The 112,200-nt window shown below is 70.5% G+C and carries 115 protein-coding genes and 2 tRNA genes (2 of these 117 running past the window's edge); 57 read left to right on the top strand and 60 right to left on the bottom strand.

The window, feature by feature from the left end; translation table 11 throughout:
* The 9 genes from ABT053_RS22705 to ABT053_RS22665 form a co-directional block, all read right to left on the bottom strand.
* A protein-coding gene (locus ABT053_RS22705; RefSeq protein WP_350971073.1) for a GNAT family N-acetyltransferase crosses the window boundary here: on the bottom strand, positions 1-82 show its 5' portion. The gene continues 473 nt to the left of window position 1, outside the view; 82 of the gene's 555 nt are visible here — the first part of the coding sequence; the start codon lies at positions 80-82; its stop codon lies off the left edge, out of view.
* A 301-nt stretch (positions 83-383) separates the two neighbouring features.
* On the bottom strand, positions 384-713 hold the full coding sequence (locus tag ABT053_RS22700) for a DUF2516 family protein (RefSeq protein ID WP_329089733.1): 330 nt from the start codon (positions 711-713) through the stop codon (positions 384-386).
* Positions 714-1,061: 348 nt separating this feature from the next.
* Positions 1,062-1,532 (bottom strand): hypothetical protein, encoded by a 471-nt coding sequence (locus ABT053_RS22695; RefSeq protein ID WP_350971072.1) that lies wholly within the window; start codon positions 1,530-1,532, stop codon positions 1,062-1,064.
* Between the two features lie 3 nt (positions 1,533-1,535).
* Complete coding sequence (locus ABT053_RS22690; RefSeq protein ID WP_350971071.1) at positions 1,536-2,066, bottom strand: helix-turn-helix domain-containing protein; 531 nt, start codon at positions 2,064-2,066, stop codon at positions 1,536-1,538.
* 188 nt (positions 2,067-2,254) lie between these two features.
* On the bottom strand, positions 2,255-3,178 hold the full coding sequence (locus tag ABT053_RS22685; protein ID WP_350971070.1) for a M56 family metallopeptidase: 924 nt from the start codon (positions 3,176-3,178) through the stop codon (positions 2,255-2,257).
* The gene (locus tag ABT053_RS22680) at positions 3,179-3,544 is read right to left on the bottom strand and encodes a BlaI/MecI/CopY family transcriptional regulator (RefSeq protein WP_344750298.1); all 366 of its coding nucleotides are present in this window, start codon (positions 3,542-3,544) and stop codon (positions 3,179-3,181) included.
* A gap of 61 nt (positions 3,545-3,605) precedes the next feature.
* Positions 3,606-4,136 (bottom strand): GNAT family N-acetyltransferase, encoded by a 531-nt coding sequence (locus tag ABT053_RS22675; RefSeq protein WP_350971069.1) that lies wholly within the window; start codon positions 4,134-4,136, stop codon positions 3,606-3,608.
* A gap of 159 nt (positions 4,137-4,295) precedes the next feature.
* Positions 4,296-5,087, bottom strand: coding sequence for a class I SAM-dependent methyltransferase (locus ABT053_RS22670; RefSeq protein WP_350971068.1), 792 nt, complete (start codon positions 5,085-5,087; stop codon positions 4,296-4,298).
* Between the two features lie 23 nt (positions 5,088-5,110).
* Positions 5,111-5,848, bottom strand: coding sequence for an SDR family oxidoreductase (locus tag ABT053_RS22665; protein WP_350971067.1), 738 nt, complete (start codon positions 5,846-5,848; stop codon positions 5,111-5,113).
* A gap of 106 nt (positions 5,849-5,954) precedes the next feature.
* Between ABT053_RS22665 and mshA the strand changes: the two genes are divergently transcribed.
* The 3 genes from mshA (at position 5,955) to ABT053_RS22650 (ending at position 8,841) form a co-directional block, all read left to right on the top strand.
* The gene (gene mshA, locus ABT053_RS22660; RefSeq protein ID WP_350971066.1) at positions 5,955-7,238 is read left to right on the top strand and encodes a D-inositol-3-phosphate glycosyltransferase; all 1,284 of its coding nucleotides are present in this window, start codon (positions 5,955-5,957) and stop codon (positions 7,236-7,238) included.
* Positions 7,239-7,484: 246 nt separating this feature from the next.
* The gene (locus tag ABT053_RS22655) at positions 7,485-7,964 is read left to right on the top strand and encodes a type III secretion system chaperone family protein (protein ID WP_350971065.1); all 480 of its coding nucleotides are present in this window, start codon (positions 7,485-7,487) and stop codon (positions 7,962-7,964) included.
* A gap of 133 nt (positions 7,965-8,097) precedes the next feature.
* Positions 8,098-8,841: a phosphoglyceromutase gene (locus ABT053_RS22650; protein WP_350971064.1), complete on the top strand. Its 744-nt coding sequence runs from the start codon at positions 8,098-8,100 to the stop codon at positions 8,839-8,841.
* Between the two features lie 174 nt (positions 8,842-9,015).
* Here ABT053_RS22650 and phoU read toward each other — a convergent pair whose 3' ends face one another.
* Complete coding sequence (gene phoU, locus ABT053_RS22645) at positions 9,016-9,675, bottom strand: phosphate signaling complex protein PhoU (protein ID WP_350971063.1); 660 nt, start codon at positions 9,673-9,675, stop codon at positions 9,016-9,018.
* Positions 9,676-9,833: 158 nt separating this feature from the next.
* Between phoU and ABT053_RS22640 the strand changes: the two genes are divergently transcribed.
* Both ABT053_RS22640 and ABT053_RS22635 read left to right on the top strand, forming a co-directional pair.
* A complete protein-coding gene (locus ABT053_RS22640) occupies positions 9,834-11,015 on the top strand; it encodes a sensor histidine kinase (RefSeq protein ID WP_350971084.1) in 1,182 nt (393 codons plus the stop codon).
* Positions 11,012-11,701, top strand: coding sequence for a response regulator (locus ABT053_RS22635; RefSeq protein ID WP_350971062.1), 690 nt, complete (start codon positions 11,012-11,014; stop codon positions 11,699-11,701). The genes ABT053_RS22640 and ABT053_RS22635 overlap by 4 nt, the downstream gene beginning before the upstream one ends.
* Before the next feature lie 280 nt (positions 11,702-11,981).
* On the opposite strand, the gene ABT053_RS22630 is transcribed toward ABT053_RS22635, so the two are convergent.
* A complete protein-coding gene (locus tag ABT053_RS22630; RefSeq protein ID WP_350971061.1) occupies positions 11,982-12,566 on the bottom strand; it encodes a copper chaperone PCu(A)C domain-containing protein in 585 nt (194 codons plus the stop codon).
* A gap of 284 nt (positions 12,567-12,850) precedes the next feature.
* Here ABT053_RS22630 and ABT053_RS22625 point away from each other — a divergent pair, with 284 nt between their 5' ends.
* The 4 genes from ABT053_RS22625 (at position 12,851) to ABT053_RS22610 (ending at position 14,624) form a co-directional block, all read left to right on the top strand.
* On the top strand, positions 12,851-13,333 hold the full coding sequence (locus tag ABT053_RS22625; protein WP_030924410.1) for a CarD family transcriptional regulator: 483 nt from the start codon (positions 12,851-12,853) through the stop codon (positions 13,331-13,333).
* Between the two features lie 17 nt (positions 13,334-13,350).
* A complete protein-coding gene (gene ispF, locus ABT053_RS22620) occupies positions 13,351-13,809 on the top strand; it encodes a 2-C-methyl-D-erythritol 2,4-cyclodiphosphate synthase (RefSeq protein WP_350971060.1) in 459 nt (152 codons plus the stop codon).
* Between the two features lie 188 nt (positions 13,810-13,997).
* Positions 13,998-14,264 carry a GlsB/YeaQ/YmgE family stress response membrane protein gene (locus ABT053_RS22615; protein WP_350971059.1) on the top strand — a complete coding sequence of 89 codons (267 nt, stop codon included), beginning with the start codon at positions 13,998-14,000 and terminating at the stop codon, positions 14,262-14,264.
* Positions 14,265-14,357: 93 nt separating this feature from the next.
* On the top strand, positions 14,358-14,624 hold the full coding sequence (locus tag ABT053_RS22610; protein WP_350971058.1) for a GlsB/YeaQ/YmgE family stress response membrane protein: 267 nt from the start codon (positions 14,358-14,360) through the stop codon (positions 14,622-14,624).
* Positions 14,625-15,574: 950 nt separating this feature from the next.
* Here ABT053_RS22610 and ABT053_RS22605 read toward each other — a convergent pair.
* The gene (locus ABT053_RS22605) at positions 15,575-17,038 is read right to left on the bottom strand and encodes a DUF2637 domain-containing protein (RefSeq protein WP_350971057.1); all 1,464 of its coding nucleotides are present in this window, start codon (positions 17,036-17,038) and stop codon (positions 15,575-15,577) included.
* Positions 17,039-17,671: 633 nt separating this feature from the next.
* On the opposite strand from ABT053_RS22605, the gene cysS reads away from it, so the two are divergent.
* From cysS to ABT053_RS22590, 3 genes are all read left to right on the top strand, one after another.
* Positions 17,672-19,069, top strand: coding sequence for a cysteine--tRNA ligase (gene cysS, locus ABT053_RS22600; protein ID WP_350971056.1), 1,398 nt, complete (start codon positions 17,672-17,674; stop codon positions 19,067-19,069).
* 23 nt (positions 19,070-19,092) lie between these two features.
* Positions 19,093-20,061, top strand: coding sequence for a 23S rRNA (guanosine(2251)-2'-O)-methyltransferase RlmB (gene rlmB, locus ABT053_RS22595; protein WP_350971055.1), 969 nt, complete (start codon positions 19,093-19,095; stop codon positions 20,059-20,061).
* 72 nt (positions 20,062-20,133) lie between these two features.
* Positions 20,134-20,206, top strand: a tRNA-Thr gene (locus tag ABT053_RS22590).
* 29 nt (positions 20,207-20,235) lie between these two features.
* On the opposite strand, the gene ABT053_RS22585 is transcribed toward ABT053_RS22590, so the two are convergent.
* Positions 20,236-21,858: a tyrosine-type recombinase/integrase gene (locus tag ABT053_RS22585; RefSeq protein WP_350971054.1), complete on the bottom strand. Its 1,623-nt coding sequence runs from the start codon at positions 21,856-21,858 to the stop codon at positions 20,236-20,238.
* A 2-nt stretch (positions 21,859-21,860) separates the two neighbouring features.
* Positions 21,861-22,496 carry a hypothetical protein gene (locus ABT053_RS22580; RefSeq protein ID WP_350971053.1) on the bottom strand — a complete coding sequence of 212 codons (636 nt, stop codon included), beginning with the start codon at positions 22,494-22,496 and terminating at the stop codon, positions 21,861-21,863.
* Between the two features lie 104 nt (positions 22,497-22,600).
* On the opposite strand from ABT053_RS22580, the gene ABT053_RS22575 reads away from it, so the two are divergent.
* The 7 genes from ABT053_RS22575 to ABT053_RS22545 all read left to right on the top strand — a co-directional run bounded on the left by ABT053_RS22575 (position 22,601) and on the right by ABT053_RS22545 (position 30,429).
* Positions 22,601-22,876 carry a helix-turn-helix domain-containing protein gene (locus tag ABT053_RS22575; RefSeq protein WP_350971052.1) on the top strand — a complete coding sequence of 92 codons (276 nt, stop codon included), beginning with the start codon at positions 22,601-22,603 and terminating at the stop codon, positions 22,874-22,876.
* A 64-nt stretch (positions 22,877-22,940) separates the two neighbouring features.
* Positions 22,941-23,162: a hypothetical protein gene (locus tag ABT053_RS22570; protein ID WP_350971051.1), complete on the top strand. Its 222-nt coding sequence runs from the start codon at positions 22,941-22,943 to the stop codon at positions 23,160-23,162.
* 191 nt (positions 23,163-23,353) lie between these two features.
* The gene (locus ABT053_RS22565) at positions 23,354-23,542 is read left to right on the top strand and encodes a hypothetical protein (protein WP_350971050.1); all 189 of its coding nucleotides are present in this window, start codon (positions 23,354-23,356) and stop codon (positions 23,540-23,542) included.
* On the top strand, positions 23,539-23,913 hold the full coding sequence (locus ABT053_RS22560) for a hypothetical protein (RefSeq protein WP_350971049.1): 375 nt from the start codon (positions 23,539-23,541) through the stop codon (positions 23,911-23,913). Before ABT053_RS22565 ends, ABT053_RS22560 begins: the two co-directional genes overlap by 4 nt.
* On the top strand, positions 23,910-25,343 hold the full coding sequence (locus tag ABT053_RS22555; RefSeq protein ID WP_350971048.1) for an AAA family ATPase: 1,434 nt from the start codon (positions 23,910-23,912) through the stop codon (positions 25,341-25,343). The genes ABT053_RS22560 and ABT053_RS22555 overlap by 4 nt, the downstream gene beginning before the upstream one ends.
* Positions 25,344-26,076: 733 nt before the next feature.
* On the top strand, positions 26,077-29,736 hold the full coding sequence (locus ABT053_RS22550) for a hypothetical protein (protein ID WP_350971047.1): 3,660 nt from the start codon (positions 26,077-26,079) through the stop codon (positions 29,734-29,736).
* 24 nt (positions 29,737-29,760) lie between these two features.
* Positions 29,761-30,429 carry a hypothetical protein gene (locus ABT053_RS22545; protein WP_350971046.1) on the top strand — a complete coding sequence of 223 codons (669 nt, stop codon included), beginning with the start codon at positions 29,761-29,763 and terminating at the stop codon, positions 30,427-30,429.
* Between the two features lie 54 nt (positions 30,430-30,483).
* Here ABT053_RS22545 and ABT053_RS22540 read toward each other — a convergent pair whose 3' ends face one another.
* Positions 30,484-30,879 carry a hypothetical protein gene (locus ABT053_RS22540; protein WP_350971045.1) on the bottom strand — a complete coding sequence of 132 codons (396 nt, stop codon included), beginning with the start codon at positions 30,877-30,879 and terminating at the stop codon, positions 30,484-30,486.
* A gap of 126 nt (positions 30,880-31,005) precedes the next feature.
* The gene (locus ABT053_RS22535) at positions 31,006-31,212 is read right to left on the bottom strand and encodes a hypothetical protein (protein ID WP_350971044.1); all 207 of its coding nucleotides are present in this window, start codon (positions 31,210-31,212) and stop codon (positions 31,006-31,008) included.
* A gap of 820 nt (positions 31,213-32,032) precedes the next feature.
* On the opposite strand from ABT053_RS22535, the gene ABT053_RS22530 reads away from it, so the two are divergent.
* Together ABT053_RS22530 and ABT053_RS22525 are read left to right on the top strand one after the other, a co-directional pair.
* On the top strand, positions 32,033-32,665 hold the full coding sequence (locus ABT053_RS22530; RefSeq protein ID WP_350971043.1) for a hypothetical protein: 633 nt from the start codon (positions 32,033-32,035) through the stop codon (positions 32,663-32,665).
* Between the two features lie 612 nt (positions 32,666-33,277).
* Entirely contained in the window at positions 33,278-33,826 is a 549-nt protein-coding gene (locus ABT053_RS22525; RefSeq protein WP_350971042.1) for a hypothetical protein, read from the top strand.
* Positions 33,827-35,364: 1,538 nt separating this feature from the next.
* Here ABT053_RS22525 and ABT053_RS22520 read toward each other — a convergent pair.
* The 18 genes from ABT053_RS22520 to ABT053_RS22435 all read right to left on the bottom strand — a co-directional run bounded on the left by ABT053_RS22520 (position 35,365) and on the right by ABT053_RS22435 (position 44,172).
* Entirely contained in the window at positions 35,365-35,817 is a 453-nt protein-coding gene (locus ABT053_RS22520) for a hypothetical protein (RefSeq protein WP_350971041.1), read from the bottom strand.
* 126 nt (positions 35,818-35,943) lie between these two features.
* Positions 35,944-36,501, bottom strand: a complete 558-nt coding sequence (locus ABT053_RS22515; protein WP_350971040.1) for a hypothetical protein — start codon at positions 36,499-36,501, stop codon at positions 35,944-35,946.
* Between the two features lie 221 nt (positions 36,502-36,722).
* Positions 36,723-37,769, bottom strand: a complete 1,047-nt coding sequence (locus tag ABT053_RS22510; RefSeq protein ID WP_350971039.1) for an AAA family ATPase — start codon at positions 37,767-37,769, stop codon at positions 36,723-36,725.
* Positions 37,714-38,115 carry a FliH/SctL family protein gene (locus ABT053_RS22505; protein WP_350971038.1) on the bottom strand — a complete coding sequence of 134 codons (402 nt, stop codon included), beginning with the start codon at positions 38,113-38,115 and terminating at the stop codon, positions 37,714-37,716. The genes ABT053_RS22510 and ABT053_RS22505 overlap by 56 nt, the downstream gene beginning before the upstream one ends.
* Positions 38,115-38,453, bottom strand: a complete 339-nt coding sequence (locus tag ABT053_RS22500; RefSeq protein ID WP_350971037.1) for a hypothetical protein — start codon at positions 38,451-38,453, stop codon at positions 38,115-38,117. Before ABT053_RS22500 ends, ABT053_RS22505 begins: the two co-directional genes overlap by 1 nt.
* Positions 38,450-38,761: a hypothetical protein gene (locus ABT053_RS22495; RefSeq protein ID WP_350971036.1), complete on the bottom strand. Its 312-nt coding sequence runs from the start codon at positions 38,759-38,761 to the stop codon at positions 38,450-38,452. Before ABT053_RS22495 ends, ABT053_RS22500 begins: the two co-directional genes overlap by 4 nt.
* The gene (locus tag ABT053_RS22490) at positions 38,758-39,051 is read right to left on the bottom strand and encodes an HNH endonuclease (protein ID WP_350971035.1); all 294 of its coding nucleotides are present in this window, start codon (positions 39,049-39,051) and stop codon (positions 38,758-38,760) included. The genes ABT053_RS22495 and ABT053_RS22490 overlap by 4 nt, the downstream gene beginning before the upstream one ends.
* A complete protein-coding gene (locus tag ABT053_RS22485) occupies positions 39,048-39,692 on the bottom strand; it encodes a M48 family metalloprotease (protein WP_350971034.1) in 645 nt (214 codons plus the stop codon). The genes ABT053_RS22490 and ABT053_RS22485 overlap by 4 nt, the downstream gene beginning before the upstream one ends.
* Positions 39,689-40,006 (bottom strand): hypothetical protein, encoded by a 318-nt coding sequence (locus ABT053_RS22480; RefSeq protein ID WP_350971033.1) that lies wholly within the window; start codon positions 40,004-40,006, stop codon positions 39,689-39,691. Before ABT053_RS22480 ends, ABT053_RS22485 begins: the two co-directional genes overlap by 4 nt.
* The gene (locus ABT053_RS22475; RefSeq protein WP_350971032.1) at positions 40,003-40,530 is read right to left on the bottom strand and encodes a hypothetical protein; all 528 of its coding nucleotides are present in this window, start codon (positions 40,528-40,530) and stop codon (positions 40,003-40,005) included. The genes ABT053_RS22480 and ABT053_RS22475 overlap by 4 nt, the downstream gene beginning before the upstream one ends.
* On the bottom strand, positions 40,527-40,931 hold the full coding sequence (locus ABT053_RS22470) for a hypothetical protein (RefSeq protein ID WP_350971031.1): 405 nt from the start codon (positions 40,929-40,931) through the stop codon (positions 40,527-40,529). Before ABT053_RS22470 ends, ABT053_RS22475 begins: the two co-directional genes overlap by 4 nt.
* Positions 40,928-41,311: a hypothetical protein gene (locus ABT053_RS22465; RefSeq protein ID WP_350971030.1), complete on the bottom strand. Its 384-nt coding sequence runs from the start codon at positions 41,309-41,311 to the stop codon at positions 40,928-40,930. Before ABT053_RS22465 ends, ABT053_RS22470 begins: the two co-directional genes overlap by 4 nt.
* Complete coding sequence (locus ABT053_RS22460; RefSeq protein WP_350971029.1) at positions 41,308-41,922, bottom strand: hypothetical protein; 615 nt, start codon at positions 41,920-41,922, stop codon at positions 41,308-41,310. Before ABT053_RS22460 ends, ABT053_RS22465 begins: the two co-directional genes overlap by 4 nt.
* Positions 41,919-42,206 (bottom strand): hypothetical protein, encoded by a 288-nt coding sequence (locus ABT053_RS22455; protein ID WP_350971028.1) that lies wholly within the window; start codon positions 42,204-42,206, stop codon positions 41,919-41,921. Before ABT053_RS22455 ends, ABT053_RS22460 begins: the two co-directional genes overlap by 4 nt.
* The gene (locus ABT053_RS22450) at positions 42,203-42,496 is read right to left on the bottom strand and encodes a hypothetical protein (RefSeq protein WP_350971027.1); all 294 of its coding nucleotides are present in this window, start codon (positions 42,494-42,496) and stop codon (positions 42,203-42,205) included. The genes ABT053_RS22455 and ABT053_RS22450 overlap by 4 nt, the downstream gene beginning before the upstream one ends.
* A gap of 87 nt (positions 42,497-42,583) precedes the next feature.
* Positions 42,584-42,724, bottom strand: coding sequence for a hypothetical protein (locus ABT053_RS22445; protein WP_350971026.1), 141 nt, complete (start codon positions 42,722-42,724; stop codon positions 42,584-42,586).
* Between the two features lie 103 nt (positions 42,725-42,827).
* Positions 42,828-43,940 (bottom strand): IS30 family transposase, encoded by a 1,113-nt coding sequence (locus ABT053_RS22440; RefSeq protein WP_350971025.1) that lies wholly within the window; start codon positions 43,938-43,940, stop codon positions 42,828-42,830.
* A complete protein-coding gene (locus ABT053_RS22435; protein WP_350971024.1) occupies positions 43,903-44,172 on the bottom strand; it encodes a helix-turn-helix domain-containing protein in 270 nt (89 codons plus the stop codon). The genes ABT053_RS22440 and ABT053_RS22435 overlap by 38 nt, the downstream gene beginning before the upstream one ends.
* Before the next feature lie 115 nt (positions 44,173-44,287).
* On the opposite strand from ABT053_RS22435, the gene ABT053_RS22430 reads away from it, so the two are divergent.
* The 3 genes from ABT053_RS22430 (at position 44,288) to ABT053_RS22420 (ending at position 45,759) form a co-directional block, all read left to right on the top strand.
* Positions 44,288-44,539: a hypothetical protein gene (locus ABT053_RS22430; protein ID WP_350971023.1), complete on the top strand. Its 252-nt coding sequence runs from the start codon at positions 44,288-44,290 to the stop codon at positions 44,537-44,539.
* A 166-nt stretch (positions 44,540-44,705) separates the two neighbouring features.
* Positions 44,706-45,368, top strand: coding sequence for an NUDIX hydrolase (locus ABT053_RS22425; protein WP_350971022.1), 663 nt, complete (start codon positions 44,706-44,708; stop codon positions 45,366-45,368).
* Positions 45,355-45,759, top strand: a complete 405-nt coding sequence (locus tag ABT053_RS22420) for an NUDIX hydrolase (RefSeq protein ID WP_350971021.1) — start codon at positions 45,355-45,357, stop codon at positions 45,757-45,759. The genes ABT053_RS22425 and ABT053_RS22420 overlap by 14 nt, the downstream gene beginning before the upstream one ends.
* 271 nt (positions 45,760-46,030) lie before the next feature.
* On the opposite strand, the gene ABT053_RS22415 is transcribed toward ABT053_RS22420, so the two are convergent.
* Positions 46,031-46,495 (bottom strand): helix-turn-helix domain-containing protein, encoded by a 465-nt coding sequence (locus ABT053_RS22415; RefSeq protein WP_350971020.1) that lies wholly within the window; start codon positions 46,493-46,495, stop codon positions 46,031-46,033.
* A 417-nt stretch (positions 46,496-46,912) separates the two neighbouring features.
* Here ABT053_RS22415 and rhuM point away from each other — a divergent pair, with 417 nt between their 5' ends.
* Entirely contained in the window at positions 46,913-47,752 is an 840-nt protein-coding gene (gene rhuM / locus ABT053_RS22410) for a RhuM family protein (RefSeq protein WP_350971019.1), read from the top strand.
* A 121-nt stretch (positions 47,753-47,873) separates the two neighbouring features.
* Here the strand turns inward: rhuM and ABT053_RS22405 are convergent, their stop codons facing one another.
* Positions 47,874-48,215: a hypothetical protein gene (locus tag ABT053_RS22405; RefSeq protein WP_350971018.1), complete on the bottom strand. Its 342-nt coding sequence runs from the start codon at positions 48,213-48,215 to the stop codon at positions 47,874-47,876.
* Complete coding sequence (locus ABT053_RS22400; protein ID WP_350971017.1) at positions 48,172-48,783, bottom strand: Panacea domain-containing protein; 612 nt, start codon at positions 48,781-48,783, stop codon at positions 48,172-48,174. Before ABT053_RS22400 ends, ABT053_RS22405 begins: the two co-directional genes overlap by 44 nt.
* Positions 48,784-49,617: 834 nt before the next feature.
* Here ABT053_RS22400 and ABT053_RS22395 point away from each other — a divergent pair.
* Together ABT053_RS22395 and ABT053_RS22390 are read left to right on the top strand one after the other, a co-directional pair.
* Positions 49,618-49,944 (top strand): DUF5919 domain-containing protein, encoded by a 327-nt coding sequence (locus ABT053_RS22395; RefSeq protein ID WP_350971016.1) that lies wholly within the window; start codon positions 49,618-49,620, stop codon positions 49,942-49,944.
* A complete protein-coding gene (locus ABT053_RS22390; RefSeq protein ID WP_350971015.1) occupies positions 49,875-50,294 on the top strand; it encodes an inositol monophosphatase family protein in 420 nt (139 codons plus the stop codon). Before ABT053_RS22395 ends, ABT053_RS22390 begins: the two co-directional genes overlap by 70 nt.
* Here the strand turns inward: ABT053_RS22390 and ABT053_RS22385 are convergent.
* From ABT053_RS22385 to ABT053_RS22365, 5 genes are all read right to left on the bottom strand, one after another.
* Entirely contained in the window at positions 50,249-50,902 is a 654-nt protein-coding gene (locus ABT053_RS22385; protein ID WP_350971014.1) for a response regulator, read from the bottom strand. The two genes, ABT053_RS22390 and ABT053_RS22385, sit on opposite strands and share 46 nt — an antisense overlap.
* 349 nt (positions 50,903-51,251) lie before the next feature.
* Positions 51,252-52,460, bottom strand: coding sequence for an MFS transporter (locus ABT053_RS22380; RefSeq protein WP_350971013.1), 1,209 nt, complete (start codon positions 52,458-52,460; stop codon positions 51,252-51,254).
* Between the two features lie 317 nt (positions 52,461-52,777).
* A complete protein-coding gene (locus ABT053_RS22375) occupies positions 52,778-53,341 on the bottom strand; it encodes a GNAT family N-acetyltransferase (RefSeq protein WP_350971012.1) in 564 nt (187 codons plus the stop codon).
* A 234-nt stretch (positions 53,342-53,575) separates the two neighbouring features.
* Positions 53,576-53,875, bottom strand: a complete 300-nt coding sequence (locus ABT053_RS22370) for a hypothetical protein (protein ID WP_350971011.1) — start codon at positions 53,873-53,875, stop codon at positions 53,576-53,578.
* Between the two features lie 157 nt (positions 53,876-54,032).
* On the bottom strand, positions 54,033-54,425 hold the full coding sequence (locus ABT053_RS22365; protein ID WP_350971010.1) for a hypothetical protein: 393 nt from the start codon (positions 54,423-54,425) through the stop codon (positions 54,033-54,035).
* A 557-nt stretch (positions 54,426-54,982) separates the two neighbouring features.
* Here ABT053_RS22365 and ABT053_RS22360 point away from each other — a divergent pair.
* From ABT053_RS22360 to ABT053_RS22320, 9 genes are all read left to right on the top strand, one after another.
* Positions 54,983-56,947: a glycosyltransferase family 2 protein gene (locus ABT053_RS22360; protein WP_350971009.1), complete on the top strand. Its 1,965-nt coding sequence runs from the start codon at positions 54,983-54,985 to the stop codon at positions 56,945-56,947.
* Positions 56,948-57,016: 69 nt separating this feature from the next.
* Entirely contained in the window at positions 57,017-58,066 is a 1,050-nt protein-coding gene (locus ABT053_RS22355) for an energy-coupling factor ABC transporter permease (RefSeq protein WP_350971008.1), read from the top strand.
* Entirely contained in the window at positions 58,066-58,830 is a 765-nt protein-coding gene (gene cbiQ, locus ABT053_RS22350) for a cobalt ECF transporter T component CbiQ (protein ID WP_350971007.1), read from the top strand. Before ABT053_RS22355 ends, cbiQ begins: the two co-directional genes overlap by 1 nt.
* A 2-nt stretch (positions 58,831-58,832) precedes the next feature.
* Entirely contained in the window at positions 58,833-59,606 is a 774-nt protein-coding gene (locus ABT053_RS22345) for an energy-coupling factor ABC transporter ATP-binding protein (RefSeq protein WP_350971006.1), read from the top strand.
* A gap of 136 nt (positions 59,607-59,742) precedes the next feature.
* Positions 59,743-60,081, top strand: coding sequence for an anti-sigma factor antagonist (locus tag ABT053_RS22340; RefSeq protein ID WP_344750334.1), 339 nt, complete (start codon positions 59,743-59,745; stop codon positions 60,079-60,081).
* Positions 60,082-60,198: 117 nt separating this feature from the next.
* Complete coding sequence (locus ABT053_RS22335) at positions 60,199-60,972, top strand: SDR family NAD(P)-dependent oxidoreductase (protein ID WP_350971005.1); 774 nt, start codon at positions 60,199-60,201, stop codon at positions 60,970-60,972.
* Positions 60,973-60,982: 10 nt separating this feature from the next.
* Positions 60,983-61,747 carry a crotonase/enoyl-CoA hydratase family protein gene (locus ABT053_RS22330; protein ID WP_350971004.1) on the top strand — a complete coding sequence of 255 codons (765 nt, stop codon included), beginning with the start codon at positions 60,983-60,985 and terminating at the stop codon, positions 61,745-61,747.
* Positions 61,748-62,102: 355 nt separating this feature from the next.
* Complete coding sequence (locus ABT053_RS22325) at positions 62,103-62,750, top strand: rhomboid family intramembrane serine protease (protein WP_350971003.1); 648 nt, start codon at positions 62,103-62,105, stop codon at positions 62,748-62,750.
* A gap of 713 nt (positions 62,751-63,463) precedes the next feature.
* Positions 63,464-63,871: a BlaI/MecI/CopY family transcriptional regulator gene (locus tag ABT053_RS22320; protein WP_350971002.1), complete on the top strand. Its 408-nt coding sequence runs from the start codon at positions 63,464-63,466 to the stop codon at positions 63,869-63,871.
* A 148-nt stretch (positions 63,872-64,019) separates the two neighbouring features.
* On the opposite strand, the gene serC is transcribed toward ABT053_RS22320, so the two are convergent.
* Positions 64,020-65,129 (bottom strand): phosphoserine transaminase, encoded by a 1,110-nt coding sequence (gene serC / locus ABT053_RS22315; protein ID WP_350971001.1) that lies wholly within the window; start codon positions 65,127-65,129, stop codon positions 64,020-64,022.
* Positions 65,130-65,500: 371 nt separating this feature from the next.
* Complete coding sequence (locus ABT053_RS22310) at positions 65,501-66,607, bottom strand: citrate synthase 2 (protein WP_350971000.1); 1,107 nt, start codon at positions 66,605-66,607, stop codon at positions 65,501-65,503.
* Between the two features lie 196 nt (positions 66,608-66,803).
* On the opposite strand from ABT053_RS22310, the gene pdxH reads away from it, so the two are divergent.
* From pdxH to ABT053_RS22285, 5 genes are all read left to right on the top strand, one after another.
* Entirely contained in the window at positions 66,804-67,430 is a 627-nt protein-coding gene (gene pdxH / locus ABT053_RS22305) for a pyridoxamine 5'-phosphate oxidase (protein WP_350970999.1), read from the top strand.
* Positions 67,431-67,486: 56 nt separating this feature from the next.
* Positions 67,487-68,734: an MFS transporter gene (locus tag ABT053_RS22300; protein ID WP_350970998.1), complete on the top strand. Its 1,248-nt coding sequence runs from the start codon at positions 67,487-67,489 to the stop codon at positions 68,732-68,734.
* 159 nt (positions 68,735-68,893) lie between these two features.
* Positions 68,894-69,598, top strand: coding sequence for an iron-dependent transcriptional repressor DtxR (locus ABT053_RS22295; protein WP_350970997.1), 705 nt, complete (start codon positions 68,894-68,896; stop codon positions 69,596-69,598).
* Positions 69,599-69,715: 117 nt separating this feature from the next.
* On the top strand, positions 69,716-71,941 hold the full coding sequence (locus ABT053_RS22290) for an ATP-binding SpoIIE family protein phosphatase (protein WP_350970996.1): 2,226 nt from the start codon (positions 69,716-69,718) through the stop codon (positions 71,939-71,941).
* Positions 71,942-71,994: 53 nt separating this feature from the next.
* A complete protein-coding gene (locus ABT053_RS22285; protein ID WP_350970995.1) occupies positions 71,995-72,768 on the top strand; it encodes an alpha/beta fold hydrolase in 774 nt (257 codons plus the stop codon).
* Between the two features lie 39 nt (positions 72,769-72,807).
* Here the strand turns inward: ABT053_RS22285 and ABT053_RS22280 are convergent, their stop codons facing one another.
* The gene (locus ABT053_RS22280) at positions 72,808-72,969 is read right to left on the bottom strand and encodes a hypothetical protein (protein ID WP_350970994.1); all 162 of its coding nucleotides are present in this window, start codon (positions 72,967-72,969) and stop codon (positions 72,808-72,810) included.
* A 101-nt stretch (positions 72,970-73,070) separates the two neighbouring features.
* On the opposite strand from ABT053_RS22280, the gene ABT053_RS22275 reads away from it, so the two are divergent.
* Positions 73,071-73,643 (top strand): hypothetical protein, encoded by a 573-nt coding sequence (locus tag ABT053_RS22275; RefSeq protein WP_350970993.1) that lies wholly within the window; start codon positions 73,071-73,073, stop codon positions 73,641-73,643.
* A gap of 106 nt (positions 73,644-73,749) precedes the next feature.
* Here the strand turns inward: ABT053_RS22275 and ABT053_RS22270 are convergent, their stop codons facing one another.
* Entirely contained in the window at positions 73,750-74,895 is a 1,146-nt protein-coding gene (locus ABT053_RS22270) for an acyl-CoA dehydrogenase family protein (RefSeq protein WP_350970992.1), read from the bottom strand.
* 403 nt (positions 74,896-75,298) lie between these two features.
* Between ABT053_RS22270 and ABT053_RS22265 the strand changes: the two genes are divergently transcribed.
* The 4 genes from ABT053_RS22265 (at position 75,299) to ABT053_RS22250 (ending at position 81,453) form a co-directional block, all read left to right on the top strand.
* Entirely contained in the window at positions 75,299-76,606 is a 1,308-nt protein-coding gene (locus tag ABT053_RS22265; protein WP_350970991.1) for a hypothetical protein, read from the top strand.
* A 12-nt stretch (positions 76,607-76,618) separates the two neighbouring features.
* The gene (locus tag ABT053_RS22260) at positions 76,619-77,455 is read left to right on the top strand and encodes a class F sortase (RefSeq protein WP_350970990.1); all 837 of its coding nucleotides are present in this window, start codon (positions 76,619-76,621) and stop codon (positions 77,453-77,455) included.
* A 1,843-nt stretch (positions 77,456-79,298) separates the two neighbouring features.
* Complete coding sequence (locus ABT053_RS22255; protein ID WP_350970989.1) at positions 79,299-80,360, top strand: glycerophosphodiester phosphodiesterase family protein; 1,062 nt, start codon at positions 79,299-79,301, stop codon at positions 80,358-80,360.
* 298 nt (positions 80,361-80,658) lie between these two features.
* Positions 80,659-81,453 (top strand): class I SAM-dependent methyltransferase, encoded by a 795-nt coding sequence (locus tag ABT053_RS22250; protein ID WP_350970988.1) that lies wholly within the window; start codon positions 80,659-80,661, stop codon positions 81,451-81,453.
* A 104-nt stretch (positions 81,454-81,557) separates the two neighbouring features.
* Here the strand turns inward: ABT053_RS22250 and ABT053_RS22245 are convergent, their stop codons facing one another.
* The 7 genes from ABT053_RS22245 to ABT053_RS22215 form a co-directional block, all read right to left on the bottom strand.
* Positions 81,558-83,660 carry a xanthine dehydrogenase family protein molybdopterin-binding subunit gene (locus ABT053_RS22245; RefSeq protein WP_350970987.1) on the bottom strand — a complete coding sequence of 701 codons (2,103 nt, stop codon included), beginning with the start codon at positions 83,658-83,660 and terminating at the stop codon, positions 81,558-81,560.
* A complete protein-coding gene (locus tag ABT053_RS22240; RefSeq protein ID WP_350970986.1) occupies positions 83,657-84,748 on the bottom strand; it encodes an FAD binding domain-containing protein in 1,092 nt (363 codons plus the stop codon). Before ABT053_RS22240 ends, ABT053_RS22245 begins: the two co-directional genes overlap by 4 nt.
* Positions 84,745-85,323 carry a 2Fe-2S iron-sulfur cluster-binding protein gene (locus tag ABT053_RS22235; protein WP_350970985.1) on the bottom strand — a complete coding sequence of 193 codons (579 nt, stop codon included), beginning with the start codon at positions 85,321-85,323 and terminating at the stop codon, positions 84,745-84,747. The genes ABT053_RS22240 and ABT053_RS22235 overlap by 4 nt, the downstream gene beginning before the upstream one ends.
* Before the next feature lie 147 nt (positions 85,324-85,470).
* On the bottom strand, positions 85,471-86,649 hold the full coding sequence (locus tag ABT053_RS22230; RefSeq protein ID WP_350970984.1) for a sugar-binding transcriptional regulator: 1,179 nt from the start codon (positions 86,647-86,649) through the stop codon (positions 85,471-85,473).
* Between the two features lie 269 nt (positions 86,650-86,918).
* Entirely contained in the window at positions 86,919-88,031 is a 1,113-nt protein-coding gene (locus ABT053_RS22225) for an ABC transporter permease (protein WP_350970983.1), read from the bottom strand.
* Complete coding sequence (locus ABT053_RS22220) at positions 88,028-89,788, bottom strand: sugar ABC transporter ATP-binding protein (RefSeq protein WP_350970982.1); 1,761 nt, start codon at positions 89,786-89,788, stop codon at positions 88,028-88,030. Before ABT053_RS22220 ends, ABT053_RS22225 begins: the two co-directional genes overlap by 4 nt.
* A complete protein-coding gene (locus ABT053_RS22215) occupies positions 89,785-90,468 on the bottom strand; it encodes a DUF2291 family protein (protein ID WP_350970981.1) in 684 nt (227 codons plus the stop codon). Before ABT053_RS22215 ends, ABT053_RS22220 begins: the two co-directional genes overlap by 4 nt.
* Before the next feature lie 820 nt (positions 90,469-91,288).
* Between ABT053_RS22215 and ABT053_RS22210 the strand changes: the two genes are divergently transcribed.
* The 3 genes from ABT053_RS22210 (at position 91,289) to ABT053_RS22200 (ending at position 94,425) form a co-directional block, all read left to right on the top strand.
* A complete protein-coding gene (locus ABT053_RS22210) occupies positions 91,289-92,197 on the top strand; it encodes a hypothetical protein (protein WP_350970980.1) in 909 nt (302 codons plus the stop codon).
* Positions 92,198-92,210: 13 nt separating this feature from the next.
* Entirely contained in the window at positions 92,211-93,068 is an 858-nt protein-coding gene (locus ABT053_RS22205) for a class F sortase (RefSeq protein ID WP_350970979.1), read from the top strand.
* A gap of 211 nt (positions 93,069-93,279) precedes the next feature.
* On the top strand, positions 93,280-94,425 hold the full coding sequence (locus ABT053_RS22200; protein ID WP_350970978.1) for an acetyl-CoA C-acetyltransferase: 1,146 nt from the start codon (positions 93,280-93,282) through the stop codon (positions 94,423-94,425).
* A 270-nt stretch (positions 94,426-94,695) separates the two neighbouring features.
* Here the strand turns inward: ABT053_RS22200 and ABT053_RS22195 are convergent, their stop codons facing one another.
* The 5 genes from ABT053_RS22195 to ABT053_RS22175 all read right to left on the bottom strand — a co-directional run bounded on the left by ABT053_RS22195 (position 94,696) and on the right by ABT053_RS22175 (position 99,074).
* On the bottom strand, positions 94,696-94,896 hold the full coding sequence (locus ABT053_RS22195; RefSeq protein ID WP_350970977.1) for a hypothetical protein: 201 nt from the start codon (positions 94,894-94,896) through the stop codon (positions 94,696-94,698).
* A 361-nt stretch (positions 94,897-95,257) separates the two neighbouring features.
* The gene (locus tag ABT053_RS22190; RefSeq protein WP_350970976.1) at positions 95,258-96,667 is read right to left on the bottom strand and encodes a sensor histidine kinase; all 1,410 of its coding nucleotides are present in this window, start codon (positions 96,665-96,667) and stop codon (positions 95,258-95,260) included.
* A complete protein-coding gene (locus ABT053_RS22185) occupies positions 96,667-97,353 on the bottom strand; it encodes a response regulator transcription factor (RefSeq protein ID WP_350970975.1) in 687 nt (228 codons plus the stop codon). The genes ABT053_RS22190 and ABT053_RS22185 overlap by 1 nt, the downstream gene beginning before the upstream one ends.
* 173 nt (positions 97,354-97,526) lie before the next feature.
* Positions 97,527-98,036 carry a hypothetical protein gene (locus tag ABT053_RS22180; protein WP_350970974.1) on the bottom strand — a complete coding sequence of 170 codons (510 nt, stop codon included), beginning with the start codon at positions 98,034-98,036 and terminating at the stop codon, positions 97,527-97,529.
* Between the two features lie 327 nt (positions 98,037-98,363).
* On the bottom strand, positions 98,364-99,074 hold the full coding sequence (locus tag ABT053_RS22175) for a class I SAM-dependent methyltransferase (RefSeq protein ID WP_350970973.1): 711 nt from the start codon (positions 99,072-99,074) through the stop codon (positions 98,364-98,366).
* A 584-nt stretch (positions 99,075-99,658) separates the two neighbouring features.
* Here ABT053_RS22175 and ABT053_RS22170 point away from each other — a divergent pair.
* The 3 genes from ABT053_RS22170 (at position 99,659) to ABT053_RS22160 (ending at position 103,540) form a co-directional block, all read left to right on the top strand.
* A complete protein-coding gene (locus ABT053_RS22170) occupies positions 99,659-101,773 on the top strand; it encodes an ATP-binding protein (protein ID WP_350970972.1) in 2,115 nt (704 codons plus the stop codon).
* Between the two features lie 323 nt (positions 101,774-102,096).
* Positions 102,097-102,669, top strand: a complete 573-nt coding sequence (locus tag ABT053_RS22165) for an RNA polymerase sigma factor (protein ID WP_350970971.1) — start codon at positions 102,097-102,099, stop codon at positions 102,667-102,669.
* Entirely contained in the window at positions 102,656-103,540 is an 885-nt protein-coding gene (locus ABT053_RS22160; RefSeq protein WP_350970970.1) for a hypothetical protein, read from the top strand. The genes ABT053_RS22165 and ABT053_RS22160 overlap by 14 nt, the downstream gene beginning before the upstream one ends.
* A gap of 389 nt (positions 103,541-103,929) precedes the next feature.
* On the opposite strand, the gene ABT053_RS22155 is transcribed toward ABT053_RS22160, so the two are convergent.
* On the bottom strand, positions 103,930-104,949 hold the full coding sequence (locus tag ABT053_RS22155) for an adenosine deaminase (RefSeq protein ID WP_350970969.1): 1,020 nt from the start codon (positions 104,947-104,949) through the stop codon (positions 103,930-103,932).
* A 762-nt stretch (positions 104,950-105,711) separates the two neighbouring features.
* Here ABT053_RS22155 and ABT053_RS22150 point away from each other — a divergent pair.
* A complete protein-coding gene (locus ABT053_RS22150) occupies positions 105,712-107,847 on the top strand; it encodes an ATP-binding protein (protein ID WP_350970968.1) in 2,136 nt (711 codons plus the stop codon).
* The gene (locus tag ABT053_RS22145) at positions 107,844-109,883 is read left to right on the top strand and encodes an ATP-binding protein (protein WP_350970967.1); all 2,040 of its coding nucleotides are present in this window, start codon (positions 107,844-107,846) and stop codon (positions 109,881-109,883) included. The genes ABT053_RS22150 and ABT053_RS22145 overlap by 4 nt, the downstream gene beginning before the upstream one ends.
* Positions 109,884-110,060: 177 nt before the next feature.
* Here ABT053_RS22145 and ABT053_RS22140 read toward each other — a convergent pair whose 3' ends face one another.
* On the bottom strand, positions 110,061-111,266 hold the full coding sequence (locus tag ABT053_RS22140; RefSeq protein ID WP_350970966.1) for a pyridoxal phosphate-dependent aminotransferase: 1,206 nt from the start codon (positions 111,264-111,266) through the stop codon (positions 110,061-110,063).
* A 246-nt stretch (positions 111,267-111,512) separates the two neighbouring features.
* Between ABT053_RS22140 and ABT053_RS22135 the strand changes: the two genes are divergently transcribed.
* The 3 genes from ABT053_RS22135 to nusG form a co-directional block, all read left to right on the top strand.
* Positions 111,513-111,585: transfer RNA gene (locus ABT053_RS22135), tRNA-Trp, on the top strand.
* A 75-nt stretch (positions 111,586-111,660) separates the two neighbouring features.
* Complete coding sequence (gene secE / locus ABT053_RS22130; protein ID WP_329089906.1) at positions 111,661-111,909, top strand: preprotein translocase subunit SecE; 249 nt, start codon at positions 111,661-111,663, stop codon at positions 111,907-111,909.
* A gap of 77 nt (positions 111,910-111,986) precedes the next feature.
* On the top strand, positions 111,987-112,200 hold the 5' portion of the coding sequence (gene nusG, locus ABT053_RS22125; RefSeq protein WP_329089908.1) for a transcription termination/antitermination protein NusG. It continues 575 nt past the right edge of the window; 214 of the gene's 789 nt are visible here — the first part of the coding sequence; the start codon lies at positions 111,987-111,989; the stop codon falls past the right edge of the window.

Raw genomic sequence — 112,200 nt, 5'->3', positions numbered from 1 at the left:
AGAGGCCGTCCACGTGCTCGGGGCCGACCGGCCGGAGCGTCACGTGCTCTCCGGAGAGCGTGGGTTTGCGTGCGAACATCATCCGGCGTGTCTACCGGCAGGAACCCCGCCGGGCAACCCGGCTGTCCGGAGCCGTCCCCGGGACCGTGCCATCCGGTAGCGGGAGCGGACCCCGTCCGGTCGTGTCCGGGGCCGCGCGGGACCCCGGGACCGTGCCCGGATCGTGTCGCCCGGCTGTGGAGCCGGCCTCGCCCGGTCAGGTCCGGGGCCGCGCGGAGTCCTGGGATCGTGTCCCGGCCGCGCGGGCGAACTCCGCCGACCACGGCAACGAGCCTCGCTCGGTTACGTCCGGGGCCGCGCGGAATCCCGGCCCCGGGGCCGGTTCACCAGGGTCCGTACGGCCCCTGGTTGCCGCCGCCCTTGCCGATCTCCCGCACGGCGGGACGCACGTCGGCGAGGTAGATGCCCGAGGCGATGACGGACGCGATCGTGAAGATGCTCAGCACGCTGAGATACTGCACCGCGGCGGCGAAGCCGAACAGCGCCGCCAGCCCGAGGATGACCAGCCACAGGTTCTTCGTCTGCTTGCCGGTTACCGCGAACGCCCGTGCCGGGGTCTTCACCGCGTGCACGAGCGCCCAGCCCGACAGCGCGAACACTCCGACGGCCAGGATCCAGAAGACCAGGTCCAGGGCACCGTGGATTTCGATCATCGTCTCTCCAGAACGTTCGCCTCGCCGGTCTCCCTCAGCCTAATGCCGAAAGCCCCGTTCGCGTCGTCCTCGGCCGTACCGGCCGGGCCTGACGGCCCGTTCCCGCGCCCGGCCGCTCCCCGTCCCCGCCGGACGGACGGACGCCGGATCCTCGGACGCCGAAGGCCCCCGGGGAGGACGCCGGCCGCCCGGCACGCTCCCGCGGGGCGTCGCACGGGACACCGGACGCCGAAGGCCCGCCTCGGGGAGGATGCCCGGGGCGGGCCTTGGAGCCGGGGTCCGTGAGGAACCCTTGGAACCGGGGTCTCCGTGAAAGACCCTTGGAGCCGGGGTCCGTGAGGGACGAGCTCAGCCCCTGGTCGTGGTGGACCTGCCGGTCGCGGTGGACCTGCCGGTCGTGGTGGACTTCGTGGTGCGGGTGCCCTTCCTGGGCGTCCGGGCGGCGGCGATCGCGGGCTCGGCGGCCTCGGAGACCTCCTCAAGCTCCAGGGCGATCTCGCCGCTGGTCTTGGAGACGACCTTGCGGCCGCGGTTGGCGAACTCCTCGTAGAGCTCGTTGGCCCTGCCCGCGATCTGGTCGGCGTAGTCGCGCGCCTTCACGGGGAAGTCCTTGGCGTAGCCCTCGGCCTTGCCGGCGAGCTGCCTGGCCCGCTCCGGAAGGTCCTTCGCGGCCTCGCGGATCTCCTCGCGGCGGCCCTGCAGCCTCTGGATCTGCTCGGGAAGCTCAAGGAGCTTCTCGACGGCGAAGTCGCCGGCCCCGGCGACGGCGTAGAACGGCTTGGACTCGGCCAGCTTCTTGACTTCGGTGGCGATGGGCATGGGTTAACCTTCCTTGGTTTCCTCGGTGATGTGGCCGTTGCTCGGGGGGACCGCGTAGGGCTTCAACGCGGTGAGGTATTCCCCGGGGAGCGGCGCCTCGTCGTCAGGCGAGGAGTCCGCGTCACCCCGCCGGGGCTCCGGTGCGAGGCGTGCTTTCTGGGAGGTCTGCACGTCCTCGTCCGGGGCCTCGGCCTGCTGGTTCTCCTTGCGAAACGACTCGTAGATGTCGATCAGCACCTGGCGTTGCCGCTCGGTGATGAGGTGGTCGGCCCTGATCGCGGTCAGCACGTCGCTGTCCGGCTCGCGCTCCTCGATGAGGCCCGCCTGGACGTAGAGCGCCTGCGACGAGATGTGCAGGCCCTTGGCGATCTGGTTCAGGATCTCGGCGCTGGGCTTGCGCAGCCCGCGCTCGATCTGGCTCAGGTAGGGGTTGGAGACCCCCGCCGCAGCGGCGAGCTGTCGCAGGGAGATCTTCGCGTGTGTGCGCTGCTCCCGGATGTACTCACCGATCGAGCCGACCTTCGGTAGTGCCATGACGTCGAGTCTGCCGCAAAGTGCTTGCTATTGCAAACAGGTTGGCTAACACTTGCAAGCACTTTGGGGTGAGTTTGGCGAAAGATGGACGAACCCGGCTAGAGCACCAGGCCGGACTCCAAGTTCGGTATATGGACAGGCCACACCTTCAAGACAGGTCAACGCTGACCCGCCGGGCACTGAGCCCCCTAGTACGGGACCAGCCAGAGCAGCGGCGCCGACGACGTCAGGACAACGGAGAAGGCGACGATGGCGTAGCGGACCCCGCGCGGCAGGACGGGGACCGGGTTCACCAGGCGCTCAACCCTGGCCATCACGGCGGTGGCGGAGCTCGCGGCGCCCAGGGCACCGTGCGGGGCCGGGACGGCGCCCGCCGTGCCGAAGCGCAGCAGGGCGGTCGCCAGGCGGCGCGCGGAGCAGCAGCGGCGGGCGACGTCGTCGGCGGCCATCTCCACGAGCAGGCCGACCTCGCCCTGCGCGTCCCTGACCACGCGCGACCAGGGCAGCGCCCGGCGCAGCGCGGCGAAGGGCAGCAGCACCAGGTCGTGCCGCTCGCGCACGTGGGCGGCCTCGTGGGCGAGCACCGCGCTCAGCTCGTCGGCGGAGAGCAGCTTGAGCGCCCCCTCGCTCACCACCACCTGGGAGCGCAGGCCGGGCACGCAGTAGGCGGTGGCGCCGGGGTGATCGAGCACCCGTACGCCGGGGACCACCGGGTCCTCCCTGGCGATCAGGGCGAGCAGGGTGCGGTGGCGGTGGCGGGCGCGGAACGTCTGCGCGCCCGCGGCGAGAAGCACCAGGATCAGCACGGCCAGCGCGGTGAGCCCGGCGACGAGCGCGACGACCCTCGGCAGCTCGTACGGCTGGGGCAGCCCGCGCCCGCCGACGAACGGGGAGACCGCGAACTCGTGCAGGCCGTGCAGCACGCCCTCGTCGTAAGGCTCCAGGGCGTAGCCGAGCAGGGCGCCCGTCCCGGCCAGGCCCCAGGTGACCCCCAGCGCCTGCCACAGGACGATGGCCACGTGCGGGGCGCGGTAGGTCCACCGGGCGCGGGTGAAGCGCCAGGCACCGACCGCGCAGACCAGGGCGAGCGTCGCCAGGGCTGCCGCGGTCATCTACTCGTCCTCCAGCTCCTCCAGGTCCGTCAGGGCCCTGCGCAGGATGTCGGCTTCGGTGCCGGTGACGGCCTGGGCGAACCTGGTGAGGGCCGCCGACCGGTCGCCGGTCATGTCCAGCGCCTCCAGCATAAGCTCCGCGACGTAGGCGTCGCGGCTCTCCGCCGGTGCGTACCGCCACGCGCGCCCGTCACGGGTGCGGAGCAGGAATCCCTTGCGGGTGAGCCGGTCGAGCACGGTCATCACGGTGGTGGGCGCCAGGTCGCGGTCGGCGATCAGACGCCCGACCTCCCGCGCCGTCACGGAGGATGGCTGTGCCCAGATGATGTCCATGATGCTGCGTTCAAGCTCGCCGAGACCCTTCACGCATCCAAGCCTAACTCCCGCACCACGAGGGGTAGTACTACGGGTTGTCGAGTGACTTGCGTCATAGATGTTTGACCATGTAAATCTCGTCCCTGTCGTCGCCCGGGGCAAGACGGATCGACCGCGGGATCCGGCCGACCTCCTCGTACCCCAGCCGCGCGTAGAAGGCCTCGGTCCCGGTGCCACCGCGGACCGTCAGGTGCAGCGCCTCCACGCCCAGGTCGCGGGCCGCGTCGTCGGCGGCGCGCATGAGCAGCGTCCCGTAGCCCCGGCCCTGGTGCTTGGGGTGGACCATCACCCGCAGCACCCAGCGCCAGTGCGCCCGCAGCCACGACTTCCCGTCGCCCAGGACCAGCCAGCACGCCACCCGGCCCTCCGCGTCGAACCCGGCCAGCAGGTGGTCAGGGTTGTCGCGGGTGGTGTCACAGGCGGCGAAGGTGGCGGTGGCCGTCTTCAGGATGTCGTCGGAGGTGACCGGCGGGACGAAGCCGACCGACCCTCCGGCGTTGACCACCTCGGTCCAGCACTCGACGAGCTCGTCGGTGAGCGCCGGGGTGAGTTCGGGGTCCACCACGAACCGCAGTTCTGCCATACGCGGACTTTACCAAATATATGGAGACAAGTTAGGTTTGCCTAACCAAACTATGAGGGCAATCCGGGAAAGCCGCGGCCAGGTCAGCGCAAGATGGCCCCCGACCCGGTCATCGCGGGGTGACCGCGGCCTGGCTATTCCGGGGCGACCGCGGCTTGGTTATCGCGGGGCGACCGCGGACCAGGGAAGGGTGATCTCGCCGAGCCGCCAGCGCGCCCGGCCGCCCAGCGGCGGGTGCCCGGCCAGCGGCCAGGTCCCGGCGAGCGTCCCGGCCGCGGCGATCCAGCGCTGCCGGGAGCCGTACGAGCTCAGCGGGGCGTTGACGGCCCAGGCCCGGTCGAAGTCGCGCAGGAAGGCGTGCACGGGCTCGCCGGGGACGTTGCGGTGGATGAGCGTCTTGGGCAGCCGGTCGGCCAGGTCCGAGGGGCGTTCGAAGGAGTCGAACCGGGCCGAGAGGGTGAGCGTCCGGGGCCCCGAGCGGTCGAGCCCGGCCCAGACCGCGCGGTGGCCCACCTCCGAGCAGGTGCCCTCGACGATCACCCCGCCCGGCGCGAGCCGTTCGCAGAGCATCGCCCAGTACTCCCACGCCTGCGCCTCCCCGTACTGCCGCAGCACGTTGAACGCCCTGACCAGCAGGGGCGGACGCGCCACCGGCAGCTCGAAGCCGCCCAGCGCGAAGGACAGCCCCGGCCGCTCGTACGGCTTCGCCGCCGCCACCCTGGCCGGGTCGATCTCGACGCCGACGACCTCGACCGAGGGGCAGATCGCGCGCAGCCGCAGGAACAGCTCCAGGGTCGTGGTGTGCGAGGCCCCGTACCCCAGGTCGACCACGAGCGGGCGGGCGGCGGAGCGCAGCAGGCGGCCGTGCGCGGCGACGACCCAGCGGTCGGCCCGCCGCAGGCGGTTGTGCCCGGTCGTCCCCCTGGTGATCGCCCCTACCGGTTTCGGCACGATCGGACTCGGTTTCGGCACGATCAGACGCGGTGGACCTTGTGCTGGGCGGCCTGGGCGCGGGGGCGGATGACGAGGCGGTCGATGTTCACGTGGGCCGGGCGGGTCACGCACCAGGCGATGGCGTCGGCCACGTCGGCGGCGGAGAGCGGGTCGGGCACGCCCTCGTAGACCCGTCCGGCGGCGGCGGAGTCGCCGCGGAAGCGGTTCAGCGAGAACTCCTCGGTGTGGACCATCCCGGGAGCGACCTCGACGATCCTGACCGGCTGGCCGACCAGCTCCAGCCTCAGCACCTCGGTCATCGAGGTCTGCGCGTGCTTGGCCGCGTTGTAGCCGCCCCCGCCCTCGTACGAGACGAGCCCGGCCACCGAGGTCAGCATCAGCAGCACGCCGTCGCCCGACTCGACCAGCCTGGGCAGCAGCGCCTGGGTCACGCGGAGCGTGCCGAGCACGTTGACGTCGTACATCCGCTGCCAGTCGGCGACCTGCCCGCTCGCCACGGGCTCCAGGCCGATCGCGCCACCGGCGTTGTTGACCAGCACGTCACAGCGGTCGAGCGAGGCGGCCAGCTCGTCCACCGACTCCTGCGAGGTCACGTCCAGGGTGACCGGGCGGATGCCGGGCACCTCGGCGGCCAGCTCGTCGAGCCGCTCCCTGCGCCGCGCCGCGGCCACCACCTCGAAGCCCTCCGCGGCGAGCCTGCGGGCCGTCGCCTCGCCGATCCCGCTGCTGGCCCCTGTCACCACAGCTGTCCTCTTCATGGGTCCCCATCCTGCCAGGAGCCGCGGGGTCCGCCCGATCGGGCCTGGAGTGGCCATGTGTCGGGAATGTTGCGGAATCTCCCATGGTTGAGCCCTCTCGGAGGTGGTGTCGGTGAGGCGCCGACGGGTCAACCGAGTCGCGACGATCAGTATGCACACGTCCCCCCTGGACCAGCCGGGTACCGGGGACGCGGGCGGGATGAACGTCTACATCGTCGAGGTGGCGAAACGCCTCGCCGAACTCGGGGTGGAGGTGGAGATCTTCACCCGGCAGACGTCCCGGGATCTGCCGCCGGTCGCCGAACTCGTCCCCGGCGTCTCGGTCCGCCACGTCACCGCCGGTCCGTACGAGGAGCTCGACAAGGGCGACCTGCCCGGCCAGCTCTGCGCCTTCCTGTCGGGCGTGCTGCGCACCGAGGCCATGTACGAGCCCGGCCGCTACGACGTCATCCACTCCCACTACTGGCTCTCCGGCCAGGTGGGCTGGCTGGCCAAGGAACGCTGGGGCCTGCCGCTGGTGCACACCATGCACACCATGGCCAAGGTCAAGAACCTCCTGCTCGCCGCCGACGACAGGCCGGAGCCGGCCGCCCGGGTGCTGGGCGAGCAGCAGGTCGTGGACGTCGCCGACCGCCTGGTGGCCAACACCCCGACCGAGGCCAGGGAGCTCGTCGAGCTGTACGGGGCCGCCCCGGCCCGCGTCGAGGTCGTCAACCCCGGGGTGAGCCTCAGGGTCTTCCAGCCCGCCTCCCAGGGCGCGGCCCGCCACCGGCTCGGGCTGCCGCAGGACGCCCACGTGCTGCTGTTCGTGGGCCGCGTACAGCCGCTGAAGGCCCCGGACGTGCTGCTGCGCGCCGCGGCCAGGATGCTCATCGACGACCCCTCCCTCAGGTCGAGGCTGGTCGTCGCCTGCGTCGGCGGCCCCAGCGGCAACGGCCTGGCCAGGCCCTCCTACCTCACCGACGTGGCCACCTCGCTGGGGATCTCCGACGTGGTCAGGATCGTTCCCCCGGCGCCCCAGTACGAGCTGGTCGACTGGTACCGCGCCTCCGACGTGACCGTCGTCCCCTCCCACAGCGAGTCGTTCGGCCTGGTGGCCCTGGAGTCCCAGGCCTGCGGCACCCCGGTCGCCGCCGCCTCCGTGGGCGGGCTGCGCACCGCCGTACGCGACGGCGTGTCCGGGGTGCTCGTCGAGGGGCACGACGCCCACGACTGGGCGCGGGTGCTCCGCCGGTTCGTCTACGAGCCCGCCTGGCGGGAGAGCCTGTCGGCGGGCGCGGTGGCCCACGCGGCGGCCTTCGGCTGGTCGGCCACCGCGGCCCGGCTGGCGGACGTCTACGCCGGGGCGATGATGAACCTGCACCGCCTCCCGATAGCGGTCAACTCCTGAGGCCCGCCCCCGGAGCCCGTTCATGAGGCGGGGTGCCCGTGAGGCGCCCGTGGGGTGGAGGGCCCGGGGGGCGCGAGGTGATAGGCCCGTGTGGTGAGGCGCCCGTGGGACGTGAGGTGAAGGACCCGTGTGGTGAGGGGCCCGTGGGGTGGAGGGCCCGTATAGCGAAGGGCCCGTGGGGTGGAGGGCCCTGCGCCCGTGGGGCGGGGGCGCGGCGTTCGTGAGGCCCGCTCGTAAGCTGGGCCCATGCGCGAAGTGATCGAGGCGGCGCTGAAGAGCGCGGACGCCTCCTACGAGCAGCCCCGGCCGGGCGCCTTCCTGGTGAGGCTCCCCGGCCAGCACAAGCTCGCCACCATGACCTGGCTGATCGTCGGTGACCAGGCCCTGCACGTGGAGGCCTTCTTCTGCCGTCAGCCCGACGAGAACCACGCCGAGTTCTACCGCTGGCTCCTCACCAAGAACGGCTCCATGTACGGGGTGCACTTCGCCCTCGACCCCGTCGGCGACGTCTACCTCGTGGGCCGCGTCCCGCTGGACGCGGTCACCAACGAGGAGGTCGACCGCCTTCTCGGATGCGTGCTCACCTACTCCGACGAGGGCTTCGACCGCGCCCTGGAGCTGGGCTTCGCCTCCTCGATCCGGCGCGAGTGGGAGTGGCGCGCCAAGCGCGGCGAGTCGCTCGCCAACCTCCAGGCCTTCGCCCGCTTCGCCGATCCCGAGCGCTGAGGGCACCCCCGTCAGACCGTGCTCGGACCGGGCCCAGACCGGGTCCGGAGCGGGCCCAGACCGAGTCTGGAGCGGGTCCGGAGCGGGCGGAGCGCCGGAGAACGCCAAGCAAGCGCCCACTAAGCTTGTCGGCATGTCGACTTTGGTGCTGCTTCGGCACGGTGAGAGTGAGTGGAACGCAAAGGGTCTGTTCACCGGATGGGTGGACGCGGGCCTCTCGGCCAAGGGCGAGGAGGAGGCGCGCCGCGGCGGGCGGCTGCTGCTCGACGCGGGGGTGCGTCCCGACGTGGTGCACACCTCCCTGCTGACCAGGGCGATCCAGACGGCCAACCTCGCGCTGGGCGCCGCGGACCTGCTCTGGCTGCCGGTCTCCCGGTCCTGGCGGCTCAACGAGCGCCACTACGGCGCCCTGCAGGGCAAGGACAAGGCGCAGACGCGGGCCGAGTTCGGTGACGAGCAGTTCATGCTCTGGCGCCGCTCCTACGACGTCCCGCCGCCCCCGATCACCGACGACGACGAGTTCTCCCAGGCCGGCGAGGCCCGCTACGCGCTCCTGCCGGGCGAGCTGCTGCCGAGGACCGAGTGCCTCAAGGACGTCGTCGAGCGCATGCTGCCGTACTGGTACGACCAGATCGTGCCCGACCTCGCGCAGGGGAGGAGCGTGCTGGTCGTCGCGCACGGCAACTCGCTCCGGGCCCTGGTCAAGCACCTGGACGGGATCGGCGACGACGAGATCGCCGGGCTCAACATCCCCACCGGCATCCCGCTCCGGTACGAGCTGGACGACGCCTTCCACCCGGTCACCAAGGGCGGCCAGTACCTCGACCCCGCCGCGGCCGAAGCCGCCATCGAGGCCGTGGCCAACCAGGGCAAGTAACCCCGGGCATCCCGGAGCGTACGAGAACGCGCGAAAGAGGCGAGCAGCCCTGACCGCCGGGAACGTACGAGAACGTGAGAAGAGAGGAAGGGCCCGCCGGATCCGGCGGGCCCTTCCTCTTTCCGGGCTTTTCGCGAAGGCGCTCGCGAAGGCGTTCGCGAGGGGCGGCGGGGGTCAGAAGGCGGAGGTGTCCTGGGGCCGGGAGCCCGTCACCAGGTAGACCACGTCGTGCGCGACGCGGACCGCGTGGTCGGCGTAGCGCTCGTAGTAGCGGCCGATCAGCGTCACGTCGATGGCCGGTTCGACGCCGTACTTCCAGTCGGGGGCCATCAGGACCTTGAACAGCTTGCGGTGCAGCTTGTCCATGGCGTCGTCGTCGGACTCCAGCTCCAGGGCCGACTCCACGTCGCGCGAGGCGATGCAGCTGCCGGTCTTGGTGACGAGGCGCTCGGCGATCTGCCCCATCTCCAGGATGGTGGAGCGGACCTCCGGCGGGATCGCGGAGTCGGGGTGGCGCAGCCTGGCGATCTTGGCCACGTGCTCGGCGAGGTCGCCCATGCGCTCCAGGTCGGTGCCCATCCGCAGGGCGGCGATGATCATCCTGAGGTCCACGGCCACGGGCTGCTGCCTGGCCATCAGGTCGAAGATCGAGGCCTCGACCTCCGCGAAGATCCGGTTCACCTCCTCGTCCTGGGAGATGACGCTCTCGGCGAGGTGGACGTCGGCGTCCAGGAGGGCGGTGGTGGCCCGCGATATCGCCGACCTCACGAGCCGGGTCATCTCGACCAGCCGCTCGGTGAGGGCGTCGAGTTCTTCGTGATAGGCGTCGCGCATGAGAATCACCGTAGGGCTGTAACGATGAACGAACCTCGACCGTAAAGTGAACTTTATGGGAAAGACCGTGGTCATGCCCCCCTAGCAGTCCTCAATGGGAAAAGCCCGACCTACCATCGAGGTCGTGAAGCCTACGGGAGGACCACGTGAGTGAGCTGATGGCGAGCCTGGCCGCGCTGGCCGGTTTCGTCGTGGGAGCGCTGGCCGTGATGGTCGTCCGCCACACCCAGGGACAGCGGAGCGCGATGACACCGGTCGAAGGCGTGGAGCCGGGCGCGTTGCCGCAGGGGGTCGCCTCGGTGCTGGCCGTACTGCCCTCCTCGGCGGTCGTGCTCGACAAGGAGGACCGCGTGCTGCGGGCCAGCTCGGCGGCACGCGCGTTCGGCCTGGTCAAGGGAGATCACCTGATGGCGGCGGAGCTGCTCGCGCTCGCCAGGAAGGTACGCAGGGACGGCGAGATCCGCGAGAGCGAGATCGAGGTCGCCGGCCACAAGTTCGGCCAGGAGTCGACCAACTTCGCGGTGCGGGTCGCCCCGCTCGGCTCGCACGGCCAGGTGCTCGTCCTCGCCGAGGACCAGACCGAGCACCGCCGCGTCGAGGCGGTGCGCCGCGACTTCGTCGCCAACGTGAGCCACGAGCTCAAGACGCCGGTGGGCGCGCTGTCGCTGCTGGCCGAGACCATCCAGGACGCCGCCGACGACCCCGAGGCGGTCACCCGCTTCGCCGGGCGCATGCAGCACGAGGCGGCCCGGCTCACCTACCTCGTCCAGGACCTCATCACCCTCTCCCGCATCCAGGGCGCCGAGCCCATCCCCACCCCGGGCCCGGTCCTGATCGACGAGGCGGTGCACGAGGCCATCGACCGCTGCAACACCACCGCGGCGGCCAAGGACATCACCCTCGTCGCCGGCGGGGTCGAGGGCCTGCGGATATGGGGCGACGACGAGCTCCTCGTCACCGCCCTGCGCAACCTCATCGACAACGCGGTCGCCTACAGCCCCGAGCACACCCGCGTCGTGGTCAGCGCCCGCGCGGCCGGCCCCAACACCGAATCCGTCGAGATCAGCGTGAGCGACCAGGGGATCGGCATCCCCGAGAGCGCCCAGGAGCGGATCTTCGAACGGTTCTTCCGCGTCGACGCGGCACGTTCGCGGGCGACCGGTGGCACCGGCCTCGGCCTGGCCATCGTCAAGCACGTGGCCGCCTCCCACAACGGGGCGGTCACGGTGTGGAGCAAGGAGGGTTCCGGTTCCACATTCACCCTCCGCCTGCCCGCCTTCGGCGGCATGGCGGTCACGGAACCCGTCACAGTCACGATTCCCCTGGAGGCCGCGCAGTGACTCGCGTGCTCGTTGTCGAGGACGAGGAATCGTTCTCCGACGCCCTGTCATACATGCTGCGCAAGGAAGGCTTCGAGGTGGCCGTGGCCACCACCGGGCCGGAGGCGCTGGAAACCTTCGATCGCAACGGCGCCGACCTGGTGCTGCTCGACCTGATGCTCCCCGGCCTGCCGGGTACCGAGGTCTGCCGCTCCCTCAGGCAGCGCTCCAACGTGCCCGTCATCATGCTCACCGCCAAGGACAGCGAGATCGACAAGGTCGTCGGGCTGGAGCTCGGCGCCGACGACTACGTCACCAAGCCCTTCTCCTCCAGGGAGCTGGTGGCCCGCATCCGCGCGGTGCTGCGCCGCCAGGGCGACGTGGAGGAGCTGGAGTCGGCGGTGCTCGCCGCCGGTCCGGTCCGGATGGACGTCGACCGCCACATCGTCGCCGTACGCGGTGAGGCCGTGCAGCTGCCCCTGAAGGAGTTCGAGCTGCTGGAGGTGCTGCTGCGCAACGCCGGGCGGGTGCTCACCCGGGGCCAGCTCATCGACAGGGTCTGGGGCGCCGACTACGTGGGCGACACCAAGACCCTGGACGTGCACGTCAAGCGGCTGCGGGCCAAGGTCGAGTCCGACCCCTCCAACCCACGCTGCATCCTCACCGTCCGGGGGCTGGGCTACAAGTTCGACCCCGCGGAGGTCTGAGCCTCCCCGCCCATCTCGATCTCCCGCCCGTCTCCAGTCCCCAGTCTTCCGCGCCCGTCTCCAGGCGATCGTCCGTCCCAGGGACGACGCCCGCTTCCGGCGCGCCCGCCTCCGGGGGACAACCCGCCTCCGGACGACCGAGGGGCCGTACGGCGTGCCCGCGCCGTACGGCCCCTCGGCGTGTCCGGAGGCCGTCGCCGGCCCCGGAGCGTTCGGTGTCCGTCAGTCCGTCAGTGTCCCTCGGTGTCTTTCGACGTCCGTCAGCGTCCGTCGGCGTCCGTCAGTGCCCGGAGGAGTGCTCGTCCCCCGTGGTGGCGGAGGGGGTGGGCGACGGCGTGGGGGCCGCGGAGGCGCCGGGCGCCTGCGGGTAGGCGGTGAACTCGCGGCTGCGGGTGACGACGGGGATCGTGAGCTGCACGATGCCGGCGTTGGCGAACTGCAGCTGCACCTTCACGCCCTCGCCGCCCCTGAGAGGCTTCTTCAGCCCCTCGATGAGGACGGTGGGGGTCGGCTTGCCGACGTTCACCCGCTGGTTCTGAGGGAGCGCCACGGGCGCGCTCACCTTCGCCGTACCGAGGGCGGGGTCGACGCCGAGGCCGACGAGCTGGTCGGCGCCCGCGTTGGTGTTGACCAGCGACAGGTAGAGCGGGGTGGCCCCCCCGGCGGGCAGCGTCGCGCCCGAGTCCGGGCCCAGGAAGAAGGCCTGGGAGATGTCGATGCCCTTCTCCTTGACCGAGAGCGCCTCGGTCGGCGAGTAGGGCTTGTTGGTGATCGCGTCGGATCCGGCACCGCAGCCGGCCAGGGCCGGAGCGGCTGCGAGGAACGCCGCGGCGACGATCGCCCGGTGGCGGATGTTGCGGGTCACGGTGCGAGTTCTCCTTGTCACGCGTGAGATAGGGCAAGGGCAACCCTATCGGCGACGTTTACCGGGTTTCCCGCCGACCCGCCCCGTCGTTTCGCGCCGTCCCACCTCATCAGCCGAAGGCGAGGAACGCAGGTCATAAGTGCTTTTTGCCCCTCTGATTCACACACTTGGTCACTTGTCAAGTCATAAGATGCGGCTTTGACCTGCAGTTATGGTGATTTCACTGTTCCGGGAGGCTGTGGATACGTGGTACTCTTGAGTACAGCGGAAGGGGTACTTGTCACATGACTTTCCAGGTCGGCGACACTGTCGTCTACCCCCACCACGGGGCTGCTCGGATCGAGGCGATCACGACCCGAACCATCAAGGGTGAGGAAAGGACCTACCTGGTTCTTAAGGTCGACAAGGGCGACCTTACCGTCCAGGTGCCGGCTGACAACGCAGAACTCGTCGGTGTTCGCGATGTCGTCGGACAAGAGGGCCTTGAGCGCGTCTTCGACGTGCTTCGAATGCCTCACACCGAAGAGCCCACGAACTGGTCCCGACGCTACAAGGCGAACCTTGAGAAGCTGGCGTCCGGCGACGTCAACAAGGTTGCCGAGGTCGTTCGCGACCTGTGGCGGCGAGACAGGGAGCGCGGACTCTCCGCAGGAGAGAAGCGAATGCTGGCGAAGGCCAGGCAGATCCTCGTCAGCGAGCTCGCGCTCGCGGAGAAGACGAACGAGGACAAGGCCGAGGCCCTGCTGGACGAGGTTCTCAACTCCTGAACAAGACATTTCCACGGGTGGGCGTCGGGGTCGACGTCCACCCGTTCGCTTCTGGCCGCGAGCTTCACCTCGCCGGTCTGCACTGGCCCGGCGAGACCGGCCTGGCCGGTCACTCCGACGGTGACGCCGCGGCCCACGCCGCCTGCGACGCGCTGCTGTCTGCGGCGGGCCTCGGTGACCTCGGCGGCCTGTTCGGCACCTCCGACCCCCGGTGGGCCGGAGCCTCGGGTGCCGCCCTGCTGGAGGAGACCGCGCGCAAGGTGCGCGCCGCGGGCTTCGAGATCGGCAACGTGGCCGTCCAGGTGATCGGCAACCGTCCCAAGCTCTCCCCCCGCCGTGCCGAGGCCGAGAAGGCCCTCAGCGCCGCCGTGGGGGCTCCCGTGAGCCTCAGCGCCACCACGACGGACGGGCTCGGCCTCACCGGGCGCGGCGAAGGTGTCGCGGCCGTCGCGACCGCGATCGTGGTGAACCTGTAGCGGGTGTCAGGCGTCTTCTATACGGAACGTGGAAAACGTTCCGGCGGGCGGCGCGGAATGCCCGCCGATTCATATCGAGGCGGTGGCCCGTTTCCTGGCGCGGTACGGGCCACCCCTTTTTTAGCGTGATCAGTGAATGCGCTGGGTAACCCCTTGGTGACCGTGTCTCGTAACAGGGGGAGCCAGACATGATCGTCTCGATTGTCTCCGCAATCATCATCGGCGCCATCATCGGCGCCCTGGCGCGCCTCATCCTTCCCGGGCGTCAGAACCTCAGCATCGGCCTGACGCTCATCGTCGGCATCGTCGCCGCGCTCATCGGCTCTCTCATCGCCGGAGCGCTCGGTCTGACCAACACGCGCGGGGTCAACTGGTGGGAGCACATCATCCAGCTGGTACTCGCGGTGCTCGGGGTGCTCCTCGTCGTCCAGATGCAGGCGAGAAAGACGCACTGAAGGATTTTTTGCCGCCTGTAGGAATATCCGTGACTCAGGGGGTAGCCACCTCCCTGTGAGAGTGAAGGTCTCACGATCACTGGGAGGTTGAAAATGACTATCGCGTCTATTCTCGGGGCCATCGTCATCGGCGCGGTTGTTGGCGCCCTCGGCCGTCTCCTGCTTCCCGGTAGGCAGGCGATCGGAGTGATCCTGACCGTCGTCGTCGGCATCGTCGCCGCGCTTATCGGTACCGCCATCGCCCAGGTTCTCGGCGTCGCCACCACCGACGGTATCGACTGGATCGAGCTCGTCATGCAGGTGGGCCTGGCCATCGTCGGTGTCGGCCTGGTCGCCGGCCTCAAGCGCTCCAGGGTCTAGCGAAAACCGGGTGAGACATCCCGGCGACCTCGCCGAGACTCGACTGGACCCCCTCCGGTCCGGAGGCACTCGCGATGACGCGCACGATGTCATCGTGCTCCAGGAGAAGACCCGCTCGGTTCCGTCTGGCCTGCCGAGCGGGTCTCGGCCGTTCACGGCCGGTTCGAGCAGCGTGCCGAACCGGCTTCCGGCCGATCCTGACACGGCCCGGAGGTGTGCAAATACGCCGGTCCGCAGCGGGGCGCCGTTCACACATGTGTGAGCGAATAGCTGCGGGCCGGTCCAACCCGGTGGACGAACGGCGGTTCCGGCAGGAGACCGCCGCTCGGTTCCACCACGGTGTGCGGCCCAGACCCCGCCGCCACCCCGTCGCCGCCCGGCCGCCGGACAGGCCGGCCGGGCGGCGACGGGGTCCGTACCATCCCCGGCCGATTCCCGCCCCGCCGACGAGACCGCCCGTGAAGAGGGCCGGTATCGCTCGCGAGGGGCCGGAACGGCCGAGCGGTGTGACCTCCGGGGCAACGGCGCCCCGGGTCCACCGGCCTGTTCACCCCCGGAGAACGTGGTCCTCGAACGCCTGGACCACCCACCCGGCGCGCACGGCGGGGCCCGAAGGGACGCCGACCACGTAGCCGATCTCAGCGGTCCCGGCTCTTTCCGCGGAGACCCGGCTGAGCCGACGGCCCGAAGACCGGGTCAGCTCCTCCCAGGCCCCGGAGCTGACCCGACAGGCATACGACCACGGCCGCTCCCCGTCACGCCCCGCCCCCTGCCCGGCGCGCGTTCGCAGCCGTACCGCGACACAAAGTCACCGGATCGCAGGTCGACGGGGCACTGAGGCACAGGTCACCGGAGCGCGGGAACGCCGACCCGGGTTCCCGCCGCGATCGACGGATGTGTCGGAAGCGACTCAGGCCCGCCCTCGCCCCCCGCTCGCCCGTCTCCGGCTATCACTCACCCGGTGGTACGGGCGTGCTGCGCATCCGTCCGGAGGGCGGCGCCGCGGTGCCGTCCTCGTCGTGTGACCGCGCCTCGGCCTCCTCCCCGGCCTCAGCGGCCTCGGCGCCGTGCGCCGGGTCGGGGGACTCCCCGGCCTTCCGGCCCGCGCCACGCGTCCCTCGCGCCGTCACAGGCGCCTCCGCGGCGCTCTCCGAAGCCGCCTCCGCGGTCGTCCTCGCCGCCCGCCCCGTGGTCATCTCGCCGGGCGGGACGTTGACCGGACGGTCGCTCACCGGCTGCTCCTTCGCCGGGCGCTCCTTCGCGGGGCGCTCCTTCGCGGGGCGGTCCTTCACGGCGAGGATCGGCTGGGTGTCGGCGTCGCGCTCGCTCACCTCGGCCTCCCGCTCCCGGGGAAGGTCGGTGCCGCTGTCCCACGTCTCCACCCGCTCGCTGACCCTGCCGCCGCTCTCGGGCTCGGGTGCCCGTACGGCGGGGCGGGGCGGGTGGACGAGCAGGTCGCCCTGGCGGGGCCGGACCAGGTCGCCCCAGCGCATCGGCTTGCCCGGCCGGGAAGGCGGGGGAGCCGCGGGTTCCCGAGAGGGCGGCGGGTCCTGCGGGATGTCGGTGACCTCGGGCGTCTCCGGTGCCGCGGTGGGGCCGACCACCGGCTCTCCCGCGGGGAGGTCGTGGTGCGGGGCGGCCTCCAGGGGAGGCGCGGCGTGCGGATCGAGCATGATCTCCGCCGCGGGGTGGTGCACCAGATGCCCGGGGTGCCCGGGATGCACCGGATGATCCGGATGCTCTCGGTGGCCGGGGTCGTCTCCGTGGCCGTGGCGGGCGGGCTGCTCGGGTCGGTGTGAGCGCTCCTCGGGGCCGGGCGCGTCGGGACGCCCCTGAGCCGCCCGGCTCGCCTCAGGGAACGGCACGATGTCGCGCCCGGACGACGGCAGACCGGACAGGGCCGCGTCGCTCGCGGCCCTCCGGGCGGCCGCGTGTTTGATCAGCAGGAGCCAGAGCCACAGGGCCAGGACCAGCATCACCCAGGGGGCGACGGCGACCACGACGGCCGCGCGCCCCTCGTCCACCGCCATCCGCATCGCGGTGGACACCTCGGCGGCGGCCGCACCGGCGAACAGCAGCGTCAGGACCAGGCCCGCCTGCAGCCGTACCGGCCACCAGCCGCCCCTCAGCAGCAGTACGCCGATCATCGCGATGACGAGCAGGGCGTCGAAGGCGGCGGGATACAGGTACGCGAGGCCGGCGGGCGCCCTGCCCGCCACGGCGAGGGCGCGCAGGTCCTCGAAGGAGAGGACGCAGGCCGCGGCGGTGAGCGCGGCCACGCCGACTCCGGTGACGGCGATCCCGGCGCGGCGCAGGGCGATGGTCACCCGGCTCGGCTCGGAGGCGGCGGGCGGGGGCGGGAGCGGGGACGGGCGGGAGATCGAGCCTGCCGCCCCGGGGGGTTTGACGTCCATGGCCCTTTGAGCCTACAGAATCGGCATCTAGCATGATCGGGGAAGTTTTCTGGAGGCGGCCGGGACAACCGGGACAAAGGGCAGTAAAAACCATCCGATCTCACCAGAGACGGCCGACACCGCGAACGCCGCCGTCACGACGACTTCCGACAATGACGGGAGCCCACGGTTCCGACGGTGACGGGAGCCCACGGGCGAGCGCCGTACGGGAGAAGCGGGGAAGCGGGAAAGCGGGAGAAGACGGGCGGGGGCGACATCGTGGTCCCGGCAGTCGGGGCGCGGCGCGAGGGGGCCGGTTTCACGCATGACCCGCGGACCCGCTGACCCGCGCGTGGCCGTCGTGGTGTCCGGCCTCGCCGCCCCTCACGGCACGTCATTGCCAGGTCGAGGTGCGGGGACTGTCAGGGGCGCCGATCAATCCCGAAGACGACGTGCGGATTACCCGGACGAGTGGAATCTCCGGGGGGAGGACGACCGTCAGGACCGACCCCGGCCGTGTCTTCTGTCACGGTGCCGCTCTGATGGATCAGCTGGGCGACATTTGACGCTAATGGTCATAAAACACTCTGCTGAGTGTCTTCAACGTCCCGCAACTCGGTTTGTGAGGGGAGGTGAGGCATTAGCCTTGCCTTCGTGAGCCTGCAGCTATACGACACCAGCGTACGCACTGTCCGCGAATTCGTCCCGGTCGAACCCGGCCGGGCCTCGATCTACCTGTGTGGTGCCACCGTGCAGGCTCCCCCGCACATCGGGCACATCCGCTCGGGCGTCAACTTCGACGTGCTCCGCCGCTGGATGATCAGGTCCGGCTACGAGGTGACCTTCTGCCGCAACGTCACCGACATCGACGACAAGATCATCAGGGTCGCCGCCGAGGAGAACGTGCCGTGGTTCGCCGTCGCCGAGCGTAACCAGAGGGCCTTCACCTGGGCCTACGAGGTGCTGGGCTGCCTGCCTCCCACCGTCGAGCCCCGCGCCACCGGCCACGTGCCCGAGATGATCGAGCTGATGGACCGGCTGATCGCCGCCGGACACGCCTACGCCGCCGAGGGCGACGTCTACTTCGACGTCATGTCCTACGCCGACCGCTACGGCTCGCTGTCCAACCAGAAGCTCCAGAACATGCGGGCCGCCGGTGACACCGACACCGACTCCTGCAAGCGCGACCCGCGTGACTTCGCGCTCTGGAAGGGCGAGAAGCCCGGTGAGCCGACCTGGCCGACCCCGTGGGGCCGGGGCCGCCCCGGCTGGCACCTGGAGTGCTCGGCCATGGCCACCAAGTATCTCGGGTCCACCTTCGACATCCACGGCGGCGGCGTCGACCTGATCTTCCCGCACCACGAGAACGAGCTGACCCAGTCCCAGGCGGCAGGCGACGGCTTCGCCCGCTACTGGATGCACAACGGCATGCTCAAGATCGGCGCGGAGAAGATGAGCAAGTCGCTCGGAAACTCCCTGCTGATCCCCGAGGTCACCAAGAAGGTCCGCCCGGTCGAGCTCCGCTACTACCTGGCGGCCCCGCACTACCGTTCCTCGATCGAATACTCGGAGGAGGCGCTGTTCGAGGCCGCCGTGGCCTACCAGCGCATCGAGGGCTTCGTCACCCGCGCGGCCGAGGTCATCCACGACGTCGACGCGCACGCCCCGCTTCCCCAGGCCTTCTCCGACGCCCTCGACGACGACCTGGGCACCCCCCAGGCGCTCGCCGTGGTGCACGAGGTGGTCCGCGAGGGCAACGTCGCGCTGGCCCAGGGCAACAAGGAGCAGGTGGCCAGGCTGCTCGCCGAGACCCAGAACATGCTCGACGTCCTCGGCCTCGACCCGCGTTCGGAGCAGTGGCGCTCCTCGGGCGGCGAGACCGGCATGCGGGCGACCGTCGACGCCCTGGTCGCCGTCGCGCTGGAACAGCGGCAGGCGGCGCGGGCGCGCAAGGACTTCTCGGCGGCCGACGGCATCCGTGACCAGCTTTCCCACGCGGGCATCCACGTCGAGGACACCCCCCAGGGACCACGCTGGGAACTCTCGCGGTGAAACCAGGCCGTACGCTATAGACCATGGCTGGTGGGGGTAAAGGGTCCGGGCGACCCGCGAAGAAGAAGAGTCCGACCAAGGGCACGGGCGGCAACGTCCGTCGTGGCCTGGAGGGCAGGGGGGCCACCCCGCCGGCGCATCTGCGGCACTGGCACAAGGACAAGGCGCGCGGCGAGCGGATCGAGCGCGAGGAGAAGACCGGCAGGTCCCCCTCCACGCGCACCCCGGTCCGCACCCGGCGGAGCGACGACGCGCCCGAGCACATCGGCGGGCGCAACCCCGTCGTCGAGGCGCTGCGGGCCGGGGTTCCGGCCAGCACGCTCTACGTGGCCCTGCGGATCGACAACGACGACCGCGTCAAGGAGTCGGTCCGCATCGCCGCCGACCGGGGCATCGCGATGCTGGAGGTCGGCAGGGAGAAGCTCGACCGCCTCACCGAGGGCGGGATCCACCAGGGCATCGCCCTGCAGATCCCGGCGTACGACTACGCCCACCCCGACGACCTGATCCGCTTCGCCCAGGAGGCCGCCGAGGTCCCGCTGATCGTCGCTCTCGACAGCGTCACCGACCCCCGCAACCTGGGCGCCATCGCCCGTTCGGCCACCGCGTTCGGCGCCCACGGCCTGGTCATCCCCTCCCGCCGCTCGGCGGGGGTCACCGGCGGGGCCTGGAAGACCTCCGCGGGCACGCTGGCCAACCTGCCGGTCGCCCGCGCCGCCAACCTCACCGCCACCCTGCGGGAGTACCGCGAGGCCGGCCTGTTCGTGATCGGCCTCGACGGAGAGAGCACGGTCGACATCGGTGAGGCCAACCTCCTCGACGGCCCGCTGGTCGTCGTCGTGGGCTCCGAGGGCAAGGGCCTGTCCCGCCTGGTCCGCGAGTCGTGTGACCTGGTCGTCCGCATCCCGATGCACGCCGCCGCCGAGTCCCTCAACGCCGGGGTCGCCGCGGGCATCGCCCTCTACGAGGTCGCCCGCCACCGCCGTTCCTAACGGTTCGCAATCGGCGGGGCATACCTCGGTGACGTACGGGGAGCGAGCCGACTACACTCGACTGGCGACCTTGCCGACGTAGCTCAATCGGCAGAGCAACAGTCTTGTAAACTGTAGGTCAGGGGTTCGATTCCCCTCGTCGGCTCGCATAGGACCCCCACTGACGTGGGGGTCCTACCTTTTTCTCAGAGCTGTTGGGCCGGTCCGCCCCTCGTGGGAGACCGAAGGGGGACCGGGAGTTCTGGACGGACCCTCGGGCGACTCCCCGACGGCGGCCTTCCGGGGTACCAGGGCGGCGATCGCCTCGGCCGCCTCGCGCGCCACCTCGGGCATGATCGACGTGTAGGTGTCCGCCGTGATCGTGATCGACGAGTGGCGCAGCATCGCCTTGATCGTCGCCATGTCGGCCCCGGCCGACAGGCCCATGGTCGCCGCGCCGTGCCGAAGGTCGTGCAGCCGGATCGGAGGCAGGCCAGCATCGAAGGCCAGGCGCGAGAACAGGTCGCTGACCCACGCGGGGTGGAGCTGGGAGCCGTCCTCCCGGGTGAACACCCGGCCCGTTTCCTGCCACGCCTCGCCCCACGCGAGGCGCTCGGCGTTCTGCTGGGCGCGGTGCGCGCGCAGGACCTTCACCGTGGCCCTGTCCAGGGCGATCGGCGCCTCGCTGGAATCGGTCTTGAGGTCGCCTTCCTCGACGTCCCATCCGACCTGGACGAGCTGCTTCTGCACGATCGCCTGCCCGGCGTCCAGGTCGAGGTCTGTCCAGCGCAGGCCGCACGACTCGCCCCGGCGCAGGCCGACGAACCCGATCAGGTGGAACTGCGCGTAGAGCCGGTCATTCATCACGGCGTCGAGGAACACGCCGAGCTGCGCGGGCGTCCACACCATGACCTTGCTCGGCCGGGGCACCGACGCCCAGATCTGCAGCGCGTCGACCCGGCGGCGGCCGGCTTTCTCGTGGGCCTGGTCGAGGGCACGTTCGTACTCGGCCGTCCAGGCGGCCACGCGCTCGGCCGTCCAAACCAGGCCCTTCGGCCGCTTGCCCGCCTCCAGCTTGACCAGCTTGGCCACGTTGTCGGAGACCAGGCCCTCGCGCTGGGCGTCGCCGAGGGCTGAGCGCAGGGTGGCCCGGATGCGCTGCTTCGTGGCCGGGCCGGTGACCCGCTGGCCACGCACCGACGCCCGGACCGCCGGGTCCGCCGAGGCCTTCGCGGCCAGCAGCTCGGCGTTCTTCGCGTCGATCCCGGCGAACATCTCATCGACTGTGCCCACCCGGAGCCGGTCCATCGGGACCCCGTCGAGGACGTGCAGGTGGATCCGGTGATGCGACTCGTACAGCAGCAGCGTGCCCTTGCGCAGGTCCCCGATCCGCCGGCGCCGGGCGATCCACCGCGCCCAGAACTCCCCGAACGTCTCGGGGCGGAACGCCTGCCCGGCCCGGTACTTGCGGCGGATCTCGTCGACCTGCGGCATCGGGCCGCGGTTCTTGCGGGCGTCGAGGATCAGGCTCCGGATCTCCATCCGCGCGTCGTGCCCGTCCGGGCCGGTGTCGGGGATGGAGACGAGCTGGAGGGCGTCTTCGAAGAACGTCGTCAGCTCGGCCTCTGTGCGGAACCCGCCGACGCGGAGGTCGACGCGCTTGCCGTCCGGGGCCGCGGGCAGTTCGGCCTTGCCGTACCAGGTGCCGTGCCCGGGGTTCCATGACCCGTTCTTCCGCTTCAACTCGGGGCACTGCGCGCCGAGCTCGCGGCCGTCCTCGCCGCGGCACTTGCACCGCTTGAACGTCGAGCCCTTCACGGCTACCCCTTCCCTCGTTGTCCGGACGGGAGTAGGCCACGGCGTCGCGCCTCCTTGACCCATCGGTGCACCGTGGTCACCGGCACTTCGTTCGCCTCGGCCAGCACGGAAGCAGGCCGAGGCCCGCGCGAGGCGAGCCACTGAAAGCGCTCTGCCACCTGCTCATAGAAGCTGTTCGGCTTCTTGCGATCGGTGGGGATGCTCAGCTTGAGAGGCATCCCCTGGTCGGGGCCGGGGGCGATAGGCCGGCGGGCCCATGCCTCCATGCCTGTTGGGATCCGCACGTCGAGGGAGACGAGGGGGTAGGTGGCCGTGTCGGCCTCGCCGAGGTGTGCGGCTCGCTGATTCGCGGCCGACTCCATGCGAGCCACGGGGAGAGTCCGGAGGAGGCGAGCTGTGACGTTCGCCCCTTCCACTCCACTCCTGATCAGGAGATCGCGTGCCACCAACGGGAGTCCTGTCACATAGCGGACGTTGCCGGCGACCGCGAAGCGTGCGAAGACCTGGGCGCCGGCCTCCTCGACCGCGTCGGAAAAGTAGGCGGCCCAGCCGCATGCGCCGTGCTCAGAGCTTGTAGGGGCGAAGGACAGAGCTTCGTCTTCACCCAGCCGTACGACATCTGGCGTCTCATCACTCACGAGCCGATGCTAAAGCCCATGTAACCCGATGTCTACATGTGCACTCTTAGCCGTCTGAGCTGTCACCCCTTGCAAATGAACGCGTCTGTAACTACTCTGCCACCATGCCAACATCTCAGTGCGCACACTCCGACCCCTCCGGTGACCGGGAGCCCATCCAGGGCCTTGCCGCTCGGGCGCGCGCCGCGCAGCTGCCACCCCCCAACGAGTGCCAGCAGATCCGCCAGCGGGCGCGCGTCTCCCTGCGTGAGATGGCCAGCGCCCTCGGCGTGACGGCCATGACGCTGTCCCGCTGGGAGCGCGGACAGGCCGTGCCCACGCTGGATCACGCGATCACCTACCGCGGTCTCCTCGACGAGCTGACGAAGGCCCTCGCGTGACGGGCAAGAAGGCCGGGGCCACCCTCGCGCGGTCCCTACGGCGAGCACCTCCGACCCCCGGAGCATGACCCTCGGTGAGCTGCTCTCGCTCCCGGCCGCCGTCGACCTCGTCACCGCGGGCCGCGCCTGGCAGTTCGGCCGCACGAAGAGCCACGAACTCGCCCGCCGTGGCGAGTTCCCGTGTCCGGTCCAGCGGTTCGGCAACGCCTACCGGGTCACCCGGGCCGACCTCCTGCGGAGTCTCGGTATCGACCCCGCCCAGGCGACAGGGCCCGGTGCGGAGTGACTCGCCCGCCCTCACCTGGGGGCCGAACGGGGCCGACGCCCGCACGGCGCCGACCCCGGCACGTACCCGGCCGCACCCCTGCGGGGGAACGGCGCCCACGGTACGCGCTGACCGAACCGCTCGACCACACCCCCAGCTCGCCCGGTTCCCGCACCCCACAGCACCCCAGACCACAGAACCGCGGGGGAACCATGAACGAACAACCCGCCTCCGGTCGGCCCCACGTGTACGCGGGCCCGGAGGACACCAGCACTCGGGCACTCGTCGCATGGAGAGCAGCCCGCGACCACCTGGCCGCCCTCGGCCTTCGCGCGATCCTGCCCGTCGTCATCGCCGAGATGATCGACGAGGGGTTCATCGAAGAGACGAGGGCCGCATGACTGCTGACCCCACCGTCGAACTCCGCGCCCTGCTCGACGACCTCGACCAGCACCACCGCGACCTCGCCGAGGCCTACGCCAGCGGCTACCGCGACGGCCACGCCGTCGGCCTCGACATCGGCGAGCACCAGGCCGAACACCGCATGGCCCGGGAATGGCACCACGCGTACGTCGCGGTCCGCTCCGCCAGCAGCGCGGCCACCACCGCCGACCGCGCGGAAATGGACGTCTCGACCGCCGCAGGCGTGCCCTGCTCGGCGAAGTGCGGGCGCTGCTCCAGGTGCATCCGCGCCGCCGCCGTAGCCCGGCGCGGCGACTACACAGGCGGCCCCGTCCCATGGGAGGGCCGCCCCCTACGGAGGACTGCGTGACGCCGCTCGACAAGCCCGACGTACATCGGTCGGGCCCCGGCCAGGCGGTCGGAGACATCTTCGCCGCCGCCGCCGCGCGCGGGCAGGCAGAACAGGCCGCCGAGGAAGAGCCCTGGCCTGACGAGGTCCCCAACGGACTCGAAGACCAGGTCAATGCCCTCATCGGGGAACTCCTCGACGCTGCCAGCCTCGATGACCTGCCCGCGCTGGAGCCCCTCGTGCAGGACGTGCTCTTCCTCGACACCGTCACGCGCATCTACGGCCCGTCCGGGGTCTTCAAGTCGTTCATCACCCTCGGCCTCGCCGGGGCGGTCGGCACCGGCATGGAGTGGTACGGCCGCAGCGTGCGGCAGGGGCTGGTCATCTACCTGGTGGCCGAGGGCGCCAAGGGCATGCGCAAGCGCGTCCGCGCCTGGGGGAAGCACCACGCCCGGAAGATGACCGGGGTCAAGTTCCTGCCCCGGCCGGTCCAGGCGATGTCACCGGAGTGGGCCGTGCTCATCGAGGTGTGCCGACGGCTGAGCCCCGTCCTGGTCATCATCGACACACAGGCCCGGGTGACGGTCGGGGTGAACGAGAACGACAACACCGAGATGGGCGTCGTCGTCGACCGCATGGAGCACCTGCGCAGGGTCACGGGCGCGTGCGTGCTCATCGTCCACCACAGCGGCCACGAGAACGCCGACCGCGGGCGCGGTGCCTCCGCCTTCAAGGGCGGCATGCAGACCGAGCTCGGCGTGACCCGCAGGGGCAAGGGGGTGGCCGAGACGCGCGTGACGCTGTCGACGGGCAAGCAGAAGGACGACGAGGAGCTGCCGGATCAGGTCTTCCGGTTGAAGCTGGTCGAGCTCGACGGGGAGGCCAAGGAGGACGGTACGCCCGTCACCAGCGTGGTCCTCATCCCGGTTGACGGTCGAGAGGGTCCCGCGGGGGCGTGGGGCCAGCAGGGGCCGCCCGAGGGATCCGCCGAGTGGGTTGTGATGCAACTCGACGCGGCGAGGGTGCCGACCGACTGGGGTAACCGGCGAGTCCGTGAGGCATGCGCGGAGCACGGCATCAAGGCGTCGAACTCGAAGATCGAGGAAGCCGTCAGGATTCGGAAGAACCGGACATACCAGGTTCCCCCGCATGTTCCCTACTCGCCGGTAACCCTATGTTCCCCCGATTCGGGGGAACATAGGGACGTTTTCCCAGGTCAGACGTTCCCCGGGAACGTTGGGGGAACGTCGGGGGACGGCATCCCTGACGCACGTTCCCCCGCCCCCGCCCTTAAGGGCGGGGGAACGTCGGAAGCCCGGCATGGGAAAGACGGCCCGCTGGCCCTCTGTGAGACATGCGGGACGGCCATGACCAAGCTCACCCCCGACCAGATCCGCCACCCCATGTGCGAAAGCGATGGAGAGGTCTCTGACCGGACCCGATCACACTGAGGAGATCCGCATGCTTCCCGCTCACGGCTACGTCGCCCTGTACGAGCACCAGCGCACCGGCCCGGACGGCACGCCACAGACCGTCGAGACGACCGCCCCGGTCATCGCCTGGAACGACGAAGGGCACCCGCTCGTCGTGCGAGACGGGCGCCTCCAGGGCGCCGACTCCCGGCCGGGCTACGTCGGCCTCCGGGCGGCCAGGGCCCCGGTCGTCGCGGTCATCCCTGGGGGAGGGTGGCGCGCGGAGTTCCGCAACGACGACGGCACCACCACCTCAAGGCCCCTGCTCGCCTGGACGATCCGCGCCGACGGCTCGTGCTCACCCCTCGATGCCGACACCCTCGGACGCGGCGACGACCCGACCGGCAACGCGGCCTTCGTGCGCGTCTACCCCCCGACGCCGACGAGCTTCGGGACTGGGACGACGTCGTGGAAGTCGTGCCCGCGGAGTGGAACCCGCCCAGGGTCTCGGCCGGCCACCGTCCGAACCCCTGACCGTCCGAACGCCTCCCGTACGCGATGTCACCCCTGGGGGGTTGCATGGGGTGCCCTCGGCCGCCCTGCGTTCCGGTGCCTATGCATGGGGTTGTCTCTATGCATGGGGTCCCCCCACGCATGGGGTACCTCGGGCGCATGGGGTCCCCCGGAAATCCACCGACCGTCGGAACGCCAGACCGGCCGAACGTGATCCTCATCAGCACCGGCCAACTAACGACACTCTGAGGGGAACACCATGACCGAGTTGCCTCCCGCGGTCGCGCGGTTCGTCGCCGACGCCGACCCCTTCGAGCGGGGCGCCGGCCAAGCAGCCGACGCGGCGAAGAAGTTCGGCCGCGACGCTGACAAGGCGGCCCTGTCCGCGCGGAAGATGGGCATCGCGGCCAACGAGGCTGGGGAGCGGGCCGCTCGTGCGGGCCGGATCGCGGCCGAGGCGGCCGAGAAGGCCGCCCGCGGGTTCCTAAAGGAGGAGCGGGCCGCCGAGCTCGCCGCCCGCGCGGTGCGGGAGCTGGAGCGCGCCGAGATCGCCCAGGCCGCCGCCGCCATCGCCTCGGGCGAAGCGAGCGAGAAGGCCGCCCGGGCCCAGACCCGGCAGGCCGCCGCCGCCGTGAAGGGGGCGAAGTCGGCCGCCCTCATGCGGGGCGAGCTCGTCACGCTGGTCGCCGCCGGGGTGGCCATCGCGCCGGCGTTCGTCACCGCGGGCGCCGGGGTGGCCTCCTTCGGCGCGCTCGCGGTGCCGACGGTGAAGAAGGTCGTCGAGGGCGCGACGAAGATGGGCGAGACCTGGGACTCGCTCTCCGATGGCCAGAAGGCCAGCTCGGCCTCCACGCGGATGCTGGTCACGCAGTACAAGGACCTGACCAAGGCCGTCGAGCCGGACGTACTGCGGGTCTACAACAACGCGGTGGCCGAGACGGCGCGCATCATGCCGAAGCTGGAGCCCATCACCCGGGCGACCGCCAGGGCCCTGGTCGATCTGGAAAACCAGATGGGCGACGCGCTCGACAGCGATCGCGCGGCCCAGTTCTTCTCCTTCGTCGAGGCCCAGGCCGGGCCCACCGTGCACGAGCTCGGCAACGCGCTGGGGTCCTCGGCGCACCTGGCCGCCTCGCTGACGGAGTCGCTGGCACCTCTGGCGACGACCGGCCTGTCCGTCGTCGGCATGTCGGCCAAGCTGCTGGCGAACCTGTCGGACCTGTCTCCGGAGCTGGCTCAGCTCGCCGTCCTGGGCATCGGTCTGCGCGGGCCTCTGTCGAGCGCTGGCGAGGCGATGGGCAGAGCCGGGGAGAAGTACAAGGCGGCCACCGCCGGGGCCTCTGGCGCGAGCAAGGCCACACGGCTGCTGAACGTGGTCACCGCGGCCGGGCCGAACATCTACATGGCCGCCGGGTTGGCGATCGCCTACTTCGGCCTGAAGGCGCTGAACGCGAAGTCGGGCGCGGACCGGCTGGTCGAGTCCATCAACCTTGCGAACAAGGCGATGGGCAACAACCTCTCGGGCTACGTCGCGGCGAACCGGGCGCTGGACCGGCAGCTCACGCCGTCGACCCTGCGGGCTGCTCAGGCCGCCCGGGACCTCACCGGCAACGTGACGACCACGAGCGTCCAGATGTACCAGGGCGCCCAGGCCGCGCAGGCGTTGACGAAGGAGTGGGTGAGCCAGGCCAAGAGCGATAACGATCGGAAGTTCGCCAACGTGCGGGCCGGGGCCGCCGCCCTGGGCAAGCAGTACAACGTCACCGCCGAGAGCGCCGTGCGGCTGGCGACGGCCGCCGGCGTCGACCTGTCCAAGGGCGTCATGGAGGGCGGCAACGTCTCGGCGGATGTCGCCGCGAAGATCAAGCGCTACAGCGATGCCGTGAAGCTGGCCAACGACCCGACGCTCGTGGTCTCCGAGTCCTGGAAGATCGCCGCAGACTCGGCCCTGGGCTTGAAGGTCCGCACCGACGCGCTGAACACGGCGATGAACGCCTTCTTCACGCCCGCGCTCAACGTGCTGTCGGCCAGTAACCAGATGCGCGCCGCCCTGGACGCCAGCAACAAGGTCCTCAAGGACGGCACCTCGACCTCGCTGGAGCGCTCACGGGCCCTGGAGAGCCAGCTCGGGCCGCTCGGGGCGTGGGTCAAGGCCCAGGGCGACGCGGGCAAGGCGGTGAGCCTGTCCGACAAGGCGATCCGCGATCAGTTCCCGTCACTGCTGCGCTTGTCGAAGGGCAGCGAGATCGGCAGGACCGCCGTTGACAGCCTGGTGCACTCGATGCAGGGCACGATCACCCGGGCCAAGGGCGCGACCACGATCGTCGATCGGTACGGCAACCAGATCCGGCTTCTGCCGAACGGCAAGACCACGGTGATCAAGGCGGACGCGGCTGCGGCGCAGGCGAAGCTGCTGGCGACCTGGAACGCAATCCACAAGATCCCGCCCACCAAGTCGACCGCGGTCAAGGCGAACACCGGTCAGGCCAACTCCGCCATCTCCGGTGTCCGGGGCAACCTGAACAGCCTGCGTGACCGGGTGGTCCGGGTCAGCGTGGTCTACAGCAGCACCGGCAGGGCGACCATCAACGGCACGCCGAGCGTGGGCGCGTTCGACCGGGGCGCGACCGGCGGCCTGGTCACCGGCTCCGGTATCCGGCGGGCCCGGGGCGGGCCGATCGACGGCCCCGGCACGGAGACCTCGGACTCCATCCCGGCGTTGCTGTCCAAGAACGAGTACGTGATCAACGCCAAGCAGACGCGCCGCTACCTGCCGATTATCGAGGCGATCAACGCGGGCCGGTACGCAGGCGGCGGCCTGGCCGGGTACGCCTCGGGCGGCAAGGTGACCCCGGTCGGCGGGGTCGACGTCTCCACGGCGCAGTGGAGAGCGCTGGGCGTCGCCCTGGGCAAGGACTTCATGAAGGGGATGACCGGCAGCACGGCCGAGATCGCTTCCATGGATCGCCGGATGGAGCGCACGATCGCGAAGCTGTTCGGTGACAAGAAGACGACGCTGGACACGAAGCTGATCCGCTACCTCGATCGGCACTCGGAGCGTCTGCAGGACCTCTCGGAGCGGCGGGAGCTGGCCCGGGAGGGGCTGAAGGAGGGCAAGCAGTACGCGGCCACCTTGACGTCGAACGCGAAGAGCTTCGCGGGTCTCGGTGGGCTGGACGGGCCGACCGATGCCCGGCAGATCCGCCAGGGCCTGACCATGAAGCTCTCGGACCTGACCCGCTTCACGTCCGTGATCAAGGCGCTCGGCAAGCGCGGCCTGTCCAAGTCGATCCTGCGGCAGGTTCTCGACATGGGGCCGGAGGACGGCCTGAAGTACGGCGAGATGCTGCTCTCCACCGACAAGACGACGTTCAACGACTTGAACTCGACGCAGAAGGCCCTCGACCGCGCCTCGGCGTCCCTGGGCTACCAGGGCGCCGACATCCTCTACGACGCAGGCAAGAACGCTGGGAAGGGCTTCCTGACCGGCCTCAACGCCGAGCTGAAGTCGCTGGACAAGACCATGGACGCTCTCGCCGCTCGGATGGCCAAGGGCATCAAGAAGTCCCTGAAGATCAAGAGCCCGTCGCAGTTGCCTGCCCTGCGTAACGCGGGCGCGATGACCGTCGCCGGCGTCGCCGCGGGCATGGACGACGGCCTGCCCGCCGTCGACGCCGCCGCGCAGCGCCTGGCCGCCCGCCTCGGGCAGGCGCCGGGTGTGCGCCGCGCGCCGATGGTGGCGGTCGCCGCCGCTGGCGGCGGCCGAGGCGGGACCGTCGTCCACCACCACGCGACCACCATCACCGTGCAGGGGTCCGTCTGGTCGGAGGCCGAGCTGTTCAAGGTCCTGCAGAAGCGCTCCCTGGAGCACAACCGGCGCAACAGCAGCAACGGCCTGTCTCTCGACAACCGCAGATGATCGTCTTCACACCGAGAGGAACCCATGAGCGCCGAACTGCTCGCCTTCGTCCGTGCTCGCGTCGCCGAGGCCGAGCACCCCTTCCCGCCGGGTTGGCTCGACCACCACCACCCGCCGGCCGGATCCTGTCCGGCTTGCGAGGCGCCCGCACCGTGCCGGGTGCGCGCGGTGGCCGCCGCCTACGACGACCAGTTCGAGCTCGACCACGCTCTCGTCGGCACCTACGCCGAGGCCCTCGCGCGGCACGCCGAAGACCCGGACGGCGAGAGCCCAGAGCAGCAGAACCGGCGCCGCGCGCTGGAGCTCGCCGTGCAGGACCGCGCCCAGGCCGACCGCCACTCCCTGGAGTTCCGCCCGGAGTGGGCACAGACCACTGTGCGAATCCATCTCGACACGGGCACGGCCGAGGTCCGTCCGCTGGGGGAGACCCTCGGCGCGCTGGTCCGGCTCGTCTCGGCCGGCCAGAGCATCGAACAGCCCGAGCCGGGCGACGCGCACACCCTGACCGAGGCCGTCGTCGAGCTCCAGGCCGGGACTCACCCGGGAAGTCTCGGGGCGGGGATCCTGGTCTTCGCCAACCGGCTGCTCGATGAAGCGGCCACAGCGCGTGGAGAGCGCCGTGCGGACGTGTGGCGGCGCCTGGCTCTGGAATTCGCCGTAGAGGCCGCGAGCGGCCCTCAGAGGCCCTCGTAGCGGTGGTGGCGTCCGAGGGACCTCAGATCCTGCAACAGGGCCTTGGGGAGGAGGTTACCGCCTGGAGGCGCGGTGTACGGCGGTGGTGCTGACGGGAGGCCGGAGCAGGTGCGGGGGCAGGCCGTCGTCCGGGTCGCCGCCCTCGGCCAGCTCGCCGGTTCCGGTCAGCACCACGTTGGAGGTGCGCGTACCGGCCGAGGCCGGGTCAGCGCCGACGTCGACGGCGCGCAGTCCCGCGCCCGCCAGGGCTTTCGCTGCGGTGTCGGCCGCCTCGCTGCGGCGGTCATCGGGGGACACCAGGTAGAGCCGGGCCTGGTCGTCCTGGACGAAGAGGCAGACGCCGCCCGGGAAGGACAGGTCGGCCGGGAAACCGGTGTCGTCGTCGCGGACGTCGAAGCCAGCCGCGGTGAGAGCCGCTTCGGCCTGCTCTCGGAGGTTCTGAGCGTTCAAGAGGGGGACTCGCTTTCAGGGTCAGGGGTGAGAAGGATGATCACCGCCCGAAAGCGGTGATCATCCTTTTTCGATGGTATTCGCGATCATGAACCGGTTGTTAGTCCAGCCCTCGGAGGGGCCGGGTCAGGCGGCCTCGCGCACCTCGACGAAGACGTCCACCTCGTGCCGCTCGCAGATCAGGACGTGGGTGACGGGCATGTGGTACTCCCACCGCCAGCCGCCCCGGCCGAACCCTGCCGTCCACCGGGCCGCCTTCGCCGTACGGACGTACGTGATGTCGTCGGTGTGCGGCCCGATCGGGCACACCGCCCCGATCTTCTGATGATCCATGTGGATCTCCTTGACTCGTTGGCTGGGGGTGGTGATCGCACGATGGCACGACGCGAGGGCTACCGTCGCGGCCTCGCCCGGCACCCCGGTCCGCAGGGGGAGAGGTAGCGGCACGGCCTCACCCTCGACGGGCCCGTACGGGCCGTTTCCGGAACTCCGGGCGGGTGCCGCTACCCGCTACCTTCGGCCGTTCTCGCAGATCAGGCAGGTAGCGGCAGAGGTAGCGGTGCCGCTACCTCGACCAGGCGCCGCTACCCTCCCCGGCGGCCGGTCCGCAGGATCCCGGCACCGGCCCGGCGACGGTCTCGCGAGGGCCGCACCGAGGCGCCGGGGACGCCCGGCCGGCGCAACCGAGGGGCCCTGGAGAGGGCCCGAGAGGGTCGATCGCAGGTTAGGTCGGTGAGTTAAGTCGGCCTAACCGAGTTAGATATCTAACCCGGGCTCCACGAGGGCGTAACCGGTGCCTGACCTGCGAAAAGTTAAGTAGTTAGGTGAGTTAGGTCGGCCCGCTTCACGGCCCCTGAGAGGCCCTGAGAGCGTTTCTCCAGTGGGGGGCGTCTCCACCTAACCTCTGTAGCGGCGGCCCCGCTACGGGTAGCGCAGCCGCTACGGGGGCCGCTACGCGATGACGTGCGCGGACGGGGCCCTGTAGCGCGTAGCGGCCCCCGGCGGGGAAGGCGGGAACCGGGGTCCGGGCCCGTGCTGGGGGCCGCTACGGCCGCTACCGCTACGCCTCGGTGATCGCCGAAACAGTGACTCGATATAGCCCCCTACGGCAGAGCTACCGGTGATATGTGGTCACTTGGAGTAGGTTTCCCGGATGTTCACACTCACCCTGACGCCAGCGCCGACCCCTACGGTGACCGTGACGGAGACCGTGGTGGTTCCCACTGCACTTCCTACCCCCATGATCACTATCGCTCCGCCGCTAGAAGGTGGTCTTGACTTCTGGAAAGACGTTTTCTTTGGGGACTTTTTTGGGGCACTTATTGGTGCTGGTGCGGCTATCGGTGTGGCTTATTGGCTCATCAAGCGGGAGCGTGAGGCCCGACTGGAAGAGAGGCGTCACGATCGTATCGAAGCCTTGATGGCGGCGCTTACGCGGCTGTTCAAGAGCCTGGTTCGAGAAGATGAAGAAGAGGCTAAAGTCGCATACGAGACGGTTCTGGATCATATGTTCATAACGTCTATGATTGGACGGCTAGAAGACCCACATTCTGCATTCAAGCGTTGGCTGGAAAAACATCAAAGTCTTCTGATGAAAGCATGGAGAAAACGAAAAGAAGATGGCGGATATGAGGGGGCCGCAGACGTCACCCAATCCCTAATTTCTGGCATTGCAGTATGGGCAGAAAGGCCCAAGTTGTGGGAATTTGATGCTCCCGACGAAGAGACTATTGACCAACTCTTCGAAAGCACCCTAGCTACTCCATCGCCGCGACCGTCAGAGTGAGAAACGCCAGCAGGTCGGTGCTGCGTGAGGGGCTGCTCGTCGAGCACCTCCGAGATAGGACGCTCCTGCCTGACGCCCGTATCGGTCCTCCCCGCAGCAAGATCCACTCTCTCGAGGGAGTGGACCGCCTCGATCACGGAGCAGCGCCCGTGACAGGGGCCGGGGTGTCACGGCCAGCGTGACAGGTGGAGAACTACAGGTCGGGGCCCCGTGACACCTGCGTGACACTCCCTCGTGACCCCCTCCGTGACAGTGGACATGCCGCCACGAAGCGCCAGGCGTGACACCCCGCGAGGCGTGACCAGGCTTTTTCCCGGCTCCGGGAAAAGGTCCGGGCGGTCCTGCCGGTCAAGGTCGCGGCACCTCGCCGAGGTCGCGGCGCCGCGACCCTCGCCGCGACCTGTCCGGCCTGGGGGAACGATGGAAGGTCGCGGGTCGCGGGCACCTCGCGCACCCCCGTTCCGGGGCCGGTTTCGAGGGTCGCAGGGTCCGCCGGCGCCGCGACCCAACCAGCCTGCAGGCCCCCGCACCCGAGATGCCTGAAATTGTCCGGCAGGACGTTACCGTTCCGATGTTCCACCCTGTCGGCGTCAATCAGACGGAGGAGAAATCATGGATATGGACGAAGAGCTATACACAGTCGCTGGGAAGAACTTGCGGCCGTTCGTTGAGCGGTACCTCGAAGAGCTCGACAAAGCAGATCCGATCGCGTGGCCAATGGTCGAGTTAATCCGCAACCCGGAAACGAGCGAGGAAGACCTCTCGTTCTTTGGGCCTGTGTGGGTTGCGCAACCGGTCAATACACGAACGTGGGGTCATGCGGGCAGCAATGAGGAAATCCTGTTGTTCGCAGTTCTGGCTTCATTCTCGGCTCGCGATCTCCCATGGGGCGGATCCGAGGACCACATGCGGAAGGCGTTTGAGCACATGCGCCAGATTGGAGAAGTCGAGGCGGCTCGTCGCCTTCGCGCCGAGGTGGTCACAGAGGCTACCCGCGAGCGCGATCGCGGTGACGAGATGCGCAACATACTCCTGAACGAGTCCTTGAGGCATGACCCTGGCAAGCTTGCGGCGCACGATCAGGAGATCGCCAAGAACGCGACAAGGACGCTTCGCGCAGCAGCCGCCCTCGATCCCGATGGCGGAACAGACCTTTGGTGAACGACGTTTTCTGACCCCCACGACCCACCTGTGGGTCCTACGTGGGGGCGCGGCACCCACACGACCCCCACACCTGGTGGTCGCCGTACGACCGTGCGGTCCCGGCCGACGCGCTGGGCGTCGACCGGCCGGGCGTTGCAGGAAGACGCGGGTCGCTCTGCGCGCCGGGCCGCCGGCGGAGGTGCATGGGGTCCCCGGCACATGGGGTCGGGTGGGCACATGGGGTCCCCCCGGGGCCGGGACGCGACCGGTCGCGACCACCCCGCCGGTCGCGACCGCTCCCGCGACCGGTCGCGGACCGCGACCCGGACCGGCCGGACGGTCGGCCCGGCCGCGGCCCGCCGGGAAGTCGGTCGCGGGCCGTGCGCCGTCGCCCCTGCTCGACGGCCGGTTCCCGGTCGCCGACCGGTCGCGCTCCGGTCGCGGATCGGTCGCGACCACCCCGCGACCACCAGCTCGTCGGCGACTGCGGACAGAGGGTGAATCACCCTCTCTGCGGTGCGCTTGAACCCTCGGGCCGGTACACCCTCAGTACGACCCCGGTACGGCCTTAGTACAGGGCAAACGTCCAAGATCAGTACACCCTCAGTACGGGCCGGTACACCCGGCCGGTACCCCCTTACCGCCGACCGGTAACCCCCCTTACCGGTCGGTGGTAGCCCCTCGGGGGGGGTTACCGGGGCACGTCGAGGACGCTCCGGTGCCTCGGCGCGTTCCCGCTCGCGTTTCCCGATCGGGAAACGGTCCGGGAAACGGCGAAGAAACGGTGACCCGCCTCGACCAGGGCGGATCGGGCCGGACCGGCGGATCCGGTAGCGGTCCGCTACCCCCGACTCTGTGACGAGTCGGGGGCGACTGGTCACGGAGTCGGCGCCGTCCTGTTCATCGGAAGTGACCGCGGCCGGGCCGGTGCCGTGTCCACCGGACCGCCTTCCGGGGCTGGTCCGCCGGGCAGTCCGGTGCACGGCTCGACGTCCGGCCGGCCGACGGTCAGCGTGCCGCGGCTGGTCACTCCGCCGTGCGATCGTGGCCACCCTCGGCGCCGCGCTGGCCGGTCGCCGGACCACCCCGCCGAGGGTGGTCCAGTCGGTCCCATCCGGGGCCCGCGAGGCGGTCGGCCGGCACCCTCGGCGCGCGCCTGCTCGGGCCGGGCCGTGCCACCCGACGACCGCCTCGACGGACCCGGCACGAGGTGGCCGCCTCGCCCCGGTCGGGCCGGTCGAGGCGACCTACCTGCGGACCGTCCCGCGTGTCACCCTCGGCCAGGCCCGCCTGGATGGCCGTCGAGGCGGCACACTGCGCACGCCTGGCCGGGCGTGACCAGCGGTGACCGGCCGGTCCAGGTGGCACGCCGGGTGGCCGTCGACACCCCGGCCTGAGCCGTACCGCGGCCCCTCGGCAGCCGCCCCGTGCCACCTCGACCGGCCCAGCCGGGGACCGGCGCAACGCGAAACACCCTCCCCCGGATCAGTCGGGGAAAGGCGTTCCGAAGTGGGTCATTCAGCAGCATGCGGCGGAGTCGATCGGGTACCGGTAGCTCACTCCGAGGCGTCCCCGTAGCGCCCTTCTCGCCAGGCCTGGACGTCCTCCGGCCACTTCGTCCACCAGGACTCGACGGCGGCGTATCGAACGTAGAGACGCCAGCACGTCGCCGTCAGGTCCTCCTGCCAGACCTGGCCGAGGGTCTCCCAGCTCCCGGCGACGAAGGAGAACCGGCGCCCGATGGGGTCGTGAAGGCGGTCGGAGTTGCCGCCGAAGAACATCAGGAGGTACTGGACGAGCTTCGCGATCTCTCTGGGTTGGGGGTCGGGCTTGTGAAGCGCTGGCATGTTCCCGACCAGGTTTTTGATCACGTAGTCGCTGTATGACGGGTCGCTCGGTGGTCGATCTTTCTCGGCGACCTCCTTCCAGAAGTTGGGATCGTCGGGGCCTGGCAGGAAGCTGAGGAGGTTGGAGAGGCGTTGCAGGTCAGGATCGGTGTGGGTGGTCACCCCGTCATCGTGACCGCGTAATGGCGGATTGCAATGTCCGCCCGAGAAACGTCCGGCTTCGGTCAATGAGAAGGGCCCTCGCCGTACGATGGGGAACTGGCTGGGTGGTGAAATCGTCCGAATGGGTCATTCGCCGGTCGGCCAGTAGCGGCAGTCGACGCACACGCCGGCCATGTACATGAATGAGCCCTGGGAGACGGTGACGGGCCAGATGCCGCGCTGCTCGCCGGGGGCGAAGAGGGTGACGGTGCCGCAGCCGTCGCACGTGCGGTCCCGCACCGACCCCCTGGGCAGAGAGGTCAGGTGCGGGCATCGGCTGCACACGACCAGGCCGGGCTTCCACGCGGCGGCGGTCACCGGCTGAGGGTGCCAGGGGTCCGGGGCGTGAACGCAGGTGTCGGCCTTCCCCGCGCACCAGGTCATGAGCGCGGTGAGCAGGCCGAGCCGGATCCAGCCGGGATGCTCGGAGGGCGTCCGGGCGAGCAGGGGTGTCCCTTCGGCTTCGGTGAGGGCGGCCAAGCCGGTGCGGACCTGGCGGGTAGCGGCGTCGCCCTGGTCGAGGAACCACGCCTGCCCGGCGTCCTGGTAGGCGGTCCGGAGGCGGGTCAGGACGTCGCCGAAGTCGGATCGCTGGAGTAGGTCGTCCATGGCGAGCACGGCCCGCCCGATGGCCTGATCACGCATCGCTGTCTCCTTCTTGAAGGGGGCCAAGGGGGCCAAGGGGGCCAACTTTTGTGACACACCCCTGTTTGGCCCCCTGGCACTCTTCGCAGGTCACGGGGTTACGGGTTGGCACCCTTGCCGTCCGGGGTCGGGAGGTTGGCACTCTGCTCGGGAAGCGCCTGCCACCATTCGGGCGCACCGTTCGGCCCGGTGCAGAACTTCCGGGCGACCACAGCGAGTCCTTAGCGGGCGCGCTTCAGGGTGCGCTCGGAGATGCCGTGTGCCTCGCGGGCCTCTTCGGCGATGTCCTTGGACCTGACCCATCGCCCGTCGAGGGCGTCGCGGAGGAAGTCCGCAGCGGCGACCTTGGCCTTGACCTCCTCGCGGTCGCCGCCCGCCAGCACCTCCTCTACCGACCGCTCGGCCTCGCCGTCGAAGATGAACAGGCCAACGTCGGCCATGCCTTTCGGTGTCTCGACCTTCGCCGAGTCGATGCGGTAGGCCAGCGACGGCAGATCGGACCGGCCGAGGCTGTTCTTCGTCTGGCTCATCACCCGCGTGTCGCTGTCGGGGTCGCAGGCGAAGCCGAAGACGGCGCGCGGGACGTTCTTGAACGCGCCCGATCCGGTGATCAGCGACGAGGGGTCGGTGCCGATGCCCTTGCCGAAGTGGGCAATGCCCAGCATCGTGCATCCCGCTCGGTCGGCCAGCCGCGCGAGCGGGTCGAGAACGGTCCGGGTGTCACGTTCCTTGTGAGTATCGATCTTCGCCGCGATGGTCGACATCAGCGGGTCCAAGACGACGAGCTTCGCATTCAGCTCTCGGATCGAGGCCTCCAGTAGGGCAAGGTCATGGGGCAGGCTGATGGTGCCCGTCTCGTCTTCGCTCACGACCGCCTCGACGCGCCACACCCGACTGAGGTCGGCCCCGGCCGCCATGAGCCGGGGCACGAGGGTGTGCTTCCAGGAGTCCTCTACCGCCACGTAGATCACGGCGTACGGCATGCCGAACAGGGGGCCCGTAAGAGTGCCGGTGGTGATCCGCGCGGCCATCCAGATGCCGAACGAGCTCTTGCCCGTGCCCTCGCGCCCGGCGGCCACCACGAGCGCCCCGGACGGGATGCGCCCGGCGCCATCGTCCTCCCACATCCACACGACCGGCTCGGGCTCGATGTCCGAGGCCCGGGTGAGGCGTAGGTGCCGCTGGAACGGCGCCTTGGGCGCCTCCGCCTCCTCATCCGGGAACGGCACCTCGGACGTGTCCGCCCCGCCGTCGAGAAGGCGGCGCACCCGTTCGTACTCGCTCATGCGCTCGCCTCCGTCCGAGGCGGGGGGCGCCCTCCCACTCGACCGGCCCACCCTGGTACTCGGCCTCTCGCGGCCCGGCCGCGGCCCGGCGCCGGGCGAGCTCGTCGTACGTCGGCGTGCTCGCGAGACCGCGGACACGCCGGGCCAGCTCGGCCCACGCCAGGCGCATGTCTTCCTCGGCGTGCGCCTGGCCGACGCGATGGCCGGCCTCATACCCGGCCCGGTAGCCGTCCTCGAACATCAGCCGCTCGCGCTGGCTCTGCGCATCGAGGTCGTCGAGCAGCTCCGCGGCGGCCAGCAGGTGACGGCGCTCGATCGGCGAGGGCATCAGGGTTCACCCCGTTGCGAGGTGTCCGCGCTGGTGTTCTCCGGGACGGCCCCGGCCGCCTCGGCGAGCGCGATGCCGAGGCTCCGGAGCAGGTCCGCGCGAGTCACCCGGTAGGCGTTGCCGAGGCGTTGGACGGGGCAGGGGAACTCGCCCGCGCGGGCAAGCTCGTGAGCCTTCGTCCGGCCGAGGCCCCAGGCGCGTCCGGCGGTCACCAGGTCGACGGCGACGGGGAGCGTGAGCAGCTCTTCCAGCGTCATGGCGTTCCCGGTGCGCGGCGTACGGGGACGCCGGGTGCGGGCCGCCGATTGGGTGTGCGTGGGGGCAGGCTGCGTTTTCATGTCGCGCCTCCGATCAGTTCAGGGCCGGAGCCGAGGGCGGCGAGGCCGACGGCGACCAGGGCCACACCGGTGCCGATGGCGTGGGCGGTTTGGCGGAGGATGTGGCAGGCCGTGGCCAGTAGCAGGAGGGGGACGACAACGCTGATCTGCAGGGTGCGGGCGGCCACCCGGGGCCAGCCCGCACGGCGCCGGGCGGCGCGTATCTCAGCGAAGGTGCAGGCTCGCGCGGCGGCGGGCGAGCCGACCGGCCGGGTCGAGGCCAGCACCCACGCGAGGACAGCCAGCAGGACGGTCAGGATGGTGCTCATCGGACCTCCAGGTCGCTCGTGGCGGCCGAACCGAGCAGCAGCCACACCAGCGGCCAGGGCAGGACGTCGGCCTTCGCGTGGTTGCACGGACCGCACGCCAGCACGAGGTTCCGCGGCAGGTTCCGCCGCCACAGCCGGTACGGCACGTAGTGGTCGAACGTCGCGGCGGCCAGGTCAGCGAACGCGGCCCGGCAGTAGAAGCACCGGGCGCCGCCGTCGCGCTTGGCCAGTCGGCGTTTCAGGGCGAGGCCCGGTTCCCGTCGCAGGCACCCGGGGCGGCGGCGGCTCATCTCGGCTCCCCGGCGGTGATGGCCTCGGGCTGCGCTGCCTGGCGGATGGCGTGACGGCGCGCGTCGGGAGTGGGGTGGCTGCCGACGATCCACCCGGCCAGCCGGTAGAAGCGCGACTCCTGCGAGAGAGCGGCCAGGGTCGCGGTGACGATGGCATGACCGTCCATGCCGACCGCGTCCAGCAGCCGCACCGAGTAGCGGTCGGCCTCGTACTCCTCGCGCCGCTGCACCCGGGCGGAGGCCAGGCGCGCGGCGATCGCGGCGACGGCCGCCGCGGCGGTCACCCAGACCGGCAGGCCGACGATGATGGCGGCCCCGGCGAGGCCGGCGGCGGCCTGCGAGGCGGCTTCCCACTGGCGGATGGCGCCCTGGCCGTGACGTAGAGCGTGGTGGGCGACCTCGTGGACCAGCACGCCGTACAGCCGCATCTCGTCGTCCAGCAGCTCGGCGCCCAGAATCACGCGCGGCACCGAGTCGCAGTGGACGCCGTGGGACAGGCCTCCGTCTTCCATGGTGGGGTCGATGGTGACGAGCACGGCCGGGGCGTGCGCGGCGCGGACCAGTGCACTGGCGAGCTGTGCCACGCCCGGCGGGATCACCTGATGGACGGACTCGTCCAGGGTTGAAGGCAGCGTGCTCATGCCGCCCTCCCCGCGCGTGCCTGAGCCACCAGGGCGAGGATCTTCTGGGCGAACTGCTCGGCGTCGTCCAGCGACGCCTCTTCCTGCCCCCACCACTGGAAGAGGTCGCCGTAGACCGGGTCACGGGTCAGGGTGACGTCATCGGACCCCGGCCCGGCGGGCGTCGAGTAGCACACCGGGGCGTCGTGGAAGACGCACCACGGGGCGCACTCGGGGCCGCCGGCCGCGCTCTGGCACGCGGCCCGGTGCTCGTCTGCCTGTCGCTGCCGCTCAGCCCGGGGGACCGGCATGTACAGGATCTCCGTGGCGCTCATGCCGCCCTCCCTGACACCAGCACGGTCACCGCACCCGGCCCATCGAGCCGGTAGAGCGGTACGGTCTCGCCCGTGGTGCGCTCGTGCATCTCCACGTCTCGGGCGGGAACCTCGGATGCCCAGTGCTGCCCGATCTCGTCGGTGCCGTGGTCCACGAGCACCGTGGGGAACCGGCGCCGCACCCCCGCCTCCTCCAGGGCGCCGGACAGCATGAAGGCTTGGCCCACCGCCCGGCGGAGACGACTGGGCTTCGGCCACAGGCGACGCCACGCGGACTCGTCCCCCGGCGTGTTGGTCGCGCCGAGCTTCCTGCTCTGCCAGTCGCGCCGCCACACCTCGACCTCGCCGAGGCGCTCGAGGCCCTGGAGGATCCAGGCGATGGTCTGCTCAGGCGTGTGGTCGCCGCGGCGGGTCGGCATGTCGGAGGCGTACAGGGCCACGGCCCACTCCTGCATCGGCATGGCCAGGACGGCGGCGGGAACGGTGGGGGCCGCGGGCCGGTCGAGCTGCTGGACGGCGCTCATGCCACACCCGCCTCACGGTCGATGGTCTGCTGTGCGGTCGGGTCGATCAGCAGAGCGGCCTCGACCAGGGCGCGGCCGAGCTCGGAGGCGCCGTGCATGGCGACCAGGGCCCGGCCGAGCAGGACGGCGTCTCGCGCGGTCATGCCGAACATCTGGCCGTTGACGAACTCCGTGCCGGGGTACCAGCTGGTCGACATCCACACCGCCGCTTCCTGGTCGGGCGGCTGGACGACGGCGACCATCGTCGAACCCTCGTCGGCGCCGGGGACCGTGTCGATTCCGGCCACCATGCGGTTGTGGTTGTAGCCGGGCGAGTGTCTGCGCTCGCACCACGACGGGCACGGCGTGACGGACCTCGGCCGGGGGAACGCGGCCTGGTTGAGCTGATGAACGGCGCTCATGCCGTACCTCCGGGCGTCTGGTCGTTCGTGGACTGGTCGAGGTCGCCGAGCAGCTGGCCCGGCGCGGTGATCTGCAGGTGGCCGACGGCGGCGAACGCGGCGGCCAGGTCGTCGCGGCCGAGGATGCTCAGCCCGCCGAGGATGTCGGCGAGGTCGGCGGCAGTCTGCGGGGAGATCTCCAGGCCCCGCTCGCGCTCGTCGAGGGTGTAGACGATGCGGACGAACGGCTCGTCGAGCCGCCCGCCGCTCTCGGACTGGAGCAGCAGGGCCCACACTCGGCCGGGGCCGTCGAAGGTGCCGAGGATGGCCCGGTGGGCGAGGTCCGGCCCTTCGGCGTGGCGGACCTGGCACCAGGCGTAGCGGCATCCGGAGACGCTCACACGCCACCTCCTGACAGCCAGAAGGCGCCCAGAAGGGTCGTGGTGAAGTTCCACCACGTGCGGCCGACCAGCGCGTCGATCAGCTCGCCGAGGTCGCCCGCCTCGGCCGAGCTGATCTCCGACATGCGGATCTTCCCGTCGACCATCGGGAAAGAGATCTGGACGACCGGCTCACCGGCCGGGCCGGTGAGCCCGTTGGCCTGGAACAGGGTGACGCGGATCTCCTGCGGGGCCCCGGTCTCCGCGTTGAGCGTGGGCGTGCGAAACGGGGCGAATTCCAGGCGGTGAGGCTGCGGCGGGTCATCGGTCTCGTGGGTGACCTGGCACCAGGACACCGCGCACCTCGCCGAGGCGCTCACGTCCTCGGCCGGTGGGGCGACCTCGGCCGACCGGACGGTCTTGATGGCCTTCCCGAGCGCCAGGTGCAACCGCTCGGCCACCTCCACGTGAAGGCACTCCCCCACCGGGCCGCCGCACATGACCGGCTCCATGACCACGTTCGAGTGGAATGGGAAGACGCTGATGTGTGGGCCCTGCCGGACCGCCTTCGGAGAGGCGTCGGCCTCCAGGCCGAGCATGGACACGAGGATGGGGAACTCGCTGGCGCTCATACGGCGGCCTCCTTGTTGATCAGGGTCCAGGCGTCCACCAGCGCGGCGGCGAACGCCGGGCGGGACTCCTCGATGAGCAGGGCGAGCGCCTCGTTCAGCGTGACCAGCCGCGACCCCTCCGCGCCGAGTACGACCCGGATGGTGGGCTCGTCGCGCCCGGCCTGCTGCAGCGCCACCGTCATGAGGCCGTGAGTGGAGTCGACCGGGCGGCCCACCGTGCCGAGGTGCTCACCGGGCGTCTCGTGCGAGCTCCGGCACCAGGCCGGGCAGGACCGGGCGCTCACGCCGTGGTCCCGGAGGTCTGGCCGCGACCGGCGGCCACGAGGTCGAGCAGGGCGCGGGCGTACGCCTCGGCCTGGTCGAGCGTGAACTCGTCGCGGGTGACGGCGTAGGCGAGGATCGCGGGGCCGTCGTCGGTGTTCGTGAGGTAAACGTCGCTGTGCTCGCTCGGTGCCGGGCGCATACAGAACCCGTCCTCGACGTGCTGGCCGCCGACGCGGTGCGAGGTGCACCACGGCGCGTGCTCGGTGGCGCCGCGGCTGAGGTAGTGCGCGGGCATGGTGGAATGGCTCATGGGTCAGGACTCGCTTCCTGGTCAAGTCCCCTGCACGGCGCTGGAATCGCCGTGCAGGGGGCGTTCTGGTTTCCGGGGTCGAACTGGTCAGGCGGCTCGGGGGGCCGCGCGGACGGCGAGCAGGATCCGGGCGGCCACGAGGTGGTAGCAGCGCCTCGACTTCACCCCGGCCGGGCATGTACAGGACTGCTCGGCCGTGAGGTAGGTCGTGCTCCCGTCGCTGCTCACCGACCGGAACAGGTGCGGCCGGGAGGTCGGCAGGATCGCGCCCTGCTCGATCGCCTCGCGGGCCTTCTCGACCTGGAAGGGTTTGAAGTCCGCGACCTTAGATTCAAAGAGTCAAGGCAACACATTGGGCTGGGGTCCGGTAGCCGAGGCACTTGCGGGGGCGGTTGTTCAACCGGGCGGCCAAGGCGTCGAGGTCGGCTTGGCTGTGCAGACCCAGATCGGTGCCTTTCGGTAGATATTGCCGGATCAGCTTGTTCGTGTTCTCGTTCGTGCCCCGCTGCCATGGGCTGCGCGGCGCTGCGAAGAAGACGTCGACGCCGGTCGCTTCGGTCAGCAGCCGGTGGCCGGCCAATTCCATACCGCGGTCCCAGGTCAAAGTGCTGAGCAGACGAGTATTCATCCGTGAGAACGCCTGCTGCAGGGCGGGGATGACGGCCGTGGTGTGACGACTGGGCAGCGCGACCATGGTCAGGTAGCGGGATTTGCGGTCGACCAGTGTCGCAACCTGGCTGTTCTTGGCTCCGACGATGAGATCGCCTTCGAGGTGGCCGAGCTCGGTTCGGGCGTCGGCTGCGTCAGGTCGTTCCTCGATCGGCCGTGCCCCGGTGATCTGGGAACGCCACTGGCCCTTGACCGTGTTCTTCTTGTTCTTGCGGATGGGACGGCGCGTGCGCAGCTTGGTGCACAGCGCGCGCGGGATCACCTTCCACCGGGTCGTGTAGATCGCGCGGTAGATGCTTTCGTGGCTGATCCGCATGAGTGGGTTGCCGGCGTACATAAGTCGCAGATGTCCTACGATCTGCTCCGGAGACCACTCGTTGTCGAGCAGTTCGATCACCAGCTGGCGCAGCACCGGGTTGTCCTGCAGGGCTGACGGTTTCGGGCGACGTGCCTGCTCTTGAGCGCGTTGCTCGGCGGCGACCGCGCGATACTTCACTCGGCCGCCGTTGCGGGCGACCTCCCGGCTCACCGTGGATGCCGGGCGGCCGATCGACACGGCGATCGAACGTAGTGAGGCTCCAGTCTCAAGGCCGCGAGAGATCGATTCCCGGTCCTCGGCGCTCAAACGGTCGGCCCGGCGCACCCGCTCGGTCGGCGCGATGCCGCCATGGTGCTTCAGCACCGTGAAAACCGACCCCGGGGGCTTGCCCAGTGCCCGGGAGATCACGCTGATGGAGTCACCGGCACGCCACCGCTGCCACAAGTCCTCTTTCATAGCGTCCGACATTCCCGGCCGACCCATCCGAGCCACGATCCACCCATCCACCAGCAGCGTTGCGTTGATCGTCTGAATCTAAGGCGTCGGCGGTGAGGGTGATGACCCAGCGGCCCGTGGTGTCCTTCGTGGCGTTGAGCTTGCCCGAGGCGGCCCGGCGCTGGACGGTGCGGATGCTGACGCGGAGAGCGGCGGCGGCCTCGCGAGTGGTGACCTGAAGGCTCTTGGTCATCAACATCCCCTTGATCGGAACTTATGTCCGGACCTCGCATCCGGAACTGTGTTGCGCTTTCGACGTTAGCGCAACAGGTGTAGGTTCCGCAACCGTGTTCCGGTAGCCTGTTCTCATGACCGAGGAAATGAGCCCCCTGGCGCTGCTCGACGCGACCACCACTCGATACCGCGAGACGGAACAGGCCCACGAACACGCGAGGCAAGAGGTGGTGGCCGCCGCCCTGGCTGCCCTGCGCGCAGGAGAACGGCCCACCGACGTCGCTGAACACTCGCCGTTCACCGACTCCTACATCCGGCGCGTGGCCCGAGAGAACGGCATCGAGCCCGCACCTCGTGGGAAGAGACCGAAGTCGCGGGTCGAGTAGATGGCTCAGGTGGTCCATCCGGATGGCACTCCAAGGCACTGCGAGGGTTCATGTCTCTACGTAGTCAAGCCGCGGCGCGACCCCGGGACGATGCACCCGCGGTGCACCCTCGGTGCTCTCTGAGCGCTGCCAGTGCATCGCCGGTACGACCCTCAGGGAGGCGAACGTGGACGTCGTAAGCGAGTGGACCGGCCGCCACGCATGCGCCCTACAGGCCGCGCTACGCCTGTCACAGGAGGAGTTCGCCGGACAGCTCGGCGTCGCCCGTCGAACGGTCGCCTCCTGGCACGCGCGACCGGCCATGGTCCTCCGGCCGGATCTACAGCGCGCCCTCGACACCGCCCACGAGCGCGCCGCGACGGCGGCTCGCGCACGCTTCGCCCACTACCTCAACCCGGTCCCGTCTCAGGACGCCGGCCAGGGCCGAGCGCTCACCGTCGCCATCGCCATCGTCACGAAGCCGGGGCATGTCCTGCTCGTCTGCAGGCGCGACGTCGAGACCTCCGGCCTGTCGTGGACCTTCCCGGCCGGGGTGGTCAAGCCGGGCGCCGGCGCCGAGCTCGCCGCCGTACGCGAGACCCTCGCCGAGACCGGTGTTCACTGCGCGGTGCGCGCGACCCTCGGCAGTCGCCTCCACCCGGTCACCGGCGTCCACTGCGAGTACTACCTGTGCGACTTCCTCACCGGGGACGCCGCGAACCGGGACGCCGACGAGCACGTGTCGGTGATCTGGGCGCCCGTCGCGTCCCTCACCCGCTTCATCCCCGCCGAGCAGCTCTTCCCGCCGATCCTGCACGCCCTTGAGGAGGAACCGAGTGAACGCCCCTGACGAGCGGCCAGCGGTCGCGGCTGCGGTCATCGTCGAGGACGGCCGGGTCCTGCTGATCCGCCGAGCCGTGCGAGAGGGCGACCTGTCGTGGGCGCTGCCCGCCGGCCAGGTCGAGCCGGGGGAGTCCGGAGAGCAGGCGGCCGTACGGGAGGCTCGGGAAGAGACCGGCCTGGAGGTCGCCGCCGTCAAGAACCTCGGGGAGCGCACTCACCCGGCCACCGGCCGCCGCATGATCTACGTGGTGTGCGAGGTCGTCACCGGCACGGCGTACGTCGCGGACCCGGAAGAGCTCGACGCCGTCGCCTGGTGCGACCGGGCCGGGGTCGCCGAGCGGGTGCCGTTCCCGTTCTTCGGGCCGGTACAGGAGTACCTCGATGGCGCCCTGGGGTGATCGAGGGGGCGCCGGTGACGCTGACGGTCGGCGCGGCGGGCGGTGACCCCGGCCGCCGACCCGCGCGACGGCCAGGGTCGCGCGCTCGTCCCGGTCAGCCCCCGGCCGTACCCGATGAGCTGATTCATCTCGCCCCCGTAACGAGCAGAAAGCCTCGCCGTTTAGGAGAGCGGCGAGGCTTTCTCGTGTGCGCTCTGCGGACGACAGTAGGCCCGAATGCCCCGGACGCTTCGCGAGTTCCAGGGCATGGCGGCTGGAAGTGCCGTTGAGGTTATGTGTCCCCACAAGCATGCTGCTGCTTGATGCGTCCACGCCTGCGAGCGTCGGAGATGGTGGAGGCCAGCTCGCGACCGTGTTGCATGACGGTAGTCACGAGCCATTGAACGTCTTCCTCGTCCAAGCTTCTAAACACATCCGGGGGAACGAGGATTGGGACCATCACGACGTTCGCATCCTCAGGGGCCTGCACATGGTCGATGGAGGCGTCATCCTCGGCTGCGCTCGGTGCGATCAAGCCAAGTTCCAAAATGCTCGTGGGGTATGACATCGGCCATCCCAACACCTCAGCGACGGCATTCAGGCTGGTCAAGCTGATCTGCTTGCCGGACTCCAATCTCTGCCACGTGTTATGAGAGAGATCGGCTAACTCTGCGGCGGCCCGCTGTGTGGGGATGCCTAACTCGCGGCGACGGTTTCGGACCGCTTGCCCGAGGAGAGCTCGGTGGCGGTTGGCCACTGATCTTGGGTCTTCGTGATGTGACACGGGTGCTCCGGTGGTGGAAAGAAGGAGGGGTACTCAAGATCGTTCTATGAGTTTTTTCCACGTTTGGTAGCAAATGTACCGTAATAGACGGTATTCCTATGCGGATCTATCGCGACCCAGCCGGGACAGTGTGGCTGATCGCGTATCATGCAACACCCAATTCGATCATGATGATGTCGGATTGCAACCCGATTGGTGTTCCTGGGGCAAAGAGGAGTAAGATCCACCACCAAGAGCGCATGATCCACAGGGGTGCACCGTGAGCAAGCTCGAACGGGAAACCCTGCGCACTTGTCTCGAACCGTGCCTAAAAAGGCAAGGCGCCCAGGTGTCCTACCACCAGGGCGCCTCAGGTTCCTAACCAGCAACCAGCAGATAGGAACGGATGTCTTGACCGACATTACTACGCCGTATGGAAGGCCGTCCGGCGAGCCCCCGGATTCCCCCTTCGACTCCATCCGCCACGTCGACGACTACGGGCGCGAGTACTGGCTCGGCCGCGAGATGCAGCCCCTCATGGAGTACTCCCGCTGGCATGAGTTCGCGGCCGTCATCGAGAAGGCGAAGTCGTCTCTCGCCTTGATTCAGGGCGATGAGCAGGCAGAGCATCACTTTGGCATCTGCCACAGTGATGGGGGCCGCTGGGGCAAGCAGCAGCTCGACGACTTCCAGCTGACCCGTTTCGCCGCCTACCTCGCGGCGATGGCCGGCGACGACACCAAGTCGGCCGTCGCCCACGCCCGCGTCTACTTCGCGGTCCGCGCCCGGGAGGCCGAGCTGGGCGCCCTGACCGTCGAGGAACTCCGCCGGACCGCGCTCGCCCGGGCGCGGGAGATGACCGACTACAAGATCTTCCGCGACATGATGGTGGAGAACGCCACTGACTACGTGCCCAGCACCAAGGCCAGCCAGATGTTCTTCGCCATCATGCAGAACCGGCTCTACCGGCACGTCACCGGCATGAGCGCCGCCGAGATCAAGAATGCCCGAGAGATTTGCCACTGGCCGGGCCGGGAGACCGGCAAGATGCAGCCGGCCAAGAAGGACCGGGACATCGCGAAGAACTACCTGACAGTGGGCGAGCTGAAGAAGCTGGACCGGCTCGTTGGCCGCCTGTGCCTGCGGGCCGAGGACATCGCCGACGACGGACTCAGCCTGACTCTGGCCGCCTGGGAGGGGCTCGTCGACGCCGAGCTCATGGTGGGGGTTCAGCAGGGAGCCGTCGCCTGACCAGGAACCTCCGCGAAGTAGTCCACACATGAGAGCGCCCCGTCCTCTTCGGAGGGCGGGGCGTTCTTTGTGCGCAGGGAAGCTCCTCATCAGGGCGGGAACAACAGCTGTGGCCCATACGTCACACCGGCATGCTCAGCGTCGAGAAGAGGTCACAGCGCACCGTACGAGTGTGCTCCTCAATCCAGTACGAGCAGCAAACGATCTGTCCGTCATGCTCAGTGCCCGCGATTTTCCCAAACCACAGATTGGGAACCTCAGCCTCGCGCTGCACATTCTTGTACGGATCCGCCTGCCGCTCCATGATCCATGGCAAAATCGCCCAACGAACATGGTCAAGAGCGGCCGACGCTGGCTCGTTCTTCTCCCACAGCTCTAACCGTTCCATGAACCCCACCAGCGTCCAGCTGGCCCCGGCGTTAACCACGGGCGGCCAGCTTCGCGCGAAGCGCATCCAGATCATCAGGTTGCAGTGGATCGGCCAAGCGCTCTTTGGCGTCGCTGAGCCACTTGGTGACCTCGTCAGAGTCCAGCACGACGTCATCGTCTTCGTCGCCGGCCGCCGAGGCGAAGTACTCCTCGATCCAGGCGGGTTCGATGCGGGCGCTTTCGCGGGGCCGTCGTTGGCTGTCAGCTCTCTGCCATGGACTTTCGCTGTGGGTCAAGTGTTCAAGATCCTGACCACTGAGGGCGCCGTAGCGGCTGATCACGTAGCCGATGGTGTTCAGTTCGGACTCCCCCAGCGGCGGCGGGTCGCCCTCCACGGGGATACCGCCAGGGCCGCTGTCTTTCTCCTCACGCCAGAGGCTGCCGACGACGGGTCCCATGTCCCAGGCGGAGATCGTCTCGCTGAAGAGCGGCTTGCCGAAGGCGGCCAAGTGGTGCCCCTGGCAGTAATAGAGGAGCTTGTGAAGCTTTTTGGTGGTGAGTCCTGGGAGACGTTCGCGGAGTGCCGAGGCGACGGCGTGGGCTGAGGCGGGCATGGCGTCAGGATACGTTTCATGCCCGGTGGGGTGAAGGTTCTTGGTCATTCTTCGTTTCCCGAACATAGGTTCCATTATGGCTGCTAGGTGCGACAATTCCTCACCTGGGGTCCAGGTAATCCCCACCATCCGTAAACCTCTCGCGGCCCCACATGATCGCCTCCTGGCTCGGCCTGGGGTCCATGACGCCATGTTCGCCGCCAGTGCTGATCGTCCGCAGGAACCTGTAAGAACCGGTCTTCCGTACGCCGCGAAGTCCGAACCCACTCGCGCGGGGCCCGTGCCCGCTGGGCTGATCCACGACGAAGCCCCGCCGCTCCGGAGAGCGGCGGGGCTTCGTCATGTGCTGGGGTCAGGGGATGTGTCGCCCGACCGAGTTGGCCAGCACGGTATCCGGCGCCGAGCCGTCCGGCAGGTTAGAGGAAAAGGGGCCAAAGGGCGTCTGTGAACCCGCAGGACCGTGGCGCTGGCCAGCGCCACGATTTGGAGCTGTCGCCGCTCTTCTGAGATCCTCGGGCGGGGGACCGGGGGAGACCGAGGGGGGACCGGCAGGAACATACGGCGCCGGTTCTGAGCGGAGATTCCGACACGAAATGAACCAGTAGGCCCCTATCTACCAGCAGGAACGTGCCGGGACGGCATCACCCATCACCGCCCGGCACGCCTTCTAACGCTCTTGTAAACTGTAGGTCAGGGGTTCGATTCCCCTCGTCGGCTCGCAACGAAGGGCCAGGTCAACCGGCATACGGTGACCTGGCCCTTTGATCGTTGAGAGGGCTTTCCGCCCTTCCGTGCCACCCGCGTGCCATCGGCCTTCTTCGTGGCCGTCTTGCGTGCCTTGTCTGGAGCCTCCGCGATGGTCCTGTCGCGGTCCTGACCGGCGTGCTGGTAGATCACCGCCTCAGGGAAAACTCACCCCGGAGGCGGCCGAGCTGTTTGAGCTACGTGTCTACGACGAGACTGATCCGCTTCAACATCCTCATCGTGGACGGGACCACCTGCGTGGTCCAGCCCTACCTCCCGCACGCTCGTGGAGTCGACTCACCTACCATCGTGATCGACGACAACACGGCCGCCGATGGGCTGTTCCCCGTCTTCGGCCAGGTGTTCACCTCGATGTGGGAGCGGAGCAGCCCCGTATGGCCGTCGACGCCCGCAGACTCCTGCCGATCGCCGAGCAGGCCGTCACCATCGCCGGCGAGATCGTGAAGACCCGCCTGCCCGGCGCCGTCACCGCCAAGGGCGATCGAGACATGGCCACCGAAGTGGACTACGCCGTGGAGCACGCGGCCCGTGACTTCCTGAGCCGGGAGACACCCGAGATCGGATTCGTCGGCGAGGAGGAAGGGGCTAAAGCCGTTGCCGAAAGCGGCCTCAAGTGGGTACTCGACCCGGTCGACGGAACCGTCGACTTCCTACATGGGCTCCCGTTAGCGGCGCTGCGGGCCGCCGCCGCGCGTGCGGCCTGGGGGCCGTTCTCGCGCGCGGCCCGCCACTCGGGCCGCCCATCACATCAGCCATCTCCCAGCCGTACACGTTCCATGATGTCGATCACGTAATGCACGACGTCATCGACACGATTCGTGCCGCCGAAGATCATGGGGTCGACACCCAACGTGGGATCAAACCGCGCCGCGTGGATTACGACCGGCAGGTTGATCCCTCTCGCGCGGAAAGTGTGGAGCATCTTGATCCCGGCCTGACCATCCATCTCTCTATGGATGTCGCTGATCACGAGGTCGTACGCATTCCGTTCGAGGTGCGCCAAAGCCTCATCCGTTGAAGTGACCTCGTCCACCACCATGCCCAGCTGCCTGAACAGTGCGGTCAGATATGAATTTCCTTCTGGGAGATCATCCACCCAAAGTATCCGGCCACCCTTGAGATACACGGCCGCGTGGTCCAGCCTTCGGATAACCGCCTGGCGATCTGCGCGACTGACCAGTGGCTCTGTCTCCTCCTGCCCGCTGCTTTCGACGGCCTTGGTCAGCAGTCGCTCAACCTCCGCGAACTCGACCTCGACAACACCTAACGCCCCGATCTTCGTCATTCGCGGTAGGGCTTCCCTGAGTGGTTTCCGTAAGCCCAAATACACCACGAATGCAAAAACCACCCAGAGCATCGCTGGAACCATGTCGATCAGCTTGCCCCACAACGCTTCGGACACGAGACCTCCGAAAATTCAACACCGTCCATTCCCTCCGAGGAATAGCACCCTAAATAGGGGACGTATTGAGTAATCGAGATCCGTTACATCACTGTGCCTCCGGCGGGGATACTCGGCTCCGGAATGATCGACGTTGCACCACGAAGGCCGTAATGAGTTCAGGTGGAAGCCGGATCTTCCCGCCTGCCACGTCCCAGGCGAGCCCAACATCTCGACTCCTCCGGACCAAGGCCGTCTGTGACCGTTGGCATCTCAATGGCCGAAGAACGTCTACCGGCCGGCGTACACGCGAAGACGGCCTGGGTTCTGTCCCACGTTCGACGGAATCCGAGAACTTCGACAGCTCGTCTCACCCGGGCTCGTCGCGCTCGCGGAATGTCAGATAGCAAACGAGCGCACACACCGTGAGCACGGGTACTCCGACCAGGATCGGCGCGGTCAGCCCCCAGCCGGCCGCGATGAACCCGCCGCCGAGAGCACCGAGAGGCGCCACGCCCATCACGATGGTCATCGACGCGCTACTGATCCGGCCAAGCAGTTCAGGCGGAGTGAGCCGCTGGCGAAGCGTCCGGGCCGCGACTGCCCACACCCCGAACGCGCCGCTCGTCATCACCAACCCGGCGGCCGCGACAAAGGCCGATGTGGTGAGCCCGAGCGTCAGTTGTCCCACCGCGGCACAGGTGAGGCAGCCTGTCAGAACCGCGGTGGATCCGATCGAGCGCGTGAGACGTGCGGCGAGGTAGCCGCCCGCCAGACCGCCTACGGCGCCCACACCCAGTAACCCGCCGTAGGCCCACGCGGGCAGTCCGAGAGTCTGATCGACGTAGAGCACGAAAATGGGGAACCAGGCGCTGTCCGTCAACGCGAACAGGGCGCCCAGTACGACAAGGGTGCGCAAACGCCGATGACGCGCCAGCCACCGCAGGCCCGCACGCGTGTCAGTCAGTATCTGTCTCTTGGAGGTGAAGGATGTGGCCTTCTGCGCGAACACGTTCGGCAGGCTGAAGATCAGGGCCGCCGCCAACGCCAGCGTGCTGCCGTTGACCGCGAACGGGAGCACCAAGGCGACACCGAACAGATATCCGCCGAGCGGTGGCCCCACCAGCTCGTTGCCCGCGACCTCGGCGTTGACCAGACCACCGTTGGCCCGATCGAGATCGGCATCGCTGACCAGGGGAGGAAGGAGCGTCGCCGTCGCCGTATCGCGCAAGGTCTCTCCGACACCGCACGCGAACGCCACCGCGTACACCACGGCGATATTGGCGACGCCGAAAGCGAGCGCGATCACCAGGACGAGCAGCAGCAGCACACGTGTCACATCGACGAGAACCGTCAGACGACGCTGATCGTAACGATCGACAATGGTTCCCGCGAACAACCCGAACATCAACCATGGGCTCTGACCGGCGACGGCCACACCGGCCACCACGACCGGGTCCGAACTCATGACCGCCGCCAGCAACGGCAAAGCCGCCATCCGGATTCCGTCACCGAGGTTGGACAGCGCCGTCGCCAACCATAAACGGCGGTATGCCGGTCCTAAAGATGTCGAAGTCATGGCCACCTCCGGCTCAGGATCCTTTCAACGGCGGACTTGATCGCCAAGCCCGCTGACACGCCTCCGGCGGCGGCACTCCGGCTCCGGGGTGATCGTCAATGGAAGTGAAGGCCGGGGAGCCAGGCAGCCTTGCGGGTCCTGTCCCGTGTCCGGCGGAACCCGAAGCGCTTCAACGGCTCCGCCGATGGGACGACTGCTCGAGCGGCGGCGCGCCTCGCCGCCGTACCCGGCCCCCTGCGGCCCGCCGTACCCGTCGAATGCGCCGATCCCGGCGACACGCCGTCGCGGGCCGTGCCGTTCCACCAGGCAGCGGCTACTCACAGGGTGAGATCGCGGCGCCATCTGTACAGAGTGATGTCCTGGCCCCCGCGCTCAAAGGTGACCGGCTCGTCGTCGGCCAGGTGAAAGCCGGTAGCCCGCGCTACCGCGACGCTTGCCGCGTTTGCCGGATCGATCCGTAGAACCAGCCCTCGCATCCCGAGCGAGGTGCGGGCGTAGTCGGCCATCAGCTCGACGGCACGGGCCGCCAACCGCTCTCCCCGGTGCCGAACACCGATCGCGTAAGCGAGTTCGGCCACCCCGGGCTCGTCGGCCGTACGGAAGAGCAGCACCTCTCCTTGTGCTTCACCACCATCCCTGGTGATCGCGAGTTGCATGCCGCGATCAGCGGCACGCGCTCTCCGCGCCTGAGCCAGGTACTCCCGAGCGGCGTCGAAGTCGAACGGCGAACGGAGCGGAGTCCAGCGAGCGACCTGCGGTTCGTCGAAAAGGACGACCATGACAGGAAGGTCCTCGTCGGTCCACTCACGGAGGTGAATCCCGAGGTCCGACAGCCTGACATCGGAAGGAAACCGGCCTTCGGTGCCGTCCAGCGCTGTCATGAAGGTGATTCTGCTTGAGAACGCATCCTGTGATCAAGCTTTTGGAGACTCCTCGGGCCGGCGAGGAAGGGCCGCAGCCGGTACAGCCCCCACGATCGACGGCGCGTTGAACGCCGCCGAGGTCGCCCGAGTTCTCCTCCCCGGCGGCCGGCTTCTCACCCAGCGGGTCGGCATCCACAATGATCTGGAACTGGACATCGCCCTTGGCGCACCTGCCCGTACGGCGTCTGGCGGTTACTCGTGCCGAGGGGGTGTCTCGGACGGTGAGGCCGAGGGCTCCTGGTCGAAGGTGATCACGATGTATCTGCCGTTGGCGTAGCTGACCACGGGCCGCTGGAGCATGTCGCCCACGGTGCGGGCGACCCTCTGCCACAGCTCCACCATCTCCGGGGTGTCGGCGGTTATCCTGAACCGCCCTTCGGCGACGAGGCTCTGGGCGACCAGGGAGGCGAAGTTCGCCTCGCCCCGGGTCTTCTCCTCCTCGGTGAGAGGGGTGCGTCGGGGCGCGAGCCGGGCGCCGAGGGGGTGGGTCATCGCTGATCTCCTTGTGATCGCCGGCTTCCCAGCATGCCATCCGCGCCTTCCACCGGCTTCCTCCGCTGCGAGTTCACGAGCCGAAATGCGGGGTCGTCGCCGGTGCGGAGATCGGGCCCGGTGGTCGTCAGGCGGATCGGCCGGTGTGGGGGTGCCGTTATGACGGTGGCTCGATCTCTCGTTCCCGCTTCGTGCGCTTGAGTACGTACAGCAGGGCGTCGGCCTGCTCCCGTTGCTGTTCCGCGCGCTTGAGTGCGAGCAGTCGTCCCGACAGGAGGCCCCCGGGCAGCTTCGCGGTCAGGGCGAGGAGGAGGGGCACAGTCAGACCGAGAAGCAGGGGGGTGAACCCTGAGGAGGGATCGAGCTGTTCGAGCAGCCACATGAGTACGAAGGTCACTCCAAGAGCGATCGCCAGATCGCGGAGGAGGAGAAGCCAGAGCTTGGGATGTCTCCTCATCAGGCGGGCGAAGTCTCGAAAACCCACGCGACCGGCGAGGTCCTTGCGCAGCCATTCGGTGACCGCGTATCGCCTGGAAATCGGCTTCGCCACGACACCTCATTTCGCAGGAGCGGGGGAATGAGCGCACCACTCTTTCCGAGTGCAACGAGAACATTCCCTGACCGTTCGCGCAAGGAGCCGAGGTCATAACCGTCGGCCGGGTGGCCGGAGTCGCGGCGGTGGTCCGGCCGGACGTCGGGGGTGTCCGCGCGGAAGCCGGTCTCGTGGGTCTCGCCAGGCTGGAGCTTCATCGAGGGGCCCGTCGTCTTTTCACCCTTTCACCGCGTTTCCTCGTGGCGGCCCCGTGCCGTCGGCGGGCGCGTGGGGCCGGGGTGGCCGGAGCTCCGCGTGGCCGCGACGATCCTGCTCAGGACGGTTGGGTGATCCCGATTCTCGATCTTCCGTGAGCCTCGCCAAGGGGCGGTGACGGGGTTCGGTGAGGCCCGCGGTATGCCGCAAGGGGCGCGAAACGGTTGCTTCCCTCCCCAGGGGCCTCTCGCGTCGGCAGATCGGGGAGGGCAACCCTGTGGATTCGCCGCGTACGGGTGGCTCTTCGTCACATACTGAGACGCTAGATAAGCGGAAAGTGACCGACGAGGGGCGCGGCGGTGACAGTGACGATCCTCCAGCGGGTCCGCACCGAGCGGGGCGGCTGCGACATCACGAGCACGGGGCGGGGTGGCCGTGACATCACGAGCACGGGGCAGTGCGGCCGTGACATCACGAGCGAGGAGGCGATCCGGTCCGACGTCGACGTCACCGTGATCGTCCCCCTCCACAACTGCGGACCCTATCTCGACAGGTGCCTGACCTCGCTGCTGATCCAGCGCGTCGCCCTGGAGGTGGTGGTCGTCGACGACGGTTCCACCGACGGCGGTGCCGCGCTGCTCGACCTGTACGCCTCCTGCCACCGCGGGGTGATCCGCGTCGTCAGGCAGGAGGCGTCCGGCGGCGCGGGGCGCCCGCGCAACGTCGGGCTCTCCCACGCGCGCGGCAGATACGTCTTCTTCTGCGACGCGGACGACTATCTCGGCCCGCAGGCGCTGGAGCGAATGCTCGCGATGGCCGACCGCAACGGCTCGGACATCGTGCTCGGGAAGATCGTCGGGCACGACCGCAAGGTGCCGATCTCGATGTTCAAGGAGAACGCCGAGCGGGTGCCGCTCGGCGACAGCGCGGTCTACAACAGCCTGAGCTGCTTCAAGCTGTTCCGCAGGGAGATGCTGGAGCGGCACGCCATCCGGTTCGACGAGACGCTCCTGGTGGGGGAGGACGTCGTCTTCACCACCCACGCCTACTGTCACGCGGACGTGATCTCAGTGGTCGCCGACTACGACTGCTACCACCTGGTCGCCCGGCCCGACGGCACCAGCATCATGCAGCGGCAGGGGAGCCGCGACCCGGTCTCCTGGCTGCGGATGATCAGGCGGCCGATCGAGCTGATGCTCGCCCACGTGCGTCCCGGGGATCTCCGCGACCACCTCCTGCGGCGCCACTTCCGGATGGACGCCTTCGGCAACCTCGGCAGGCCCTTCCTGGACGCCGGGGAGGTCGAGCGCAAGGAGATCGCCGCCGAGGTGGCCGACATGTGCGAGCGGTGGCTGACCGACGGGGTCCGCGAGCGGCTCCCCGCGATCGACCGGAGCCGGATCGCCGCGCTGCAGGACATCGACCGGCTGGTGCGGCTCGCGCACATCGAGTCGGCCTCGGTCCGCAGGGAGCTCACCGCGCTCCGCTGGGAGCGCGAGCGGGAGGGGCGGCTCGCGATCTCGGGCAAGGTGGCGCTGAGCACGCTGGAGCGCTACGACCGCCCGGAGATCACCGGCGGGGACCTCGCCCTGGTGCTGCGGCGACGGCACGTCGACCCCGGCCCGTCCGACGAGGTCGTGGTCCCGGTGACCGGCGACTGCGCGGGGTTCACCGGGATCGTCGACGTCACCACCCTGTCCTCCGGCATCTGGGACGTCCACGTGAGCGTCGCCTTCGAGGGCGTCCCCCGGCTCGCGCGCCTGGGCGCCGACGGGGAGGGGCTGGTCGCGCCGCCCATGCCGCGCGTGGTCGGCGAGGTCGTCGCCCTCCCGTACTTCACCCATCCGTACGGCAACCTCAGCCTCGACATCGGCGGGCACGTGGTCGCGGTGCCGGGCAGCGCCAGGCTGGTACGCGCCCGCTGGGCGGCCGGGCACCGGCTGGTGCTCGACGGCGAGGTCAGCGTGGGCGCGGCGGCCCCGGCGGCCGACGCGGTGCGCTACCTGGTCTGGCGGGAGCGCGAGTCGAGCCGGGAGCGGCGCGAGCCGGTCACGGTCGGCGAGGGCGGCAGGTTCACCGCCTCCCAGGCGATGGGGCGGCTGGCGCCCGGCACCTGGGACGCCTACCTGGAGCTCGACCTGGGCGGGCCGCCCGCGCGCTTCAGGATCGAGGCGGTGCCCGAGGTGATCGAGCAGCCGCGCACGTGGTGGCGCGGCGCGATCCGCTGGAGTGTCAGGCCCTACGCGACGGCGGGGAAGGGGCGGCTCAGCACGGTGGTCCGCACCCTCGGCCCCAGAACTTTCATCAGACGTATCGTTCGTTAATGCCACATTCTTGCAACTACAAGCCCATGGCCTAAAGTTGAGGGCAAATCCGCACCTCGGAGGCTTGTAGTGCACGTACCCGATGGCTTTTTCAACGCCGCCGTCTCGGTGTCGGCGGGAGTGGTCGCCGCCGCGGGCGTGGCCGTCTGCCTGCGCGGCGCCCGCCGCGAGCTCGACGACCGTACCGCTCCGATGGCCGGGCTGGTCGCCGCCTTCATCTTCGCGGTCCAGATGCTCAACTTCCCGGTCGCCGCGGGCACCAGCGGCCACCTCCTCGGCGGCGCGCTCGCCGCGATACTCGTCGGCCCGTACACGGCGGTGTTGTGCGTGGCCGTGGTCCTCCTGGTGCAGGCGTTCTTCTTCGCCGACGGAGGGCTGACCGCGCTGGGCGTCAACATCACGCTGATGGGCCTCGTCGCCGTGCTGGTCGGGTGGGGTGTCTTCCGCCTGATCACCCGGAGCGTACGGAACCGGGGGGCCGTGGTGGCGGCCGCGTTCGTCGCGGCGCTGGTCTCGGTGCCCGCCTCGGCGCTGGCGTTCACCCTGCTGTTCTGGGCCGGCGGCACCGCGCCCATCGAGATCGGCACGGTCGCCGCGGCGATGGGCGGCGTACACCTGCTCATCGGGGTGGGCGAGGGCCTGATCACCGCGGTCACCGTGAGCACCGTGCTGGCGATCCGGCCCGACCTGGTCTACGGCGCCCGCGAGCTCGTCACGCCGCTGGTCCTGCGCGGCGCGGACGGCGACGTGACCGTCACCCCGGAAGCCTCGAAGCCGGTCACGCCGGTCGCCGCCCGCCGTCCCGGCTGGTTCCTGCCCGCCGGGATCGCGACGGCGGCGCTGCTGGCGGGCGTCGTCAGCTTCTACGCCTCCTCCTCGCCCGACGGCCTGGAGTGGGTCGCCGAGGACAAGGGCTTCAGCGACCAGGCGACCGACCACTCGCTGGGCGAGCAGCCGCTCGCCGACTACGGCGACGTGGGCGGCATCCCGGTCGGCGTGGCCGGGGTGATCGGCGTCGGGGTGACCCTCGCCGTCGGCGGCGGGGTGTTCTACGCCGTGCGCCGCCGCGAGGACGGCGGCACCGGCACGGACGACAGCGACAAGAAGGTCTCCGTCTAGTGGGATCGGGCCATCACCACCAGCTGCACCGGCCGGGCGACACGCTCGTGCACCGGCTGCCGCCCCAGTGCAAGCTGGCGGCGGTGGCCGGGTTCGCCCTGGTGGTGGTCGCGACCCCGCGCGAGTGGTTCTGGGCCTTCGGGCTGTACGCCGTGCTCCTGGTCGCCGTGGCGGCCCTCGCGCGCGTCCCGGCGGGGTTCGTGCTGCGGCGGATGGTGGTCGAGGTGCCGTTCGTGGTGTTCGCGCTCGCCATCCCGTTCATCGGGTTCGGCGAGAGGACGACCTTCATGGGCCTCTCGCTCAGCGTGGCGGGCCTGTGGGCCGCCTGGAACATCCTGGCCAAGGCGACCCTGGGCGTGGTCGCGAGCGTGCTGCTCGCGGCGACCACCGAGCCCCGGCTGATCCTGCTGGGCGCACAGCGCCTGCGGCTGCCGCCGCTGCTGGTGCAGATCGCGATGTTCATGCTCCGCTACATGGACGTGATCCTGGACGAGATGCGCCGGATGCGGGTGGCGAGGGAGTCGCGCGGGTTCGTGGCGAGGGACGTGCGGCACATCCCGGTGATCGCCAGGTCGGCGGGGGCGCTGTTCATCCGCTCGTACGAGCGGGGCGAGCGGGTGCACCTGGCGATGCTCAGCCGGGGCTACACCGGGTCGATGCCGGTCATCCAGGATCTCTCCGCCGCTTCGCGGCAGTGGCTCGTCGCCGGTATGTTGCCGGGTGCGGCACTCGCCGTGCTGCTCGGGAGCTGGGGGTTCGCGTGACGGTGTCGTCCTCACAGCCGGTGCCCGCCTCGACCCCGCCTTCGCCGCCGCCCTCGCTGGAGGTGAGCCGCCTGGCGTACGCGTACCCCGACGGCACGCAGGCGCTGTTCGGCGTGGACCTCCGGGTGGAGCGCGGCGAGCGGGTCGCGCTGCTCGGGCCGAACGGCGCGGGCAAGACCACGCTGGTGATGCACCTCAACGGCATCCTCACCGCCGGGCACGGCACGGTGGCCGTGGCGGGGCTGCCGGTCGGCAAGGGGTCGCTCATGGAGATCCGCAGGCGGGTCGGGCTCGTCTTCCAGGACCCCGACGACCAGCTCTTCATGCCGACCGTCCGCGAGGACGTGGCCTTCGGCCCGGCCAACATGGGGGTCGCGGGCGAGGAGCTGCGGCGCCGGGTCGAGGACGCGCTGGAGCGCGTGGGCATGCTGGAGACGATCGACCGGCCGCCGCACCACCTTTCCTTCGGCCAGCGCCGCCGGGTCGCGGTGGCGACCGTGCTGGCGATGGAGCCGGAGATCCTCGTCCTCGACGAGCCGTCGTCCAACCTAGATCCGGCCTCCCGGCGCGAGCTCGCCGAGATCCTCAGGGGGCTCGACGTGACCGTTCTGATGGTCACCCACGACCTGCCGTACGCGCTGGAGCTGTGCGAACGCTCGCTCATCCTCTCCGGGGGCGTCATCGCCGCCGACGGTCCGACCCGCGAGATCCTCGCCGACGCGAGCCTCCTCGCCGCCCACCGGCTGGAGTTGCCGTACGGTTTCGCCGCGCCCTGACTCCGGGGTCTCCGGTGCCCGGGTCACGGGCGCGGGAGTGTGGTCGGCGCGAACTTGCTGTGAACAATCGCGCATGACCTCGCGTGGAGTGACGGCGAAGTAAAGTAGGTCTGCCCTTCGGGCGCGAGGAGGACTGATGAAGCTACGGCTGGCTCGCCGCGCCGTCGGGGACGCCGTGGTGGTGGCTGTCGAGGGCGAGCTCGACCTGTTCACCGCTCCCTTCCTGCGGGACGAGGTCCGTGACGCGATCAAGCTGGACGGCGCGCGGCTGGTCCTCGACCTCACCGCCCTGTCCTTCATGGACTCCAGCGGCCTCTCCGTGCTGATCGAGGCGTGGCGGCTCGCCACGAGCGAGGGCGGCGGGGTCTCGCTGGCGGCTCCCCAGGCGCCGGTGGCCCGGATCCTCCGCACGACGGGGCTCGACCGGCGGATCAAGGTCTATCCCGACGTGAGCAGCGCCGTCGGGGAGATCTAGAGGGGATCAGGGGGAGGTCCGGCCGCACCGGCCATGGGCGTGCCATGGGTGTCGGTGACGGAGAGTTTTAGCCACCCCCAGTAGAACTTCATTCGGTCGGCGCGTTAAAGTCCGCTCATGGACCTGAACGGAGCAGCAGCAATCATCTCGGGCGGTGCCAGCGGCCTCGGCGAGGCCACGGCCCGCGACCTCGCCGCGCACGGCGCCACCGTCGTCATCGCCGACCTCAACGAGGAGCGCGGCAAGTCACTCGCCGACGAGCTCGGCGGCGTCTTCGTCAAGGCCGACGTGTCGGACGAGGAGCAGGTGCAGGCGGCCGTGGACGCGGCCGTCGCGACCGGCAGGCCGCTGCGCGTCGTGGTGAACAGCGCGGGCATCGGCTGGGCCAGCCGGACCGTCGGCCGTGACGGCTCGCCGCACGATCTGGCCTCGTACCGCAAGGTCATCGAGGTCAACCTGATCGGCACCTTCAACCTCATGCGCATCGGCGCCGCCGCGATCGCGAAGACGGAGCCGGTCGACGAGGACGGCCAGCGCGGCGTCGTGATCAACACCGCCTCGGTGGCGGCGCTGGAGGGGCAGACCGGCCAGGTCGCCTACTCGGCCTCCAAGGGCGGCATCGTCGGCATGACCGTCCCGGCCGCGCGTGACCTCGCCGCCATCGGCGTGCGCGTCAACACCATCTGCCCCGGCATCATCGACACCCCGATCTACGGTTTCTCGGCCAACGCCGAGGAGTTCAAGGCCAAGCTCGTGGCCCCGGTGGTCTTCCCCAAGCGCATGGGACAGGCCTCCGAGTTCGCCCACCTGGTCCGCTCGCTGATCGAGAACGACTACATCAACGCCGAGACGGTCCGTTTCGACGGCGGCATCCGCTTCCAGCCCAAGTAGGAGTCACCCGGTGTCTGACGAGGTTCTGGTCGAAGTCGACGGCGGCGTGGCCGTCATCACGATCAACCGCCCCAAGGCGAGGAACGCCGTCAACGGCGCGGTCGCCAGGGGCGTGGCCGGTGCGCTGGACGAGCTGGAGGAGCGCAAGGACGTGGCCGCCTACGTCCTCACCGGCGCCGGAGGCACGTTCTGCTCGGGCATGGACCTGAAGGGGTTCCTGACCGGGGACTTCCCGGTCGTGGAGGGCAGGGGGTTCGGCGGCATCGCCGAGGCGCCGCCGAAGAAGCCGCTCATCGCCGCCGTCGAGGGCTACGCCCTGGCCGGAGGCTGCGAGCTGGCGCTGGCCTGCGACATCATCATCGCCTCCGAGGACGCCAAGTTCGGGCTCCCCGAGCCCAAGCGGGGGCTGGTCGCGGGGGCGGGTGGCGTGATGCGGCTGCCGAGGCGCATCCCGTACCACGTCGCCATGGAGATCGCCCTGACCGGCGACCACTTCCCCGCCGCCCGGCTGTACGAGCTCGGCCTGGTCAACCACGTCACGCCCGCGGGCGAGGCGCTGGCCACGGCCGTCGAGCTCGCGAAGAGGATCGCCGCCAACGCCCCGCTGGCGCTCGCCGCCACCAAGCGCGTGATCGTCGAGTCGGCGGACTGGAGCCGCGACGAGATGTTCACGAAGCAGGGGGAGATCATCAGCCCGGTGTTCGGCTCCAAGGACGCCATGGAGGGGGCGGCGGCCTTCGCCGAGAAGCGCGCCCCCCAGTGGAAGGGTGAGTAGTTTCCTCTGACGGTGGCCCTTCCGGCGGTAGTCCCTCCGGTGGCAGTCCGCAGTCCCTCCGGTGGTAGTCCGCGCGGTGGTGGTCCTTCCGGCGGTGGTTCCCGCGGTGGTGGTCTTTCCGGCGGTGGTCCCCGCAGCGGTGGTCCTTCCGGCGGGCCGGTTCTCCGGAGGGGCCGGAGGAGGGGCGAGGAGTGAGCGGTCCCCTGGAGGGGCCGGAGAAAATTCGGCGGGCCGGGCGCGATCCAAAGGGTCGCGCCCGGCGCGTTCACGGCCAGGAGTGCGTACGGTAAAGGTGTGGACGGGTGCGGCGGGGGCACTTGACATCCACGCCACCGCTCCAAGGCCAGGAGAGTGCATGAACGACCACCCGACCGGTATGTCCCCCACCGGCCGATCCTCCGGTGATCTCCTGAAGCGCAGGGCGGGAAATCTGGCCGCGGGCGCGCTGGGTGCCGCGATCATCAACGTTCTCATGGTCGCCGCCATGTGGGTGATCGAGGTCGCCGACTACGTCCTGCCCGGGGAGTTCGACGTCTACGGCATCCGGGCCTGGGATCCCGAGGGCCTGGGCGGCATCTTCCTCGCCCCCTTCCTGCACGCCGGATTCGGTCACCTGATGGCCAACTCGCTGCCCCTGCTCATCCTCGGCTTCCTCGCCGCGCTGCGCGGGATCGGCCGGTTCCTGGCCGCGAGCCTCATCATCGTCCTAGTCAGCGGCCTGGGCGTCTGGTTCACCAGCTCGCCGCTGGCCATCACGGTCGGCGCCAGCGGCCTGGTCTTCGGCTACTTCGGGTTCGTCGTCGCCCGGGGGCTGTTCGACCGCCGCGCCCTCGACATCGTGATCGGTGTCGGCGTGGCGATCGCCTACTACTCGATCATCTGGGGCGTGCTCCCCGGCGAGGCGGGCATCTCCTGGCAGGGGCACCTGTTCGGGCTGGTCGGTGGCATCATCGCGGCCTGGGTGGTGCGCCGCAGGCGCCGGGCCGTCGCCCCCGCTTACTGAGCGTTCTTTTTTACCGGGGCCATCCGGGGATATCGGGCCGCTCAGGTTTCACCGAGGCTTCCGGTTTTTACCGGGACGCCCCTCCGGTGGACCCTTTCCGGTCAAAAGGTCCTCCTGAGGGGGCCTTTTCCGGTCGCCCGCTTTCGCTTATCGGGCTCCTGCTCGCCGGGCTTCTCCCGGCCGCCTGCTTCCGCTCGTCGAATCCCTCTCGCCGGGCCTTTACGGCCACCGGGTTCCTGCCAGTCGGGGCTCGCCGGTTGCCGAGACGGTGCCTTTCCGGCCCCCGCGGGCTCGTCACCGCTCGAACGTGGAGGGCTTCCCCGGAGATGGGCGCTGTATGGAGCTGTGGGCGCTATGGGGCGCTTCGTAGCACCACCGGAATCCTTCGGGGTCGGATCGCCGGATGTGGTCTCCAGGGGCGAATGAGGTCGATCCGGGGCGTTGTCCAGCGGCGAAGCCGACAGGGGGAAGGGGAGAGATCCGGCGTTCAAGTGGCCGGGCCCGGCATCGGCGCGTTTCGGGTGGACACCTTTTGCCGGCGGTTTCTTCCGTTACGACGCGGCAGAAGATTCTGCTGGAATTCGCCAGCTATGGCCGCATCGGTTGATTTAAGTGACAATATGACAAAATTTCATGTGTGAACCTGCCTGGCCGCGTGCCCGTACATGTTCCAGGGCCACCGGCCGGGCGCGACCCTCGAAAGGTGGCCGCGGGTGAACCTGGGATCCCTGGAACGCGCGATCATGGACGTGCTGTGGGGCTGTAAGCAGCCGCTGCTGGTCCGCCAGGTGCAGGACATGCTGAACCAGGACGCGGAACGAAGCCTGGCCTACACCACGGTGCAGACCGTCGCCGAGCGTCTCGTCAGGAAGGGCCTGCTGGAGAGGGCACCCGTACGCAACGCCTTCCGCTACACCGCCAGCCGTTCACGGGACGAGCACGTGGCCGGGCTGATGCTCGCGGCACTGGAGGGAAGTCCCGACCGCGCTCCGGTGCTCTCGCGGTTCGCGGAGGGGGTGGATCCGGACGACGCCCTGCGCCTGCTGCACGAGCTGGCGCGGCGCGCGGGGGAGCGGGCGCACGCCCCGGGGACGGGCGGGACCCCGAGCACACTGCCCTAGATTCCCGGAGATCCCGATCACGTTGCCCGGGTTTCCCCCTCGGGGGCTCCGGGCCGCCGCCCCGGACCTCCCGCCCGGGAGCCGGGGATCGTGGCCGCCCCGCCCGCGCGGCGGGGACGGATTCCGGCTTCCGGGCGGGAGACGGTGACTACAGGCGCTCGACGACGTAGTCGACGCAGGTGGTCAGGGCCTCGACGTCGTCGGGGTCGATGGAGGGGAACATCGCGACGCGCAGCTGGTTGCGGCCGAGCTTGCGGTAGGGCTCGGTGTCGACGATGCCGTTGGCCCGCAGGACCTTGGCGATCGCGGAGGCGTCGACGTCGTCGGAGAAGTCGATCGTGCCGACCACGTTGGAGCGGAACTCCGGACCCGCGAACGGGCTGGTGTAGGAGGTCTTCTCCGCCCAGGTGTAGAGGCGCTGGGCCGAGTCGGCCGTGCGGGCGGTCGTCCAGGCCAGGCCGCCGTTGCCGTTCATCCACTCGATCTGCTCGGCGAGCAGGAAGAGCGTGGCGACCGACGGGGTGTTGTACGTCTGGTCCTTGGAGGAGTTGTCGATCGCCACCGGGAGGCTGAAGAACTCGGGGACGTAGCGCCCGCTGGAGGCGATCTCGCCGACCCTGGCCAGCGCGGCCGGGGACATCAGGGCGATCCAGAGGCCGCCGTCGGAGGCGAAGCTCTTCTGCGGCGCGAAGTAGTAGACGTCGAACTCGCTCGCCTCGACGGGCAGGCCGCCCGCGCCCGAGGTGGCGTCGACCAGCACGAGCGAGCCCTCCTCGCCCACGCGCCTGATCGGCATCGCGACGCCGGTCGAGGTCTCGTTGTGGGTGAGGGCGTAGACGTCGACGCCCTCCTCCAGGCGGGCCTCGGGGTGGCTGCCGACCTCCGACTTGATCACGGTCGGGTCGCCCAGCCACGGGGCCTTGGCCGCCACGGAGGCGAACTTGGAGGAGAACTCGCCGAAGTGCAGGTGCTGGGACCTGTCGCGGATCAGCCCGAAGGCGGCGATGTCCCAGAACGCGGTGGTGCCGCCGTTGCCCAGGACGACCTCGTACCCCTCCGGGAGGGAGAACAGCTCGGAGAGCCCCGCGCGGACGCGCCCGACCAGCGACTTGACCGGCTTCTGGCGGTGAGAGGTGCCCAGGACGCTGGATCCGGAGGCCGCGAGAGCCGAGAGCTGCTCGGGGCGCACCTTCGAGGGCCCGCAGCCGAAACGGCCGTCGGCGGGCTTGATGTCAGAGGGAATCACGATGTCAGCCACCTGACCAGCCTACTGAGCCCGGGGATCGGACCAGGACGGGGTCCGGATTTTGAGACGAGCCGTGGGAGGCTTTTGGGCGGGGCTGGGTGATCGCGGGGTCGGCGGGACGACCCGGGACCGGGCGGATGATCCGGGAAGGGGCGGAGTGACCCGAGGTGGGCCGGGCGATCCGGGACCTGTGGGGATGGGCCGAGCCGGATGGTCCGGGGCGGCGGGACGACCTGGGAGCGGCCGGGGGGTTCGGTGCCGGGCCGGGTGAGCCGGGGATTCCGGGGATTCCAGGGATGCCGGGGATTCCGGGCACGCGGAGGGCCGCCACCGGCGACGGCTGCCGCGCGAGGCGCCGCGCGACAGCCGTACGGGAGGGGGATTCAGAAGGGGTGGACGACCTCGGTGGCTCCGGGGACGTCCTGGACCGAGCGCTGAGACGGACCCACGTAGTCGGCGCTGGGGCGGACGAGCCTGCCCGTGCGCTTCTGCTCCAGGATGTGGGCGGCCCAGCCCGCGGTGCGGGCGCAGGTGAACATCGAGGTGAACATGGACGAGGGGACCTTGGCGAAGTCCAGGATGACCGCCGCCCAGTACTCGACGTTGGTGGCGAGCACCCGGTCGGGCTTGCGGGCGTGCAGTTCCTCCAGCGCGGCCTTCTCCAGCGCCGCGGCGACCTCGTAACGCGGTGCGTCGAGCTCCTTGGCGGTGCGGCGGAGCACGCGTGCCCGGGGGTCCTCGGCCCGGTAGACGCGGTGACCGAAGCCCATCAGGCGCTGGCCCTTGTCGAGCTCCGACTGGACGTACTTCTTGGCGTCGCCGACCTGCTCGACGCCCTCGATCATGTGCAGCACGCGCGCGGGCGCACCGCCGTGGAGCGGGCCGGACATGGCGCCGACCGCACCGCTCAGCGCCGCGGCGACGTCGGCTCCGGTGGAGGCGATGACCCTGGCGGTGAAGGTGGAGGCGTTCATGCCGTGCTCGGCGGCGGACGTCCAGTAGGCGTCGATGGCCTTGACGTGCTTGGGGTCGGGATCGCCCTGCCAGCGGATCATGAACCGATCGACGATGCTCTCGCCCTTGTCGACCTCGCTCTGGGGGACCATCGGCTTCCCCAGGCCGCGCGAGGACTGCGCGACGAAACTCAGGGCGTTCACACTGGCCAGGGCCAGGTCGGCGCGGGCCTGGTCGTCGTCGATGTCGAGCAGCGGCTTGAAGCCGTACGCGGGGGCCAGCATGGCCAGCGCGCTCTGCACGTCGACGCGGATGTCACCGGAGTGGACAGGAATGGGGAAGGGCTCTGCCGGGGCGAGGCCCGGCTGGAACTTGTTGTCGACAAGCAGGCCCCACACGTGTCCGAAAGAGACGCGACCGACCAGCTCTTCAATGTCGACGCCCCGGTAACGAAGGGCGCCCCCTTCTTTGTCCGGTTCCGCGATCTCCGTCTCGAAAGCTACAACGCCTTCGAGCCCGGGTTTGAAGTCGGACATTCTCGGCTGCCTCCCTTTCTTGAAGTCAAAGCCTTGATGTCGAGATACCGGCGGGTCATATTCAACCCCCTGGGCCGAGGCGGTGTGCCGCCGGACCCGCCGGAACGCGATCGCCCCAGGTGGGGGGCGCCGCGCGGGCTTCCTGCTCGGCACGGGAGAATACCTTCCCGTGGATGCCACCTCGCGACCGCCTTCGATGGCGGGCCTTCGACGCACGTACCAGGGGCTGCCCCTGGTCGAGGCCGATCTCGCTCCCGACCCCTTCTCCCAGTTCGCCCTCTGGTTCGGCGAGGCCGTGGACGCCGGGCTTCCCGAGCCGAACGCGACCGTGCTGGCGACCGCCTCGGCGGGCGGCCGGCCGACGGCCAGGACCGTGCTGCTCAAGAGCTACGACGAGAACGGATTCGTCTTCTACACCAACTACGAGTCGCGCAAGGGCAGGGACCTGGCGGAGAACCCGCGGGCCGCCCTGCTGTTCCCCTGGCACTCCATCCGCCGCCAGGTGCGGGTGGAGGGCGCGGTGGTGCGGCTGCCACGCGAGGAGTCGGCCGCCTACTTCAGGTCCCGGCCCTACGGGTCGCGGATCGGCGCGTGGGCGTCGCGGCAGTCGGCTGTCGTGCACACCAGGGACGAGCTGGACGCCCGGTACGAGGAGCTGGCGGAGCGCTGGCCCGAGGATCCGCCGATCCCCGATTTCTGGGGCGGGCTGCGCGTGGTGCCGTCCGAGGTGGAGTTCTGGCAGGGGCGCACCGACCGCATGCATGACCGCCTCCGTTACCGGCGTTCCGGCGGGACCTGGATCATCGAACGTCTGGCTCCCTGACACCCTGCCCTCTCTTTACTGATATATCCATGTATGTCAGGTAGAGAGGTAACGGGGTGGGTTTCGGGGACTTCGTCCGCAGGCACGCGGCTGATACGCGTCCCCTCGCCATTCCCGCCTACCGGCGGCTCTGGGCCGGTCAGGGCGTGTCGTTCATCGGGTTCCAGCTCACCTCGGTGGCCGTCAGCGCCCAGATCTACGACATCACGGAGTCGTCCTTCTGGGTCGGGATGCTCGGCCCCGCCAACCTGATCCCCCTGGTCGTCTTCGGGCTGTGGGGCGGCGCGATCGCCGACGCGGTCGACCGGCGCAGGCTCCTCGTCATCGGCGCGCTGATCGCCTGGTCGGGGACGCTCGCGCTCCTCGTCCAGGCCGCCCTGGGCTCGACGAGCGTCGGCCTGCTGCTGGCCACCGTGGCCGTGCACGCCACCGGGTTCGCCATCACCGGGCCGACCAGGGGCGCGATCATCCCCAGGCTGGTCCCCGCCGGCCTGATCCCCGCGGCCAACACCCTCAACTTCCTGGTGGGCGGCCTCGGCACCGTCATCGGGCCCCTGGTCGGCGGGATCGTGCTCGCCCGGAGCGGCTTCGCCACCGCCTACCTGATCGACGCGGTGCTGTTCGGGGCCGGTTTCTACGCCGCGGTACGGCTGCCGAGGCTCGAACCGGTCGGCGAGGTGACCCGCCCGGGGCTGCGGTCGGTCGTGGACGGCCTGCGCTACGTCTCCGGGCACCCGGTCGTGCTGATGTCGTTCGTCGTCGATCTCATCGCGATGGCGTTCGCGCTGCCGAGGGCGCTGTTCCCGGAGATCGTGGCCGAGCGGTTCGGCGGCTCCCCGATCGCGTTCGGCTGGCTGTCGGCCAGCATCGCCATCGGCTCGGTGCTCGGCGGCCTGCTGTCGGGCTGGGTGGGCCGGGTCCGGCGCCAGGGACTGGCGCTCACGTACGTGATCGCCGCCTGGGGGCTCACCGTCGCCGCGGCCGGGCTCGCCGGCCAGCTGTGGGTGATGGTCGCCCTGCTGGCGTTCGGCGGGGCCGCCGACCTGGTCTCCGCGGTGTGGCGGCAGACGATCTTGCAGACCCACGCGCCCGACGACATGCGGGGGAGGATGCAGGGGGTCTTCATGGTGGTCGTCGCGGGAGGCCCCAGGCTGGGGGATCTGCGGGCGGGGGCCACCGCCTCGTGGTTCGGCGCCACCGGGGCCTGGGTGGGCGGCGGGATCGCCTGCGCGGTGGCCGTGATCGCGGTGGGGCTGGCCGTCCCGGCCTTCAGAAAATATCGCCCGCTCGCGCGTAGCGTTTGAGCAGCTAGGGAAGGATTTGGCGCCCTCCGGCGTTGCCGTCCTTTGTCATCGCGGGCCGTTCTCCCAATAGGGTCGTCTTCTCAAACTTCCGAGGTCCCGCGTCGCCCTCCCGGGAACACCGCGCGATGGACGTAGCATCGAGAGAGGACGGGAGGAACCTTGACCGCACACGGCCTGATCGACACGACGGAGATGTACCTTCGTACGATCTTCGAGCTGGAGGAGGAGGGCATCGTCCCTCTGCGCGCCCGCATCGCCGAGCGCCTCCAGCAGAGCGGCCCGACCGTAAGCCAGACGGTCGCCAGGATGGAGCGCGACGGCCTGGTCCGCGTCGAGGGCGACCGCCACCTGACCATGACCGACCTGGGGCGCACGCTCGCGACCCGCGTCATGCGCAAGCACCGCCTCGCCGAGTGCCTGCTCACCCAGGTCATCGGGCTGCCCTGGGAAGAGGTGCACGTCGAGGCGTGCCGCTGGGAGCACGTGATGTCCGAATCCGTGGAGGCCAGGCTCGTCAGCCTGCTCAACAATCCCACCGAGGATCCGCACGGCAATCCGATACCGGGGCTTGAGGAGCTCGGCGTCGTCGGCGCTCCCGGCGGGAGGCCGGAGTCGCTGCCGTCGATGGCGGCGATGGCCGGACCCAGAGATATACCCGTTGTCGTGCGGCGAATTAGCGAACAAGTGCAAAGCGATCCGGCTGTGATGCTTAAACTCAAGCAAGTTGGGATACAACCCGGACGCGAGGTGACGCTCGCGGCGAGCGACGACGGTGTGCGGGTGACAGGTGACGACGAGTCGGACAATTTTCTTGCGGATCTTCCGCGGGAGATTGCCGCGCACGTTTTCGTCTCCACTCGCTGACCGAGGCCCCTTAGCTCGGTTGGATCCCGTTCGGGAGTCCCTCCGCTCCCAGGCCGAGACTGCAGGAGCAACCGTGGTTCGCTTTGCACACACCCGCCCACGACGGGCGGTCACCGGATGAAGCGGTGGGGGGATGTTTCCCAGGACGCCGCAGACCACCTTACGGCTGGTTCCGTCCTGGATCACGCTGAGATGGCGGTGGTCGTCACCGACAGGTTCAGCAACCTTCTCTACTGGAACCCGTTCGCGGAAAGGCTGTTCGGGCGCCCCGGCACATCGGGGCCCCGTGACCAGTCCCTCTCCCTGGGCATCATGGAGAAGGATCACCCGCTCGCCGTCGAGCTCTCCAAGCACGTCCTCAAGGGCGGCGTCTGGGAGGGCACGTTCGACGTCAGGCGCGGGGACGGGACGATCATCTACGTACGGGCACAGGCCGTGCCGCTGCGGCACCCCTCGGGAGCGGTGACGGGCATCGTCATCACCGCCCGCGAGGCGATGCGCAGCAACGAGCGGGAGAAGGACCGCTTCGGCCTGCTGGAGCGGATCGGCGAGCGCCTCGCCGGATCGCTCTACGTCGAGGAGACGCTCAAGCGCGTCGCCGAGATGCTCGTCCCGCAGTTCGCCGACCACTGCTTCATCGAGCTGATGGAGGAGGGGCGGCTGACCCGCAGGGTCTCCACCCACGTCCAGGGCTGGAGCCCGCCGCCCAATACCTGGGCGCCGCTCGGGGCGGAGATCCGCTACCCGGTGGGGCACTACGCCGAGATCGCGCTGCGCCGCCAGGAGACGATACTCGTCGAGGACTTCTCCCAGACCAGCTATCCCAGTCCGGGCGAGGCCAACACCCGCCTCGCCGCCGAGATCGGGATGACCTCGGCCATCGTCGCGCCGCTGTGCGTGCGCGGCGAGACCCTCGGGCTGATGTACCTGGGGCTGTCCAACCTGACCGACCGGCGCAGCCCGCACTACGACGCCTTCGACCGCGACTTCGTGGGGGCCATCGCCACCCGGGTCGCGCTCGCCGTCGACAACGCCCTGCTCTTCGAGGAGGAGCGGCACACCGCGGAGTCCTTCCAGAAGCACCTGCTGCCCCGCGCGCTGCCGCAGCTCGACGGGCTGGACATCGCGGTCCGCTACTACCCGGCGGCCCCCCTGGCCAGCCACGGGCAGGGCATCCAGACCCAGGTCGGCGGTGACTGGTACGACGTCATCCCGCTGTCGGCGGGCCGGGTCGGCATCGTGATCGGCGACGTCGAGGGCAGGGGCGCCAAGGCCGCGGCGGTGATGGGGCAGCTGCGGGCGGCCCTGCGGGCCTTCGCCCAGGACGACAAGCCGCCCGCGGAGATCCTCGCCAGGCTCGACGAGTGGACCCGCATCATCGCCACCCCCGAGCAGGACGAGAGCGGCACCGACATCAGCGTCCCGCCCATCGTCACCTGCCAGTACCTGGTGTACGACGCCTGGTCGCGGCAGCTGTCGTTCGCCAACGCCGGTCACGCCCCCCCGTTGCTGCTCATCGGCAACACCTGTACCGAGCTCGACATCCGCGAGGTCGGCCAGCCGCTGGGGGTGCGGGCCAAGGGCATGCACGCAGACCTGGTCTACAAGGAGGAGACGCGGACGCTGCCCCCCGGGGCCGCGCTGCTCCTCTACACCGACGGGCTCGTCGACCGCCGCCCCATCCGCGACGCCGACGGCAGGCCGCCCAACGTCGAGGAGACGCTGGCGCAGCTCTGCGGCAAGCTCATCGAGATCAGCGACGCCTCCGTCGAGCGTCTCGCCGACGCCGCCACCGTCGCGGTGCCCGGCGAGATCGACGACGACATGGCCATCCTCGTGCTCAGGTCCGCCTCCGAGGACCTCGCCGTCGAGGAGCGCACCTTCCCCGCCCAGCCGATCATGGTCGGGGAGGCGCGCCGGATGGCCTCCGAGGCGTTCATCGGCTGGAACGTCCCCGAGGAGCGCGCCGAGCTCGCCTGCCTGCTGGTCTCCGAGGTCGTCACCAACGTCGTGCTGCACGCCGCCACCGCCAGCATCCCGCGCAGGGAGCTGACGATGGACGGCCCTCCGCTGCCGTTCGACGAGTCCTGGGACGTCCCCGGCTTCGAGGACGAGATCGTCAACGAGAAGGAGTTCACGCTCAGGCTCCGCCGGGGCGGGGAGTCCGTCTGGGTCGAGGTCTTCGACCAGGATCTCCGGCTGCCGCGCATCCGCAGCGCGGGGGAGAACGACGAGGGCGGGCGGGGTCTCTACCTCGTCGACCAGCTCGCCAAACGCTGGGGTTCCCGCCCCACCAAGGAGGGCAAGGCCGTCTGGTTCGAGATCCCCACCAGATCGCGCTGAGCCACCCGCGGCAGAGCTGGAACACCTCCCCGATCGATGGTTGACTCGGGGGTATGGAGCTGGCGTTCGAACGGCGTGGGACGGGATCCCCGCTGGTCCTGCTGCACGGTATCGGGCATCACTGGCAGGCATGGCTGCCAGTGCTCGACAGACTCGCCGCCGAACGGGACGTGATCGCCGTCGACTTCCCCGGTTTCGGCGTCTCGCCGCCGCTGCCGCCCGGCACGCCGTACACGGCCGAGAGCCTGGCGGACGCGATCGAGTCCTTCTTCGCGGTACTCGGCCTGCGCGACCCTCACGTGGCGGGCAACTCCCTGGGCGGTTACGTCGCCCTCGAACTGGCCTCGCGCGGGGCGGTCGGCTCGGCCACCGCGCTCTCTCCGGCCGGGTTCTGGAACCGCAGCGAGCTCGCGTACGCGCGAGCCGTCCTCCGCGCCACCCGGGCCTCCGCCCGCCGCCTTCCCCCCGGACGGGCCGCGACCCTCGCGGAGGATCCGCTGGGCCGCCTCCTCTGCGCCGGTGTCATGGTCGCCCACCCGGTACGCCTCACGCCCGAGGCGCTGCTCGCCGCCCTCCAGGCGCTCGGCGACTCCTCCGGTTTCGACGAGACCCTCGCCTCGTTCGCGGGGCTGATGCCTCCCGCGCCGCCGAAGGCTCCGGTCACGATCGCCTGGGGCGAGCACGACCGGCTGCTCCCGCGCCGGCAGGCCATCCGGGCGGCCAGGTGGTCGGGGCAGCGGGTGAAGCTGCTCAAGGGCTGCGGGCACCTGCCGATGACCGACGACCCTGAGCTGGTCGCGAGCGTGCTGCTGGAGGCGTCCCGGTAGGGGTGTGGTTTCGCGACGTCCCGGCCCGGCGGCGGGGGGTCAGCGGATGGTCTGTCCCCAGATGGCGAGCATCGCGATGACGAACGCGACCATGACGCCGAAATAGGCGACCGGGCCGAACCTGAGGGCGCGGCGCACCCGGTTCAGGCCCCAGGCGAACAGGAACGCCAGGAAGATCAGCAGAATCAGCCCGCTGTCCATCGTCACCACCTCGGGGGAGTCTCCGCTGACCAGTATGCGTCGGCGGGGCCGCCCGTGCGGCCGGTGAACGCAATCTCCAACCCATGGGATCGTTACCTTTCGTGAACAGAACATCGAAGGTAACGCGTGCCCTGCTGGTGGCAGCCCTGGGCGCAGGACTCTCCGCATGTTCGGGCGGGGCCGCACCCGGGCCGTCCGGTACGTCGGCGATCGCCACCGTCACGGTGACCGCCACCCCGTCCGCCTCCGCCAGCCTCTCCCCGTCTCCTTCCGCGTCCCCTTCGCTCTCCCCGTCCGGTTCCGCCTCCGTTTCCGCTTCCTCGTCCGCCTCCCCGTCCGCTTCCCCGGACATCGACGCGCTCGTCACGGCGTCGCCGTCCACGAGCATCCCCGGGGGCCGGGACGTCGACGCCACGGTGAACGGGAAGATCGCCCTGCGCGGGGTGGACGGGATCACCGTGACCTCCGGGAGCGACGAGGAGGTGAAAGCCCTTCTGCTGCCGTACACGGTCGTGCGCGACGCGCGGGGACTGGTCTGCAAGGAGGGGAACGCCCCGTACAGCTGCTCGGTGGAGCAGCTGCAGAAGGCCATCAAGAAGGGGGGCGCCTTCTTCGCCAAGGTGACGATCAAGGACGGGGTGGCCGTCCAGGTCGAGGACATCAGCGAGAGGTGACGGCCCTGGCCGGTCGCCGGGAGCCGCCGTCCCGCGGGCGCGTGGACGGCGGCTCCCGGTGGTGGCCGTCCCGAAGCGGGCACGCTTTCCGGGAGCCGGGTATTTCTCAGAAGCCGAAGGAGCGGCCGATGATCTCCTTCATGATCTCGGTGGTGCCGCCGTAGATGGTCTGGACGCGGCTGTCGACCCAGGCCTTGGCCACGGGGTACTCCATCATGTAGCCGTAGCCGCCGTGCAGCTGGAGACAGCGGTCGATGACCTTGGTCTGCAGCTCGGTGGTCCACCACTTCGCCTTGGCGGCGTCCACGGCGGTGAGTTCCCCGGCGTTGAGGGCCAGGACGCACCTGTCCACGTAGAGGCGGGCGATGTCCACCTCGGTGTCCAGCTCGGCGAGCACGAACCGGGTGTTCTGGAAGCTGCCGATGTTCCGGCCGAAGGCGGTGCGGCTCTTGCAGTACTCGATGGTCGTCCGCAGGACCGTCTCCGCCGCCGCCACGGCCATCACCGCGATCGACAGGCGTTCCTGCGGCAGGTTGGCCATGAGCTGGAAGAAGCCCTGCCCCTCCTGGGGGCCCAGCAGGTTGGCCGCGGGGACCCTGACGTTGTCGAAGAACAGCTCCGCCGTGTCCTGGGCGTGCATGCCGATCTTCTCCAGGTTGCGGCCCCGGGTGAAGCCCTCCATGCCCCGCTCGACGACGAGCAGCGAGATCCCCCTGGCACCCGCCGCCGGGTCGGTCTTCGCGACCGTGACGACCAGGTCGGAGTTGATGCCGTTGGTGATGAAGGTCTTCTGGCCGTTGACCACGTAGTGGTCGCCCTCGCGTACGGCGGTCGTCCTGATGCCCTGCAGGTCGCTGCCCGCGCCGGGCTCGCTCATCGCGACCGCGGTGATCAGCTCGCCGGAGGCGAAGCCGGGCAGCCAGCGGGCCTTCTGCTCGTCGTCGGTGAGGTCCACGAAGTACGGCGCCATCACGTCGTTGTGCAGCGAGTAGCCCAGGCCGGTCGCGCCGATCGCCATGACCTCCTCGACGATCACCGTGTTGTAGCGGAAGTCCGTGATCCCGGCTCCGCCGAACTCCTCGGGCACCCCGAAGCCGAACATCCCGATCTCCCCGGCCTTCTTCCACACCTCGCGGGGGACGATGCCGTCCTTCTCCCACCGGTCGTGGTGGGGCGCCACCTCGCGAGCCAGGAACTCGCGCACGGTCTCCCGGAAGAGCTGGTGCTCCTCCTCGAAGAGGTCTCGCTGCATGGTGTGCCTCCTAGGGACTCGTGGCGACTCGTGATGACTCTCGTACCAGTTCATGACGGCTCGTGACACAGAATACGATTCTGTTACCAGCAGGTACACCCGGACCCGGGGCGTTCGTGTGACGTGCGGAGGTATGTGGAGGTACATCCAGATCACAAGTGCGCCACGGTCTTCGGATCCACCCGCGATCTCGCTGCGGCGAAGATGGTAGAAACCGTACGATCTACCCTCGGTGTGCTATGGGTATGCCCGTTGACGGCAGCCTTCGTGATCGGAGTGTGTGGTGGTTCGGTGGCGATCTGGGCTCCGTAGGTCTCTCGCGGTTTCAGCCCTGTGCCTTCTCGGCGGTGCGCTGGTCGCGCTGCCTACCGGTGCGTCCGGTGCCAGCAATGCCGAACTCGTGGTGGATTACAGCTGTAAGGGGGGAATCGCCCTCGGCAACAGCGAGGTGCACCTCCGGACCAAGGTGTCGATTCCCACGACGCTCACGGTCGGGCAGCCGCTCAACATCGGCTGGGACCTCAACTACAAGAACGGCACCCCCGCCAGGTTCGGCTCTCCGGGCTTTTTCGGCCCCGGGGGCAAGGTTTTCGTCACCGGGAACGTGCAGCTCTCCGGAAGCTGGGTCGGTGTCCTCCAGCCCAAGGGCTTCGTCGACCAGCCGGGTAAGCTGCAGCCGGGAAAGATCCTGAAGCTTCCCGAGGGAATCTCCGACTCCGCTCACCTCGCCCAGGCGGGCACGGTCAATGTCAGCCCCCGGAAGCTGTTCGTGGACTTCATGCCTCCGGCCGGTGAGGTCATGGTCAACAACGACGACCCCCGGGTGGGTTACCACGGGGCGGCCGATTGGTACGAGCTGAACGACGAGGCGCTGAGCATCGGCGACTACGGCCGCGACCTGCACCGTACGGACAAGGTGAACTCCTTCGCCACCTTCAAGTTCACCGGCACCGGGATCGAGTACATCGCCCGGCGCAGCACGAAAGCGGGACAGGTCGGGTTCAAGATCGACGGCATTGACGCCACGCCGTCCTTCATCGACGCCTCCAAGAACCCGGACGGCACGCCGACGAACGCCGAACACGAGGGCGGGCTCACGCTGTGGCGGTTCAACGGTCTCAAGTACGGCGAGCACGACCTCCAGGTCACGAACCTGGAGGCCGGTAAGTTCGCGCAGGTCGACGCCTTCCGGGTGATCACGAAGGAACTGGCGAACCCGCCGGACGACTACCGGGCCACGTGCTCGCTCGTCAGCACGCCGGTCTCGGTGAACGTCACCATCTCCGAGCCGGGCGGATCTTCTTCGCCCAGCCCGACGGTCACCCCTACCGTCACTCCCACGGTCACCCCCACCGTCACTCCCACGGTTACTCCCACGATCACCCCCACGCCTACGATCACCCCGAGCGGGACCGGTGGCCAGAACGGCAACCAGAACGGGACGAACAGCACCACCAGGAGCACGACCACCTCGACGCCCAAGCCGACCCTGACCGTGACCGCCACCGTCACCCCCACCAGGCCCACCCCCACCGCGCCACAGGTGATCATCACGCCCAGCGGCGGGGCGCAGACCGGTGAGGCTCCCGAGGGAGGCTCCGGGCTGGGGCTTCTCGGGGCGGGCACGGCGATGGTGACGGGCAGCGCGCTGGGCGGTGTGGTCTTGATGAGGCGGCGGGCGGCACACGCTCGCGGCCAGCGGGACAGCTGAAGGAGGCGCCGGATGTACCAAGGACCCGTGCAGGGCGGTCCCGACCCCTACCAGGGGCGGGGCCCGGCTCCCAAGCCCAAGGGGAGCATGCTGATGGCCGGGCTTCTCGTGGCCGGGTCGCTCGGCGGGGTGGCCGCGATCATGGCGGGTCTGCTCGCGTACCTGGCTCCGGCGCTGGAAACCGACGCGCCGTACGGCCCGCCCGTGCCGCAGGCGGCGGACAGCAACATCCAGATCCAGGAGGTCCCGGCCGCCGGTCAGCAGCCGGTGGGCGTGACGCCGTCCTCGGTGGGGCCCGGCGGGCTGGACGCTCCGCTGACGGCCGCCGCGCCCACGGCGGCGCCGCCGTTGCCGGTGGTCATGCCTCCGGAGCCGTTGAAGAGCGACGGTGTGAAGCCGCGGCGGCTGGCCATCCCGAAGATCGGCGTGCTGGCCCCGCTGATGGCGCTCAGCGTCGACTCCAAGCGGGAGATCCAGACGCCTCCGCTGAGCAGGCCCAACCAGGCGGGCTGGTACAAGCACGGCCCGATCCCCGGCCAGCAGGGGCCCTCGGTGGTTCTCGGACACGTGAACACCAAGAAGGGCGCCGCCGTCTTCAGCCGGCTGAAGGAGATCAAGCGCGGGGACCAGATCAAGGTCTCCCGGTCGGACGGGACCATCGCGGAGTTCACGGTCGACGGAGTGGAGCAGGTCAGCAAGGCGGCCTTCCCGTCGAAGCGGGTCTACGGCAACACCGGTGAGGCGACCCTGCGGCTGATCACCTGCGGCGGTGTCTACAACAGCAAGACCGGTCACTACACCGACAACATCATCGTCTACGCGACCCTGTCGAAGACCCGCCGCGCCTGACCGCGCCGCCCGATCGCACCGCATCGACAAGATCGGACCGTGCCGACCGATCGCATCGCGCCGACCGCATCGCACCGCCCGGCTCACGGGCGGGGCGCGGTGCTCGCCGAATCCGCAGGTCACGGCCCCTTCGCCGCCCTCCTCTGATCGTTAGCCTCCCCGGCAATCCGGGTAGGGAGTTGTTCAACAGGAGACATCCCCCCGAACGATCAGAAGGCGGGGGTGTGCCCAGGTGAGCATCGTGCGGGCCGGGGTCGTAGCCGTACTCATAGGGGTGGCCGCTCTCGGCGCGGTCCAGCACTCGAAGTCGGGGAACGACCGATCCGGGGGCTGGGGTGCAAAGCGTCCCGCGCACTCGGCGCCTAAGCACGCCGGAGGCTGGACGACCAAGAACTGGGGCAACGGAGGACGGACGGCCGAGCGCTCGGAGACGAGGATCGAGCGCAGGGGCAACTGGGGACTCGGGCGGCCGAGGCATTCGGATCGCGGACGGCACCGGGCCAGGGAGGCCCGGCGGGATCCGGGATGGGGACGCCACGGGAACCGCGGGTTCTGGCGCCGGGATCCGGGCGGCGAGCGCGGCGACAGATGGAGGTTCGGGCGCCCGAGGGACCGAGAGTCCGAGCGGCGAGGCTCGGATGCCGGGAGCGGTGATCGCTGGGACCATGAGCGGCCGGGAGATCCGGCGTTCGAGCGGTACGAGGGAGACAGGCTCGGGGAGCGCGACGACGGGTGGGAGCCCGGACGTTCGCGGGACCGGGAGCTCGGACGGCCGGAGGGGTTGAGGTCCGGGCGTTACGAGGAGGAGTACGGGTTCAGGCGGGCAGGTCCGGGCGGCGAGCGCGGCGAGGGGTGGGGGTTCGGGCGCCCCGGAGACCGGGAGTTCGGGCGGAGAGGTCCGGAGACCGGGTGGTACGGGGGCCGCGGGTTCGGCCGGTACGGGGCCGACGCCCGGCGCCACCGGGATCGGGAGTCCGCGCGGCCGGCGTGGGCCGGGAACGGCGCGCGGCACCACCGTCACCGGCACGGATACCGGAACGGACACGGACACGGACGCGGACACGCGTACCGGAACGGATACCGGCACGGTCAGGGGCGCTCGGGCGAGGGGCGGGGTGGTCGCGGGCGGTGATTTCGAGATCCCCCGCCCGTCGCCGGGAGCCGGTACGGTGCCCGCTCGGCGGCCGGGGGCTGTGCTGTGATGCGTGCCGGTTCGCCGTTCGGGACCGTGCGGTGCCGATTCGCCGTTCGGGGCCGTGCGGTGCGGTACACCGTTCGGGGCCGTACGGCGGTTCGCCGTTCAAGGCCCGTGCGGTGCCGGTTTCCCGCCCGGGACCGATGCGGGGGCGTGCGGCCGAGGACGGTCACGGGTCCGGAGGCGGGGGGCGCGTGGCCGTCCGTTGACCCGGGTTTCCCTTTTCCGTGCGGAGGAGTGAGCGGTCGGCTTTTCGCGCTTAGGAGTGAGCGATCGGCTGCTCACTCCTTTTTGTGATCGGCAACACTACATCGCGTCCAGGGAAATGCCCCAGGCGACGGTCATGTGGTGTTATCTCAGTCAGAATCGCTTCTGATCGTTAATCGCATGTCCGGTCCGGGTATAGCCGTTTATGCGAATGTGTCTCCCCCGCTGAACCAGAGCGAGGGGTGTACACAGGTGAGCAGGGTGCGGGCCGGTGTGCTGGCCGTATTCATAGGGATCGCCGCGGTAGGCGCCCTTCACCACGCCGATTCCACGGGCACGCGGTCCGTACGTTCCGCGGACGAACGGTCCGGTGACTCGACGGCCAAGCGGCACGCGGGTTCCGGGGCCGGACGGTCCGGCAGTTCCACGGACGGACGCTCCGTGAGCTCCACGACCCGGCATTCCGTGAACCCCGAGGCCCGGCATTTCGGCCGCCACGAGGTCACGCCGATCGTCATCGCGCACCGCGGGGCCAGCGCGTTCCGGCCCGAGCACACGCTTCTCGCCTACACGGTCGCCATCTCGATGGGCACCGACTACATCGAGCCCGATCTCGTCTCGACCAAGGACCACGTGCTGGTCGCCCGGCACGAGAACGAGCTCTCGGCGACCACCGACGTCGCCAGGCACCCCGAGTTCGCCGACCGCAGGACGTCCAAAATCATCAACGGCATCCGGCACACCGGCTGGTTCACCGAGGACTTCACGCTGGAGGAGCTGCGCACCCTCCGCGCCAGGGAGCGTTTCCCCAAGGAGCGGCGGGACAACACGGCGTACGACGGGACGGAGCGCATCCCGACGCTCGACGAGGTGGTCCAGCTCGCGCAGCGGCACGGGGTGGGCGTCTACGCCGAGACCAAGTTCCCCACCTACTTCGCCTCGATCGGGTTGCCGCTCGAGGAGCCGCTGCTGGAGACCTTCGCGCGGTACGGCTGGGACGACGAGCAGGATCCGGCCTTCATCCAGTCCTTCGAGACCGGCAACCTCAAGCGGTTGCGTCCCCTCACGCGGCTGCGGCTCATCCAGTTCGTCGGCGCGACCGGGGCCCCGTACGACCTCGCGAGCACCGGTGACCCCCTCACCTACGACGACATGGTCACCCCGGAGGGGCTGCGGGAGATCGCCAAGTACGCCGACGGCATCGGGGTGGTCACCAAGCGGATCGGTCCCGGCGATCCCGGGGGGCTCGACGGGAGGCCGGTGACGCCGGTCGTGCTCGTCAGGAGCGCCCAGCAGGAAGGGCTCCTGGTCCACGCCACCACGGTTCGCAAGATCGCCGCGCGGCTCCGGGCGGACCTCAGGGGCGAGGCCTCCGGCGGGCGCGCCACCAAACAGGTGAAGAGGTGGCTGGAGCGCCTGTGCAGGCTCAACGTGGACGGAGTGATCGCCGACGACCCCGGCCTGGCCCGCGCCGTACGGGATCAGCTCCGCGCCGGGGACTGAACCCGCGCCGATCGGGATCTCGGGCCTTACCGGGTATTGTCGTGCATTTCGGACACCACCGGTCCGCGCCGGAGGCCGAAGCGCGCCGGTCGGGTGTCACGGGGCGCGAACGTCGCCGGGCACCCGGGCATCCCGGGCATCACCGGTCCGCACCGGAGGCCGGCGCGCGCGCCGGTCGGGTGTCGCGGGGCGCAAACGCTGCCGGGCACCCCGGGTGCCCCGCGTGCCACCTGGGCCGACGCCGCGTGGACGGCCGCCCGGTCCCGGCGTCCCATGGATCCCGGATTACCGTGGAGCTGTGAACAGTTCATCTCCTTTCCGGGACGTCGATCCCGAGGTTCTCGCGATGCGGGCCTCCTCGTTCGGCAGCGAGGCGGAGGCGTACGCGCGGGAACGGCCCGACTACCCCGACGCGGCCGTGCTGTGGGCCCTGGAGCCGGTACGCGGGCGCGAACCGCTGCGCGTCCTCGACCTGGCGGCGGGGACCGGGAAACTGACCACCGTGCTGTCGCGGTACGTCGCCGACGTCGTCGCGGTGGAACCCGACCCGGCCATGCTCGGCGAACTCCACCGCCTGCTGCCCGGCGCCCGGACGATGGCGGGTACGGCGGAGGAGATCCCGCTGCCGGACGGGTCGGTCGACGCGATCCTCGTCGGGCAGGCGCTGCACTGGTTCGACCTCGATCGGGCCCTGCCCGAGATGGTGCGGGTGCTGGCCCCCGGTGGGGTGCTGGCGGGCCTGTGGAACCTCGACGACGACGAGGTCCCCTGGGTGAACGGCCTGAAGGAGGTCTCGAAGAGCCCGGTGTCGTTCCGCCGCTGGCGGCCCGAGTCGATCCTCAGGGAGGGGCCGCTCTTCCCGGTGATCGAGCACACCCGGTTCCCGCACAGCCAGCGCCGTACCGTGGAGTCGATGGTGGCGACGATCTGCACGCACTCGCACGTGCTGACCCTCTCCGAGGCCGAGCGGACCGAACTGACGGACCGGGTCACCGACTACCTGCGCTCCATCCCCGAGACCGCGAGCGGTGAGTTCGATCTCCCGATCACCACCGCCGTGGTCCGCGCCGTCCGCGCCGTCCGCCCAGCTTGAACGGAGCGGCCCGGAGCTGGCAGCCCTGAGCAGGACAAATCTGAGCGGGACGGGTCCGAGCAGGGCAGGCCCGAGCGTGGCGGGTCCAAGCGGAAGGCGGCCCGTCAGCCGGTGCGCATGGCCGCCCGTACCCGCTCAAGGGTGATCGGCAGGTCGCGCTGCCGGAAGCCGGTCGCGTGGAAGACGGCGTTGGCGACCGCCGCGGCGGTGCCGACGATCCCTATCTCGCCGATGCCCTTGGCGCCGACCGGGTTGAGCTCGTCGTCCCGCTCGTCGATCCAGTCGACCTCGATCGCGGGGACGTCGGCGTTCGCCGCGATGTGGTACCCGGCCAGGTCGTCGTTGACGAAGTCGCCGAACCTGGGGTCCACCTTCAGGGCCTCATGCAGGGCCATGGAGATCCCCATCGTCATGCCGCCGAAGAACTGCGAGCGCGCCGTCCTGGCGTTGATGATCCGTCCGGCCGCGAAGATCCCCAGCAGCCGCCGGACCCGGACCTGCCCGCTGTCGAGGTTCACCCCGACCTCGGCGAACTGCGCCCCGAACGAGTGGCGGGCGAAACGCTTCCACACGGCGAGGTCCTCGGCGGTGTCCGCCCGTGCCTCCAGGCCCTCCGGGGGGACCAGGCCGGACCGCTCGTCGAGGTCCTTGACCAGCGCCCGGCAGGCCTTGCTCACCGCCCAGCTCCACGAGGCGGTGCCCATGGACCCCCCGGCGAGCGCCGCGGGACCGAAGACGCTGCGGCCCACCCTGACCGTGACCCGGTCCATCGGCACGCCGAGCTCGTCGGCGGCCACCTGGGTGAGCGCGGTACGGGCGCCGGTGCCGATGTCGGCCGCGGCGATCTCGACCACGAACCTGCCCGTGGGCTCGGCGTAGGCGGTCGCGGTGGACGCCCTGGTGTAGACGGGGTAGGTCGAGGCCGCGACGCCGGTCCCGACGAGCCACCGGCCGTCCTCGCGGACGCCAGGCGTGGGGTCGCGCCCGGCCCAGCCGAAGCGCGCCGCCCCCTCGCGCAGGCAGGCGACCAGGCCGCGGCTGCTGAACGGGAGCCCCGACTCGGGTTCGGCGGAAGGCTCGTTGACGATCCGCAGCTCGACGGGGTCCATCCCGAGGGCGTACGCCAGCTCGTCCATCGCCGACTCCAGGGCGAACATCCCCGGAGCCTCGCCGGGAGCGCGCATCCACGAGGGGCTCGGCACGTCCAGCCGCAGGAGCCGGTGGGCGGTGTGGCTGTTGGGCGTCGCGTACATCATGCGGGTGGGCGAGACCGTCTGCTCGGTGAACTCGACGAGGTTCGAGCTCTGCTGGAGCGCGTCGTGCCACACCGCCGTCAGCCTGCCGTCGCGCTCGGCTCCCAGGCGTACGCGCTGCACGGTGGGCGTCCGGTAGCTGACGAGCGGGAACATCTGCTGCCGGGTCATCGCCACCTTGACCGGCCGCCTGACGGCGCGGGCGGCCAGTGCCGCCAGCACGGTCGGCGGGCGGGGCGCCCCCTTCGACCCGAAACCGCCGCCGACGTGGTCCGCGACGACGCTCACCGCGCTCTCGGGAAGGCCGAACAGCCGGGCGATCGCGGTCGCCGACATCCACGGTGCCTGGTCGGCGTTGTAGAGCGTCAGGGTCTCGCCCTCCCAGAACGCGATCGTGGCGTGCGGCTCCATCGGGGTGGCGTGCTCGGCCGGGGTCGTGTAGGCGGCGTCCACGCCGACCGGCGCCGCCGCCAGGGCGCTCTCGGCGTCACCCCAGTCGACCGTCCCCGTGAAACCCGCGTTGACCTTCTCCGGGGAGAAGATCCGCGGGCTGCCGGGGTCCAGCACGACCTCGTACTCCTCCTCCTCGTAGTCCACGCGCACCGCCGAGGCCGCCTCGCGGGCCCCCTCCAGGGTGGTCGCGACCACGGCCGCGACGATCTGCCCCCGGTAGGCGACGTCGGCCGACTGCAGGACGGCCAGCTCGGCGTCCTGTACGGGACGCAGCCGGGAGACGTTGCCGCTGTCCAGCACGGCGATCACCCCCGGCTGGGCCAGCGCGGCGGCGCCGTCGACGGAGCGCACCCGCCCCCGGACGATCGTGGACTGCACCGGCCAGACGTAGAGGGCGTCCGGTACGGGGTACTCGTACGCGTAGCGGGCCGCGCCGGTGACCTTGTCGCGTCCTTCGATCCTGACCGGTGCCCCACCCACCACCTTGTCGAGCGTGGTCATCCTCGCTCCTCCCACGTGAAGTCGTTCCCGTTCCCGGTGGACCCGCCGAACCCGGCGGACCCCGTGGGCCCTGTGGACCCCGTGGACCTCGCGGGCCCCGCCGGTTCCGTGAGGTCGCGGACGCTCGCCGCGATCAGGTCGCCGGCCAGCCCGATCTTGAACTCGTTCCGGGGGAGGGGACGCGCCGCCGCGAACTCCGCCTCCGCGGCCGCCAGCAGCAGCGCCCTGGTCGGCCGGTGGCCGGTCAGCATCCCCTCGGCCTGCCGGGCCCGCCACGGCACGGGGGCCACCGCGCCCAGCGCGAGCCGGACCTCCCGCAGCGAACCGTCGGCCTCCGTCGCGACCACCGCCGCGACCGAGACCACCGCGAACGCGTAGGACCAGCGGTCGCGGATCTTGCGGTACAGCATCGCCGCGCCCTCCGGGGGCGGGGGCAGCTCGATCCCGGTGATCAGGTCACCGGGCTCCAGCACCGTCTCCCGGTCCGGGGTGTCGCCGGGCAGCAGGTAGAAGCGGGAGAGCGGCACCGCCCGCTCCTCGCCTCCCGCGAGCCTGATGTGCACCACGGCGTCGAGGGCGGCCATCGCCACCGCCATGTCGGAGGGGTTGGTGGCCACGCAGGCGTCCGAGGTGCCGATCACCCCCAGGTCGCGGTGGTCGCCGCCGATCGCCGAGCAGCCGGTGCCCGGCTCGCGCTTGTTGCACGGCTTGGTGACGTCCTGGAAGTACGGGCAGCGGGTGCGCTGCAGCAGGTTCCCGCCGGTGGTCGCCATCGACCGCAGCTGCCCGGAGGCCCCGGCCAGCACGGCCTGGGAGAGCGAGGGGAAACGTTCCCTGATGCCCCGGTCGCCGGACAGGTCGCTGTTGCGGACCATCGAGCCGATGAGCACGCTCCCGTCGGCGCGGTGCTCGATCCGGTCGTACGGCAGCCCGGTGACGTCCACCAGCGTCGCAGGCCTGGCCACGCCGAGCTTCATCAGGTCCACGAGGTTGGTGCCGCCCGCCAGGAACATCGCGTCGGTGCCGTCGAGGACGGCGGTGGCGGCGGTGCCGGGGTCGGTGGCGCGCTCGTAGGTGAAGGGCCTCATCGCGCGCCCCCGGGGTTCCGCCCGGCGAGAACGCCCCCGCCTGCCGCGTCGAGGACGGCCTCCACGATTCCGGCGTACGCCCCGCAGCGGCAGAGGTTGCCGCTCATCCGCTCGCGGACCTCCTCGGCGTCCAGGGCGCCGCTGGAGGCGACTCCCGCGGCGACGTCCTCGGTGACATGGCTCGGCCAGCCCCGTTCCGCCTCGTCGAGCGCGCCGATGGCCGAGCAGATCTGGCCCGGCGTGCAGTAGCCGCACTGGAAGCCGTCGTGATCGAGGAACGCCTGCTGGAGGGGGTGCAGATCGTCCGTGCCGGCGAGACCGGCCACCCCCTCGATGGTGACGATCTCCTGCCCGGCGGTCGTGACAGCGAGTGTCAGGCAACTGTTCACCCGGCGGCCGTCCAGCAGGACCGTGCACGCCCCGCACTGCCCGTGGTCGCATCCCTTCTTCGTCCCCGTCAGTCCGAGATACTCCCGTAGCGCGTCCAGGAGGGTCACCCGGTTGTCCAGGGATACGGAGTGGTCGGCACCGTTGATGCGCAGCGTGATTTCGCTGCTGAACGTTTCGACTGCCATGCGTTTATCCTGTCAATTCCCCGACGATGGGGGGATTTCTGATTAATCTGAAAATTCAAAAGAAGCGGCAATCGCGACGCTTCGAGAATCACGGGGGAGCCAAGAAGTCGCCAAGACCGGCGACACCCCGGCCCGGACGGCCGGGTGTCAGCGGGGCCCGGTGAGCAGGTGCCGCGCGACCTCCACGTCGGTGATCAGCACGTTGACCCACCCGCCCCGGAGAGCGGCCCTGATCGCGGCGTGTTCCCGCTCGCCACCGGCGACGGCCACCCGGCGCCCGACGGAGCGGAGGGTGTCGGCGCCTATCCCGACGACCCGCCGGTCGAAGGCCGAGTCGACCGGGTCGCCCCCGGCGTCGAAGAAGCGCAGGCACACGTCACCGACGGCACCGAGGGAACGAAGCTCCTCCCGGTCGGCGGGATCGACGTCGTGGCCGAGGGGGCTGCCGGTTCCCGGCGGAAGGTCCCGGCCGGCGGGATCGACAGCGTGGCCGAGGGGGCTGCCGGTTCCGGGCGGGCGTTCCCGGTCGGCGGGACCGACGGCGTGGCCGCTTCCGGGCGCGAGTTCCCGGTCGGCGTGGCCGAGGGGGCTGTCGCTCCCGGGCGGGCGTTCCCGGCCGGTGTCGCCGCTTCCAGGCGGGAGCGGGGGCGGGAGTAGGGGCGGCTCCAGGCTTCCGATGTCGACCAGCACGACGGTCAGCTCCCGCCACTGCGCCGTCACCTCGGCGACGGCCGGGTCCCGCAGCAGCGCGTCGCGGGCCGTCGGCGTGCCGGCGACGCCCGCGGAGGGGGCGAAGACGGGCCTGGCGCGGGTGACGCCCGCGAGACGGCTGATCAGCCGGGCGGCGTGGCCCCGCGCCCCCGGGCCGCCGAGGTCTCCGACGACCTGTACGACGCGGTCGGCCGCCTGGGTGTTCCTGGAGTGCATCCGGTCGACGGCCGCGGGCAGGATCCCGCTCCGGGAGGAGACGCCGATGACGTCCCCGCACCGGAAGGTGGTGCCGAAGTAGAACGCGGCGGCCGAGGCCAGGGCGACGTCGCCCGTGGTCCCGCCGGTGTCGACCACCACGGCGTCCCGCAGCGCGTAACGGCGCTGGAGCCGTTCTTCGAGCTCGGTGTGCACTCCCTCGGGGAGGGCCACGACGGTGCGGACGACGCCCCGGGCGATGGCCTCCTTGAGCAGGCGGGAGACGCGCGGCTGCGAGATGCCGAGGGCCGCGGCGATCTCGGGTTGCCGCATGCCCTGCTCGTGGTACATCCGGGCCACCCGTGCCAGCAGGCGCAGATGGCCGGAGCCCTGGCCCCGCCCCGGCTCGGGGACGACCATGCACCGCCTCCTCGTCAGCCGGGTACGGGTACGACCGGCCCTTTCCGATGCGGCCGGATGGGACCGGTCCTCTCTGATGCCGCGGCGCGCCTCGATCCGCCGCTTCCCGAGGGAGTCGCTTCCCGAGGGAGGGGACAAGGCGCCGCCTCGCCCGCGGTCGGCCACTCAGCGTACCGGCCCGCTGCCTCTCCGTGCCGGTGAGCCGGAAGACGTGATCCCCGGCCACGGGCCCGCGGGCACCCGGCCACGCCGACCGGGGGACGAACCGGTCAGCCCGGCCGCCTGCCCGCGGCCATCGCCGACACGGTGGCCCCGCGCCGCTGGAACCGCTGCCGGCCCCGATCCAGCACCACGACGAGAACGAGCACGGCTCCCTTGACGAGGATCTGCCAGAACGCCGACAGGCCCACGAGCACCAGGCCCTCGGAGAGGAGGCCGATGACGCAGGCCCCGAGGAGGGTGCCCCGCACCGTGCCGAGCCCCCCGCCCAGCGCGGCGCCGCCGAGGATCACCGCGCTGATCGCGTTGAGCTCGTACGCCTCACCGGCCAGCGGTGTCGCCGAGGTGAGCTCCGAGGCGATGACGAGACCCGCGAGTGCCGCGCAGGCGCCGGAGATCACGTACACGGTCGTCCTGACGCGGTCGATCGGGACCCCGGAGAGCTCCGCGGCCCGTTCGTTGCCGCCCGCGGCGTACAGCCACCGTCCGAAAGGCGTCTTCGTGAGCACCAGGGTGACGGCGACGGCGAGGAGGGCCGCGATCCAGACCGCCATCGGGAGGCCGAGCGGTCGCCCGTGGCCGAGCACCTCGAAGCCGGTGTTGCCCAGCCCGGGGTTGCCGTCCAGGTTGGGGTAGGTGGAGCCGTCGGAGATCAGCAGCGCGATCCCCCGCGCCACGTACAGCATGCCGAACGTCGCGATGAACGGCGGCACCTTGAAACGGGTGATGACGACGCCGTTCACCAGGCCGACGAGCATGCCGACCGCGACGCAGAGCACGATCACGCCCCACACGGGCGGGTAGGCGACGGCGTCGGCGAACCCGAGTTCGAGTCCTTCGAGCAACTCGCCGGCGACGACCCCGGAGAGCCCGGCGATCGAGCCCACCGACAGGTCGATGCCGCCCCTGACGACGACGAGCAGCACGCCGAGCGCGATCACCGCGTTGATCGCGATGTGCTTGGCCGTCATGACGAGGTTCGGCATGGAGAGGAACGAGTCCGACAGCAGGTAGAAGACCACGACCATGGCCACGAGCGCGATGGGCGCCCGCAGCTCGAACAGGCCGTTCACCAGGGAGAGGCGGCGGGCCTCGGTCGCGGCTCCCTCCGGCGGGGAGTGGCCTGGCGACGCCGGCGCGGGGGGCGTTTCCCGAGGTGTCACCCCTCACCGTCCCTGCCCGCGCGCCTGTCGAGGCCGATGTGAAAGCCGGTGTCCGTGCCGAGGTCGGCGTCCATGCCGGTGCCGAGGCCGGTGTCGAGATCGGTAGCCGTGTCGAGGTCGGCGGCGGTGCCGTCCGCGACCCTCAGCAGCTCCTCACGGGTTGTCGTGCCGCGCCGGAACTCGCCGACGAGGACCCCGCGGGCGAGCACCAGCAGGCGGTCGGGGACGCGCAGGGCCTCCTCCGGGTCCGACGTGGTGAAGAGGACGGCCAGGCCGCGTTCCGCCCGTGCCGCGATGAGCTCGAAGATGTCCGCCCTGGCGCCGACGTCGACGCCGCACGAGGGCTCGTCCAGCAGGAGCACCCGGGGAGCGGTGAGCAGCGCCCTGCCGATGACCACCTTCTGCTGGTCGCCGCCGCTCAGCGACGTCACGGGCGCCTCAGCACCGCTCGTGTCGCTCGTGCCACCTATGCCGCTCGTGTCACCCACGCCACCAGCGCCACCCGTGCCGCCCGCGTCGCTCATGTCGCTCATACCGCTCATACCGCTTGTGTCACCCGCGCCGCCCGTCCCGGGGGTGATGTCGGCGATCATCCGGCGGACGGCGTCCCGCTCGCGGTCACGGCGGACGAACAGCCGCCGGACGAACGCGCCCAGCCCGGCCAGGGAGAGGTTCTCCCCGACCGACATCGTCTGGACGAGGCCGTCGCGCCGCCGGTCCCCCGGGACCAGGACCATGCCCAGGCCGACGCGGTCGCGGATCCCCACGCCCTCCAGCGGGACGCCGGAGAGCAGGACCCGGCCCGACTGCGAGGGGATCCGGCCGGCGAGCGCCTCCAGCAACTCGGTGCGGCCCGAGCCCGTCAGCCCGTAGATCCCCACGATCTCGCCCTCCCGCACGGTCAGGGAGAGATCGTCGACGGCGAGGCGGCCGGGGTTGGCCGGGTCGGCCACCACGAGGCCGCGCAGGGCGAGCAGCTCCTCCCCGGCGACCGGGGCACTGCGCGGGGGCGGGTCGCCCCGGCCGGGGCCGGTCATCCGCTCCACGATCCACCGGACGCCGACGTTCCCGGCGTCGGCCGTGGCGACCGGCCGCCCGTCACGCAGTACGACGACGTCGTCGGCGATCTCCAGTGCCTCCTCCAGGTGCGAGGAGACGTAGACGATCGCCACACCGTTGGAGGCCAGCTCTTTGACGACCCGGAACAGGACCTTGACCTCGGGGGCGGTGAGCGCCGAGGTGGGCTCGTCCATGATCAGTACCCGCGCCTCCTGGAGGAGCGCCCGCGCGATCTCGACGATCTGCTGCTCGCCCGGAGTCAGGTCACCGACCGGCAGGTCGGGATCCAGATACTCCTCCAGGCTGTGCAGGACCGCCGCGGCGGTGGCCCGCTGGGACGAACGGTCGATCACCCAGGGGCCGCCGCAGATCTCCCTGGCCAGGAACAGGTTGTCCTGGATGCTCAGGTTGGGGCAGAGGCTGAGCCCCTGGTGGACGATCGCGACGCCCTGGTCGGTGGCGTCGCGGGGCGACGCGAACCTGACGGGCTCCCCGTCGAGCTCGACATGGCCGGTGGTGGGGTGCTCGATCCCGGAGAGGATCCTCATCAGGGTCGACTTGCCGGCCCCGTTCTCGCCGAACAGCGCGGTCACCCGGCCGGCGGCGACGTCGAAGTCGACCTCCCTGAGCACGTGCGTGCCCCCGTAGACCTTGGTGACGCCTCGGGCGCTCAGGACGGTGGCGGTCGGGGTCCTCACGGAATCTCCTTGATCGAGACCGGGGTGATGGTCACGACGGAGGGGGTGAGGAAGCTGAAGGCCCCGACGAAGGAGATCTTCTTGCCCTTCAGCCGTGACACGTCCAGGTTCTTGAGCAGCTTCTCCCGCATCTGGTCGTTCAGCGCGGTGGCGGCGTCGGCGTACTCCACCTGGTCGAGGAACTGCCCGAAGCCGATGAACCCCACCGCGTCCCGCAGCGCCGTGCCGTTGATGACCGGGCCGACCTGCAGCGACACCCGGGTGTCGGGAGGAAGGCCGGGCACGGTCACGTGCATCAGCCCCGATCTCACCGTCCCGGCCGTGCCGGTGCCCTTGACCGCGAAGGTGAAGGGGCCGTTGCCCTGCCGGACGCCGTACCGCTTCCCGGCCTCCTCCATGTCGGCGTGCATGGCGTTCACCAGCACGGGCAGCTCGACGGCCCTCCTCTCGACCGCGGGCACGATCTTGTTCTCGTACGTCCGCTCCCCGTACGCGGCCGGGTCGAACCGCCGGGGACCCGCGGCCGCGACGGACTCCGCCGAGCGGTACTGGGTGCTGAACCCGATGGCCGCCAGGAGGGCCACCGCCAGGGCGACGGCGATCCACCGCGCCGGGATCCGCCGGCGGGGCGCCTTCCCGCCGGGCCCGCCGCGCGCCCGCGATGCGACCGGCGTGCTCATCTCAGTCCTTCCAACGGGGAAACCTCACAGGTGATCGCTGATCCGTCCGCGGGGAGAGAGCCCCGGCCGGGGGAGGGCTCACGGGAGAGGCCGGGGACGATCGTCGCCGTTCGGCGAGGCCCTCCGGACTGCACGGTGTGCCGCCGGGGAGTCCCCGCGCGGGCGAGGACCACTCCGCCGCCTCACGGGCGCGGTGGATGCTCCTCATGAGCCGTATACCCGTTCGCACGCCTTCCACCGAATCCTCTCCGGACGGGAACCGGTCGAGCCGCCGGACGTCGTCGCCCGGCCCGCGCGGCGGGCGCGCGGACGAGATCATGGCCCGGCCGGGTGGACCCGGCCGATGACCGCGGTGTGGATGTCAGTGAAATATTTCAACGACCCAAGGGAGTATTCGGAGTGACCGAATCGGGCCCACCGCAGGTTCCACCCTGCCCGATGACGCTCCCATATGGTGATCTTTAAGTGCGTTCACACCGGTTTTGACCTGGCCTTTTCCATATATCCAGCCGCCGATTGCCATCTCCGGGCCGCCCTCCCGCCGCGCGGCCGGATCCGCGGCGAGGCCTTCGGACGGCCTCCGCGAGGCCTCTCGTGCACGTTCCGTGTCCGGACAGCGGCCAACTCGACCCGCCACGACGGGCTTTACCGATGTACGGTGTCGTTTGCTGTGTGATAGATGGGAATTTGTGTCCGTTTAGCCGACTTGCTCGCGCGTCGCGGTCTCTGTTCGTAGGATCTATGCCGAACCTTGACCACAACCCGTAAGCCTCGGCGGCCGGTGTGAGGCCGGTCGATCAAGCTGGAACGAGGAGAAACTGTGCTGAAGTCCAAGACGCGGCTGCGCGTCGCGGTCAAGACGGCCGTGGTCGCTACGGCGGGCGCGGGTATCTTCAGTGCGTTTCCCGCGCTCGCGTCCATCTACGCGGCTCCCACTCCGGTGACCTACAACTGCAGGCTCGCCGGTGCCGGGGCGGCGTCGCCGTACACCTTCACCATGGACCTCACCGCCCCGACGTCGGCGGCGGTGAACTCCCCCCTCGTGGCGACCTGGAAGATCGGCCTGCCGGCCACCCTTCCCTCCCTCACCCCGTCCGTGGCCGTATCGCCGAGCGCGAGCGTCGTCGCCGACGCGGAGGTGCAGATCAGCGCCAGTCCCACGGGAGTCCTGACGCCCCCCACGGAGCTCCGCCCGATCCTGGTCACCGCCGCGCCCCCGGCCGTCGGGCAGCCGGTCACCGCGCCTCCCCTGCTCGTCACGGTGACCCCCCTCGCGACCGGGGTCATCGCCTTCCAGCCCGACGCGTTCACCCTGTACCGGGCGACCGGCGCGCCGGGTGCCGCGAACGAGGTCGAACTGCTCGACTGCGACCCCCCCGAGGCCGCCCAGGCCTCGCCGGCCGCGGTGCGGGTGACCGTCGGGACGGGCGCTCCCGGTCAGTCGACCACCCCGACGCCGACTCCGACGCCGACCCCCACCCCGACCAACTCGGCCACCAGGACCCCCACGCCGACCCTGACCGTCACCCAGACCAGGACCGCCGACGTGGAGCCCGACCCCGACGCCAACGAGCAGATCGACGAGACCCCCAAGGGCGCGGCCTCCACGGGCGGCGGCGGAGACGCCGGCCCCGACGCTCGGATGATCATGTTCAGCGGTGTGCTGATGGTGGCCCTCGCCGGGTTCGGCGGGCTCGTGCTGCGGCGTCGCACCGCCGGTCGCGGTTGATCGGAGTGGCCGGATGACCACCCCCCCACCGCCGGGTGGCTGGCCGCCCCCGGGGCCACCGCCGCACTACCGGCCGGTCCCGGTCCCTCCGCCGTATCCGCCGCCGCCGGGGCACCACCAGCAGCAGCAGTACGGCCCGCCGTACGAGGAGTGGCCCGGCCAGGAGCCCCTCGCCGGCGGCGGCCGGATGATGCGGTCGGTGCTCATCCTGGCCGGGATCGCCGGGGTGGTCACGGTGCTGGTGGGCCTGCTCTACATGCTGGCCGCGCCCGAGGAGTACGGGCTGGCCGACGGGCGCACCACGCTGCCGCCCCGCGACCTGGCCGCGGCACCGGCGAACCCCTACTTCCAGGCGCCCCCGACCGCGCCGCCGCCCCTGCCCAGCCTGCCCGCGGCCCCGGCCATGCAGCCCTCGTCCCCGGTGCGCCTGGTCATCCCGCGGCTCGGGGTCAACGCGCCCGTCAGGTCCGTCGGGCTCGACAGGAAGGGCGCCATCGAGGTGCCGCCGGTCGGCAACCCGAACCTGGTCGGCTGGTACCGCTCGGGCCCCACCCCCGGTGAGGCGGGTCCCGCGATCATGCTCGGGCACAAGGACACGCGCTCGGGAGTCGCGGTGTTCAGCCGCCTCGACGAGATCCGCAACGGCGACGTCATCGAGGTGCACCGCAAGGACGGGATCATCGCCGTCTACACGGTGGGCGGCCTGGAGCAGGCGGAGAAGTCGGTGTTCCCGACGCAGCGGGTGTACGGCCGGTCGCCGACCCCCCAGCTGCACCTGATCACCTGCGGTGGCGTCTACAACCGCGCGACCGGTCACTACACCGACAACGTCATCGCCTACGCGACCATGACGAGCACCAAGAAGGCCTGAGCGGACCGCTCGGGCCTCGTCCTCCTTCTTCTTCGGGAAAACGTCGCGCTCGCCCCCCTCCTTCGGGGGAGGCGTCGCGCTCGCCCGTCGTTTTCGGAGAGGGCGCCGCGCTCGCCGCCGCACGGGCGGCTCCCGTCCAGGGCACGGGCAGGGGTTGTGTTGTAATCTCCTACTAACCGAACATTGCTCGGTTTCGTAAGCAGGAGGCACTGTGGCAGAGGCGTACATCGTCGGGGCGGTCCGCACCCCCGTCGGCAAGAAGAAGGGCGGTCTGTCCACCGTCCACCCCACCGATCTGGCCGCGCACACCCTCGGCGCCCTCGTCGAGCGTACGGGCGTCGACCCGTCCGCGGTCGAAGACGTGATCATGGGCTGCGTCATGCAGTTCGGCCCGCAGAGCATGGACATCGCGCGCAACGCGTGGCTGTCGGCGGGACTTCCGGAGAACGTCGCCGGTGTGACCATCGACCGCCAGTGCGGCTCCTCCCAGCAGTCGATCCACTTCGCGGCCCAGGGAGTGCTCTCCGGCACCCAGGACCTCGTCGTGGCCGCCGGGGTGGAATCCATGAGCATCGTCCCCATGGGGTCGAGCATCACCACCGCCCTGGAGAAGGGCATGCCCTTCCCGTTCGGGGAGAAGTGGGTGGAGCGGTACGGCAAGCAGGAGATCTCCCAGTTCCGCGGCGCGGAGCTCATGTGCGAGAAGTGGGGCCTCAAGCGCGAGGAGCTGGAGCGGTTCGCGTACGAGAGCCACCAGCGGGCCTCCAAGGCCGTCGCGAACGGCTACTTCAAGGACCAGATCGCCCCGATCAACGGTGTCGAGGACGACGAGGGCCCGCGCCCGGACACCACGCTGGAGAAGATGGCGTCGCTGAAGACGCTGAAGCCCGACGGCGTGATCACGGCCGCCACCTCCTCGCAGATCTCCGACGGTTCGGGAGCGCTCCTGATCGCCTCCGAGCAGGCCGTACGCGACCACAACCTGACCCCCAGGGCGCGCATCGTCACCCTGGCGCTCACCGGCGACGACCCGGTCTACATGCTGACCGCGCCGATCCCGGCGACGCAGAAGGCGCTGAAGAGGGCGGGCCTGTCCATCGAGGACATCGACGTCACCGAGATCAACGAGGCGTTCGCCCCCGTCCCGCTGGCGTGGATCAACGACCTGGGCGCCGACCCGGCCAAGGTCAACCCGAACGGCGGCGCGATCGCCCTGGGCCACCCGCTGGGCGGTACCGGCGCGATCCTGATGACCAAGCTCCTGCACGAGCTGGAGCGGACCGGCGGCCGGTACGGGTTGCAGACGATGTGCGAGGGCGGCGGCCAGGCCAACGTCACGATCATCGAACGCCTCTGACACCGGCGCCCGCGCAGTCCGCGCAGTCCGCACGGTCCGAGCAGTGCTCGTGAGGTGTCGCTGAGACGCCTCTGAGATGGGGAAGGCCCCGTTCCTGGACTCCAGGACCGGGGCCTTCCACGTTTCCGCGAAGGGGACCCGCAGGTCGGCGCTCCGCGAAGGGACCTGCGGGTAGGCCCCGCGAAAGGTCCACAGGCCGGCCCCGCGAAGGGACCCGCGGGCCGGCCCCGCGAAGAGGCCGCAGGTTGGCCTCGCGAGCCGGCCCGCGGGTCAGCGGCCGCCCTTGCCGGGAATCCGGCGCGGCTGCTGGGTAGGCCGCACCGGCGCCGGAGGCATCGGCAAATGCCGGGGCGCCGGGGGCACGACGTGCTCGGGGAGCGGGGTGCGGGGCTTGGTGGTCTTGCCGGTCTTGGCGGTCTTGGACTTCTCGTCACGCTTCTGCGCGAGTTTGTGAGCAGGGCGGATTCGCATATGGGACTCCTTGAAGAATGTGACGACGCGGTGAGATCCCGGGTCGGACAACTCAGCTGCCGCGTCAGACGAACGGGGCCAGAGGGCTGAGTGCGGGCGGATCGGCGAGGACCGATCGACGCCTGCTCTTAGGAGTTAATCCACATGCGAACGAACATACGGCGCCCCATCAAGGCCGTGCAACCGATTTATTCGCCACCGATTCCAGGCCGCGCGCACCCGGCAAAACCGGCCGACCCCGCAGGGGCCGAGGCAGTGAGACCCGACGAAATCGGCTGCCCCCGTCGATTCCGGGCCGTGCGCCTGGCGAGATCGGCTGACCCCGCAGGGGCCGGTGAGCCCCGATGAATCCCGTCGGGACTCACCCGGTGGGACCGGCCGGTCCCGCCGGGGCCGGGCGTTCGGGGAGCTCGACATGAACGCGGGTGCCCTCCCCGGGAGCCGAGGTGATCCAGCTGCGGCCGCCGTGCGCGTCGGTGATCGCCTTGACGATCGACAACCCCAGCCCGGCGCCGTCGGGCAGCCGCTCCCCGCCCCGGTGGAAGCGGTCGAAGGCCCGGTCCACCTGCTCGGCGGACATCCCGGGGCCGTCGTCGGAGACCTCGATCAGCGCGCCGCCGTGTGGCCGCCGCGCGATCCGTACGGTGGCCGTGGTCCCCGCCGGGGTGTGCGTCCGCACGTTCGCCAGGAGATTGACCAGGATCTGCCGGATCCTGGCCTCGTCCGCGGTGACGGTCAGCGACCCGGGGGCGTTCACGACGATCGGCGACCCCGGCTCGACGGCCGTGCAGTCAGCGCTCACGTCCCGCGCCACCGAGGCCAGATCGGTCTCCGTGAGCTGGAGCCCGGCGTTCCCGTCCAGGCGGGCGAGGTCGAGCATCTGGCTGACGAGATCACCCATCCGGGTGGCCTCGTCCTCGATCCTGCCCATGATCCTGGGCAGGTCCTCGGCGCGCAGCGCCCCGGTCCGGTAGAGCTCGGCGTACCCCCGGATGGTGGACAGCGGGGTCCGCAGCTCGTGCGAGGCGTCGGCGGCGAAGCGGCGGACGCGCTCCTCCGACGCCCAGCGGTCCCTGAAGGCCTGCGCGATCCGGTCGAGCAGCAGGTTCACGGCCGTGCCGATCCGCCCGACCTCCGAGGGGCCCTCGGGCATCCGTACCGACAGGTCGCCCTCCCCGGCCATGTGGTACGCCGCCCCGGCGATCCTGGCCAGCGGCGCGAGGCCCCGGGTGATCAGGGCGCGGCCGGCGAGCGCGAGCACCAGGATCAGCGCGCCGCCGGTGAGCAGTTCGGCGATGACGAGTCGGCGGATCGGGGCCTCGACGGACTCCAGCGGGACGGCGACGACCACCAGCCGGTTGCCCTGCCTGGCCTCGGCCACCCGCGCGATCATGCCCTGGCCGTCCGCCGTGCCGAGCGCGAACGCCTCCCCGCTCTCGGCCTGGACCTTCAGGTAGGCGATGCCGAGTGCCTCCACCAGCTGGGGTACGGCCGCGGCGGCGGGCGCGTCCCCGTTGACGAGCCTGGCCCGGCCCGAGTTGAGGTTCAGCGCGGCGACGGCGTAGGTGGACCCGGTCAGGGTCTGCGCGAGCTGGCCGCCGGGGGCGGCGACGATCCGCTTGGCGGCGGTCGCGGTGGCCGCCCGCAGCTGCCCGTCGAGCCGTTCCATGAGGTGCCCGCGCAGGACGAGGACGCTCACGATGGACAGCATCACCAGCAGGGCCGTGCTCACCGCGAGCAGGCCCGCGAGCAGCCGCGCCCTGAGCGACATCAGTCGCCCCGGGGCGGGCGCAGCGCGTAACCGACCCCGCGCTGGGTGTGGATCAGCGGCGGGCCGAGCGGGTCGAGCTTGCGGCGCAGGTAGGAGATGTACGTCTCGACGACCTGCGAGGAACCCCCGTAGCCCCAGACGTGTTCCAGCAGCTGGCGCTTCGTCAGGACCAGGCCGGGATGTTCCATCAGGAAGGCGAGCAGCCGGAACTCGGTGGGGGAGAGGTCCAGCGCGACCCCGGCCCGCCGCGCCTCCCAGCGTGACTCGTCGAGCTCCAGGTCCGCCACCCTGAGCGTCCCGGCGGGGTCGTCGGAGACGGCCGTCCTGCGGAGCACCGCCCGCACGCGGGCGACGAGGGCCTCGACGGAGAAGGGCTTGGTGACGTAGTCGTCGCCGCCCAGGGTGAGGCCGCGTACGGTGTCGGTGGAGGTGTCCCTCGCCGTCAGGAAGATCACCGGGGTGTGCAGGCCCGCGGTCCTGATCCTCCGGCACACCTCGAACCCGTCGATGTCGGGGAGCATCACGTCGAGCACGATCAGCGCGGGAGGGCCGCCCTCCACCGCGTCGAGGGCCTCCCCGCCGGTCGCCACGCCCGTCACCCCGAAGCCGTGGAAGCGCAGGGCGACCTCGACGATGTCGCGGATGTTGGGGTCGTCCTCGACGACGAGGATGGTGCGCTCATTCATGGAGGCCCCATTCTTGCCTACTGGCCGGTGCTTCATCCCGGTTCGTAGCTTCTAGTCCTCAATGGGAGGCCGCTGGTTCTCAATGGGAGGCCGCCGCGAAGCGGTGGAATCCCGGCGCATCTCGGTGATCCCACCGCTTCACGGTCGGCTTCCGCCGGCCTCCGGGGTTTCGGTCAGCTCCCCGGGGTGGTGACCGGCGGGTCCAGGAGGGCGCGGTCACGCGGTACGAACACCGCGGCGGCCGTCGGGTCGGTCGAGGTGGGGACGCCGATCACGAAGACCCCGTCGCCGACGACCAGCTTGGTGAGGTCGGCGCGGACGCCGAGCCTGCGGAACCTCGTGGACGTGTCGAGGTTCCAGTTCCAGACGAGGCCGTCCTTGCTCTTGACGGTCAGCTTGTTCTCGCCCTTGGCGGTGATCACACCGCGCTGCCAGGTGTAGTCGATGAACGTCGACTTCTTGTCCCTGACGGTGGCCCGTCCGTGGATGCCGACGACCCACAGGTTGTAGTGGGAGCGCAGCCTCGGCCCGCGAAGCGTGGAGTCGGCCTTGAGCAGCTGGTCGGCGATGGCGGTCACGCCGGTCGGCACCGGGGCGGCCGTGTCGGTCGCCCAGGCGGTGGAGCCCGTCAGCATGATCGACGCCGTAATGGCCGCGGCGCCGAGTGCCAGTTTCCTCTTCATGGTGATCCTTCCGGGAACGCCTCCCGACGGGGAGACGTCGATCAGGCAATCGCCCCGGGCTGTGATCTCTGGGGGAGGATCCTGGGAATTCCCTGAGAGCCGTGGAAAGCCGCGCGCGGTGCCGCTCCCGGAAGGCCGGGAACGACACCGCGCGGAGGGTGTCTCGGGGGCCGCGAGCAACGCCGCGAGTCACGTCGCGGGTCTCTGTCGCGTGCTATTCGGGTACGCGTGCTATTCGGGTACGCGTGCTACTCGGGTACGCGGCCTACTTGGGCACGCGGGCCACTTGGGTCGGGCTACTAGGGTGCGCGGCCTACTCGGGTCGCGCTACTTGGGCACGCGGGCGACGCAGAAGACGGTCTGCCCGAACGGCGGGCGGACGAAGCGCTCGATGAGCCGGGTCAGGGGCACCACCGTACGGTCGTAGATCTTGACCAGGCGGGGGTCGGGGTAGCCGACGCCGCCGCGGCGGACGGCGGCCCACCAGGCGATGCCGCCCAGGAAGTTGATCGGCTTGAGCACGTCGATGTCCAGGCCCGCCTTGGAGACCGTGCTGCGCAGGGTGGCGGGGGTGTAGCGGGTGACGTGGCCGACCTTGCGGTCGAAGTCTCCGTACAGCTGCATGTAGCCGGGCACCCAGATGACGATCCGGCCGCCGGGGAGGGTGACCTTGGCGAGGGAGCGCAGGGCCTCGACGTCGTCCTCGATGTGCTCCAGGACGTTCATCATCACGACGGTGTCGACCTTCTCACCGATCGGGATCTCGGTCGGCAGGCCGAACTGGAGCACGTCGATCTCGTCGCGGCCCTCGAAACGCTTCTGCAGCTGCTCCACGCAGTAGGGGTCGAAGTCGCTGACCACCAGCCGGTCGAGACGGGGCAGGAACGCCTCGGCGAAGTGGCCGAGCCCGGAGCCGATCTCCAGCATGGACCGGCCCACGTGCGGGGCGACCATGTCGAGCTCGTACTGCCGGTAGTTCTTGGCCTCGTCCCCACCCAGGTGGTTCTCCAGGGCCTCGTCACCGGCCGCGGGTTGCACTACGCGGTCATACCCAGACATGCGGTTCCGTCCAGCTCGCTTACGGAAGGGCCGGGGCGAGGCCACGGCCAGGGACAGCCAGAGTCTAGTGGCGCTTCCCTCGCGGCGGCCCCTTAAACGCTTCACGGCCGGCGCGGTCCCCCGGGTCGAACGCCTCACGGCCGATGCGGCCTCCTCGGTCAGACGCCTCACGGCCGATGCGGCCTCCTCGGTCGAACACCTCACGGCCGATGCGGTCTCCTCGGCTGAACGCCTCTCGGCCGATGCGGGCCTTCTCGGCCGAACGCCTCACGGTCGCCGCCGTCTCCCCACGCCGACGCGCGCCCGCGCCCCCTCCCCGCGGAAGGGCCCCCTCCCCGCGGAAGGTACGCCCCCCGTTCCCACCCCGATTACCGGCTCCGCCGAATCAGCCATAAAGCACCAGCATTTCCAGGGCTCACGCCGTACGGGAGAAGTTCGGCCTCGACCCGGCGGTGAGATTTGCACCGGGGGACAAGGAAACCCCTCTGGAGAATGGCGGTCCGGTCGGTTCGTGATTTGGAAAGGGTGCGATTCCCGGTGAGTGGAAAAAGGAGCGCGAATCGATGGAACAGATCCAATGGTGGCGCGGGAACCTGCCCGCGGAGACGAACGGACTCGTCGGCAGGGAGAGCGAGGTCCGGCGGCTGCTGAAGCTCCTGGCCGACACGCCGCTGACCACGGTCACCGGTGTCGGTGGCATCGGCAAGTCACGGATCGCGGTCAGGGCCGCGCGGGAACGGCAGGAGCACTACCCGGACGGCACCTGGCTGGTGGAGCTCTCCGGCGAGCGCAACGGCGATCTGCTCGCCCACACGGTCGCCGCCGTCCTCGGCCTCCCGGAGCGGTCCGCGAGGTCGCAGACCGGGACGCTCGTCGAGTTCCTCGCGGGCAGGAGGCTCCTGCTCGTCCTCGACGCCTGCGAACACCTCCTGCCTGCCTGCCGCGACCTCGTCAGGGAGATCCTGGCGGGTGCACCCGGCGTACGGATCATCGCGACCTCCCACCGGCCGCTCGGGCTGCCCCGGGAGGCGCTGCTCCCCGTCGAGCCCTTCGAGACACCCGCCGTACCCACCCGGGGGGCGCAGGGCCCGGGAACGGAGAGGCTGGAGCAGGAGGGAGACCCCCCGGAGAGACCGGAGAAACCGGAGCGACAGGAGAAACCGGAGGAGAACGACGCACTCCGCCTCTTCCTCGACCGGGCCGGGGACGCGGTGCCCGGCCCGGAGACAACCGGGGCCGTCAGGACGGCCGCGGCCAGGATCTGCCGGCGGCTGGACGGCGTGCCGCTCGCCGTCGAGCTGGCCGCCGGATGGCTGAGATCCCTGCCGGTGGAGCGGCTCGCCGACCACCTGGACGAGCGCTTCGAGGTCCTCCGCGGCCGGGGGCCGGTCCACCGCCACCGGATCGTGCGCGCCGCGATCGGCTGGAGCCACGAGCTGTGCGCCCCGGAGGAACGCCTGCTCTGGGCCAGGCTCTCGATCTTCGCGGGAAGCTTCGACACGGCCGCCGCCGAGTGGGTGTGCGGCGACGAGCACCTGGACGACGTACCGGGCCTGCTGGCGAGCCTGACGGAGAGGTTCCTCCTCGTCCGCGTGCCCGGCGGCTACCGGCAGCCCGCCACGGTCAGAGAGTACGGCAGGGAGCGGCTCGCCCTGCTCGGCGAGGAGGCCCGGCTGGCGCAGCGGCACCGCTACCACTACCTCGACCTGGCGCGCAGGGCCGAGGCCGACTGGTACGGCCCTGCGCAGGAGGAGTGGGCCGCCAGGCTCGCCTTCTCCATGACCGACCTCCGTCTCGCCCTCGACCCCGCCTCCCCGACGTCCGTCGAGCTCGCCGGGACGCTCTGGATCCTCTGGTTCTGCCTGGGCCGGCTGAACGAGGGCCGCTACCACATGACACGGGCGATCGAGGCGGCTCCCGTCACCGATCCCGGCCTGCCCCGGCTCCTGTGGGCCGACGGCTGCGTGGCGATCGCCAGGGGAGAGCTGGAGGTGGGCCGCCGCCGGGCGGAGGCGGCGCTGTCCGCGGCCCTCGACTGGGGCGACTACGCGGCGGCCGGGCACGCCCAGCTCCGGCTGGCCAGCAGTTCCCTGTGCTCCGGCGCCCTGGAGGACGTCGAACCCTGCGTCGAGCTTGTCCGCGAGTACTTCCGCCGGGCCGACGCCGCCACCGTCAGTGAACCCCTCGCCCTGGTGACCGCGGCGATGGCGGTCACCTGGCGCGGCGAGTTCGACAGGGCGGTCTCCGTGCTCAAGGAGGTGCAGCGGCTCTGCGACGCGCGCGGCGAACGCTGGGCCCGCGCCTGCGGCGACTACGTCCTGTCCATCGCCCAGCTGGGCCTCGGCAGGGTGGCCGAGGCGGCGGAGGCCGCCCGGCAGTCGCTCGACGTCAAGTGGCGCCTGCGCGACGCCACCGGCGTGGCGCTCGCGGTCGACCAGCTCGCGGTGATCGCCGCGGTCGAGGGCGACGGCCGCCGCACGGCCAGGCTCCAGGGCGCGGGGGTACGGCTGTGGGCCATCTTCGGGCTCAAGGGCTTCGGCTCCGAGGGCATGTCCGAACCGAGGACCGTCGCCGAGCGGACGGCGAGGCAACTGCTCGGCGACGAGACCTACGACGCGGTCTTCGCCGAAGGCTACGAAGCCGACCCGGACGCGGCGGTCGCCTATGCCCTCCACTGACCACTGAAAGCACCCGCTCCGGTGGGCGATTCCGACTGTGCTCTGGTGAGGCGTCGGTCGCTTGTGCCCTCCACTGACCGCCGAAAGCACCCGCTCCGGTGGGCGATTCCGACTGTGCTCTGGTGAGGCGTCGGTCGCCTGTGCCCTCCACCGACCGCCGAAGACACCCGCCCCCGGTCGACGATTCCGGTCGTGCCCCATGAGGCCGATCCGGAGGTGGCGGTCGTCCATGCCCGACGCCACTGACCGCTGAAAGCACCCGCCCCGGCCGGCGATTCCGATCGTGTCCTCGGACAGGGACTTCCGCAAAAGGCTCGTATGCGGTGGAATCTCTCACGACATCCGCGAAGGAGCCCCCGACGGACGACGATGAGGCGATCACCCGATCGCTCGCCGGTGATCTGGACGCCTATGAGGTGCTGGTCACCCGCTACAGCGCGCTCGCACACCGCACCGCCGCCATGCTCGGGGCCGCCGACGAGGCCGAGGACGTGGTCCAGGAGGCGTTCGTCAAGGCGTACCGCCACCTGGTCTCCTTCCGCAGGGACGCGCACTTCCGCCCCTGGCTGCTGCGGATCGTGGCCAACGAGACGCACAACCTGACCCGCTCCCGCGGACGCCGCGACAGGCTGGCCGCGCGGCTCACCGAGACCGTTCCCGCACAGGGCGAGGGGCCCGAGGAGGCGGCGGCCGCGGCGGACCAGAGGGCCCGGCTCCTCGACGCGGTGCGTACGCTGCCCGAACGGGAACGCGAGACCGTGGTCTGTCGGTACTTCCTACAGCTGTCGGAGGCCGAGACCGCCCAGGTGCTCGACCTTCCCGTCGGTACCGTCAAGTCGCGGACCTCCCGCGGCCTGGCCCGTCTGCGCGAGGAGGTGGCCCGTGACCTCACCTGACGACCTCGAAGTCCAGCTCCTCGCCCTCGGCCGGTCGCTCGACGTCCCGTCCCCGCCCCCCGCCGACGTCGCGCGGGCCGTACGGACCCGCCTCGAACCACCGCTCGCCCCCGAGACACCGGCTCTTGAAACACCGGCCCCGGCGACGACCCCCGAGACGCCGACCCCCGAGACGACGGCGCCGGTCCCCGGGACCCCCGCTTCCGGGACACGCGTCCCCGAGGCGCCCGCGGTTCCCGGCGGTCCCGGAGCGCTCCGGCGCGGATGGGGGGCGCTCCGGGCCGGAGGCCGGGCGCGTCGGCGGGCGGCGGTCGCCGCCGTCGCGATCCTCGCCGCCCTGCTGCTGGGAGCGACGCCCGCGGGAAGGGCCGCGGTCGCGGAGATCCTGCGCTTCGCGGGGGTCGAGTTCAGGACCGGTGCCCCCGGGCCGCTGCCCTCGGGGGTGCCCCAGCCGCTGCCCGGCGAGCGGCGGGTCACCCTGGAACAGGCCCGGGAACAGGTGGCGTTCCCGATCTCCCTCCCGGCCGCGCTCGGCGATCCCACCGAGGTCAGGGTGAGTGACGGCGGCAGGGTGGTGTCGCTCTTCTGGCCCGGCCTCAGGCTGGACGAGTACGACGGCAGCCTCCATCTCGTCTTCCGCAAGGAGCTCGGCCCGCCCTGGCCGCAGGAGACCGGTGTGGGAGCCGCGACGGCGCAGTGGATCCCGGTCCACCACGGCCTGACCTACCTGCCCAGGAGCGGCGGCCAGGCCGTGATCCGTCCCCGCCCGGCGGGGCCCACCCTCATCTGGCAGCGGGAGCGGGTCGGCCTGCGCCTGGAGGGCGTCGGAGAGCTGAGCCGCGCCCTGGAGATCGCTCGCTCGGTCCGCTGACGTCGGCCCGCCGCGCTGAGGTGCCGAGGCCCGCCGCGCTGAGGTGCTGAGGCCCGCCGAGCTGAGGTGCTGAGGCCCGCTGAGCTGAGGTGCTGAGGCCCGCCGCGCTGAGGTGCCGACGACCGGCGGGCTGAAGTGCCGAGGCCCGCCGAGCTGAGATGCCGACGACCGGCGAACCACGCGACGCGTCATGCCCAGAGCTCCTCGCCGCCCGCCTGGTGCCCGCCCGCCTGGTGCCCGCCCGCCCGATCCCCGCCTGCCCGGTCCCCGCCCGCCCGGTTCGCCGACCGGACGCGTCAGCGGTCAACGCGTCACGGCCGGACCTCGTTCGCCCGGTCCGCCAACCTGACGTGTCGGCGGTCGGCGCGTCAGGGCCGGACCCCGCCCGTTCAGCCCGCCGGTGCCAGCCAGTCGTCGATCTCCTGGAGAAGCTTCTCGCGCACGTCGTCCGGAGCCGCCGACGCCCGTACCGACTGGCGGGCCAGCTCGGCCAGTTCCGGGTCGGAGAAGCCGTACACCTGCCTGGCGAGCTCGTACTGGGGCAGCAGCCTGGCGCCGAACAGCAGGGGGTCGTCGGCGCCCAGCGCGATCGGCACCCCCGCCTCGAACAGGCGCCGCAGCGGCACGTCCTCGGCGCGCTCGGCCACCCCGAGACCGACGTTGGACGTCGGGCAGACCTCGCAGGTGATCCCACGGGCCGCGAGGCGTTCCATGAGCCTGGGCGACTCGGCCGCCCGCACCCCGTGCCCGACCCGGTCGGCGTCCAGCACGTCGACGCACTCGGCCACGCTGGCCGCGCCCAGCAGTTCCCCGCCGTGCGGCACCGCCAGCAGCCCGGCACGCTTGGCCAGCCGGAAGGCCCCGTCGAAGTCGCGGGCCCGGCCGCGCCGCTCGTCGTTGGAGAGCCCGAACCCGACTACGCCCTGGTCCATGTAGTGCGTGGCGAGGCGGGCGAGCGTCTTGGCGTCGAGAGGGTGGCGGGTACGGTTGGCGGCCACCACGACGGCGATCCCTATCCCCGCGTGCTCCGCCGCCTTGTGCGTCGCGTCGAGCATCAGCTCCATGGCCGAGGTGAGCCCGCCGAACTTCGACGCGTACCCGGAGGGGTCGATCTGGATCTCCAGCCAGCGCGACCCCTCGGCGGCCTCGTCCTCGGCGGCCTCGCGCAGCAGCCGGTAGACGTCGCTCTCGCGCTGCAGGACCGAGCGCGCGATGTCGTACAGCCGCTGGAAGCGGAACCAGCCCCGCTCGTCGGTCGCGCGCAGCTGGGGCGGCCAGTCCTCCTCGAGCGCGTCGGGAAGGTGTAACCCGTGCTCGCGGGCGAGGTCGACGAGGGTCGAGTGCCGCATGGAGCCGGTGAAGTGCAGGTGCAGGTGCGCCTTGGGCAGTTCGCTGAGGGGACGTGGCATTTCAATATGGTGCCGTACCCCGGCCGGCCCCGATCGACGGCCCCGGAGTTTTTGGTGTCAACCTGACGGTCCGTTCGCGCGTTGGGGAGGGCGGAAGGGGGCCTCGCCGCCGACGGAAGAGGACGAGGCGGCCTTCGACGAGCTCCCGGCCGCACGGAGCACGGCGTCGCCGCGCACCGCGATCTACGTGAGCAAGAGCGCAGAGCCGGTCAGGGTCGATGGGGGAGAGCGGAGATGGGGAGAGCGGGGATGGGGGAAAGCCGGGGATGCGGGAGAACGGGAGTCAGGAGAGCGGGATGCGGGAGGAGAACGGAGACGGGGGAGAGCGAGGATGCGGAAGAACGGGGATCGGGAGAGCGGGATGCGGGAGAACGGAGACGGATGAGAGCGAGGATGCGAGAGTGGGGAGAGCGGTGAGTGTGGCCGAGCGTGGATGAGTGTGGATGAGTGTGGATGAGTGTGGATGAGTGTGGATGAGTGTGGATGAGTGTGGATGAGTCCCGCCCCTCGGGCCGCTGCCGGGCTCTCCGGGCCGGCCCCGGGACCGCCCCCGTTGATCCTTCCCGGTGTTTCGCGGGCCTTTTCCCAATTGCCCATTTATAGGTTTTAAGGTGTTATTTCGGACGGGTGTCACCGGGGTCAGGGCACACCCGCCCATATCCCATCCCCCGTTATATCGAGGAAATTTAGGAAACGGGCTTTCAGCGGACCATGTCTCCGTGCGACCGTGGAGGCACACGTTGTCAGGACGCTGGGGCTGCCATGGAAGCGGACGTCTTCGTCGGCAGGGAAACAGAACTCGCCGACGTATCCGCGCTGCTCGAAAGGGTCCGGCACGTCACACTGACCGGTCCCGCCGGGGTCGGGAAGACCTGTCTCGCCCTGCGGCTGGCCGGCACCCTCGAACCCGCGTTCCCCGGCGGCGTCCACGTCGTGGAGTTGTCGGACGCCCCCGCCGACCTCGACTCCCTGGCCGAGGCGCTCGCCGGCGCGATCGGCGTCCGCCGCAAGCCGGGCACCCCCGCGCTGCGGGCCCTGGTCGACGAGTTCCTCGCGCGCCGGACCCTGCTCGTCCTCGACACCTGCGACCGCGTCGTCGGCACCGCGGGCATCCTGGTCGGCCTGCTGCTGCGCTCGGTCGAGGGGCTGCGCGTCCTGACCACCAGCAGGCAGCGGCTGGGCCTGCCCGGCGAGCACCTCTACCCGGTCGGCGGCCTGCCCGACGCCGACGCCGTCCGCCTGATCACCGCCCTCGCCGGTGACAGGCTCGGCGGCACCGACCCGGCCGAGCTCTGCCGCCGCCTCGACAACCTGCCGCTGGCGATCCGGCTCGCCGTGGCCGACGGCGCCTCCGGCGGCGGCGCGGGCACACCCGGCGGCGACACCCTCGACGGGCTCGCCGCCGCCCTCGACGGCCGCCTGACCTCCACCGCCGGGCTCGCCGCCTTCGACGGCCACGTGACCTCGCCCGACGAGCTCGCCGCGGCCCTCGAAGGCCGTACGATCCCCGCGGCCGAGCGCGAGATCCACGCGGAGCGGGCCGGGGCCACCCCGCGCGGGCGGGCCGCCGCTCCCCGGCGGCACAGCTCCATGCGCGTCGCCCTCGGCTGGAGCCACGAACTCTGCACCCCGCAGGAGCGCCTCCTGTGGGCGCGGGCCTCGGTCTTCGCCGGAACCTTCGACATCGAGGCCGCCGAGGAGGTCTGCGCGGGCGGCGCGCTCGCCGTCAAGGACGTCCTCGACGGGCTGCTCGGCCTGCTCGACAAGTCCGTCCTCGTCCGCGAGGAGGGCGAGGGCGGGGTCCGCTACCGCCTGCTCAACACCGTCCGCGAGTTCGGCGTGGTCTGGCTGGAGCGGCTCGGCGAGACCGACGAGATCCAGCGCCGCCACCGCGACCACTTCCTCGCGCTGTCCGCCCGCGCCGAGATGAGCTGGCAGGGCCGCCAGCTGGAGTGGTACCGCAGGCTGGTCCTGGAGTGCGGCAACATGCGCGGCGCCATCGAATACTGCTACTCCCGGCCGGCGGAGTACCGCAAGGGCCTCGACCTGGTCGGCAACCTGTGGTTCCTGTGGGCGTGCTGCGGCATGCAGGCACCCGGCGACGACCTCCTCCAGCGCGGCCTCGATCTCGACCACACCCCCAGCCCCGAGCGGGTCAAGGCCCTCTGGGTGCACGCCTGGGTCTCGATCCAGCGCGGCGACCTCGAACGCGCCGAGCGCATCCTCACCGAATGCGCGGCCGAGGACGCCGACGGCTACGCCACGGCCTACGTCAGCCAGTTCCAGGCCCACCTGGCCGTCGTCAGGGGCGACGTGGTCGAGGCCCTGCGGCTCATCAAGCACGCCCGGGTGCGCCACCGCTCCACCGGCAACGTCTTCCCCGGTTTCCTGCCCACCTACACCGTGGTCGCCACCGCCATGATGCTCGCCGACCACCACGAACAGGCCGTGGCGGTCCTGCGCGAGGGACGCGAGCTCTGCGAGTCCTGCGGCGACTACTGGACGCTCATCCGCCTCGACCTCCTCCTGGCCCAGGCCGAGCACGCCCTCGGCAACACCGACTCCGCCATCGACTCCGCCTGCTCCTCCCTGCGCGGGGCCCGCCTGTTCGGCGACAGCATCTCCCTCATGGAGGCGCTGGAGGTGTTCGTCGTGATCGCCGAGGCGTGCGCCGACGACACCTTCGCCGCGGTCATGTTCGGGGCCTCCCGCGCCGCCTGGACGAGCGCCGGCGTCCCGCCCAGCCGCTCGCCCATGATCGCGAGCCGGATCCGCGCGGCCGAGCTGAGGCTGCGCGGGCGCCTGGGCAGGGCGGAGTTCGACCGGCTGGAGGCGCGGGGAGGTTCGATCAGCCTGCGCGACGCCGTGGAACACGCACTCCAGGGAGACTTTTCTTGACGCGCTGCGGCAACCTGCCGGCCGAGATGAACAGCTTCGTCGGCCGCGCCACCGAGCTCGACGAGATCGCGAAACTCCTCACCCGGACGCGCCTGCTCACCCTGCGCGGCCCCGGGGGCGTCGGCAAGACGCGCCTGGCCCTGCGGGCCGCGCGCAACGTCCGCGACGACTACCCCGACGGCGTCTGGGTGGCCGAGCTCTCCTCGGAGACCGAGGGCGGCCTGCTCATCCACGGCGTCGCCGGGGTGTTCGGCCTGCACACCCAGGCGGAACGCCCCGCCCTGGAGTCCCTCATCGAGTATCTCGCCGACCGGCGGCTCCTCATCGTCCTCGACACCTGCGAGCACCTGGTCGACTCCTGCGCCGCCATGGTCGTGGCCGTCCTGACCGGCGCGCCCGACGTGCAGATCATCGTGACCAGCCGCCAGGAGCTGGGCCTGCCGCTGGAGGTCGTCATGGTCGTCGAGCCCTTCCCCGTCCCCCCGCCCGAGGCCGCCGACCTCGCCGGCCACGACGCGCCGAGCCTCTTCCTCGACCGCGCCAGGGCCGTGGCCCCCGGGCTGCGCACGGACGAGCGGGCCATGATGGCCGTCGCCAGGCTCTGCCGCAGGCTCGACGGCATGCCGCTCGCCATCGAGCTGGCCGCCAGCCACATGCGCGGCCTGTCGGCGACCCAGCTCGCCGACCAGCTCGACGTCCATTTCAAGCTGCTGGCCGACGGCGAGGGGCTCCTCGTCCGCCACCACACCCTCCGCACCGCCGCCGGCTGGAGCCACGAGCTGTGCACGCCCGCCGAACGCCTGCTCTGGGCCCGCCTGTCGGTCTTCCCCGCCGCCTTCGACACGGACGCGGCGCGCGGTGTGTGCGAGGACGAGCGCCTGCCCGACGTCCCCGGCGTCCTCGCCACGCTTACGGCCAAATCCGTCGTCACCCGCGTGGGCGACCGGTACCGCCTGCTCGACACCATCAGGGACTACGGCCGGGACTGGCTCGCCGAGCTGGGCGAGAGCGACCTGATGATCCGCAGGCACCGCGACCACTACCTGTCCGCCGCCCGGCGCATGGGCGCCGAGTGGTGTGGCCCCGACCAGATCGCATGGGCCTGCTGGGCCCGAGGGGAGCTGCCCAACGTCCGCGCGGCCCTCGACCGCTGCCTCACCGCGGGCGACCACGTCGGCGCCCTGGAGCTGGCCGGGGCCCTGTGGGTGCTCTGGTGCCATCTGGGGCTCGTCCGGGAGGGCCGCCACTATCTCGACCGCGCCCTGGCCGCCGCCCCCGTCACCGACCGGGCCAGGTCCAGGCCGCTCTGGGTCGCCGCCCATCTCGCGCTCATCCAGGGGGACATGGCCCTGGCGCGCAGCAGGGCCGAGGAGGGCGTCGAGAGCGCCCGGCGGCACGGTGACGTCGACGCCGAGGCACACGCCCTCCTCGCCCTCGCCGAAGCCCGCCTGTTCACCGGGGACCTGGACCTGGAGGGGGCGCGGGCGTACGCGCGGCGCGTGGCCGGCGGGCTGGACCCCACCTCGCCGGGGGCGCTCTTCCTGCCCTCCTTCCTCGCGATGGCCGCCACCTTCGGCGGGGAGTTCGACGAGGCGGTACGGGTCCTGCGCGAGGCGCGCTCCCACCACGAGGCGCGGGGGGAGCTGTCACAGCGCGCCATGGACGACTACGTCCTCTCCCTGGCACTTTTCGGCCGGGGGGACATCGCGGCGGCCTCCGCGGCGGCCAGGGCGGCGCTGGAGGTCAAATGGCGGCTACGGGACACGGTCGGCAGCGTCCTCGCCATCGACCAACTCGCCAGGATCGCCGCCGCCGCGGAGGACGGCCACCGCGCGGCCTGGCTCCTGGGGGCCGCGCAGCGCATCTGGACCACCTTCGGGCCGCCCGCCGTCGAGGCCGACAGCCTGACCGCGCTCCGCGAGGCCGCCGGGGCCCGCGCCGCGTGCCTGATCGGCGAGACCGCCTACGGGCGGGCCTTCAACGAGGGCGCGGCCGCCCACTTCGAGGGCGCCGTGACCTACGCTCTGCGGGACTGACCGCTCCGAGGGCGCCGTGCTCGGCCCCTGGAAAACCGGGCCCTGGGAGACCGGGTCCCGGGAAACCGGGCCGTGGAAAGCCGGGCTCTGGGAACCCGGGCCCCCGTCCGGCGCGTGCACGCGCACGGAGGCCGTGCTCGACCGGCCGGACAGGGACCGGACGGGGAACCGCCGCGCTCAGCCGGCCTGGCCGAGGAACTTGGCGAGGCGGCTCACGCCCTCGGCGAGGTCGTCGTCGCCGAGGGCGTAGGACAGGCGGAAGTAGCCCGGGGTGCCGAAGGCCTCGCCGGGGACGACCGCCACCTCGGCCTCCTCCAGGATGATCTCGGCCAGCTCGGCGGAGGTCGCCGGGCGCCTGCCGCCGAACTCCTTGCCCAGCAGCGCCTTGACCGACGGGTAGGCGTAGAACGCGCCCAGCGGCTCGGGGCAGAGCACGCCCGGGATCTCGTTGAGCATCCGGACCATGGTCCGGCGGCGCCGGTCGAAGGCGCCGCGCATCTCCGCCACGGCCGACAGGTCGCCGGTGACGGCGGCGAGCGCGGCGGCCTGGGCGACGTTGGAGACGTTGGAGGTGGCGTGCGACTGCAGGTTGGACGCGGCCTTGACGACGTCCTTGGGACCGATCAGCCAGCCCACGCGCCAGCCGGTCATCGCGTACGTCTTGGCGACGCCGTTCAGGACCACGACCCTGTCGCCCAGCTCGGGGACGACGGTGGCGATGCTCGCGAACGTCGCGTCGCCGTACGTGAGGTGCTCGTAGATCTCGTCCGTGACGACCCACAGGTCGTGCTCGGCGGCCCAGCGGCCGATCTCCGCGACCTGCTCGGGGGTGTACACCGCGCCGGTCGGGTTGGACGGGGAGACGAAGAGGAGGACCTTGGTGCGGTCGGTGCGCGCCGCCTCCAGCTGCTCCACGCCCGCCAGGTAGCCGGTGGTCTCGTCGGTCACCACGTCGACCTGGACGCCGCCGGCGAGCTTGATCGCCTCGGGGTAGGTCGTCCAGTAGGGGGCGACGACCAGGACCTCGTCACCCGGGTCGAGCAGCGTGGCGAACGCCTCGTAGACGGCCTGCTTGCCGCCGTTGGTGATCAGGACCTGGGCCGCGTCCACCCGGTAGCCGGAGTCGCGGAGCGTCTTGTCGGCGACGGCCTGCTTCAGCTCGGGAAGGCCACCGGCCGGGGTGTACTTGTGGAACCGGGGGTTCCGGCACGCCTCGACGGCCGCCTCGACGATGTAGCCGGGCGTCGCGAAGTCCGGCTCACCGGCGCCGAAGCCGATGACCGGGCGGCCCGCCGCCTTCATCGCCTTGGCCTTGGCGTCCACGGCGAGCGTGGCGGACTCGGAGATCGCGGAGATGCGCGCTGAGATGCGAGGACGGGTCATACCTCCATGGTTACAGACCTGTGCTGATGTTTCTGCCGCATATCCACCATGCGGACGCTCCTCCCCGCGAGCCGCGCGAGCACCGGGGAAAAGTCCCTGAGCTGGGCGATCGCCTGTCGGTTCGACGCGGTGGCCATTCACACGTAGACTCCGGCATGTTCTTTCCGCCGCATGCGTGAACCGGCGGTCAAGACCGTGAGCCACGGACAAACTTCGGTCCAACCGATGTATGGTGGTTCATGTCTTAGGGCACTAGCGCAATTGGTAGCGCACCGGTCTCCAAAACCGGCGGTTGGGGGTTCGAGTCCCTCGTGCCCTGCTAGGAGCGGTCCGCGCATCAGGCGTCCAGCGCGCCGCTTATGTGCGTTGGACTCGATGGATTCAGGTGAGGACTGTGGCGATCGACACGCGCGGCGAAACCGCAGACAAGCCGAGCGGTGAGAAGAAGACTAAGCGCACTTCTCCCGCCCTTTTCTACCGGCAGGTGGTCGCAGAGCTGCGTAAGGTCATCTGGCCTACGCGCAAAGACCTCATTTCGTACACCATCATCGTCCTGGTCTTCGTTCTGATCATGGTCGGGATCGTGTCGGCTTTGGACGCGCTGTTCACCGAGGGCGTGCTGAGAATCTTCGGCGGAGCCTGAGCCGCGGTCTCTCTCCAGCGGGCGCGTCAGCCCCGCGGACGAGTCCACAAGCCATCGACGAAAAGAGAAAGAGCACCGTGTCCGAGTCTGCACAGTCGGCCGGCGAGTCCCGCGAAGAGCGCGAGGACGAGCTGGAGAAGGCCGTCGACGTCACCGAGGATTCGCTTGACGAGTCCGACGGGCAGGACGTCGACGCCGAAACCGACGCCGACGCCGAAACCGAGGCCGAGCAGGCCCCGGCCGGCGCCGTCGACGAGGACGGTGACGTCCTTCCCGACGTCGACCCGGTCG

It is taken from the genome of Streptosporangium sp. NPDC002524 (assembly GCF_040295985.1).
Lineage (GTDB): Bacteria > Actinomycetota > Actinomycetes > Streptosporangiales > Streptosporangiaceae > Streptosporangium.
This window is presented reverse-complemented; position numbering and strand designations above follow the sequence as displayed.

What these genes read in the sequence shown, in the direction of transcription:
- ABT053_RS22700 (WP_329089733.1), bottom strand. Translation starts at nt 713, where the DNA reads ATGATCGAAATCCACGGTGCCCTGGACCTGGTCTTCTGGATCCTGGCC.
- ABT053_RS22695 (WP_350971072.1), bottom strand. Translation starts at nt 1,532, where the DNA reads ATGCCCATCGCCACCGAAGTCAAGAAGCTGGCCGAGTCCAAGCCGTTC.
- ABT053_RS22690 (WP_350971071.1), bottom strand. Translation starts at nt 2,066, where the DNA reads ATGGCACTACCGAAGGTCGGCTCGATCGGTGAGTACATCCGGGAGCAG.
- ABT053_RS22685 (WP_350971070.1), bottom strand. Translation starts at nt 3,178, where the DNA reads ATGACCGCGGCAGCCCTGGCGACGCTCGCCCTGGTCTGCGCGGTCGGT.
- ABT053_RS22675 (WP_350971069.1), bottom strand. Translation starts at nt 4,136, where the DNA reads ATGGCAGAACTGCGGTTCGTGGTGGACCCCGAACTCACCCCGGCGCTC.
- ABT053_RS22665 (WP_350971067.1), bottom strand. Translation starts at nt 5,848, where the DNA reads ATGAAGAGGACAGCTGTGGTGACAGGGGCCAGCAGCGGGATCGGCGAG.
- ABT053_RS22655 (WP_350971065.1), top strand. Translation starts at nt 7,485, where the DNA reads ATGCGCGAAGTGATCGAGGCGGCGCTGAAGAGCGCGGACGCCTCCTAC.
- ABT053_RS22650 (WP_350971064.1), top strand. Translation starts at nt 8,098, where the DNA reads ATGTCGACTTTGGTGCTGCTTCGGCACGGTGAGAGTGAGTGGAACGCA.
- phoU (WP_350971063.1), bottom strand. Translation starts at nt 9,675, where the DNA reads ATGCGCGACGCCTATCACGAAGAACTCGACGCCCTCACCGAGCGGCTG.
- ABT053_RS22640 (WP_350971084.1), top strand. Translation starts at nt 9,834, where the DNA reads ATGGCGAGCCTGGCCGCGCTGGCCGGTTTCGTCGTGGGAGCGCTGGCC.
- ABT053_RS22625 (WP_030924410.1), top strand. Translation starts at nt 12,851, where the DNA reads ATGACTTTCCAGGTCGGCGACACTGTCGTCTACCCCCACCACGGGGCT.
- ABT053_RS22615 (WP_350971059.1), top strand. Translation starts at nt 13,998, where the DNA reads ATGATCGTCTCGATTGTCTCCGCAATCATCATCGGCGCCATCATCGGC.
- ABT053_RS22610 (WP_350971058.1), top strand. Translation starts at nt 14,358, where the DNA reads ATGACTATCGCGTCTATTCTCGGGGCCATCGTCATCGGCGCGGTTGTT.
- ABT053_RS22605 (WP_350971057.1), bottom strand. Translation starts at nt 17,038, where the DNA reads ATGGACGTCAAACCCCCCGGGGCGGCAGGCTCGATCTCCCGCCCGTCC.
- rlmB (WP_350971055.1), top strand. Translation starts at nt 19,093, where the DNA reads ATGGCTGGTGGGGGTAAAGGGTCCGGGCGACCCGCGAAGAAGAAGAGT.
- ABT053_RS22575 (WP_350971052.1), top strand. Translation starts at nt 22,601, where the DNA reads ATGCCAACATCTCAGTGCGCACACTCCGACCCCTCCGGTGACCGGGAG.
- ABT053_RS22570 (WP_350971051.1), top strand. Translation starts at nt 22,941, where the DNA reads ATGACCCTCGGTGAGCTGCTCTCGCTCCCGGCCGCCGTCGACCTCGTC.
- ABT053_RS22565 (WP_350971050.1), top strand. Translation starts at nt 23,354, where the DNA reads ATGAACGAACAACCCGCCTCCGGTCGGCCCCACGTGTACGCGGGCCCG.
- ABT053_RS22560 (WP_350971049.1), top strand. Translation starts at nt 23,539, where the DNA reads ATGACTGCTGACCCCACCGTCGAACTCCGCGCCCTGCTCGACGACCTC.
- ABT053_RS22550 (WP_350971047.1), top strand. Translation starts at nt 26,077, where the DNA reads ATGACCGAGTTGCCTCCCGCGGTCGCGCGGTTCGTCGCCGACGCCGAC.
- ABT053_RS22545 (WP_350971046.1), top strand. Translation starts at nt 29,761, where the DNA reads ATGAGCGCCGAACTGCTCGCCTTCGTCCGTGCTCGCGTCGCCGAGGCC.
- ABT053_RS22535 (WP_350971044.1), bottom strand. Translation starts at nt 31,212, where the DNA reads ATGGATCATCAGAAGATCGGGGCGGTGTGCCCGATCGGGCCGCACACC.
- ABT053_RS22530 (WP_350971043.1), top strand. Translation starts at nt 32,033, where the DNA reads ATGTTCACACTCACCCTGACGCCAGCGCCGACCCCTACGGTGACCGTG.
- ABT053_RS22525 (WP_350971042.1), top strand. Translation starts at nt 33,278, where the DNA reads ATGGATATGGACGAAGAGCTATACACAGTCGCTGGGAAGAACTTGCGG.
- ABT053_RS22515 (WP_350971040.1), bottom strand. Translation starts at nt 36,501, where the DNA reads ATGCGTGATCAGGCCATCGGGCGGGCCGTGCTCGCCATGGACGACCTA.
- ABT053_RS22505 (WP_350971038.1), bottom strand. Translation starts at nt 38,115, where the DNA reads ATGCCCTCGCCGATCGAGCGCCGTCACCTGCTGGCCGCCGCGGAGCTG.
- ABT053_RS22500 (WP_350971037.1), bottom strand. Translation starts at nt 38,453, where the DNA reads ATGAAAACGCAGCCTGCCCCCACGCACACCCAATCGGCGGCCCGCACC.
- ABT053_RS22495 (WP_350971036.1), bottom strand. Translation starts at nt 38,761, where the DNA reads ATGAGCACCATCCTGACCGTCCTGCTGGCTGTCCTCGCGTGGGTGCTG.
- ABT053_RS22490 (WP_350971035.1), bottom strand. Translation starts at nt 39,051, where the DNA reads ATGAGCCGCCGCCGCCCCGGGTGCCTGCGACGGGAACCGGGCCTCGCC.
- ABT053_RS22485 (WP_350971034.1), bottom strand. Translation starts at nt 39,692, where the DNA reads ATGAGCACGCTGCCTTCAACCCTGGACGAGTCCGTCCATCAGGTGATC.
- ABT053_RS22480 (WP_350971033.1), bottom strand. Translation starts at nt 40,006, where the DNA reads ATGAGCGCCACGGAGATCCTGTACATGCCGGTCCCCCGGGCTGAGCGG.
- ABT053_RS22475 (WP_350971032.1), bottom strand. Translation starts at nt 40,530, where the DNA reads ATGAGCGCCGTCCAGCAGCTCGACCGGCCCGCGGCCCCCACCGTTCCC.
- ABT053_RS22470 (WP_350971031.1), bottom strand. Translation starts at nt 40,931, where the DNA reads ATGAGCGCCGTTCATCAGCTCAACCAGGCCGCGTTCCCCCGGCCGAGG.
- ABT053_RS22460 (WP_350971029.1), bottom strand. Translation starts at nt 41,922, where the DNA reads ATGAGCGCCAGCGAGTTCCCCATCCTCGTGTCCATGCTCGGCCTGGAG.
- ABT053_RS22450 (WP_350971027.1), bottom strand. Translation starts at nt 42,496, where the DNA reads ATGAGCCATTCCACCATGCCCGCGCACTACCTCAGCCGCGGCGCCACC.
- ABT053_RS22440 (WP_350971025.1), bottom strand. Translation starts at nt 43,940, where the DNA reads ATGAAAGAGGACTTGTGGCAGCGGTGGCGTGCCGGTGACTCCATCAGC.
- ABT053_RS22435 (WP_350971024.1), bottom strand. Translation starts at nt 44,172, where the DNA reads ATGACCAAGAGCCTTCAGGTCACCACTCGCGAGGCCGCCGCCGCTCTC.
- ABT053_RS22430 (WP_350971023.1), top strand. Translation starts at nt 44,288, where the DNA reads ATGACCGAGGAAATGAGCCCCCTGGCGCTGCTCGACGCGACCACCACT.
- ABT053_RS22405 (WP_350971018.1), bottom strand. Translation starts at nt 48,215, where the DNA reads ATGATCTGGATGCGCTTCGCGCGAAGCTGGCCGCCCGTGGTTAACGCC.
- ABT053_RS22400 (WP_350971017.1), bottom strand. Translation starts at nt 48,783, where the DNA reads ATGACCAAGAACCTTCACCCCACCGGGCATGAAACGTATCCTGACGCC.
- ABT053_RS22390 (WP_350971015.1), top strand. Translation starts at nt 49,875, where the DNA reads ATGGCCGTCGACGCCCGCAGACTCCTGCCGATCGCCGAGCAGGCCGTC.
- ABT053_RS22380 (WP_350971013.1), bottom strand. Translation starts at nt 52,460, where the DNA reads ATGACTTCGACATCTTTAGGACCGGCATACCGCCGTTTATGGTTGGCG.
- ABT053_RS22375 (WP_350971012.1), bottom strand. Translation starts at nt 53,341, where the DNA reads ATGACAGCGCTGGACGGCACCGAAGGCCGGTTTCCTTCCGATGTCAGG.
- ABT053_RS22370 (WP_350971011.1), bottom strand. Translation starts at nt 53,875, where the DNA reads ATGACCCACCCCCTCGGCGCCCGGCTCGCGCCCCGACGCACCCCTCTC.
- ABT053_RS22340 (WP_344750334.1), top strand. Translation starts at nt 59,743, where the DNA reads ATGAAGCTACGGCTGGCTCGCCGCGCCGTCGGGGACGCCGTGGTGGTG.
- ABT053_RS22335 (WP_350971005.1), top strand. Translation starts at nt 60,199, where the DNA reads ATGGACCTGAACGGAGCAGCAGCAATCATCTCGGGCGGTGCCAGCGGC.
- ABT053_RS22325 (WP_350971003.1), top strand. Translation starts at nt 62,103, where the DNA reads ATGAACGACCACCCGACCGGTATGTCCCCCACCGGCCGATCCTCCGGT.
- ABT053_RS22310 (WP_350971000.1), bottom strand. Translation starts at nt 66,607, where the DNA reads ATGTCCGACTTCAAACCCGGGCTCGAAGGCGTTGTAGCTTTCGAGACG.
- pdxH (WP_350970999.1), top strand. Translation starts at nt 66,804, where the DNA reads ATGGCGGGCCTTCGACGCACGTACCAGGGGCTGCCCCTGGTCGAGGCC.
- ABT053_RS22290 (WP_350970996.1), top strand. Translation starts at nt 69,716, where the DNA reads ATGAAGCGGTGGGGGGATGTTTCCCAGGACGCCGCAGACCACCTTACG.
- ABT053_RS22285 (WP_350970995.1), top strand. Translation starts at nt 71,995, where the DNA reads ATGGAGCTGGCGTTCGAACGGCGTGGGACGGGATCCCCGCTGGTCCTG.
- ABT053_RS22280 (WP_350970994.1), bottom strand. Translation starts at nt 72,969, where the DNA reads ATGGACAGCGGGCTGATTCTGCTGATCTTCCTGGCGTTCCTGTTCGCC.
- ABT053_RS22270 (WP_350970992.1), bottom strand. Translation starts at nt 74,895, where the DNA reads ATGCAGCGAGACCTCTTCGAGGAGGAGCACCAGCTCTTCCGGGAGACC.
- ABT053_RS22260 (WP_350970990.1), top strand. Translation starts at nt 76,619, where the DNA reads ATGTACCAAGGACCCGTGCAGGGCGGTCCCGACCCCTACCAGGGGCGG.
- ABT053_RS22245 (WP_350970987.1), bottom strand. Translation starts at nt 83,660, where the DNA reads ATGACCACGCTCGACAAGGTGGTGGGTGGGGCACCGGTCAGGATCGAA.
- ABT053_RS22240 (WP_350970986.1), bottom strand. Translation starts at nt 84,748, where the DNA reads ATGAGGCCCTTCACCTACGAGCGCGCCACCGACCCCGGCACCGCCGCC.
- ABT053_RS22235 (WP_350970985.1), bottom strand. Translation starts at nt 85,323, where the DNA reads ATGGCAGTCGAAACGTTCAGCAGCGAAATCACGCTGCGCATCAACGGT.
- ABT053_RS22230 (WP_350970984.1), bottom strand. Translation starts at nt 86,649, where the DNA reads ATGGTCGTCCCCGAGCCGGGGCGGGGCCAGGGCTCCGGCCATCTGCGC.
- ABT053_RS22215 (WP_350970981.1), bottom strand. Translation starts at nt 90,468, where the DNA reads ATGAGCACGCCGGTCGCATCGCGGGCGCGCGGCGGGCCCGGCGGGAAG.
- ABT053_RS22205 (WP_350970979.1), top strand. Translation starts at nt 92,211, where the DNA reads ATGACCACCCCCCCACCGCCGGGTGGCTGGCCGCCCCCGGGGCCACCG.
- ABT053_RS22195 (WP_350970977.1), bottom strand. Translation starts at nt 94,896, where the DNA reads ATGCGAATCCGCCCTGCTCACAAACTCGCGCAGAAGCGTGACGAGAAG.
- ABT053_RS22190 (WP_350970976.1), bottom strand. Translation starts at nt 96,667, where the DNA reads ATGTCGCTCAGGGCGCGGCTGCTCGCGGGCCTGCTCGCGGTGAGCACG.
- ABT053_RS22185 (WP_350970975.1), bottom strand. Translation starts at nt 97,353, where the DNA reads ATGAATGAGCGCACCATCCTCGTCGTCGAGGACGACCCCAACATCCGC.
- ABT053_RS22180 (WP_350970974.1), bottom strand. Translation starts at nt 98,036, where the DNA reads ATGAAGAGGAAACTGGCACTCGGCGCCGCGGCCATTACGGCGTCGATC.
- ABT053_RS22170 (WP_350970972.1), top strand. Translation starts at nt 99,659, where the DNA reads ATGGAACAGATCCAATGGTGGCGCGGGAACCTGCCCGCGGAGACGAAC.
- ABT053_RS22155 (WP_350970969.1), bottom strand. Translation starts at nt 104,949, where the DNA reads ATGCCACGTCCCCTCAGCGAACTGCCCAAGGCGCACCTGCACCTGCAC.
- ABT053_RS22150 (WP_350970968.1), top strand. Translation starts at nt 105,712, where the DNA reads ATGGAAGCGGACGTCTTCGTCGGCAGGGAAACAGAACTCGCCGACGTA.
- ABT053_RS22140 (WP_350970966.1), bottom strand. Translation starts at nt 111,266, where the DNA reads ATGACCCGTCCTCGCATCTCAGCGCGCATCTCCGCGATCTCCGAGTCC.